The 115,343-nt window shown below is 72.3% G+C and carries 96 protein-coding genes and 1 pseudogene (1 of these 97 cut by a window edge); 45 read left to right on the top strand and 52 right to left on the bottom strand.

The genetic code is table 11. The features are described 5' to 3' along the window. From QWM81_RS02425 to QWM81_RS02415, 3 genes are all read right to left on the bottom strand, one after another. Positions 1-15: the 5' end (the start) of an ABC transporter substrate-binding protein gene (locus QWM81_RS02425; RefSeq protein ID WP_290109724.1), read on the bottom strand. 1,311 nt of this gene lie to the left of the window's left edge; only the first 15 of its 1,326 coding nucleotides appear in the window; the start codon lies at positions 13-15; its stop codon lies off the left edge, out of view. Between the two features lie 2 nt (positions 16-17). After that, the gene (locus tag QWM81_RS02420) at positions 18-1,703 is read right to left on the bottom strand and encodes a glycoside hydrolase family 13 protein (RefSeq protein ID WP_290109723.1); all 1,686 of its coding nucleotides are present in this window, start codon (positions 1,701-1,703) and stop codon (positions 18-20) included. Between the two features lie 212 nt (positions 1,704-1,915). Then, complete coding sequence (locus QWM81_RS02415; protein ID WP_290109722.1) at positions 1,916-3,190, bottom strand: ABC transporter substrate-binding protein; 1,275 nt, start codon at positions 3,188-3,190, stop codon at positions 1,916-1,918. 122 nt (positions 3,191-3,312) lie between these two features. Between QWM81_RS02415 and QWM81_RS02410 the strand changes: the two genes are divergently transcribed. Genes QWM81_RS02410 through QWM81_RS02395 form a run of 4 tightly spaced genes read left to right on the top strand, consistent with a single transcriptional unit; the run spans position 3,313 to position 7,488 of the window. After that, positions 3,313-3,828, top strand: a complete 516-nt coding sequence (locus QWM81_RS02410) for a PadR family transcriptional regulator (protein ID WP_290109721.1) — start codon at positions 3,313-3,315, stop codon at positions 3,826-3,828. Beyond that, a complete protein-coding gene (locus QWM81_RS02405) occupies positions 3,825-4,595 on the top strand; it encodes an ABC transporter ATP-binding protein (protein WP_290109720.1) in 771 nt (256 codons plus the stop codon). The genes QWM81_RS02410 and QWM81_RS02405 overlap by 4 nt, the downstream gene beginning before the upstream one ends. 6 nt (positions 4,596-4,601) lie before the next feature. After that, a complete protein-coding gene (locus QWM81_RS02400) occupies positions 4,602-6,905 on the top strand; it encodes an ABC transporter permease (protein ID WP_290109719.1) in 2,304 nt (767 codons plus the stop codon). Between the two features lie 58 nt (positions 6,906-6,963). Beyond that, the gene (locus QWM81_RS02395; protein WP_290109718.1) at positions 6,964-7,488 is read left to right on the top strand and encodes a thermonuclease family protein; all 525 of its coding nucleotides are present in this window, start codon (positions 6,964-6,966) and stop codon (positions 7,486-7,488) included. Positions 7,489-7,492: 4 nt separating this feature from the next. On the opposite strand, the gene QWM81_RS02390 is transcribed toward QWM81_RS02395, so the two are convergent. The 3 genes from QWM81_RS02390 to QWM81_RS02380 form a co-directional block, all read right to left on the bottom strand. Continuing rightward, positions 7,493-7,981, bottom strand: coding sequence for a glutathione peroxidase (locus QWM81_RS02390; RefSeq protein ID WP_290109717.1), 489 nt, complete (start codon positions 7,979-7,981; stop codon positions 7,493-7,495). Positions 7,982-8,063: 82 nt separating this feature from the next. Then, complete coding sequence (locus QWM81_RS02385) at positions 8,064-8,930, bottom strand: acyl-CoA thioesterase (RefSeq protein WP_290109716.1); 867 nt, start codon at positions 8,928-8,930, stop codon at positions 8,064-8,066. A gap of 39 nt (positions 8,931-8,969) precedes the next feature. Next, the gene (locus tag QWM81_RS02380; protein WP_290109715.1) at positions 8,970-11,483 is read right to left on the bottom strand and encodes a DEAD/DEAH box helicase; all 2,514 of its coding nucleotides are present in this window, start codon (positions 11,481-11,483) and stop codon (positions 8,970-8,972) included. 121 nt (positions 11,484-11,604) lie between these two features. Between QWM81_RS02380 and QWM81_RS02375 the strand changes: the two genes are divergently transcribed. Next, positions 11,605-12,396 (top strand): metal-dependent hydrolase, encoded by a 792-nt coding sequence (locus QWM81_RS02375; protein ID WP_290109714.1) that lies wholly within the window; start codon positions 11,605-11,607, stop codon positions 12,394-12,396. A 171-nt stretch (positions 12,397-12,567) separates the two neighbouring features. On the opposite strand, the gene QWM81_RS02370 is transcribed toward QWM81_RS02375, so the two are convergent. The 6 genes from QWM81_RS02370 to QWM81_RS02345 form a co-directional block, all read right to left on the bottom strand. Then, positions 12,568-16,278, bottom strand: a complete 3,711-nt coding sequence (locus tag QWM81_RS02370; RefSeq protein ID WP_290109713.1) for a hypothetical protein — start codon at positions 16,276-16,278, stop codon at positions 12,568-12,570. Beyond that, positions 16,278-17,888 carry a hypothetical protein gene (locus QWM81_RS02365; RefSeq protein WP_290109712.1) on the bottom strand — a complete coding sequence of 537 codons (1,611 nt, stop codon included), beginning with the start codon at positions 17,886-17,888 and terminating at the stop codon, positions 16,278-16,280. The genes QWM81_RS02370 and QWM81_RS02365 overlap by 1 nt, the downstream gene beginning before the upstream one ends. Before the next feature lie 618 nt (positions 17,889-18,506). Beyond that, complete coding sequence (locus tag QWM81_RS02360; RefSeq protein WP_290109711.1) at positions 18,507-20,297, bottom strand: ABC transporter ATP-binding protein; 1,791 nt, start codon at positions 20,295-20,297, stop codon at positions 18,507-18,509. Continuing rightward, positions 20,294-22,066 carry an ABC transporter transmembrane domain-containing protein gene (locus QWM81_RS02355; protein WP_290109708.1) on the bottom strand — a complete coding sequence of 591 codons (1,773 nt, stop codon included), beginning with the start codon at positions 22,064-22,066 and terminating at the stop codon, positions 20,294-20,296. Before QWM81_RS02355 ends, QWM81_RS02360 begins: the two co-directional genes overlap by 4 nt. A gap of 660 nt (positions 22,067-22,726) precedes the next feature. After that, entirely contained in the window at positions 22,727-25,651 is a 2,925-nt protein-coding gene (locus tag QWM81_RS02350; RefSeq protein ID WP_290109706.1) for an FAD-binding and (Fe-S)-binding domain-containing protein, read from the bottom strand. A 107-nt stretch (positions 25,652-25,758) separates the two neighbouring features. Continuing rightward, positions 25,759-26,208: a MarR family winged helix-turn-helix transcriptional regulator gene (locus tag QWM81_RS02345; protein ID WP_290109705.1), complete on the bottom strand. Its 450-nt coding sequence runs from the start codon at positions 26,206-26,208 to the stop codon at positions 25,759-25,761. 183 nt (positions 26,209-26,391) lie between these two features. Here QWM81_RS02345 and QWM81_RS02340 point away from each other — a divergent pair, with 183 nt between their 5' ends. Both QWM81_RS02340 and mltG read left to right on the top strand, forming a co-directional pair. Beyond that, positions 26,392-28,200: an ABC transporter ATP-binding protein gene (locus tag QWM81_RS02340; protein ID WP_290109704.1), complete on the top strand. Its 1,809-nt coding sequence runs from the start codon at positions 26,392-26,394 to the stop codon at positions 28,198-28,200. A gap of 74 nt (positions 28,201-28,274) precedes the next feature. After that, positions 28,275-29,129: an endolytic transglycosylase MltG gene (gene mltG, locus QWM81_RS02335; RefSeq protein ID WP_290109703.1), complete on the top strand. Its 855-nt coding sequence runs from the start codon at positions 28,275-28,277 to the stop codon at positions 29,127-29,129. Between the two features lie 48 nt (positions 29,130-29,177). Here the strand turns inward: mltG and QWM81_RS02330 are convergent, their stop codons facing one another. Then, a complete protein-coding gene (locus QWM81_RS02330) occupies positions 29,178-30,302 on the bottom strand; it encodes an NAD(P)-binding domain-containing protein (RefSeq protein WP_290109702.1) in 1,125 nt (374 codons plus the stop codon). Positions 30,303-30,517: 215 nt separating this feature from the next. On the opposite strand from QWM81_RS02330, the gene QWM81_RS02325 reads away from it, so the two are divergent. Beyond that, positions 30,518-30,940 carry a YjbQ family protein gene (locus tag QWM81_RS02325; protein WP_290109701.1) on the top strand — a complete coding sequence of 141 codons (423 nt, stop codon included), beginning with the start codon at positions 30,518-30,520 and terminating at the stop codon, positions 30,938-30,940. Positions 30,941-31,065: 125 nt separating this feature from the next. Beyond that, a complete protein-coding gene (locus tag QWM81_RS02320) occupies positions 31,066-32,343 on the top strand; it encodes a GNAT family N-acetyltransferase (RefSeq protein ID WP_290109700.1) in 1,278 nt (425 codons plus the stop codon). 40 nt (positions 32,344-32,383) lie between these two features. Here QWM81_RS02320 and QWM81_RS02315 read toward each other — a convergent pair whose 3' ends face one another. From QWM81_RS02315 to QWM81_RS02305, 3 genes are all read right to left on the bottom strand, one after another. After that, complete coding sequence (locus QWM81_RS02315) at positions 32,384-32,659, bottom strand: DUF2087 domain-containing protein (protein WP_290109699.1); 276 nt, start codon at positions 32,657-32,659, stop codon at positions 32,384-32,386. 71 nt (positions 32,660-32,730) lie between these two features. Further along, on the bottom strand, positions 32,731-33,426 hold the full coding sequence (locus QWM81_RS02310; protein WP_290109698.1) for an HAD family hydrolase: 696 nt from the start codon (positions 33,424-33,426) through the stop codon (positions 32,731-32,733). Positions 33,427-33,451: 25 nt separating this feature from the next. Further along, positions 33,452-34,000 (bottom strand): Lrp/AsnC family transcriptional regulator, encoded by a 549-nt coding sequence (locus tag QWM81_RS02305; protein WP_290109697.1) that lies wholly within the window; start codon positions 33,998-34,000, stop codon positions 33,452-33,454. A 286-nt stretch (positions 34,001-34,286) separates the two neighbouring features. Between QWM81_RS02305 and QWM81_RS02300 the strand changes: the two genes are divergently transcribed. Further along, the gene (locus QWM81_RS02300) at positions 34,287-35,927 is read left to right on the top strand and encodes an FUSC family protein (protein ID WP_290109696.1); all 1,641 of its coding nucleotides are present in this window, start codon (positions 34,287-34,289) and stop codon (positions 35,925-35,927) included. Positions 35,928-36,056: 129 nt separating this feature from the next. Here QWM81_RS02300 and QWM81_RS02295 read toward each other — a convergent pair whose 3' ends face one another. Together QWM81_RS02295 and QWM81_RS02290 are read right to left on the bottom strand one after the other, a co-directional pair. Continuing rightward, positions 36,057-36,977 carry a sirohydrochlorin chelatase gene (locus QWM81_RS02295; protein WP_290109695.1) on the bottom strand — a complete coding sequence of 307 codons (921 nt, stop codon included), beginning with the start codon at positions 36,975-36,977 and terminating at the stop codon, positions 36,057-36,059. An 88-nt stretch (positions 36,978-37,065) separates the two neighbouring features. Then, positions 37,066-38,079: an N-acetylglucosamine kinase gene (locus QWM81_RS02290; RefSeq protein ID WP_290109694.1), complete on the bottom strand. Its 1,014-nt coding sequence runs from the start codon at positions 38,077-38,079 to the stop codon at positions 37,066-37,068. Positions 38,080-38,224: 145 nt separating this feature from the next. Between QWM81_RS02290 and QWM81_RS02285 the strand changes: the two genes are divergently transcribed. Further along, positions 38,225-38,902, top strand: coding sequence for a uracil-DNA glycosylase (locus QWM81_RS02285; RefSeq protein WP_290109693.1), 678 nt, complete (start codon positions 38,225-38,227; stop codon positions 38,900-38,902). Positions 38,903-39,000: 98 nt separating this feature from the next. Here the strand turns inward: QWM81_RS02285 and QWM81_RS02280 are convergent, their stop codons facing one another. Both QWM81_RS02280 and QWM81_RS02275 read right to left on the bottom strand, forming a co-directional pair. Then, a complete protein-coding gene (locus tag QWM81_RS02280) occupies positions 39,001-40,086 on the bottom strand; it encodes a WD40/YVTN/BNR-like repeat-containing protein (RefSeq protein ID WP_290109692.1) in 1,086 nt (361 codons plus the stop codon). A gap of 149 nt (positions 40,087-40,235) precedes the next feature. After that, complete coding sequence (locus QWM81_RS02275; RefSeq protein WP_290109691.1) at positions 40,236-41,318, bottom strand: NADH:flavin oxidoreductase/NADH oxidase; 1,083 nt, start codon at positions 41,316-41,318, stop codon at positions 40,236-40,238. 128 nt (positions 41,319-41,446) lie between these two features. On the opposite strand from QWM81_RS02275, the gene QWM81_RS02270 reads away from it, so the two are divergent. Continuing rightward, entirely contained in the window at positions 41,447-41,797 is a 351-nt protein-coding gene (locus QWM81_RS02270) for an ArsR/SmtB family transcription factor (protein WP_290109690.1), read from the top strand. Between the two features lie 133 nt (positions 41,798-41,930). Here QWM81_RS02270 and QWM81_RS02265 read toward each other — a convergent pair whose 3' ends face one another. After that, on the bottom strand, positions 41,931-43,286 hold the full coding sequence (locus QWM81_RS02265; RefSeq protein ID WP_290109689.1) for an FAD-dependent oxidoreductase: 1,356 nt from the start codon (positions 43,284-43,286) through the stop codon (positions 41,931-41,933). 130 nt (positions 43,287-43,416) lie between these two features. Continuing rightward, a complete protein-coding gene (locus QWM81_RS02260) occupies positions 43,417-44,094 on the bottom strand; it encodes a DUF305 domain-containing protein (RefSeq protein ID WP_290109688.1) in 678 nt (225 codons plus the stop codon). Positions 44,095-44,270: 176 nt separating this feature from the next. Between QWM81_RS02260 and QWM81_RS02255 the strand changes: the two genes are divergently transcribed. Continuing rightward, positions 44,271-45,785 carry an LVIVD repeat-containing protein gene (locus QWM81_RS02255; protein ID WP_290109687.1) on the top strand — a complete coding sequence of 505 codons (1,515 nt, stop codon included), beginning with the start codon at positions 44,271-44,273 and terminating at the stop codon, positions 45,783-45,785. On the opposite strand, the gene QWM81_RS02250 is transcribed toward QWM81_RS02255, so the two are convergent. Beyond that, a complete protein-coding gene (locus QWM81_RS02250) occupies positions 45,770-46,411 on the bottom strand; it encodes a TetR/AcrR family transcriptional regulator (RefSeq protein ID WP_290109686.1) in 642 nt (213 codons plus the stop codon). The two genes, QWM81_RS02255 and QWM81_RS02250, sit on opposite strands and share 16 nt — an antisense overlap. A 243-nt stretch (positions 46,412-46,654) precedes the next feature. Here QWM81_RS02250 and QWM81_RS02245 point away from each other — a divergent pair, with 243 nt between their 5' ends. Further along, on the top strand, positions 46,655-47,089 hold the full coding sequence (locus QWM81_RS02245; RefSeq protein WP_290109685.1) for a hypothetical protein: 435 nt from the start codon (positions 46,655-46,657) through the stop codon (positions 47,087-47,089). Positions 47,090-47,168: 79 nt separating this feature from the next. On the opposite strand, the gene QWM81_RS02240 is transcribed toward QWM81_RS02245, so the two are convergent. From QWM81_RS02240 to QWM81_RS02230, 3 genes are all read right to left on the bottom strand, one after another. Then, positions 47,169-47,855, bottom strand: a complete 687-nt coding sequence (locus QWM81_RS02240) for a phosphatase PAP2 family protein (protein WP_290109684.1) — start codon at positions 47,853-47,855, stop codon at positions 47,169-47,171. Positions 47,856-47,883: 28 nt separating this feature from the next. Continuing rightward, entirely contained in the window at positions 47,884-48,819 is a 936-nt protein-coding gene (locus QWM81_RS02235) for a M56 family metallopeptidase (protein WP_290109683.1), read from the bottom strand. Positions 48,820-48,922: 103 nt separating this feature from the next. After that, a complete protein-coding gene (locus QWM81_RS02230) occupies positions 48,923-49,465 on the bottom strand; it encodes a DUF5134 domain-containing protein (RefSeq protein ID WP_290109682.1) in 543 nt (180 codons plus the stop codon). Between the two features lie 141 nt (positions 49,466-49,606). On the opposite strand from QWM81_RS02230, the gene QWM81_RS02225 reads away from it, so the two are divergent. Beyond that, positions 49,607-50,164, top strand: a complete 558-nt coding sequence (locus QWM81_RS02225; protein ID WP_290109681.1) for a GNAT family N-acetyltransferase — start codon at positions 49,607-49,609, stop codon at positions 50,162-50,164. Here QWM81_RS02225 and QWM81_RS02220 read toward each other — a convergent pair. Both QWM81_RS02220 and QWM81_RS02215 read right to left on the bottom strand, forming a co-directional pair. Further along, positions 50,161-52,740: an ATP-dependent Clp protease ATP-binding subunit gene (locus QWM81_RS02220; RefSeq protein WP_290109680.1), complete on the bottom strand. Its 2,580-nt coding sequence runs from the start codon at positions 52,738-52,740 to the stop codon at positions 50,161-50,163. The genes QWM81_RS02225 and QWM81_RS02220 overlap by 4 nt on opposite strands. A gap of 189 nt (positions 52,741-52,929) precedes the next feature. After that, complete coding sequence (locus QWM81_RS02215) at positions 52,930-53,613, bottom strand: glycerophosphodiester phosphodiesterase (RefSeq protein WP_290109679.1); 684 nt, start codon at positions 53,611-53,613, stop codon at positions 52,930-52,932. A gap of 270 nt (positions 53,614-53,883) precedes the next feature. Here QWM81_RS02215 and QWM81_RS02210 point away from each other — a divergent pair, with 270 nt between their 5' ends. Genes QWM81_RS02210 through QWM81_RS02200 form a run of 3 tightly spaced genes read left to right on the top strand, consistent with a single transcriptional unit; the run spans position 53,884 to position 57,136 of the window. After that, the gene (locus QWM81_RS02210) at positions 53,884-55,281 is read left to right on the top strand and encodes a DUF6421 family protein (protein WP_290109678.1); all 1,398 of its coding nucleotides are present in this window, start codon (positions 53,884-53,886) and stop codon (positions 55,279-55,281) included. A gap of 26 nt (positions 55,282-55,307) precedes the next feature. Then, positions 55,308-56,069 carry an SDR family NAD(P)-dependent oxidoreductase gene (locus QWM81_RS02205; RefSeq protein ID WP_290109806.1) on the top strand — a complete coding sequence of 254 codons (762 nt, stop codon included), beginning with the start codon at positions 55,308-55,310 and terminating at the stop codon, positions 56,067-56,069. Next, positions 56,066-57,136, top strand: a complete 1,071-nt coding sequence (locus tag QWM81_RS02200) for a threonine aldolase family protein (protein ID WP_290109804.1) — start codon at positions 56,066-56,068, stop codon at positions 57,134-57,136. Before QWM81_RS02205 ends, QWM81_RS02200 begins: the two co-directional genes overlap by 4 nt. Positions 57,137-57,214: 78 nt before the next feature. Here QWM81_RS02200 and QWM81_RS02195 read toward each other — a convergent pair whose 3' ends face one another. Continuing rightward, positions 57,215-57,937, bottom strand: coding sequence for a lysophospholipid acyltransferase family protein (locus QWM81_RS02195; protein ID WP_290109677.1), 723 nt, complete (start codon positions 57,935-57,937; stop codon positions 57,215-57,217). A gap of 311 nt (positions 57,938-58,248) precedes the next feature. Between QWM81_RS02195 and QWM81_RS02190 the strand changes: the two genes are divergently transcribed. The 6 genes from QWM81_RS02190 (at position 58,249) to QWM81_RS02165 (ending at position 64,674) form a co-directional block, all read left to right on the top strand. Next, entirely contained in the window at positions 58,249-58,563 is a 315-nt protein-coding gene (locus QWM81_RS02190) for a TlpA family protein disulfide reductase (RefSeq protein WP_290109676.1), read from the top strand. A gap of 202 nt (positions 58,564-58,765) precedes the next feature. Continuing rightward, positions 58,766-59,347, top strand: a complete 582-nt coding sequence (locus QWM81_RS02185) for a flavin reductase family protein (RefSeq protein ID WP_290109674.1) — start codon at positions 58,766-58,768, stop codon at positions 59,345-59,347. Positions 59,348-59,537: 190 nt separating this feature from the next. Beyond that, the gene (locus QWM81_RS02180; protein ID WP_290109673.1) at positions 59,538-60,323 is read left to right on the top strand and encodes an electron transfer flavoprotein subunit beta/FixA family protein; all 786 of its coding nucleotides are present in this window, start codon (positions 59,538-59,540) and stop codon (positions 60,321-60,323) included. 57 nt (positions 60,324-60,380) lie between these two features. Next, on the top strand, positions 60,381-61,355 hold the full coding sequence (locus QWM81_RS02175) for an electron transfer flavoprotein subunit alpha/FixB family protein (protein WP_290109672.1): 975 nt from the start codon (positions 60,381-60,383) through the stop codon (positions 61,353-61,355). Between the two features lie 160 nt (positions 61,356-61,515). After that, positions 61,516-62,814, top strand: a complete 1,299-nt coding sequence (locus tag QWM81_RS02170) for a DUF6986 family protein (RefSeq protein WP_290109671.1) — start codon at positions 61,516-61,518, stop codon at positions 62,812-62,814. A gap of 99 nt (positions 62,815-62,913) precedes the next feature. Next, the gene (locus QWM81_RS02165) at positions 62,914-64,674 is read left to right on the top strand and encodes a serine/threonine-protein kinase (protein WP_290109670.1); all 1,761 of its coding nucleotides are present in this window, start codon (positions 62,914-62,916) and stop codon (positions 64,672-64,674) included. A gap of 140 nt (positions 64,675-64,814) precedes the next feature. On the opposite strand, the gene QWM81_RS02160 is transcribed toward QWM81_RS02165, so the two are convergent. Beyond that, positions 64,815-65,846, bottom strand: a complete 1,032-nt coding sequence (locus tag QWM81_RS02160; protein WP_435372310.1) for a LacI family DNA-binding transcriptional regulator — start codon at positions 65,844-65,846, stop codon at positions 64,815-64,817. A 131-nt stretch (positions 65,847-65,977) separates the two neighbouring features. Here QWM81_RS02160 and QWM81_RS02155 point away from each other — a divergent pair, with 131 nt between their 5' ends. Next, positions 65,978-66,937 (top strand): ROK family protein, encoded by a 960-nt coding sequence (locus QWM81_RS02155; protein WP_290109669.1) that lies wholly within the window; start codon positions 65,978-65,980, stop codon positions 66,935-66,937. A 147-nt stretch (positions 66,938-67,084) separates the two neighbouring features. Here the strand turns inward: QWM81_RS02155 and QWM81_RS02150 are convergent, their stop codons facing one another. Further along, entirely contained in the window at positions 67,085-67,270 is a 186-nt protein-coding gene (locus QWM81_RS02150) for a DUF8839 family protein (protein WP_290109668.1), read from the bottom strand. Positions 67,271-67,501: 231 nt separating this feature from the next. Between QWM81_RS02150 and QWM81_RS02145 the strand changes: the two genes are divergently transcribed. Further along, positions 67,502-68,542 (top strand): NUDIX domain-containing protein, encoded by a 1,041-nt coding sequence (locus QWM81_RS02145; protein WP_290109667.1) that lies wholly within the window; start codon positions 67,502-67,504, stop codon positions 68,540-68,542. Between the two features lie 375 nt (positions 68,543-68,917). Here the strand turns inward: QWM81_RS02145 and QWM81_RS02140 are convergent, their stop codons facing one another. Beyond that, the gene (locus QWM81_RS02140; RefSeq protein WP_290109666.1) at positions 68,918-69,625 is read right to left on the bottom strand and encodes an MBL fold metallo-hydrolase; all 708 of its coding nucleotides are present in this window, start codon (positions 69,623-69,625) and stop codon (positions 68,918-68,920) included. A 68-nt stretch (positions 69,626-69,693) separates the two neighbouring features. Next, the gene (locus QWM81_RS02135; protein ID WP_290109665.1) at positions 69,694-71,070 is read right to left on the bottom strand and encodes a dipeptidase; all 1,377 of its coding nucleotides are present in this window, start codon (positions 71,068-71,070) and stop codon (positions 69,694-69,696) included. 216 nt (positions 71,071-71,286) lie between these two features. Between QWM81_RS02135 and QWM81_RS02130 the strand changes: the two genes are divergently transcribed. Further along, positions 71,287-72,504, top strand: a complete 1,218-nt coding sequence (locus QWM81_RS02130) for a geranylgeranyl reductase family protein (protein WP_353938270.1) — start codon at positions 71,287-71,289, stop codon at positions 72,502-72,504. A gap of 315 nt (positions 72,505-72,819) precedes the next feature. Here QWM81_RS02130 and QWM81_RS02125 read toward each other — a convergent pair whose 3' ends face one another. Further along, positions 72,820-73,098 carry a DUF6332 family protein gene (locus tag QWM81_RS02125; RefSeq protein WP_290109663.1) on the bottom strand — a complete coding sequence of 93 codons (279 nt, stop codon included), beginning with the start codon at positions 73,096-73,098 and terminating at the stop codon, positions 72,820-72,822. A gap of 73 nt (positions 73,099-73,171) precedes the next feature. After that, positions 73,172-74,695, bottom strand: a complete 1,524-nt coding sequence (locus tag QWM81_RS02120) for an MFS transporter (protein ID WP_290109662.1) — start codon at positions 74,693-74,695, stop codon at positions 73,172-73,174. 86 nt (positions 74,696-74,781) lie between these two features. On the opposite strand from QWM81_RS02120, the gene QWM81_RS02115 reads away from it, so the two are divergent. Next, positions 74,782-75,198 (top strand): MarR family winged helix-turn-helix transcriptional regulator, encoded by a 417-nt coding sequence (locus QWM81_RS02115; protein WP_290109661.1) that lies wholly within the window; start codon positions 74,782-74,784, stop codon positions 75,196-75,198. Here QWM81_RS02115 and QWM81_RS02110 read toward each other — a convergent pair. Next, positions 75,195-75,938 (bottom strand): maleylpyruvate isomerase family mycothiol-dependent enzyme, encoded by a 744-nt coding sequence (locus QWM81_RS02110; RefSeq protein ID WP_290109660.1) that lies wholly within the window; start codon positions 75,936-75,938, stop codon positions 75,195-75,197. The genes QWM81_RS02115 and QWM81_RS02110 overlap by 4 nt on opposite strands. 95 nt (positions 75,939-76,033) lie before the next feature. Next, a pseudogene (locus tag QWM81_RS02105) lies at positions 76,034-76,282 on the bottom strand (helix-turn-helix domain-containing protein); the annotation flags it as partial. Here QWM81_RS02105 and QWM81_RS02100 point away from each other — a divergent pair. Then, complete coding sequence (locus QWM81_RS02100; RefSeq protein WP_290109659.1) at positions 76,181-76,450, top strand: hypothetical protein; 270 nt, start codon at positions 76,181-76,183, stop codon at positions 76,448-76,450. The pseudogene QWM81_RS02105 and the gene QWM81_RS02100 sit on opposite strands and share 102 nt — an antisense overlap. Positions 76,451-76,475: 25 nt before the next feature. Here QWM81_RS02100 and QWM81_RS02095 read toward each other — a convergent pair whose 3' ends face one another. From QWM81_RS02095 to QWM81_RS02080, 4 genes are all read right to left on the bottom strand, one after another. Continuing rightward, complete coding sequence (locus tag QWM81_RS02095; RefSeq protein ID WP_290109658.1) at positions 76,476-77,465, bottom strand: NAD-dependent epimerase/dehydratase family protein; 990 nt, start codon at positions 77,463-77,465, stop codon at positions 76,476-76,478. A gap of 246 nt (positions 77,466-77,711) precedes the next feature. Then, positions 77,712-78,983, bottom strand: a complete 1,272-nt coding sequence (locus QWM81_RS02090; RefSeq protein WP_290109657.1) for an MFS transporter — start codon at positions 78,981-78,983, stop codon at positions 77,712-77,714. A 74-nt stretch (positions 78,984-79,057) separates the two neighbouring features. Then, positions 79,058-79,411, bottom strand: coding sequence for a DUF8129 domain-containing protein (locus tag QWM81_RS02085; RefSeq protein WP_290109656.1), 354 nt, complete (start codon positions 79,409-79,411; stop codon positions 79,058-79,060). 111 nt (positions 79,412-79,522) lie between these two features. Continuing rightward, the gene (locus QWM81_RS02080) at positions 79,523-80,188 is read right to left on the bottom strand and encodes an HhH-GDP family DNA glycosylase (RefSeq protein ID WP_290109655.1); all 666 of its coding nucleotides are present in this window, start codon (positions 80,186-80,188) and stop codon (positions 79,523-79,525) included. A 148-nt stretch (positions 80,189-80,336) separates the two neighbouring features. Here QWM81_RS02080 and QWM81_RS02075 point away from each other — a divergent pair, with 148 nt between their 5' ends. Both QWM81_RS02075 and QWM81_RS02070 read left to right on the top strand, forming a co-directional pair. Beyond that, positions 80,337-81,563 carry an ROK family protein gene (locus QWM81_RS02075; RefSeq protein ID WP_290109654.1) on the top strand — a complete coding sequence of 409 codons (1,227 nt, stop codon included), beginning with the start codon at positions 80,337-80,339 and terminating at the stop codon, positions 81,561-81,563. Positions 81,564-81,771: 208 nt separating this feature from the next. Next, complete coding sequence (locus tag QWM81_RS02070) at positions 81,772-82,554, top strand: SAM-dependent methyltransferase (protein ID WP_290109653.1); 783 nt, start codon at positions 81,772-81,774, stop codon at positions 82,552-82,554. Between the two features lie 224 nt (positions 82,555-82,778). On the opposite strand, the gene QWM81_RS02065 is transcribed toward QWM81_RS02070, so the two are convergent. Both QWM81_RS02065 and QWM81_RS02060 read right to left on the bottom strand, forming a co-directional pair. Beyond that, entirely contained in the window at positions 82,779-83,321 is a 543-nt protein-coding gene (locus QWM81_RS02065; protein WP_290109652.1) for an ATP-binding protein, read from the bottom strand. A gap of 219 nt (positions 83,322-83,540) precedes the next feature. Next, on the bottom strand, positions 83,541-83,870 hold the full coding sequence (locus tag QWM81_RS02060; RefSeq protein WP_290109651.1) for a hypothetical protein: 330 nt from the start codon (positions 83,868-83,870) through the stop codon (positions 83,541-83,543). Between the two features lie 438 nt (positions 83,871-84,308). Here QWM81_RS02060 and cds1 point away from each other — a divergent pair, with 438 nt between their 5' ends. Then, positions 84,309-85,403 (top strand): L-cysteine desulfhydrase Cds1, encoded by a 1,095-nt coding sequence (cds1, locus tag QWM81_RS02055; RefSeq protein ID WP_290109800.1) that lies wholly within the window; start codon positions 84,309-84,311, stop codon positions 85,401-85,403. Positions 85,404-85,443: 40 nt separating this feature from the next. Here the strand turns inward: cds1 and QWM81_RS02050 are convergent, their stop codons facing one another. From QWM81_RS02050 to QWM81_RS02040, 3 genes are all read right to left on the bottom strand, one after another. Beyond that, positions 85,444-85,935, bottom strand: coding sequence for an SRPBCC family protein (locus QWM81_RS02050; protein ID WP_290109650.1), 492 nt, complete (start codon positions 85,933-85,935; stop codon positions 85,444-85,446). Between the two features lie 63 nt (positions 85,936-85,998). Next, complete coding sequence (locus tag QWM81_RS02045) at positions 85,999-86,442, bottom strand: SRPBCC family protein (protein ID WP_290109649.1); 444 nt, start codon at positions 86,440-86,442, stop codon at positions 85,999-86,001. 344 nt (positions 86,443-86,786) lie between these two features. Beyond that, positions 86,787-87,623, bottom strand: coding sequence for a DeoR/GlpR family DNA-binding transcription regulator (locus QWM81_RS02040; RefSeq protein ID WP_290109648.1), 837 nt, complete (start codon positions 87,621-87,623; stop codon positions 86,787-86,789). A gap of 185 nt (positions 87,624-87,808) precedes the next feature. Between QWM81_RS02040 and QWM81_RS02035 the strand changes: the two genes are divergently transcribed. Next, the gene (locus QWM81_RS02035; protein ID WP_290109647.1) at positions 87,809-90,154 is read left to right on the top strand and encodes a hypothetical protein; all 2,346 of its coding nucleotides are present in this window, start codon (positions 87,809-87,811) and stop codon (positions 90,152-90,154) included. Here the strand turns inward: QWM81_RS02035 and QWM81_RS02030 are convergent. From QWM81_RS02030 to QWM81_RS02010, 5 genes are all read right to left on the bottom strand, one after another. After that, positions 90,124-92,544 carry a right-handed parallel beta-helix repeat-containing protein gene (locus QWM81_RS02030; protein ID WP_290109646.1) on the bottom strand — a complete coding sequence of 807 codons (2,421 nt, stop codon included), beginning with the start codon at positions 92,542-92,544 and terminating at the stop codon, positions 90,124-90,126. The genes QWM81_RS02035 and QWM81_RS02030 overlap by 31 nt on opposite strands. 174 nt (positions 92,545-92,718) lie before the next feature. Continuing rightward, the gene (locus tag QWM81_RS02025) at positions 92,719-93,327 is read right to left on the bottom strand and encodes an Rv1733c family protein (RefSeq protein ID WP_290109645.1); all 609 of its coding nucleotides are present in this window, start codon (positions 93,325-93,327) and stop codon (positions 92,719-92,721) included. Between the two features lie 189 nt (positions 93,328-93,516). Continuing rightward, positions 93,517-94,341, bottom strand: a complete 825-nt coding sequence (locus tag QWM81_RS02020) for an MOSC domain-containing protein (RefSeq protein ID WP_290109643.1) — start codon at positions 94,339-94,341, stop codon at positions 93,517-93,519. 46 nt (positions 94,342-94,387) lie between these two features. Beyond that, positions 94,388-94,861, bottom strand: coding sequence for a DUF6643 family protein (locus QWM81_RS02015; protein ID WP_290109642.1), 474 nt, complete (start codon positions 94,859-94,861; stop codon positions 94,388-94,390). Between the two features lie 445 nt (positions 94,862-95,306). Further along, positions 95,307-96,503, bottom strand: a complete 1,197-nt coding sequence (locus QWM81_RS02010; RefSeq protein ID WP_290109640.1) for a glycosyltransferase — start codon at positions 96,501-96,503, stop codon at positions 95,307-95,309. Positions 96,504-96,561: 58 nt separating this feature from the next. Here QWM81_RS02010 and QWM81_RS02005 point away from each other — a divergent pair, with 58 nt between their 5' ends. From QWM81_RS02005 to QWM81_RS01980, 6 genes are all read left to right on the top strand, one after another. Then, positions 96,562-97,347 (top strand): glutamate racemase, encoded by a 786-nt coding sequence (locus tag QWM81_RS02005; RefSeq protein WP_290109639.1) that lies wholly within the window; start codon positions 96,562-96,564, stop codon positions 97,345-97,347. Between the two features lie 49 nt (positions 97,348-97,396). Further along, positions 97,397-97,948 carry a hypothetical protein gene (locus QWM81_RS02000; protein WP_290109638.1) on the top strand — a complete coding sequence of 184 codons (552 nt, stop codon included), beginning with the start codon at positions 97,397-97,399 and terminating at the stop codon, positions 97,946-97,948. A gap of 89 nt (positions 97,949-98,037) precedes the next feature. Continuing rightward, the gene (gene lnt, locus QWM81_RS01995; RefSeq protein ID WP_290109637.1) at positions 98,038-99,660 is read left to right on the top strand and encodes an apolipoprotein N-acyltransferase; all 1,623 of its coding nucleotides are present in this window, start codon (positions 98,038-98,040) and stop codon (positions 99,658-99,660) included. Positions 99,661-99,669: 9 nt separating this feature from the next. After that, positions 99,670-100,146 carry an NUDIX hydrolase gene (locus QWM81_RS01990; protein WP_290109636.1) on the top strand — a complete coding sequence of 159 codons (477 nt, stop codon included), beginning with the start codon at positions 99,670-99,672 and terminating at the stop codon, positions 100,144-100,146. A 60-nt stretch (positions 100,147-100,206) separates the two neighbouring features. Continuing rightward, positions 100,207-101,004: a 3-hydroxybutyrate dehydrogenase gene (locus tag QWM81_RS01985; RefSeq protein ID WP_290109635.1), complete on the top strand. Its 798-nt coding sequence runs from the start codon at positions 100,207-100,209 to the stop codon at positions 101,002-101,004. 61 nt (positions 101,005-101,065) lie between these two features. Next, a complete protein-coding gene (locus QWM81_RS01980) occupies positions 101,066-103,021 on the top strand; it encodes a helix-turn-helix domain-containing protein (protein ID WP_290109634.1) in 1,956 nt (651 codons plus the stop codon). 46 nt (positions 103,022-103,067) lie between these two features. On the opposite strand, the gene QWM81_RS01975 is transcribed toward QWM81_RS01980, so the two are convergent. Beyond that, positions 103,068-104,426 carry an MFS transporter gene (locus QWM81_RS01975; RefSeq protein WP_290109633.1) on the bottom strand — a complete coding sequence of 453 codons (1,359 nt, stop codon included), beginning with the start codon at positions 104,424-104,426 and terminating at the stop codon, positions 103,068-103,070. Between the two features lie 892 nt (positions 104,427-105,318). Between QWM81_RS01975 and QWM81_RS01970 the strand changes: the two genes are divergently transcribed. From QWM81_RS01970 to QWM81_RS01945, 6 genes are all read left to right on the top strand, one after another. Next, positions 105,319-107,175, top strand: a complete 1,857-nt coding sequence (locus QWM81_RS01970) for a glycoside hydrolase family 15 protein (protein ID WP_290109632.1) — start codon at positions 105,319-105,321, stop codon at positions 107,173-107,175. Between the two features lie 48 nt (positions 107,176-107,223). Next, positions 107,224-108,933 (top strand): pyranose oxidase, encoded by a 1,710-nt coding sequence (locus QWM81_RS01965; RefSeq protein WP_290109631.1) that lies wholly within the window; start codon positions 107,224-107,226, stop codon positions 108,931-108,933. A 28-nt stretch (positions 108,934-108,961) separates the two neighbouring features. Further along, positions 108,962-109,903, top strand: coding sequence for a myo-inosose-2 dehydratase (gene iolE / locus QWM81_RS01960; RefSeq protein ID WP_290109630.1), 942 nt, complete (start codon positions 108,962-108,964; stop codon positions 109,901-109,903). 78 nt (positions 109,904-109,981) lie between these two features. Next, the gene (locus QWM81_RS01955; protein ID WP_290109629.1) at positions 109,982-111,247 is read left to right on the top strand and encodes an FG-GAP repeat domain-containing protein; all 1,266 of its coding nucleotides are present in this window, start codon (positions 109,982-109,984) and stop codon (positions 111,245-111,247) included. Between the two features lie 91 nt (positions 111,248-111,338). Next, entirely contained in the window at positions 111,339-113,702 is a 2,364-nt protein-coding gene (locus QWM81_RS01950) for an ABC transporter substrate-binding protein (protein WP_290109628.1), read from the top strand. A gap of 22 nt (positions 113,703-113,724) precedes the next feature. Beyond that, positions 113,725-115,059, top strand: coding sequence for an immunoglobulin domain-containing protein (locus QWM81_RS01945; protein WP_290109627.1), 1,335 nt, complete (start codon positions 113,725-113,727; stop codon positions 115,057-115,059). Positions 115,060-115,343: the final 284 nt, after the last annotated feature.

Below are 115,343 nucleotides of genomic sequence, written 5' to 3'. Positions count from 1 at the left end.
TCGTCGCGTCATCATCGTCATACCTCCGGGGTGGGGTGGTCGCTGATCCACCAGGCGGCGGTGGATCCGGGCAGTACGCCGGCCGGACAGGGGCCGCTGGACAGCAGGGGGGCGCCGGGGACCGGGGCGGGCACCGGGGCGGTGGTGAAGTTCACGGCGCAGACGAGCCCTTCGCCGCGTTCGAAGGCCAGGACACCGGGCGGGGACTCCAGCCAGCGCAGCGTCCCCTCGCCCAACTGCGGCAGGCCGCCGCGCAGTTGCAGGCCGTCGCGGTACAGGTGCCAGAACGAGCGCGTGTCGGCCAGCGCCCGTTCGGTGGCGTGCTCGGCGAACCAGCCCGGCTGCGGCAGCCACGGCTTGGCGCTCTCGGCGCCGGTGCTGAAGCCGAACGGAGAGGCGTGGCCCGACCACGGCAGCGGCACCCGGCAGCCGTCGCGGATGCGGGCCCGGCTGCCGGTGCGCCGGAAGATCGGGTCGGTGAGCACGTCGTCCGGCAGGTCGTCCACCTCCGGCAGGCCCAGCTCCTCACCCTGGTAGATGTACGCGGCGCCCGGCAGCGCCAGCATCAGCAGCGCGGCGGCCCGCGCCCGGGCGGCGCCCAGGCCGCTGCCCTCGGTGCCGGACTCGCCGTACCGGGTGACGCTGCGGACCTGGTCGTGGTTGTTGAGCACCCAGGTGACGGTGGAGCCGGTGCCCGCGATGTCGCGCATGGCCTCGTCGATGACCTCGCGGAAGGCGCGGGCGTCCCAGGGCGCGCCGAGCAGGTCGAAGAAGAACGCCTGGTGCAGCTCGTCGGGGCGTACGTACTTGGCGTGTTCGCGGGCGTTCGGTACGGAGACCTCGCCGACGAGCAGCCGTTCGCGCCCGTCGCGCGCTTTGTACTCCTCGCACACCGCGCGCCAGTGGCGCCACACCTCGTGCACCTCGGGCTGGTTCCAGGCCAGTGGGTTGACCGAGTCGCGGGTGCGGGCGTCGGCCTCGGGGTCGGGGGAGTCGGGCAGGTCGGGGTGCTTGAACAGCCCGGCGGCCACGTCGATACGGAAGCCGTCGACGCCCCGGTCCAGCCAGAACCGCAGGACATGCTCGAAGTGGGCGGCGACCTCGGGGTTGCGCCAGTTCAGGTCCGGCTGCTCGGGCGTGAACATGTGCAGGTACCACTGGCCCGGCGTGCCGTCCGGCTCGGTCACCCGGCTCCACGCCGGACCGCCGAACATGGCGTGCCAGTTGTTGGGCGGCACGTCACCGCCCGGGCCCCGGCCCTCGGCGAAGTGGAACCGGGCGCGGGCCTCGCTGCCGGGGCCGGAGGCGAGCGCCTCGCGGAACCAGGCGTGCTCACTGGAGCAGTGGTTGGGGACGATGTCCAGCAGCACCTTGATGCCGAGCCGGTGCGCGGCGGACACCAGCCGGCCGAACTCGTCGAGGTCGCCGAAGACGGGGTCCACCTCGCAGTAGTCGGCGACGTCGTAGCCGTGGTCGGCCTGCGGTGACGGGTAGAACGGGCTCAGCCAGATGCCGTCCACGCCCAGCTTCTTCAGGTACGGCAGGCCGGCGCGGACCCCGGCGAGGTCGCCGATTCCGTCGCCGGTGCTGTCCAGGAAGCTGCGGACGTACACCTGGTAGATCACCGCGTCGCGCCACCAGGGGTGGGCGGAGCGGTGTATGAGGCGCTGCGAGAGGCCGTCGCCGGCGGGAGCTGTGAGCATCACCCGTTGACCTGTCTTCGTGAAGGGTGCGCGCCACCCAGAGGGAGAGTAGCGATGAGCGGTTATGCATGCATGTTAAGTAGGCATGGCGACAAGGTGTCAACGATGCTGCCAAAAACAGCGGAAGTTGGCGGCTTATGTCCCGGTGTGGACCCACAGGACAGCGTGCTTGGTTACCTAACGGGTAACTGGGTCGGTGAGATGGGCCCGGGTCAGCGGCGGTGGGCGATGGCCGCGAGCTCCCCGGCCAGCCGCCGTACGGCCGCCTCGGGCGTCTGGCGCTGCGCCATCGCGTCATGCGCCACGGCCTGCACGGCCAGGCTGACCTGCTCGTAGTGCGGGCTCTTGGGGCGCGGGGCGGCCGCGAGCACGCTCGCCCGCAGCGCCGGCAGGTAGGGGAACTGCCGTACCAGCGCGGGATCCTGGTACAGCGCCGCCCGCACCGGCGGCAGCGCGCCCTCGCTCAGGACGCGGCGCTGCACCCGGTCGCTGGTGAGGTACGCGATGAGGTCCCGCGCCGACTCCGGATGCCGTGCGTGGCTGCTCACCGCCAGGTTCGACCCGCCCAGCACGCTCGTCCCCGGCCCCTCGGGCCCCGGCAGCGGCACCGCGCCGAACCTGCCCGCCACCTTCGAATCCCGGCCGGACGCGCCGGCGTAGGCATAGGGCCAGTTGCGCAGGAAGAGCAGCCTGCCCTCCTGGAACGCCCGCCGCGACTCCTCCTCGGTGTACGACAGCGCTTCCCGAGGGATCCAGCCGTCCCGTACGCCCCGCGCCAGGAAACCGATCCCCGCGCGGGCCGCGGCCGACTCCACCGTGACCCGCTCGCCGTCGTCACCGAGGATCGAGCCGCCCGCCGAGTAGACCGCCTCGGCGGCGTTCACGGTGAGCCCCTCGTACGGCAGGAACTGGCCCGCGTAGCCGCCGATCCCGTACCGCGGCGCGATCGTCCTGGCTTGGCGCCGGAGCTCCGCCCAGGTCCGCGGCGGCCGTTCGCCCTGGCGGTCGAGGATGTCCTTGCGGTAGAACAGCATCCCGGCATTCGTGACATAAGGGACGGCGTACAGCTTGTCGTCGTACGTCGCGGTGTCCACCACCGGCGGCAGGAAGCTCTTCAGCGGGAAGCGGTCCCTGTCGAGCGGCGCGATCCACCCCGCCGCGGCGAACTCCGAGGTCCAGGCGACATCGATGTTGAGGACGTCGAACCGGCCCTCGCCCGGGCGCCGAAGGTCGGTGATCATCTGCGCGCGGGTCTCGTCGGCGGAGTCCGGCAGCTCCACGAGGGTGACCTTCTCGGCCGGACGCTCCCGGTTCCAGCCCTCCAGCACGGGCCCCAGATAGCCGGTGAGATCACCGGCCGTGGCGAGCGTCATCGGACCGCGCCCGCCGTCGCGGTCCCCGCCGGCGGGGGCGGCGGACGCCGCGTACCCGCTCAGGACGACCACCATCGCCAGGAGACCCCTACCGGCGGCACGCATCCACCGCATAGGTTCCTCCTTGAGCACCCCGCCGTACCGCTTCGTCCGGCGTCAGGGCATGTATACCCGTTAGGCATGGGCGATACTAGAGCCCACATCACATCGGGAGCACGCGGAGGAGGACAGCACGGGTGCGCCTTCCCCTCCTCGCCCTTCTGGCACGCGGCCCCGCCCACGGCTACGAGCTCAAGCAGGACCTTGAGCAGTTGCTCGGCTCCGCGTACCCTCCCACCAACGTCGGCCAGATCTACGTCACGCTCGGCCGGCTGGAGAAATCCGGGCTGATCGAGGGCGAGGAGATCGCCCAGGAGAGCCGGCCCAACAAGAAGATCTACCGCCTCACCGACGCCGGGCAGGAGGCGCTGCGCGCCTGGTTCGAGGAGACGGCCGACGAACCCAGGGTCCGGGACGAGTTCTTCATGAAACTCGCCCTCGCCCCGCGTACCGGGCTCGCCGACCAGATCGCCCTCATCAACAAGCAGCGACGCGAGTACCTCAACACCATGCGCAACCTGTCCAAGCTGGCCGCCACCGAAGACCGGGACAACCGCATCGCCCACCTGCTGATCGAGGGCGCCATGCTCCACCTCCAGGCCGACCTCGACTGGCTGGAGCGCTGCCAGGAGGAACTGGAGGAGCTGCAATGACCGACTCCGCCGGCATACCCCTGCTGCGCGCCGAGGGCCTGGTCAAGACCCACTACGGCGAGGGCGCACCCGCCCACGCCGTACGAGGCGTCGACCTCTCCGTACGGCACGGGGAGTTCGTCGCCGTCACCGGCCCCTCCGGCGCGGGCAAGTCCACGCTGCTGCACCTGCTCGGCGGACTCCAGCGGCCCGACAGCGGCTCGCTGTGGCTCGACGGCGAGTGCACCGACGCCTACAGCGAGGCGCGGTGGGCGATCGAGCGGCGCCGCCGGATCGGCATCGTCTTCCAGTTCTTCAATCTCGTCTCCAACCTGACCGTCGCCGACAACGTCGAACTGCCCGCCCTGCTGGCCGGCCGCTCCGCCCGGCAGGCCCGCGCCGAACGCGAGAAGCTGCTGGGCGAGCTCGGCCTGGAGGGCAAGGCCCGCAGCATGCCGGGCGAGCTGTCCGGCGGCGAGCAGCAGCGCGTCGCGCTCGCCCGGGCGCTGGTCAACCAGCCCCGGTTGCTGCTGGCCGACGAACCGGCCGGCAGCCTCGACAGCAAGGGCACCCGCGAGGTGACACGGCTGCTGACCCGCTTCCACCAGCGCGGGCAGAGCATCGTCCTCGTCACCCACGACGCGCGACTCGCCAGCGCCGCGGACCGGGTGATCAGCTTCTTCGACGGCCGGATAGCCGACGACGCCGAGCTGGGCGGGACACCGCCGCGCCGCACCGGCCCGGCCGGCGTCATCGCGCTGAACGAACTGAACGAACTGAAGGACTGACCGGCGATGCGGGCCATGCTGCGCTGGGCGCACGCCGATCTGCGCACCCACCGGGGCGAGGCGTTGTTCATCGTCGCCGCCACCGCCGGGATCGTCGCGTCCCTGCTGCTGGCGACCGCGCTGTTCGGATACGCCACCAACCCGTGGCAGCGGGTCTTCACCCAGTCCCGGGGCGCCCATGTCTGGATCCACACCGGGGCCGGCGCCGACTCCGGCCGGCTCGCCGCCCTCTCCGCCCTCGACGGCGTCGACGCCGTCTCCGGCCCGTACCGTACCGCCGCCGCCACCGTCGCCACCGCCGCCTCACGCGGCGCCCGCGCGGGCGTGGAGCTGCGAGCGGCCGGCGCCGAACCGCCCGCGACGGGCCGCCCCCTGATCACGGCCGGCCGCTGGCTGGACCCCGCCGCCCCGCACGGCGTCGTCCTGGAAGCTTCCCTGGCCCGCGCCCTGTGGGCCGAGCCCGGTGACCGGCTCGACCTCGCGGGCCGTACGGTGACCGTCCTGGGCGTCGCCGAGACCGCCGAGCGCCGCTACCGCCCCGGCGAACGGCCCGGCACCGTCTGGGCCCTGCCGCGCGCCCTGCCCGAGGACCGCACCGGCGGCCAGGTCGTCGGACTGCGGCTCGCCGACCCCGACGACACCGATTACACGGTCCAGCGCGCCGTCACCACGCTCGGCTCGGGCGCCGTCACGGACGTGAGCACCTGGCAGCAGGCCCGCGCCGAGGCGCAGGGCGACACCAAACTGCTCGGCCAGGTCCTCGGGCTCTTCGGCCTCGGCGCCCTCATCGCCGCCGCGCTCGCGGTGTTCGGCGCCATCAGCACACGCGTGCGCGGCCACCTCCGGGACATCTCCGTCCTCAAGGCCGTCGGCTTCACCCCCGGCCAGGTCGTACGGATCTTCCTCGTCCAGCACCTGGCGTTCGCCGTGTTCGGCGCCGCCCTGGCCGTGCTGCTCGTGCGGACGCTGGGCGCCCGCCTGCCGGGCCGGCTCGGTGACGCCGTCCAGGTCTGGCAGGGCCTGCCGGGCCACCTCCCGGCCCTCCTGCTCGTCCCGGTCGCGGCCGTGCTGTTCATCGGGGCGGCCACCTGCCTCGCCGCCTGGCGGGCGGGCCGCGTACCGCCCGTACCGGTACTGCCGCCGGCCGCCGCCCCGGGCGGCGGCCTGTCCGGCGCGGCCAGGAAGGCACTCGCGCTGCGCGTACCGCCCGCGCTGGTCCTCGGCTGGCACCGTGCCTTCGGGCGGGGGCGCCGCGCCCCGGCCACCATCGTGCGCCTGGCCCTGCCGCTGCTGCTGATCACCGTGGCGCTCGGCGCCTGGACGACCATCGAACGGTTCCACAGCCGCCCCGAGCAGCTCGGCCTCGCCGCCGCCCTCACCGCCCGCCCCGACGCCACGCTCACCGACCGCGAGGCGACCGCGCTGCTCAGGGGCAACCCTCACGTCACCGCCGCCCACCCCGGCCTGGAGGTCGCCGCCCTGGTGCCCGGCCAGACCGGCACCATCGCGCTGCGCGGCCTCGGTACCCGCGCCCAGCCCTACCCGTACTCCATCGCCGAGGGCCGCCCGGCCCACGGCCCCGACGAGGCCGTCGCCGGGCAGGGCCTGCTCGACCTGCTCGGCGCCCGCGTCGGCGACTGGGTACGGCTCACCGTCGGCGGCCACCCGCAGGTCCTGCACATCGTCGGCCGCAGCATCGAACCGGAGAACGGCGGCCGGGTGATCTCCACCTCGCTCGACACCCTCCGCGAGAACGACCCCGGCCTGCGCCCCACCCTCTACCAGCTCCAGCTGCGCCCCGGCGCCGACCCGCGCACGGTGAGCACCGAACTCGCCGACGCATCCGGGGGCCGACTGGACATCCACGAGGTCACCAGCCCGGCCGACCGCCTCTCCGCGCTGCGCGGCCTCGTCGCCGGACTGATCGCCGTCCTCGCCCTCATCGGCCTCACCGAGCTGTCCACCGCCATCGGCGGCACCGTCCGGGACGGCGAACGCGACCTGCTCGCCCTGAAGGCCATCGGCCTGTCCCCCCGCCAGATCACCGCGGTCACCGTCACGGCCCTCGGCTGCACGGCCCTGGCCGCCGCACTCGCCGCCACCGTCATCGGCGTGCCCCTCGCGAACTGGCTGATCGACCGTGAGGGCCACGCCAGCGGCATCGGCGCCGGTATCGCCCACGCCCCGCCCCTGCCCCACCTCCTGGCCCTGACCGCGGCCGCCGTCCTCGGCGCGGTCGCCCTCGCCGCCCTCCCCGCCGCCCACGCGGCCCGTCGCCGCCTCGCGGACACCCTGAGCGCGGCCGCCTGACCCCCCCGGGCGGTGCTGTACTGGGGAGGACGGAAACCCCGCTGAGAGGGGGCGCGCCATGCACCCTTCCCCCCGCAGCCGGACCACCGCCGCGCTGGCCTCGGCCGCCGTCGTCCTGGGCCTCGGAACCATGGCCCCCACCACAGAGGCGGACCAGCCCGACACCAGGCAGCGCGGACCGGTCGTGCTCCGCGTCATCGACGGTGACACCGTCGAGGTACGGGGCGACGGCCGGGTCATCCCGGACGGCGCCGTCGCCCGCGTACGCCTGCTGGAGATCGACACTCCCGAGAGGGGTGAGTGCTTCAGCCACGAGGCCACCGCCCGTACCACCGAACTGCTGCCCATCGGCAGCAGACTGCGCACCGAGCGCGACGTCGAGCTCAAGGACCGGTTCGACCGGTACCTGCTCTACGTGTGGAACGAGCGCGACGTCTTCGTCAACGAGTCGCTGGTACGCAGCGGGCACGCCACGAAAGTCCTGTTCGAGCCCAACGACAAGTACTGGCCCACGATGACCAGGGCCGAGGCAGCCGCACGGCAGGCCGGCGCGGGCCTGTGGTCCGCCTGCCCCGCCCCCTGATACGTCAGCCGACGGGAAGGCCGGCCTCGATCGCCGCCACCAGTTCCGGCGCTTCCGGCTCCGTACGCGGACGGAAGCGCCTGACCTCGCCGCCCGGCGCGATCAGGAACTTCTCGAAGTTCCACTGCACGTCGCCCGCCTCGCCGTCCGCGTCCGCCACCTTCGTCAGCTCCGCGTACAGCGGGTGCCGCCCGGCGCCGTTGACGTCCGTCTTCTCCAGCAGCGGGAACGTCACACCGTACGTCGCCGAGCAGAACGTCCCGATCTCCTCCGCGCTGCCCGGCTCCTGGCCGCCGAACTGGTTGCACGGCACGCCCAGCACGGTGAAGCCCCGGTCGCCGTAAGTCTTCTGGAGCCGCTCCAGGCCCTCGTACTGCGGGGTCAGCCCGCATTTGGAGGCGACGTTGACGACCAGGACCACCTTGTCCTCGTACTCGGCCAGGGACGTGCGGTCACCGGACAGGGTGTGCAGCGGAATGTCGTACAGGCTCATGCGGAACTCCTTGTAAGGGGACAGCGACTTAAGGGGACAACGGCTCAGGGGAACGACGGCTCAGGGGAACAACGGCACCAGGCTAGTGGCGGCGGAACAGGCCCTCCTGCACCACCGACACCAGCAGCCGCCCCTCGCGGTCGTAGATCCGGCCACGCGCCAGGCCACGGCCGCCCGTCGCGATCGGGGACTCCTGGTCGTACAGGAACCATTCGTCCGTACGGAACGGGCGGTGGAACCACATCGCGTGGTCCAGCGACGCCATGTCGAACCCGCGCGGGCCCCACAAGGGCTCGACCGGGATGCGGACCGCGTCGAGCAACGTCATGTCGGAGGCGTACGTCAGCGCGCAGGTGTGGACCAGCGGGTCGTCGCCCAGCGGGCCCACCGCGCGCATCCACACCGCGCTGCGCGGGTCCGCCTCCTTGACCTCCTCCTGCGTCCAGCGCAGCCGGTCGACGTACCGGATGTCGAACGGCTGGCGCCGGGCCATCCGCTCCAGGGCCTCCGGCAGCGCGCCCAGGTGCTCACGGATCTCGTCCGTGACCGACGGGAGCGACTCCGGCGGCGGGAAGTCCAGGCGCGGCGGCAACTGGTGCTCGAAGCCCGCCTCCTCCGGCTGGTGGAACGACGCCGTGAGGTTGAAGATCGTCTTGCCCCGCTGGATCGCGGTGACCCGGCGGGTGGTGAACGACCGGCCGTCCCGCACCCGTTCGACCTGGTACACGATCGGCAGGCCCGGGATGCCGGGTCGCAGGAAGTACGCGTGCAGTGAGTGCACCGGCCGGTCCCCGTCCGTGGTGCGCCCCGCCGCGACCAGGGCCTGACCGGCGACCTGGCCGCCGAAGACCCGTTGCAGGGACTCCTGGGGGCTGGCGCCACGGAAGATGTTGACCTCGATCTGCTCCAGGTCGAGCAGGTCGACGAGCCTTTCGGCGGGGTTCGTCACGAGCACTCCTTACAGCCGACTGACTGAGAGCTCGCCGGCTTACAGCTGGCCGACGTCGGTCACGCGGACGATCGCCCGGCCCTCCTCGTCCGAGGCCGCCAGGTCCACCTCCGCGCTGATGCCCCAGTCATGGTCGCCGTTCGGGTCGGCGAAGGTCTGCCGGACGCGCCACAGGTTGTGCTCCGGATCCTCCTCGATCGACAGCAGCTTCGGGCCGCGCGCGTCCGGGCCGGTGCCCAGATCCTCGTACTCCTCCCAGTACGCGTCCATCGCCTCCGCCCACGCGTCCGCGTCCCACCCGGACTCGGCGTCCATCTCGCCCAGTTCGCCGAACCGGTCCAGCGCGGCCAGCTCGACCCGGCGGAACATCGCGTTGCGCACGAGCACCCGGAAGGCGCGGGCGTTGGCCGTGACCGGCTTGACCTGGTCGGCCTTCTCCTGTGCCTCCTCGGCCGTCTCGACCTCCGGATTGGCGAGCTGCTCCCACTCGTCGAGCAGCGAGGAGTCCACCTGCCGGACCATCTCGCCCAGCCAGGCGATGAGATCCTCCAGGTCCTCGGTCTTCAGGTCGTCGGGGATGGTGTGGTCCAGCGCCTTGTAGGCGCCGGCGAGGTAGCGCAGCACGATGCCCTCGGTGCGGGCGAGCTGGTAGAAGGACGTGAACTCCGTGAACGACAGGGCGCGTTCGTACATGTCACGGATGACGGACTTCGGCGAGACGGGGTGGTCGCCGACCCACGGGTGGGACTTCTTGTACGTGTTGTACGCGTGCCACAGCAGCTCTTCCAGCGGCTTCGGATACGAGATGTCCGCCAGCCGCTCCATCCGCTCCTCGTACTCGACGCCGTCCGCCTTCATCGCGCCGACCGCCTCGCCACGCGCCTTGTTCTGCTGGGCGGCGAGGATTTGGCGCGGGTCGTCCAGCGTCGACTCCACGACCGAGACCATGTCCAGGGCGTACGAAGGGGACTCCGGGTCCAGCAGGTCGAAGGCGGCCAGCGCGAACGTCGACAGCGGCTGGTTGAGTGCGAAGTCCTGCTGGAGGTCCACGGTCAGGCGGATCCTGCGGCCCTCGGCGTCGGGCTCGTCCAACTGCTCCACGACCCCGCCGTCCAGCAGCGAGCGGTAGATCGCGATGGCGCGCCTGATGTGCCGCAGCTGGTTCTTGCGCGGCTCGTGGTTGTCCTCCAGGAGCCGGCGCATCGCCCGGAAGGCGTCGCCGGGGCGGGCGATGACCGACAGGAGCATGGTGTGCGTGACCCGGAAGCGGGAGGTCAGCGGCTCCGGATCGGAGGCGATCAGCTTCTCGAAGGTGTTCTCGGTCCAGCCGACGAAACCCTCCGGCGCCTTCTTCCGCACCACCTTCCGGCGCTTCTTCGGGTCGTCGCCCGCCTTGGCGAGGGCCTTCTCGTTCTCGATGACATGCTCGGGCGCCTGCGCGACCACGAACCCGGCCGTGTCGAAGCCCGCGCGCCCGGCCCGGCCCGCGATCTGGTGGAACTCACGGGCGCGCAGGGTGCGCACCCGGTTGCCGTCGTACTTGGTGAGCGCCGTGAACAACACCGTACGAATCGGGACATTGACCCCGACGCCCAGGGTGTCCGTGCCGCAGATGACCTTCAGCAGACCCGCCTGGGCCAGCTTCTCCACCAGGCGCCGGTACTTCGGCAGCATGCCCGCGTGGTGCACGCCGATGCCGTGCCGCACATACCGCGAGAGGTTCTTGCCGAACGTGGTGGTGAAGCGGAAGTTGCCGATCAGCTCGGCGATCTTGTCCTTCTCCTCGCGCGAGCACATGTTGATGCTCATCAGCGACTGCGCCCGCTCCACCGCCTGCGCCTGTGTGAAGTGCACGATGTAGACCGGCGCCTGCTTGGTTTCGAGCAGCTCGGTCAGCGTCTCGGTGATGGGCGTGAGCCGGTACTCGTACGACAGCGGGACCGGCCGCGTCGCCGAGCGGACCACCGAGGTGGGGCGGCCGGTGCGGCGCGTGAGGTCCTTCTCGAACATCGAGACGTCGCCGAGCGTCGCCGACATCAGGACGAACTGCGCCTGCTCCAGCTCCAGCAGCGGGATCTGCCAGGCCCAGCCGCGGTCGGGCTCGGCGTAGAAGTGGAACTCGTCCATCACGACCTGGCCGATGTCGGCGTCCTTGCCGTCGCGCAGGGCGATCGACGCCAGCACCTCCGCCGTGCAGCAGATGACGGGCGCGTCGGCGTTCACGGACGCGTCGCCGGTCAGCATGCCGACGTTCTCGGTCCCGAAGAGCTTGCACAGGTCGAAGAACTTCTCCGACACCAGCGCCTTGATCGGCGCGGTGTAGAAGGTCACCTGGTCGTTCGCCAGGGCCGTGAAGTGCGCACCCGCCGCCACCAGGCTCTTTCCCGAGCCGGTGGGGGTGGACAGGATCACGTTCGCCCCGGACACCACCTCGATCAGCGCCTCCTCCTGGGCCGGATACAGGGTGATGCCCCGCTCCTCGGCCCATGAGGAGAAGGCCTCGAAGAGGGCATCGGGGTCGGCATCCGGCGGCAGCTGATCGATAAGGGTCACGCCCCCATCTTGCCTGGCCCACGTCCGGAAGCGGGAACCGGCCGTTCGGACGAAGATCACGAACGGTAGGCTGTTCCGTCAACGGGGTGCAGGACAAGAGCAAACGGGGCGGGGCACGCACATGATGGGACCGGCGCACTCACTCTCCGGGGCGGCCGCGTGGCTGGGAGTGGGGGCCGCGACCGCCGCCGCCGGCCACCCGATGCCCTGGCCGGTGCTCGTCGTCGGGGCGCTGATCTGCGCGGGCGCCGCGCTCGCGCCCGACCTCGACCACAAGTCGGCGACCATCTCGCGGGCCTTCGGACCGGTCTCGCGGGGGCTGTGCGAGATCGTCGACAAGCTCTCGTACGCCGTCTACAAGGCCACCAGGACGAGGGCCGACGCCCGCAGGAGCGGTGGTCACCGCACGCTCACGCACACCTGGGTGTGGGCCGTGCTGTGCGGCGCGGGCGCGTCGGTGCTGGCCATCACGGGCGGCCGGTGGGCGGTCCTCGCGATCCTGTTCGTGCACCTGGTGCTGGCCGTGGAGGGTCTGCTGTGGCGGGCCGCCCGGATGTCCAGCGACATCCTGGTGTGGCTGCTGGGCGCGACCAGCGCCTGGATACTGGCGGGGGTCCTGGACAAGCCGGGCAACGGCTCGGACTGGCTGTTCACCGCGCCCGGGCAGGAGTACCTGTGGCTGGGTCTGCCGATCGTGCTCGGCGCGCTCGTCCACGACATCGGCGACGCCCTGACCGTCTCGGGCTGCCCGATCCTGTGGCCCATCCCGGTCGGGCGCAAGCGCTGGTACCCGGTCGGCCCGCCGAAGGGCATGCGGTTCAGGGCGGGCAGCTGGGTGGAGCTGAAGGTGCTGATGCCGGCGTTCATGCTGCTGGGCGGGGTGGGCGGGGCGGCGGCCCTGAACGTCATCTGACCCTCCCGCTCGGCCCGCAGCCCCCGCCGCTTCGGTGCTCACCCGGGGTCGGGCCGAGTACCCGTGGCCGTACGCGGGCCTCGGGGCCCCGGGGCCTGTTCCCGACCGTGACGATCGGCCGGTGGACCTCCGGCCCGCCTGTCGGCGCGGAAGTCCACCGGCAATGAGTGATCAGCCGCCGACGTTGATGGCGGACAGCACCTCCGGCACCTTGATCGTAAGACTGCGAGCGAAGGTGATGCCGCCGCCGCCCAGCTTGCCGGAGACCAAGCCCACCGCTGAGACCTCCGGCTGCTCCATGGCGAGCCCGATCCCCTCGGTCGCGCCGCCGATGTTGGACAGGACGTCGGCGGCCCACACCGCCGCGTTCTTCTCGCCCGCCAGACCGTTCGCCACCAGGAGGCAGGCCAGCGTCGTGACGTCGCAGGCTGCCTTTCCGCCGCCCTTCACCGGATTCGTCATCCCGAACTGCTTCACCAGCAGGGACCCCAGGGCCGTGCACCAGGCCACGCCCCGCAGCGTGGTGACCGCCGCGTCCTGGCCCGGTTTGGGGAAGGGAACGGTGCCGGCCTGCTTGAGAAGGCCGCACCCCAGTGCGCCGTAGGTGAGCATCATGCCCGGCTTGTACTCGGGATCGTTCTCCTTGCCCAGCCAGGAACCGATGGAGATCAGTCCCCCGATCGCCGAGGCGAATGCCGCGACCGCCCCGCCCCAGCGGGCGTACTCGAAGACGAAGTTGTCGTAGCCGCTCTCGGATGAGGCGGGCTCCTGTGCTGTGCCGCCCGGCGTGCTCGCGGTCGTGGCCGCGGCGACCGCGGACGCGTACGGCATCGGTGCGCCGCCGGCGGCAGCCGCATCAGTGAGGGTGTGTGCTTCCGCCACCCGGCCGGTGGCATAGGCGTATGCCTTCGCGACGGAGCCCTCCTCAGTGAGGATGGCGCTGCCGGCTTGGCTGAACGGCGGCTCCTGGCCCGCGATGCGGTAGATCTCGACCATGGGCAGGGCGATCAACAGGGACAGACCGTTGGCGAGCGTGCACTTTTCCTCGTCTCCGAGCAGGCCGGAGACGAACTCGTAGAAATCGGAGAGGAAGGGCAGTTCGACAGGCTTGCCCAGCTGTTCCTTCACGGCGGTGAGCACGTCCTCGACCAGGTCGAGCAGCGCCTCCGCCACCTTCTCCAGATCGTCGAGGAGACCGACCGCGACGCCGATCGCGGTGGAGCGGGCCGTGGCGACCGCGGCGTCCGGGTCGCCGAGAAACCGCGTCAGCACGGCGGCCTCGGCCGCCGCTCCGGTGACGACCCCTTCGGCCAGCTTGATCAGGGCCGGGCCGACTTCCTTCGTGAAAGTGCCGAACACGCGGTCCTGGCCCCCGGAGTCGCCGTCGAACAGGCCGCCGAACAGTGACTGGTAGACGGAGAAGCCGCACGCCGCCACGTTCGTGATCCCGGCGAGCACGCCGTCACCGGCGCCGCCGGGCTGCTGCCGGGGCTGGATGCCGCCCGCCTCACCAGCCTCTCCCGCCTTGGTCAGGCTCTCCCTCACTGCGCCGAGCTCCCGGCGGATGGCAGCACGCCACCCTTCGATGTCCTCCCTGACACAGGTGGCCAGGGCGTCGGCCGCCGAGGTCATCATCCGGGACAGCACTTTGTGCGTGGCCCAGATGTCGTCCCAGCCGAAGAGGTGGCCCAGCCAAGCGATGATCTTCGTCAGGTCGATGCCCACGAGCTTGAGGACCGAGTTGAGGGCCTTGAACACCGCCGCCGCGGTCTGGAGAACGACACGGAAGACCTTGCCCGCGATGTCGATGACGCAGGACAGGGCCTGTCCGACCGACTTCACCACGACCCGGAAACCCTGCTTGAGGACGTCCCATCCCTGCTCGCAGAGGCGCCCGAAGTCGTGCAGGGCGTCGCCCAGCGTCGCGATCGGGTCGTCCCAGAAGTCCGCGGCGTAGACGTCCTGGTCGTGGCCCATGCGCACCCTGCCGTCCGTCACCGTGAGGCAGAGGGCGAAGTCGGCGGGCAGGGCGCGCGGCTCGATGGCGTCCACGTGGGTGGGCGCGGTGCCGTCCTGCGTACCGGTGTCGACGGAGGAGAAGAGCGCGTCACCGTCCGGGCCCGCGTGTGTGCCCGCTGCCTGGACGAGTTGGCGGAGCGCATCGGCGACGGCGTCCACGCTCTTGGCGTCCACCTGGTCGTCCAGTACCGGCTTGTTCTCCGCGGTCCTGGCGTTACGCAAATCCTGCCCGCTGGTGACGGCGGCGAGCCCCTTCCTGACCCTTCCGTTCGGCCAGACGTTGAGTGTGCCGCTGAACGCTTCCGAGGTGAGATGAAGGACGGGTGGAGCGATATCGGCGGCGAGGGAGAGGAACGTGAGGTTCCCGAGGGCGTCGGTGGGGAGGGGCACCGGCTCGTGCGGACCGAGTGCGTGCAGGACACCGTTGACCGTGAGGTAGGTCCACTCGGATGCCCGCACCTCCACTGTCTGCCGGACCAGCGGATTGCCGGCCGCGTCCTGGAAGTGGACGTGGGAGGTGAAGGTGTCCGCCTGCTGGATCATGCCGTTACGTCCGGTGAGGAGGGGGCGCCGCTGCCACAGTGTGGAGCCAGGGTCCTGCCACAGGTGGGTGACGGCCGGGCCGGAGCCCGCGGTGCCGCCTTCGACGAGGAACACCTCGTTGGCGCACCGCTGCCGGTTGCGGATCGGCGCGATGTGCAGGGCCCGGTCACTGAAGGTGATCGGTGGGGCCCAGGTGATGCCATGGTCGCCGCGGACGCCGTGGACGTAGACCAGCTTCTCCTGTTCGCACAGTGCCCACACAGCCACGCCGGTGCTGTCCTCGGCGACGGTGACCTGGTGTGCGTCCGTGACCTGGTCGGTGACGGATTGCCAGGTGGACCCGCCGTTCGGGAAGACCACGATGCCCTCGTTGTGGGCGGCGTACAGGTCGGAGACCGGCCGGCCCCTCTGCCGGCGGGAGACGGCGCTGATGGCGGTGTAGCGCCACGAGGACGGGACCGGCCGGTCGCCGCCGTCGTACCCGGGGCTGAAGTCGTAGGTCAACGCGGGGTTGTCGACCGCCGTGGCTTCCAGAGTCTGCCCGTCGCCCAGCGGGTACAGGTACCAGAAGACCCTGCGGTGGTGGACGTAGCCGACGGTCACGTCGAGCACGCCGTGCGGATTGGTGACCGTCTCCGGGAACTTCAGCGGGACGGCGTCGGAGCCCGGGCGTGATACCTGGTAGTAGGACTTCACCGCCTCCTTGTCGTCGGCGGACGCCTCTCCCGTGGTGCCGATGACGGTGACGAAGGGCTGTTCGGCGTCGTCTCCGGTACCGCCGTCCTCGGTGCTGCCCATGCGGATGTTCTGGGCGCGGAAGGCGGGGTCGAAGCCCTGGACGTGCGTGGTCTTGGCGCGAAAGCCGCTCCAGTCGGCCGAGGAGTCGGACAGCCTCGCCGCGAGGAAGAGGTCCGTGCCGTTCGCGCCCTGGCGGGTCATGGCCAGCGCGACGGTGATCCTCCCGTGAGAGTCCTGGACGGCATCGAAGGCCGTCACCTCGCCGTGCGTGTCGAAACCGGAGGTGAGGTCGGTCAGGGACCAGCCGCTGGCCGTGCCCGGCGCGACCCTGAGCAGTCGCAGCTTTCCATCGGTCCCGACGGTGAACAGCATCGGGTTGCCGCCGGTGTCCTGAACGGCCAAGGAGTCGCGGGTCGGTTCGATCGGCGATCCGGGCAGCCGGTTCTTCATGAGCTCGCAGGAGACCGTGGCGCCGATCTTCTGGCCGTTCCTGGAGCCGGCACCGGTCAGTTCCAGGCGGTCGATGGGCACGGCCGAGCCCTCTGGTGCGGGCTGACCGGACTTCTGCGCGCTGCCGCTCATCAGTGCTCCCCCTTGTAGGTCAGCTCCAGCGAGACATTCCCCTGCCCGTCGATGTCGACGGCACCGAAGCTGAAGACGCGGCCGGCGGGCAGTACGACCGTGCCGGAGATGGTGTCGCCGAAGGTGGCCATGGCGGTCTGGAGATCCCCGATCTCGGGAACGTCGTCCAGGATGGATTTCAGGATGTCGCCCCCCATCAATGCGTCGATGGCCATGGCCAGGGGATTCATCGCCTCGGCGAAGAGGTCGATCCACTTGTAGCTGTTCGCGCAGTCGTTGCTGCCCGGCTCGTTCTTGACCGTGTGCGAGAAGTCATGGCTGACCGTGATCGTGGGCCTGCCCTCCGCGTCTTTCTCCGGTGGGGCCAGGGTGACGGTGCCGTTCCAGTCGACCGTGACGGTGTGCCAGGTCTTCGCTGTGCAGGTCAGCTCGTGTTTGGTCGTCTCCTTGTACGCCATCACCGTCCCGCTCAGCGAGACCACTGCCTTGCCGCTGTCCTGCTTGAAGGAGACGTCGAAGGTGTTCTTGTACTGGTCGTCGCCAGTGGTGACGTCGGAGATGGTGAAGGAGTAACCGGTCCCCGTCGCTTTGATCCCGTCCTTGTACTCGTTTCCCTCCTCCACGTTGACGTGACCGGAGAGCTGCTGATGGATCTGCGTCCGCAGACCGTCGTAGACGGGCTTGAGGATGAGCGGTTCGACGAGGTCCGCGAAGCCGACGGTCATCCGGGCCCCGCCCTGCTCCTTGCCGGTCAGCCAACTCGTGTCGAAGATCTGCGGGCTCCCGCTGATCTTCTTGCCTCGCAGCTTGGTGACGAGCACGAAGTTCACGGCATTCAGGGTCGGGTCCCGTTTGTCGTGGTACATCGTGAACGTCGTGCCGGTCGGCAGCAGGCCGTCCGGCACGTTGCCGGATGTCTTCAGCGCCGTCCCTGGTGGCGCGTATCCGAGGACGTAGGGATTGTTCGCGCTCTTCATCTGCCGGAGGTATCCACCGAGCAGGGTTGCGAACTGAGTGGTCAGTCCGGCGTCTTTGGAGCCCTGCACGATCGTGAAGTCGGGATCCCAGTTGATGAGCTGCGCGGTTTGGAAGTCGACGAAGAGGTGCCTCACCTGGAACATGTCGTCGGTAAATTTGGAGAGCTGGTCGGCCACCGGCTGCGGAAGCTTGCGGACCCCGTCTTCTCCCAGATTCTGCAGATCCAGATTGACGCCGACACCGTACTTCCAGCCTGCCATTGAATAGGTGTCCAGCTTGGGTGCCCAGATCGGCCCCGACCACAGAGCGGCGTTCCCGCCCCTGAAGGTCATCCGGAACGACACCTCGCCCCCGCTCTTGGGGATGTAGATGCTGGGCTCGAAAGTGCCGTCGATGTAGCTGAATGTGTTTTCCTTGGGATTGCTGCTGATTTCTGGAGGCTGTGCGTCACCTTCGAGAATTTGGTATGTGGTGGATCCGTCCTCCGCGTGCTGGGCGACGACGGCAAGCCGGGAGGGGATGCAGCGCTCTGCGTCGTCCAGGTTCTGGAGATCGATGAGCTGCTGGTTGATGACGTCCTCCTTGATGGACACCACCATGTCGTAGCTGCTGAAGATGTCGGTGTTCTTCACGGTCAACTCCCCCTGACGTCTCTGATGTGCTTCCTTGGATTTCCTTTCTGGTGCACGCGGCCGAGTACACGCGGCTGACAGGGCACATCGTCAGCTGCGGGCAGTCAGGCAACAGAGGCCATGAGAGCACGGCTCCGATAATGCCGCATTCCCCCGTACGGGTGAGCGCATGGAGGGCGCACAGAAGCACGCCATTCTCCGCTGCTTTCGGCCTGCCTTCGCGGAATGCGGGATTCTTGAGTTGCTCCTGCGAGAAGAATCGATTAATCCCTTGAAGCGTACGGGTATTGCCTACCCCTTAAGGATCATCCACATGGTGGTGACGAAGGCTGGTCCGGCGTGGTGAAGGTGTGAACAGGCCATCCACTGCCGACGTGGCCGGAAAGCGTAGCTTTCGGGCCCCATGGTGGGTGAGTCGAATTCCGTCAGGTCTGGTTCGGTGGCGCGTGGTTGTGATGGCGTGCGCTGATGTACGCGCGGCAAGGGCGGCAATGACTCCGCGGCCCTCGGCCCAGCCGGCTCCGAGTGCCGGGGCCTTCCGCCCGCACTGCGTACGGCCGTGCCGGCGCAGTCGCGGACGCCGCGGCCTAGGGCCTCGGGCCTTGGGCCCGCCCCGCGTTACCCGTGCCAGGACCGCCACAGCGCCGCGTAGGCGCCGTCCGCCGCCACCAGGTCGTCGTGGCTGCCGAGTTCGGTGATCCGGCCGCCCTCGACGACGGCGATCACGTCCGCGTCGTGGGCCGTGTGCAGGCGGTGCGCGATCGCGACGACCGTGCGGCCCTCCAGGACGCGCGCCAGGGACCGTTCCAGGTGCCGGGCCGCGCGCGGGTCCAGCAGGGACGTCGCCTCGTCCAGCACCAGGGTGTGCGGGTCGGCCAGCACCAGGCGGGCCAGCGCGATCTGCTGGGCCTGCGCCGGGCTCAGCGCCAGGCCGCCCGAGCCGACCTCGGTGCCGAGCCCGTCGTCCAGCGCCCGCGCCCACCCGTCCGCGTCCACCGCGCCGAGCGCCGCCCACAGCTCCACGTCCGTGGCGCCCGCCCTGGCGAGCAGCAGGTTGTCGCGGAGCGAGCCGACGAACACGTGGTGCTCCTGGTTGACCAGCGCCACATGCTCCCGCACCCGCTCGGCCGGCATCCGGGACAGCTCGGCCCCGCCGAGTGTGACCCGCCCGGCGCGCGGCGCGTAGATGCCGGCGAGCAACCGGCCCAGCGTCGACTTGCCCGCTCCCGACGGGCCGACCAGCGCGAGCCGCGTGCCCGGCGCCACGTCCATCGACACCCGGTGCAGCACGTCCACGCCCTCCCGGTAGCCGAAACGCACGTCGTCCGCCCGCACATCGCGCCCGTCCGGCCGTACCGCCGCGTCACCGGCGTCCGGCTCGATCTCCCGGACCCCGACGAGCCGGGCCAGCGACACCTGGGCCACCTGCAACTCGTCGTACCAGCGCAGAATGACCCCGACCGGGTCCACCAGCATCTGCGCCAGCAGCGCCCCCGTGGTCAGCTGCCCCACGCCCATCCAGCCCTTCAGGACGAACACCCCGCCGATCATCAGGACGGCGGCCAGAACCGTGGTGTGGGTGAGGGCGATGACCGGGAAGAGCACCGAGCGCAGGAACAGCGTGTACCTCTCCCACGACGTCCACTCCTTGACCCGCCGGTCGGACAGCGCGATCCGCCGCGCCCCCAGCCGGTGCGCCTCGACCGTGCGGCCCGCGTCGACCGTCTCGGCCAGCACCGCGGCGACCGCCGCGTACCCGGCCGCCTCCGAACGGTACGCCGAGGGCGCCCGCTTGAAGTACCAGCGGCAACCGGCGATCAGCAGCGGCGCGGCCACCAGCACGGCGAGCGCCAGCGGCGGCGCGGTCACCGCGAGCCCGGCGATCAGCAGGCCCGCCCACACCACGCCGATGGCGAGCTGCGGCACCGCCTCCCGCATGGCGTTGGCCAGCCGGTCGATGTCGGTCGTGATCCGGGAGAGGAGGTCGCCGGTGCCCGCCCGCTCCAGTACGCCCGGCGGCAGGCCCACCGCCCGGACGAGGAAGTCCTCGCGCAGATCGGCCAGCATCTCCTCGCCGAGCATCGCGCCGCGCAGCCGCACCAGCCGGACGAACACCGTCTGCACGGCCAGCGCCACCATGAACACGGCGACCGCGCCCGGCAGATGGAGGTCCCGCGCGCCCTCCGCGAGCCGGTCGACCAGCGAACCGAGCAGGTATGGACCGGCCATCGAGGCGATGACCGCGACCGCGTTGACCGCGATGAGCACCGCGAACGCCGTGCGGTGGCGGCGCAGCAGCTCGGTGACGTACGCGCGTACGGTCGCGGCGGTGCCCACGGGCAGCGTCGCCGCGGACCGCGGGGCCGCCGGGTCGTACTCCGGCGGTGCCATGCCGATGACGGCGCTCATGCCGACTCCTCGCTGTCCACAAGGGCTTCCTCTTCGGTCTCGCGCGTGACCACCGCGCGGTAACGCTCATCCGCGGCCAGCAGTTCGCGGTGCGTACCCACCGCCACCGCCTCGCCCTCGTGGACCAGCACCACCCGGTCGGCGAGGTCGAGCAGCAGCGGCGACGAGGCCAGCACCACGGTGGTACGGCCCGTGCGCAGCCGCTGGATACCCGCCGCGACCCGCGCCTCGGTGTGCGAGTCCACCGCCGACGTCGGCTCGTCCAGCACCAGCACCTCCGGGTCGGTGACCAACGACCGGGCCAGCGCCAGCCGTTGCCGCTGCCCGCCGGACAGCGACCGGCCGCGCTCGGTGATCCGGGTGCGCATCGGGTCGCCGCCGGTGTCCACCGACGCCTGCGCCAGCGCGTCCAGCACGTCGCCGCACTGCGCCGCCGCCAGGGCCTGCGCGGCGCTCACCTTCCCGGACGACGGCACGTCCAGCAGCTCGTGCAGGGTGCCGGACAGCAGCACCGGGTCCTTGTCCTGTACGAGGACGGCGGTGCGCGCCGCCTCCAGCGGCAGCTCGTCCAGGGCCACCCCGCCGAGCAGGACGGAGGCCTGCCCGTCCGCCTCCTCGGCCGGGTGGCCGCCGAGCCGGTCGGCGAGCTTCCCGGCGGCGTCGGGGTCGCCGCACACCACGGCGGTGAACAGGCCCGCCGGGGCGAGCAGCCCGGTCACCGGGTCGTACAGGTCCCCGCCCGGCCGCTGGTGCGTGCCGGCCACCGTCGTGGCCGTCCGCGTCAGGGACAGCACCCGCGCCGCGCGTTTCGCGGAGGGCCGCGAGAAGGAGTAGGCCATCGCGACCTCCTCGAAGGTGCGCAGGGGATGATGCGTGAGCGTGACCGCGCCGTACACGGTGACCAGTTCACCGACCGTGATCCGCCCGTCCAGGGCGAGCTTCGCCCCGTACAGCACCACGACGACCAGCAGCAGTCCCGGCAGCAGCACCTGGATGGCCGCGATCAGGGCCCACATACGGGCGCTGCGCACGGCGGCCCGGCGCACCTGCTGGGAGGCTTCGCGGTAGCGGCCGAGGAACAGCTCCTCGCCGCCGATGCCGCGCAGCACGCGCAGGCCGGCGACCGTGTCGGAGGCCAGCTCGGTGGCGCGCCCGGCCTTCTCCCGCTGTTCGTCCGCGCGGCGGGTGGCGCGGGGGAGCAGGGGCAGGGCGGCCAGGGCCAGGACGGGCACGCCGATGGCGACGACGGCACCGAGCGCGGGCTGGTAGATCACCAGGCCGGCACAGACCAGGACCAGTGTGGTGGCCGCGGCGGCGAACCGTGACAGCACCTCCACGAACCAGCCGATCTTCTCGACGTCCCCGGTGGAGACGGCCACCACCTCACCCGCGGCGACCCGCCGCGTCAGGAGCGAGCCCAGCTCGGCGGTCTTGCGGGCCAGCAGTTGCTGGACGCGGGCGGCGGCCGTGATCCAGTTGGTGACGGCGGTGCGGTGCTGCATCGTGTCGCCGATCGCGATGGCCGCACCCAGCAGGGCGCTCAGGACACCGGCGCGGGCGAGGCCCCCGCCGGAGCGGTCGATGACGGCCTGCACAGCGAGGCCGACGCCGAGGGGGAGCCCGGCGATACCGAGGTACAACAGCAGGCCCCACAGCAGGGACTTGACCTGTCCGCCCAACTGGTTGCGGCCCAGCCACAGCAGGAAGCGCGTGCCCGACCTCACGTCGGGATCACCTGGATCGGCGTACGGGAGCTGGTGAATCTGCATGACGTCCCAGGGATCGGGTCGATGGGTGGGCAGCTGCGAGCGGAAGCCGGAAGCCGGGAAGCCGGCAGCCCGGCAGCCGGGAAGCCGGAAGCGGGAAGCCGGCAGCCCGGCAGCCCGGAAGCGGGAAGCCGAACGCCGGCAGCCCCGCAGCCCGGAAGCCGGAGCCGAAGCCGGAAGCCGAAGCCGTGCAAGGTTCGCCCTGCGGACCGATCGGCGGCAATCGATTTTCCGGCGGGACCGGCCGGAACGCGCCACGGTTCAACTCCCGGCCCTGGCGCCGCAAGACCGGCTCCGCCCGGCTTCCCCGACCGTCCCGCCCCGGCCGCCCGCCGAGTCCGGCACCGGCTGGCACCACCCGGTCACCGCCGCACGGCGCCCCGCGCGGCCGTCCGAAACGCGCTCCTGTGAAGTGACCATCGCCCAGGCGCGGTCCACGACGTCACGCCGTACACGTGCGCCTACGCGCCCCCCCGAGGCCAGGGCAGGACGCGGGTTGCGGGCGTCGCACCCGCGCCGGCCGGGCCCCACACCCCGGGGGCGTCAAGCGGGCTTGACCAAGGCCGCCCCGGGCCGCGCCTTCCGCCACCCACCGGGCGTGGCGTCGCAGATCGCCACGCGGCGCGCCCTTCGCCGTGCCGGCCCGGGAGCCCGCAGAGCCCGTCAGGGGCGCGTCGCGCGTTCCAGCTCCAGCAGCGCGGAGTGGTAGCGCCGCCCCGTCGCGTGGTCCATCCCGATCTCGCACATCCGGTTCGCCGAGAGGTACGCGTCGTACGACCGCGTCATCACCTCGGCCGCCTCCCGGGCCGTCGCCGACTCCGTCAGCTCCGGGTGCAGCATCCCCCGGTCACCCGCGAAGGCGCAGCAGCCGGCGTCGTCCGGTACGACGACCTCCTCCGCGCACGCCCGCGCGACCGCCGTCAGCCGGTCCTCGTCGCCGAGGTGCCGCATCGCGCACGTCGGGTGGAGGACCGCCGAACCGGCCTTCCGCCGCACGGTCAGGTGCGGCAGCAGTTCGTCGGCGGCCCACACGACCGAGTCGATCACCGTCAGCTCGGCGTGCAGCTCGCGGTTCCGCTCGCTCAGGTACGGCACCACCTCGCGCGCCAGGCCCAGCGCACACGACGACGCGTCCACGACGAGCGGAAGCCGCCCGCCCGCCGTCCAGCCCCAGGCGGCCTCGACCACCCGGTCGGCCATCACGGCGCTGCCCTCGTCGTACCCCTTGGAGTGCCAGATCGTGGCGCAGCACGTGCCCGCCACATCACCCGGGATCCACACCGGCTTCCCGGCCCGCGCCGACAGCGCGACCACCGCCTGGGGCAGGGACGGCCCCTCGAACCCGTCCGGTTCGCCGAAGACGCGGTTCACACAGGCCGGGTAGTACACGGCGACCGCGCGGGTCCGCTCCGTGGGCGGCAGCTTGGCGGCCGCCGCGCCGGGCAGGGCCGGCAGCCACTCGGGCACCAGGTCGGGCCGTACCACCTTGCGGAGCAGGCCCGTCACCGATGCCGGCAGCCGGTCACCGAACCGGTGCCCGGCGGCCACCGCCAGCCGGGCCGACGCCTCCACCGCCGCGAATCGCCGCGCGGCCAGCGCCGCCATCCGCTCCTCGCGCGCCGAATGCCGCCGGTTGCGGAACCGCTTCATCAGTGCGCCCGTGTCGATCCCCACCGGGCAGGCCAGCTTGCACGTCGAGTCCCCCGCGCAGGTGTCCACCGCGTCATAGCCGTACGCCGCGACGAGGCTGTCCTCGACCGGCGAACCGGGGCTCTGGCGCATCATCTCCCGCCGCAGCACGATCCGCTGACGGGGCGTCGTCGTCACATCCTGGCTGGGACAGGTCGGTTCGCAGAAACCGCACTCGATGCACGGGTCGGCGATCGCCTCCACCCTCGGGACGGTCTTCAGGCCGCGCAGGTGGGCTCTTGGGTCGCGGTCGAGGACGATCCGCGGGGCCAGCACCCCGTCGGGGTCCAGGGCCTGCTTCGTACGCCACATCAGCTCCGTGGCCCTCGGCCCCCACTCCAGCTCCAGGAACGGCGCGATGTTGCGGCCGGTGGCGTGCTCGGCCTTGAGGGAGCCGTCGAAGCGCTCGACGGTCAGCTTGCAGAAGTCGTCCATGAAGGCGGCATAGCGGTCGACGTCGTCCGGATCGGCCGCGTCGAAGGCCAGCAGGAAGTGCAGGTTGCCGTGCGCCGCGTGCCCGGCGACGGCGGCGTCGAAACCGTGCTGCGCCTGGAGGGCGAGCAGCGCCTCGCAGGCCTCGGCCAGCCGCGACGGCGGCACCGCGAAGTCCTCGGTGATCAGCGTCGTCCCGGGCGGGCGGTCGCCGCCGGCCGCGGCGACGAACGCCTTGCGCGCCTTCCAGTAGCCGCCGATGGTCTTGGCGTCCCGGGTGAACTCGTTGCTCACCGACGCCACGGGTGCCACCAGCTCCACATCGGCCAGCACGCGCGCCGCCGCCCCTTCGTACGCCTCTAGGGCCGCCGTGTCCGGTGCCCGGAACTCCACCAGCAGGGCGGTCGTCGGGCCGGGCAGCCGGGCCCAGTCGGCCGGGACGCCCTCCACCCGTACCGAGGCCCGGAGCGTATTGCCGTCCATCAGCTCCACGGCGACCGCCCCCGCCTCGGTGAAGCGCGGTACGGCGGCCGCGGCGGCCGGCAGTGAGGGGAAGAAGAGCAGCGCGGTGGACACCGCGCGGTTCAGCGGCAGGGTGTCGAAGACGACCTCGGAGATGAAGCCGAACGTGCCCTGTGAACCCACCATCAGTCCGCGCAGGATCTCGACGGGCGTCGCACCGTCCACGAAGGCGTCCAGCCGGTAGCCGTTGGTGTTCTTCAGCTCGTACTTGGCGCGGATACGGGCGGTCAGCTCCGGGTCGCCCTCGATCTCCGCCTTGAGGGCGAGCAGTTCCTCACAGAGCGCGGGCTCGGCACGCGCGAGGTCCTCGTCGGCGGCCGGATCACCCGTGTCGACGACCGTGCCGGACGGCAGCACGACGGTGAGCGAGGACACCGTTCGGTACGAATTGTGCGCGGTCCCCGCCGTCATACCGGAGGCGTTGTTGGCCACGACCCCGCCGATCGTGCACGCCACGGCGCTGGCCGGGTCGGGGCCCAGCACCCTGCCGTATCGGGCGAGGGTGGCATTGGCCCGGGCGACGGTGGTGCCGGGGCCGATACGGGCGCGGGCGCCGCCGTCCAGGACCTCGATCCCCGCCCAGTGCCGGCGCACGTCCACCAGGATGTCCTCGCCCTGTGCCTGTCCGTTGAGGCTCGTCCCGGCCGCCCGGAACACCACCTCGCGGCCCTTGCCGTGCGCGTACGACAGGATCGCGGAGATGTCGTCGATGTCCTCGGCCACCACGACGATCTGGGGGACGAAGCGGTACGGGCTCGCGTCCGACGCGTACCTGACGAGGTCGGACACCCGCCACAGCACCTTCTCCTGGCCGAAGAGGGCGGTCAGCTCGTCGCGCAGCCGTCCGGGTGAGCCGTGCGCCAGCAGGTCGGGCACCCGGTCGTGGGCCGGAGCGCGCTTGGCGCCCGGGCGGAGGGCGTCGGGATTGGGCTCCAGCAGCGGCATGGCACGGTCCCCTCGACAGGCGTCATGGGCGTCACAGGCGTCACACGGGTCAGGCGTCACGCGGGTCAGGCGTCACGCCGTCACGGGTGCCACAGACGTCCCACGCGTCAGCAGCGGTGCTCCGGCACTCCGTCGACCAGAGCGGACAGCAGGCCGCCGAGCACCTCGCGCTGTTCGGCGGTCAATGGAGCCAGGATGTCCTCTGCGGCGGCCCGGCGCGCGCTGCGCAACTGCCTCAGCGTGTCCCGCCCCGCGCCGGTGAGCTCGATCCGCACCACCCGGCGGTTGGCCGGATCGGGGACGCGGCGGACGCGGCCACTGGCCTCCAGGCCGTCGACCAGGCTGGTCACCGCACGCGGCACGACCTCCAGGCGGGCGGCGATATCGGCCATGCGCGGCGGCCGGTCGTAGTGCGCCACCGTGCGCAGCAGTCGGGACTGGGCCGGGGTGATCGCTATGTCGGCCGACTCCAGCTGCCGCTTCTGGCTGCGGTGGAGCCGCCGGGTCAGCCGCAGGAGCTGCTCGGCCAGCAGGCCGTCGGCGTCGGGGGAGTTCATGGCCGAATGGTATCAGGACTTAGCTCATTGTGAAGGTAGGTAACAATGAGCTAAGCTCTCAAAGGATCGCCGCGCCGGCTCCGTCCGGCGTGCGGGATCCGCCGGCTACGCGGCCCTGTCGCGTAGCCGGGCGTCCCGACCCATCGCCCGCGCCGACAACCGGCCGGCCCTTCGAAGGAGCCCATGCGCATCCACGCAGAGTCCACCTGGACGCCACCGCCTCCCGATCCGGCGCAGCCGCCTGCCGAGATCCGCCGCATCCTGCGGCTCTTCCGTCCGTACCGCGGCCGGCTGGCCGTCGTCGGCCTGCTCGTCGGCGCCTCATCGCTGGTCTCGGTCGCCTCGCCGTTCCTGGTGCGCGAGATCCTCGACACCGCCATCCCGCAGGGCCGCACGGGCCTGCTCACGCTGCTCGCGCTCGGCATGATCCTCACCGCCGTGGTGACCAGCGTCTTCGGCGTGCTGCAGACGTTGGTCTCCACGACGGTCGGCCAGCGTGTCATGCACGACCTGCGCACCGCGGTCTACGCCCAGCTCCAGCGCATGCCGCTGGCCTTCTTCACCCGGACCCGTACCGGTGAGGTGCAGTCCCGCATCGCCAACGACATCGGCGGCATGCAGGCGACCGTCACCTCCACCGCGACGTCCCTCGTGTCGAACCTGACCTCCGTCGTGGCCACCGTCGTCGCCATGCTGGCGCTGGACTGGCGGCTGACCGTCGTCTCCCTGCTCCTGCTGCCGCTGTTCGTGTGGATCAGCCGCCGGGTCGGCCGCGAGCGCAAGAAGATCACCACGCAGCGGCAGAAGCACATGGCCGCGATGGCCGCGACCGTCACCGAGTCGCTCTCCGTCAGCGGCATCCTGCTGGGCCGCACGATGGGCCGCGCTGACTCGCTGACCACGTCCTTCGCCGCCGAGTCCGAGCGGCTCGTCGGCCTGGAAGTGCGCTCCTCGATGGCCGGCCGGTGGCGGATGTCCACCATCGGCATCGTGATGGCCGCCATGCCCGCCCTGATCTACTGGGCGGCCGGGCTGGCGCTCCAGGCGGGCGGGCCCGCCATCTCCATCGGTACGCTCGTCGCCTTCGTCTCGCTCCAGCAGGGCCTGTTCCGCCCGGCCGTGAGCCTGCTGTCGACCGGTGTGGAGATCCAGGCGTCCCTGGCCCTCTTCCAGCGGATCTTCGAATACCTCGACCTGCCGGTCGACATCACCGAGCCCGACGAACCGGTCCGACTGGACAAAATCCGTGGCGAGGTCCGCTTCGAGAACGTCGATTTCCGGTACGACGAGAAGAGCGGCGAGACACTCAGCGGGATTGACATCACCGTGCCGGCGGGCGGCAGTCTGGCCGTCGTCGGCCCCACCGGCTCCGGCAAGTCCACGCTCAGCTATCTCGTACCGAGGCTGTACGACGTCACCGGCGGCCGGGTCACCATCGACGGCGTCGACGTACGGGAGCTGGACTTCGACAGCCTCGCCCGCGCGGTCGGCGTCGTCTCGCAGGAGACCTACCTCTTCCACGCCTCCGTCGCCGACAACCTCCGCTTCGCCCGGCCGGACGCGACCGACGAGGAGATCGAGGCGGCCGCCAGGGCGGCACAGATCCACCACCACATCGCCTCCCTGCCCGATGGGTACGACACGCTGGTGGGCGAACGGGGATACCGCTTCTCCGGTGGCGAGAAGCAGCGCCTCGCCATCGCCCGGACCGTCCTCCGCGACCCGCCTGTCCTCATCCTGGACGAGGCGACCAGCGCCCTCGACACCCGTACGGAACAGGCCGTGCAGCAGGCCATCGACGCCCTGTCCGCCGGCCGCACCACGATCACCATCGCGCACCGGCTCTCCACCATCAGGGACGCCGATGAGATCGTCGTCCTCGACGGCGGCCGAATAGCCGAACGCGGCACCCATGAGGAGCTGCTCGAACGGGACGGCCGCTATGCCGCGCTGGTACGGGGCGACGCCGAGCTGGCGCCCACCGCGCCGTAACACACCCGCGGTGCCAAATGCGCCGCATATCGGATTTGCCGGTTTTGGGATGGGTGGCGGGTTAGCGTGCCCGCATGGTGAACGAGTCTCCGCAGGGCAGTCCCCGGCGCCGGTACCGACAGACCCGCCGCGGCCTGCTGCTTCTGGTCACAGGTCTGGTCGTCGCCGTGGCGGCCGCGGTACTGGTGCCTTTGGTGCTGCTCAAGGAACCCCCGGCACTGCCGCCCCCGGAGAAGCCGAAGATGCTGGTCATCCCGGAGGGATGGCGGGCCGCCCAGGTGTACGACGCGGTCGACCGGGCGCTCAAGGCGCCGCCCGGTACCACCCGGCAGGCGGCCGAGAGCGGCAAGCTCAAACTGCCGGCCGACGCCCAGGGCAACCCCGAGGGGTTCCTCTTCCCCGCCACGTATCCCGTCTACAAGAAGACGACGCCGCGCAGTCTGCTGGACTACATGGTGAGGACCGCCCACGAGCGGTTCGGCGCCGACCGCATCAGCGCGGGCGCCCAGCGCAACGGCGTGACCCTCTACCAGATGGTGACCATCGCCAGCATCGTGCAGGCCGAGGCCGACAGTCCGGAGGACATGGGCAAGGTCGCCCGGGTCGTCCACAACCGGCTCGCCCAGGGCATGGCGCTCCAGATGGACTCGACCCTCAACTACGCGCTGGGCCGTTCCACGATCGACACCTCGCACGCGGACACCAGGATGGAGAGCCCGTACAACACGTACAACCGTCAGGGGCTGCCGCCCACGCCGATCGACAACCCCGGCGAGCAGGCCATGCACGCCGCGATCAACCCGCCGCCCGGCGACTGGCTGTACTTCGTCACCGTGCGGCCCGGCGACACCCGCTTCACCGCCGATTACGCCGAGCACCAGCGCAACGTCCAGGAGTTCAACGAGCAGCGCGCCGGCGCCGTGGACTGACCCACGCGCGGTCGCCGGAAGCGGCGGGCGCGGGTGGCGTGCGAGGCGTCATACGGCCACCGGCTCCCTGTCCAGCAGCCGCCGGATGTCGCGGACCGCGGCCCGCCCCGCGCGGTTCGCGCCGATCGTCGACGCCGACGGCCCGTAGCCCACCAGGTGGACGCGCTCGTCCCGTACCGCGCGCGTGCCCTCCACCCGGATGCCACCGCCCCGCTCGCGCAGTCGCAGCGGCGCCAGATGGTCGATGGCGGCCCGGAAGCCGGTCGCCCACAGGATCACGTCCGCGTCCATGGTCCGGCCCCCGCCCAGCTCTCGGTCCGGCCCCCGGCCCGGGGCGGGATCGCGGTCCCAGGCCACCCCGGTCGGGGTGATCCGGTCGAACATCGGCAGCCGGTCCAGGATCCCGCGCTCCCGGGCCCGCACCACCGCGTCGGTCAGCGGCAGCCCGGTCACGCTGACCACGCTCTGCGGCGGCAGCCCGCGCCGCACCCTGTCCTCCACCAGCGCCACCGCCGCCCGGCCCTGAACCTCCCCGAACGGACCCTCGCGCCACACCGGCTCCCGGCGTGTCACCCACGTGGTCTCCGCCGCGACCTCCGCGATCTCCATCAGGTGCTGGGTGCCGGACGCCCCGCCGCCCACCACGATCACCCGCTGCCCGGCGAACTCCTCGGGCCCCGGGTAGTTCGCCGTGTGCAACTGCCGCCCCCGGAAGGTCTCCTGGCCGGGATAGCGCGGCCAGAACGGCCGGTCCCAGGTGCCGGTGGCGTTGATCAGCGCCCGCGTGGCGTACGTCCCCTCCGAGGACTCCACCAGCAGCCGCCCGCCGTCGCCGCTCCGTACCGCCGCCACGGCGACCGGGCGGTGCACGCGCAGGCCGAAGGCCTCCTCGTACCGCGTGAAGTAGTCGCCGATCACCTCCGACGAGGGGCGGCTGTCGTCGGCGCCGGTCAGCGCCATGCCGGGCAGCGCGTGCATCCCGTGCACCTTGCCGTACGTGAGCGAAGCCCACCGGAACTGCCAGGCGCCGCCCGGCCCCGGGGCGTGGTCCAGGACGACGAAGTCCCGCTCGGGCTCCAGGCCGGCGCGCCGCAGGTGGTACGCGGCCGACAGCCCGGCCTGCCCGGCGCCGATGACCACCACGCTCACGTCTCGCAGCCCGAAATCGTTCACGTTTCTACTAACCAGGGTGGGTGCGCGGATCTTCCCCAGGGGCCACCGGGTGAAGCCGGCGCCGCCTCCGGCCGCCGCTCGGCGACGGAGAGATCGCGGGTAACGCCCCTCCGACAACCACTCCCGTGCGGGCTGATGCCTCGTCACCTCCACGGCCTGCCGTGTGACTCGCGGGCTGCCGCGGCGGGAGCCGGCACGGTGACACCATGGACGGCATGAGCGACGCATTCACCACACGCACGCTGCGCATCACCACCGGCTCCCGGGAGGTCGTCCACGACCTGACCGGCGACTGTGCCTCGTTCCTGCGGGAGGCGGCGGCCGGACGCGACGGCCTGCTGAACGTCTTCACCCCGCACGCGACGACCGGCGTGGCCATCCTGGAGACCGGCGCCGGCAGCGACGACGACCTGCTCGCCGCCCTGCACACGCTGCTCCCGGCCGACGACCGCTGGCAGCACCGCCACGGCAGCCCCGGCCACGGCCGCGACCACGTCCTGCCGGCCCTGGTGCCGCCGCACGCCACGATCCCGGTCATCGGCGGGGAGATGGCCCTCGGCACCTGGCAGTCGGTGTGCGTGGTCGATACCAACAAGGACAATCCCGAACGAACGGTACGGCTGAGCTTCCTCGGCTGATCTCCTCCCGGATTCCTACCGCCGGAACGTCGCGTTCCCGGCCGCGGGTTGTGCGGAGTGGAGCAGGACCGGCCATGCCGTCGCCCCTAGCCTCGCCGGAACAGCACCAACGAGGGGCGGTACCGGTGAACTGGCTCATCCACGACTACCGTGAAAGCGATCTCGCGGCCGTCGTCCATCTGATCGACACCACGGCCGAGCTCGGACAGGAATCGGTGTTCTCGCTCGCCGAGTGCATCGGCGCGCTGACCTCCCGCCAGCCGGCCGTGGTCGCCGTGCACCAGGGCGTACCCATCGGGGCCGCGCTCGCCTGCGTGGCCGGGGAGCGGGCGTGGGTGATGCGCATCGCCATCTCCGCCGCCTGGCGGGGGCGGGGACTGGCGAGCGCGCTGCTGGTGGAGCTGGAGCGGCGGCTCCTCGCCGCCCGGGTGGGGCGGATCGCCTACGTCCTGCCGGAGGAGGAACTGCTCGGCGAGGGCCTGCTCAACGCCGGCTACACCCGGCAGCCCGCCGTCGCCTACTTCGAGAAGGTGGAGCCGCTGCACGGGCCCGCCGCCAGCCTCCTGGAGGACCTGGGTGGACGGTTCCTGCCGGGCGACCTGTGGGGCAAGGTCGCCGGCATGGAGACCGAGAAGGACCTGATCGAGCGGCGGGTCGTCCTGCCGCTCGCCCAGCCGGAACGGGCCGCCCGGCACGGGGTGCGGCCGCCGCGGGCCATCACCCTGTTCGGGCCGCCGGGCACCGGCAAGACCACGTTCGCCCGGGGCATCGCCTCCCGGCTCGGCTGGCCGTTCGTCGAACTGCTGCCCTCACGGCTGGCCGACGAGGGCAATCTCGCGGCGGCGCTGCGCAGCGCGTTCGCCCGCATCTCGGAGCTGGAGCGGGTGCTCGTCTTCATCGACGAGGTGGAGGAGATCGCCCCCGTACGCACCGAGCCCGCGCAGCCCGGCGGGATGCACGGGGTCACCAATGAACTGCTCAAGCTGATACCCCGCTTCCGCGAGGGCGACGAGCGGCTGTTGGTGTGCGCCACCAACTCCATCCGCTCGCTCGATCCCGCGTTCCTGCGCCCCGGCAGGTTCGACTACCTGATCCCGATCGGTACGCCGGACAAGGCGGCGCGGGCGGCGATCTGGTCCCGCTACACCGACGGCCGGTCCGACGTGGACGTGTCCGTGCTGGTCGCGGCCAGCGAGCTGTTCACCCCCGCCGACATCGAGCACGCCGCCCGGATCGCGGCCCAGGCGGCCTTCGAGCGGGACCTCGGTGACCAGGACCAGGTGCGGGCACCGGGCGCGAGCACGGACGACTACCTCGCGGCCATCGCCCAGTGCCGGCCGACCGTGACACCGGCGATGATCGACCAGTTTGGCGCGGACATCACCGCCCACGCACGGTTCTGAGGACGAGAGGTGGAGGACTCGAGGACTGGAGACTGGAGGACTACTGCACACGCTGGTAGCTCGCGCCGTCCTTGGTGCGGGTCAGCAGGCCCGCGACCACCAGGTAGCGGCGCAGCGCGGAACAGTCCTCGTGCACGGTGCGCAGCGCCTCGTTGACCTCGGGCTCCGTGTAGGACCGGCCCCGCTCGAACAGCGTCTCGGCGAGATGGACCAGCAGTTGCTCGCGGCGGGCCGGCTTGCGCGGGATGGCCGTCAGCCGCCCATGGGAGAAGAGGGCGGCCACACCACGCGAACCGCTCGGTACGTTGTCGGACATGGCGAGCAGCCTCGCGCGCGGCGCTTGAGCGGGGCAATCGGTTTTCGAGGGGCTGACGGCGGCCCGAGGGGCTAACGGCGGGCCGCCATCACGAAGTCGTACGCCGCCCGTGCTGTGAACTCCGCCTGCCCACCGCGCAGGAGCAGCAGCCCCGCGCCGCCGAACGCCGGGTCGTCGACCGTCTCCGGTACGTACGGCACGGCGATGCACCGCATCCGCGCGGCCGTGGCCGCCGCCGCGCCGGGCGGGGCGTCCTCCAGCACGACGCAGCGCGCCGGCTCCACCCCGAGCCGGCGCGCCGCCTCCAGGAACACGTCCGGCGCCGGCTTGCCCCGCTCGACGTCCTCGGCCGACACCAGGGTGGTGAGGTAGGCGTCCAGCCCCGTCCCGCCGAGGACCGCCTCGATCGCCGCCCGCGACGAACCGGACGCGACGGCCATCGGCACGCCCTCCGCGTGCAACCGCTCCACCAGCGTCCGCATCTCGGGGAACACCTCGGTCGCCGCCCGCGCCAGCTCCAGGTAGTGCCGGTTCTTGCCGGCGAGCAGTTCCTCGATCGGCGCGTCGATCCCGTACTCCTCCTTGAGGATCTCCAGCGTCTCGCGCGTTCCGATGCCGATGAAGTCGGTGTGGCGCTCCCAAGTGAAGTCCGTGACGCCGTAGCGCTCCAGGAGCCGGCGGCCCGCCTCGTAGTAGTTCGGCTCGCTGTCGACCAGCGTGCCGTCGAGATCGAAGATGACCGCGGTGCGGGTGCGGGAGGTGCTCATGGCCCCCAGCATGCCAAGCCGCCGCTCACCTCTGTCCGGTCTGTCCCGTCTGCCCGGAGGCGGAGACGGAGGTAGAGACGGGGGTAGAGACGGAGGCGGAGGTGGAGGAGGCCCGGCCCACCGATTCCACCAGCGGCAGCAGCCGGTGCGGCACCCGCTCGCGCAACGCCATCTCCGTACGCGTACGCACCACCCCCGGCAGCTGGATCAGCCGCTGGATGACGTCCTCCAGATGCCCGTTGTCCCGCGCCACGACCCGGGTGAGCAGATCCCCGCCGCCGGTGATCGAGAACGCCTCGATGATCTCGGGGATGGCGGCGAGCGCGTCGCCCACCTCGTCCAGATGCCCCTGCGTGACCTCGATGTGAACGAACGCGAGCACCGGATGCCCGAGCGCGGCGGGGGAGAGGACCGGGCCCGAGCCGGTGATCACACCGTCCCGCTCCAGCCGGTCCAGCCGCGCCTGCAGGGTGCCGCGCGCGATGCCGAGGGTCCGCGCGTACTCGCGCACGCTGGTACGCGGCTGCTCCAGCAGCAGCCGGAGGATGCGGGTGTCGAGCTCGTCCACCGCCATGGCCCCTCGGCCCCCTTCTGGCACATCGGTTCTTACGATCACGGTACCAATGGCCCAGCGTCGATCAGCCGGTGACTGCCCTGCTGGCGAGGGGCTGACCCATTGGCCCGCTTGTATCCCCGAGTGTCGGTCGGTCACTGGACCAATGGCCCAGGGCGCAAGGGACGAGTTGAGCCATCGGGCCGAAGAATGCTCTCATGGAGCCGTCGATGGCGCTGCGGATCCCGCGGCGCCTTTTTCATGCCGGAACGTAACGGATGTAGTGGACGTAAAGGGGCGGGAAACTGTGCTGAAGAAGGTGTTCGTGGCTCCGGATCCGGGGCGGCTGCGACTGCGCAGCGCCGCCCGGGCCGTCCTCGGCATCGGCTTGGCGGTGGCCGTGTGCGGCCTCGCCGGACATTCCCTCGTGGCGGCCATCACCGGTGGGCTCGCCGCGCTCCTCGCGCTCTTCACCGTCACCGACGCCACGGTTCGCGGCCAGGCGGTCACCACCGCGCTGCTGCCCGTCGTCGGCTTTCCCGTGCTCGCACTCGCGGCCGTCCTGCACGACCACCCCGTCGCGCGGGACGTGGCCTTCCTCGCCGTGGTGGCCGGCGGGGTCTATGCCCGCCGCTGGGGGCCGCGCGGCCACGCCCTGGGCGTCTTCGCGTTCATGACCTTCTTCGTGACGCAGTTCCTGCGTACGATGCCCGGCCAGCTCCCCGAGCTGTACGCCGCGGTCGCGCTCTCGCTGGTCGCGTCCTCGGCGGTCCGCTTCGGCCTGTGGTGCTACGAGCGGCGCCTCCCCCCGCCCGCCGCGCAACCGCGCGACGAGGGCAGGGGGCTGGCCCGCACCACGACGCGCCAGGCGATCCAGGCGACCGTCGGCGGTGCCGTGGCGCTCGTCATCGGCCAGATGCTCTCCGGGGAGCGGTGGTACTGGGCGGTCGGTGCCACCTGGTGGATCTTCGTCAACACCGCTTCCCGTGGCGAGACCCTGGTCCGCGGATTCCGGCGGGTCCTCGGCACGCTGATCGGTATCGGGGTCGGCGTGGTGGTGCTGGTCCCGCTGGAGGGGGCCGCCGTCCCCACCGCCGTCCTGGTCGCCGCCTGCGTCTTCGGGATCTTCTACACGGCCGCGGTGTCGTACACCTGGATGATGCTGTCCGTGACGCTGATGGCGGGGGCGCTGTACGGGCTCCTGGGCGTACTGGACCCGGGGCTGCTCGCGCTGCGGCTCATGGAGACGGGAATCGGTGCCGTCGGCGCGGTGCTGGCCGTGCTGTTCGTCCTGCCCGTCACCACCCACGCCACCACGGACGCGTGGATCCAGCGTGCCCTGCGCTGCGTGCACGTGTGCACCGCGGAGGCCGCCGCGCGCCTGTCCGGCTCCACGACCGCCGACCCGGCACCCCACGTCGCCGAACTGGAGGCCATCCTCGGTCGCGTCCGGCTGTCCCTGGCCCCGCTGGTGCACCCGCTGAGCCCCCTGCGCGCCCGCAAGGCCCGGGCCCGGCACGTGCTCGCCCTGCTCGACGAGTGCGCCCGCGAGGTGCGCGGCCTGGCCTCCATCGCCGGGGACCCCGAGGCGTCCCACGACGCCCGGCTGGCGGCCGCCTGCTGGCGCGTGGAAGCCGCCGTCGAAGCGCTCACGGCACCGGAGAAGGCTGCGCGGCAGCGCGTGGCTGCGGCTTCGGCGGAGGGGCCGCGGCAGGGCGTGGCCCCCGCTCGGGTGGAGGGGTCCCTTCCGGTGGAGGGGACCGCTGGGGTGGAGGGGTCCGCTCGGGTTGAGGGGTCCACTCCGGTGGAGGGGTCGCAGCCTGCCGTCGCTGTCGCGGTTGCCGTCGCCGAGCCCGCGCTGGCACACCTGCACAGTCTGGAACGGGCACTTGCCGAACTGGCCACGCCGCTGCGCAGCTCCCCGCGAGCGCCGCTGATCGACGCGTGAGCCACCCTGCCGAACCACCCGCCCGCTTGGCCTGGACGCCGTGCGCCGTGACGGTGTCCGAGGCCTGAGTGGGAAAAAGGGCCCGCGCCGGAGGACGTCCGGCGCGGGCCCTTCACTGTGCCCATGGGGTCAGCGGACCGGTGCCCCCTGCGGCTGCGGGACGATGCCCAGCGCCGTCGTGTACTGCGACAGCACCAGCTTGCCGACGGCCGGGTACGCTCCCAGCGGCTCGGCCACCGGGCAGTCCGCGGCCTTGGCGGCGCCGTCCAGCAGCCCTTCGGCCAGCTCCGGGCCGATCAGGTACGGCGCCAGCGCCAGCTGCGTCGAGCCGGAGCCCCGCAGTTGCTCGGCCACCGCCGCCACCGAGCCCTCCTGGTCCAGCCCGGCGGCGATCACCGGCACGGCGAGCCGCGCGGCCAGCAGCATGCCGGTGATCCCGGCCGCCTGCACGGCCTCCTCGCCACCCACCGTGGCCAGCACGATCCCGTCGGCCGCCGTGGCGACCGTGAACAGCCGCGCCCGGTCGGCACGCGCCAGCCCCGCCTCGGACAGGCGCACGTGCAGCGCCTCCGCGAGCAGCGGGTGGGGGCCCAGGACGTCGGTCAGCTCGGCGGACGCGCCGCTGTCCGCGATGGCCTCCTGTATACGGCCCATCAGGGCGTTGTCCGGGCCCGCCAGGAGCGGCACCACGACGGCGGCCGGGCCCTGCGGCTCGGCGACCTCACGGCCGGCGGCCTTGGCGAACTCGTACCGCTCCACGCGCAGCGCGGCGGCCTGCCTCAGGACGCCCGCGAGCGTGGGGTACTCGGTGTCGTCGCCGTCCAGGAAACCGATCGCGGCCTCCAGGCCGGGCAGCTCGGAACGGGCGATGCTCACGACCTCTTCCGCCTGGCTGCGCACAGCGGCGGAAGGGGCGCCGGGAACGGCGAGAACGAGCGCGGGCGCGCCCTCGGGCGCCGCCACGGGTTCGGGGCGACGGTGCCGCCCTGACTGGCGGGGTCGCGGCATTCGTACAGGCAGGCCGGAAGCGGGCCCAGTGGGGGAGCTCATGGCGCCGCATGCTACTGGCTTTACCTGCTCCGACGCTTGGGGAGGGGGCAGTCGGGCGCCCTCTGTCCGGCTATGTCCGATCGGTCGGTTACAGGGGTGTTGTGTCCAGCATGCCCGGCTGGCGAGGCAGCCGGAGCGTGTCCGTGGCCAGCGCCGCGGCGACGGCCACCGCGCCGGAGAGCGGATCGCCCGCGGCGGACACCGGCCGCGCGTACGGCAGTTGCTCCGCGAGCTCCGCCCGCAGCGGTACGAGGAGGGGGTCACCCATCGCGAACAGGCCGCCGGTCAGGGCGACTTCGCGGTCGTCGCCGGGCGGGCAGACGGCGGCCGCCGCCTCCGCGATGTGGCCTGCCGCCCGCGCGAGGATGCCGGCCGACACCGGGTCGTCGGCGGCGCACCGGGCCACCTCGGGCGCGAACGAGGCGAGCACGGCGGGCCGGTCGGCGCGTGGGTAGAGCAGCCCCGGCAGCGTGGCCGGGGGCCCGAACACCGCCTCGACGCGCGCCAGGAGTGCGGCCGAGCCGCCGCGCCGCCCGTCGTACGCGCGCATGGCCGCCTCCAGCCCGGCCCGGCCGATCCAGGCTCCGCCGCCGCAGTCGCCCAGCAGATGCCCCCAGCCGTCCGCGCGGCGCCAGGTGGACAGGTCCGTGCCGAGCGCGATCATGCCGGTGCCGGCGGCGACCACCGCCCCGGGCCGCTGCCCGAGCGCCCCGGCGTACGCCGTGACCGCGTCGGCGGCCAGCGCCAGGCGGTCCACGCCCAGCGAACGCCGCAGCGCCTCCGGCAGGCGGGCGCGCAGTTCGTCCCCGAGCGTGGCCATCCCCGCGGCCCCCACCGCCACCGCGGCGAGCCCGCCGGCTCCGGCACGCCCGAGCAGCCCCTCGGCGGCGGGCACCAGCCGCTCCAGCAGCTGCCCGGCGTCGATCCCGCCCGCCCCGGTGCGCACCGGCTCACCGAACGCCACGCTCTGGACCACCTCGGCGGCTACCCCGGGCGCCACGGCGGCGAGCGCCACCCGCAGTCCGGACCCACCGGAGTCGACGCCCAGCACCCACGTACCACCGCCCGGGCAACTGTGCGGCGAAGACCGGCGCGAACCCATGGACCGACTCCAGGACGAAGAGCGAAGGAAGAAACGAGGGAAGGAATGGGGGTGGGAGCAGCGACGGCGGGAGCCTATCCCGAGATCCGCGCGAGCGGGCCGGCCGGTTCGGCGGCGCACCGCTCCGCCGGTAGAGTGACGCGCCGTGGCAGCACTACCTTTGAACGAACTCGTCGAGCCCGGATGGGCGGAGGCACTGCGTCCCGTGGCCGGGCGCATCGCCGCGATGGGTGATTTCCTCCGTGCCGAGATCGCGGCAGGCCGTACCTACCTGCCCGCCGGACCGCACGTTCTGCGCGCCTTCCAGCAGCCCTTCGACGACGTACGCGTCCTGATAGTCGGTCAGGACCCATACCCCACCCCGGGAATGGCCATCGGGCACAGTTTCGCCGTCTCGCCCGACGTGCGTCAGCTCCCCGGCAGCCTGGAGAACATCTTCCGCGAGCTGCAGACGGACCTCGGGCTTCCGCGGCCCTCCAACGGCGACCTGACGCCGTGGACCCAGCAGGGTGTGCTGCTGCTCAACAGGGCGCTCACCACGGCGCCCCGCAAGCCCGGGGCCCACCGTGGCAAGGGGTGGGAGGAAGTGACCGAGCAGGCCATCCGCGCCCTGGTCGCGCGGGGCAAGCCGATGGTGTCCGTGCTGTGGGGACGGGACGCCCGCAACCTGCGGCCGTTCCTCGGCGACCTGCCGGCGATCGAGTCGGCGCACCCGTCGCCCATGTCGGCGGACCGGGGCTTCTTCGGTTCACGCCCGTTCAGCCGCACCAATGACCTGCTCGTCCGCCTGGGTGCCCAGCCGGTGGACTGGCGCCTGCCCTGAGCCGGCCGCCGCTCCCTGGGTACGAGCGGGTAACCGGGCCAAGGAGCGGTCGGCCGCCCGCCCGCTCCTGACGGACGCCCGCGCGACAGCAGGTCGGTTCAGCCGATCACCGCCGCCCGTACGCACAGCACATCCGGCAGGTGCGAGGCGAGCAGGTGCCAGCTGTCGCCGTCGTCGGCGCTCGCGTACACCTCGCCGTTGCGGTTGCCGAAGTAGACACCGGCCGGATCCGCGTCGTCCGTGCACATCGCGTCACGCAGCACCGTGCCGTAGTGGTCTTCCTGCGGCAGGCCCGCCGACAGGGCTTCCCAGCCGCCGCCCGCGTCACTCGTGCGGTAGACACGGCAACGCCGCTCCGCCGGCACCCGGTCGGAGTCCGCCGTGATGGGGAAGACGTACGCCACGTCCGCCCGGTGCGGGTGCGCGGCCGTCGCGAAGCCGAAGTCGGAGGGCAGTCCCGCGCCGATGTCGGTCCATGTGACGCCCGCGTCGTCGCTCCGGTACACGCCCCAGTGGTTCTGCAGGTACAGCCGGTCCGGATCGCCCGCGTCCTGCGCGATCTTGTGCACGCACTGCCCGAAGACCGGGTTGGGGTCCGGCAGGAACACCGCCGACACCCCGTGGTTGGACGGCGACCAGCTCGCGCCGCCGTCCTGGGACCGGAACACCCCGGCCGTCGACACCGCGACGGTCACGGCGTCCGGGTCCCTCGGGTCGGTGACGACCGTGTGCAGCCCCTCGCCGCCGCCGCCCGGCATCCACTGCGACCGGGTCGGATGCTCCCAGAGCGGCCGGACCAGCTCGAAGGTCTCGCCGCCGTCCTCGGACCGGAACAGCGCGGCGGGCTCGGTGCCCGCGTACACCACGCCCGGCGCCGCCGGGCCGGCCGGATGCAGCTGCCACACCCGCTCCAGCGAAGCCCCGGTGTCCTTGGGGAACTTGACGGCCGGCCGCACCGGCTCCGTCCACGTCGCGCCGAGGTCGTCGGAGTGGAACACCGAAGGGCCCCAGTGCGAACTGTCCCCGCCGACCAGCAGCCGGGGTGTGGTCCGGCGCATGTCGATGCCGATCGAATACACGGCCTGCGCGTTGAACTGCGGGCCGTCGAACTCCCATCTGCCGCCGCGCCTGCGGCCGATGAACAGTCCTTTGCGTGTGCCTACGGTCAGTAGTACGTCGGTCATGCCGACACCCTCCAGGACGCCGTTGTCGCGGATACGGGCCAGTCTGCACCCACCCACTGACAGTGGCCGCCGGAGGCGCGTCCTCCCAGGTCACACCGCATGTTCCGGCCCGGCCGCGCCCCACGCCCGCGGCCGGACCGGAAAGGTTTTCAGACCGAGCGGTGGTACTGGTCGGGGACGTGCACGTCGCCGCCGAGCTCGCGCGCCGCGTGCCGGGCCCACGAGGGGTTGCGCAGCAGCTCACGGCCCAGGAGCACCGCGTCCGCCTCTCCGTTGGCGACGATCTTCTCGGCCTGCCCGGCCTCGGTGATCAGCCCGACGGCGGCGACCGGAAGGCCGGTCTCCGCCTTCACCCGCGCGGCGAACGGCACCTGGTAGCCCGGCCCGACGGGGATACGGACGCGCGGCGCGTTGCCGCCGCTCGACACATCGAGCAGGTCGACCCCGTGCTCCTTGAGCAGCGCGGCGAAGCGGACCGTGTCGTCCGCCGTCCAGCCGGCCTCCTCCTCCAGCCAGTCGGTGGCCGAGATCCGGAAGAACAGCGGCAGTTCCCCGGGCCACACCTCCCGCACCGCGTCGACCACCTCCAGAGCGAAGCGCGTACGGTTCTCGAAGGAGCCGCCGTACGCGTCGGTACGGTGATTGCTGTACGGGGAGAGGAACTCGCCGATCAGGTAACCATGCGCGCCGTGGATCTCGACGACCTCGAAGCCCGCGTCCAGCGCGCGGCGCGCGGCGTCGGCGAACCGCGCGGTGACGGCCCTGATCTCCTCGGTGCTCAGCTCGGCGGGCACCGGGTGGCCCTCGTCGAACGGCAGCGCGCTGGGGGCGACCGGCTGCCAGCCGTGCGCGTCGGCGCCGACCGGGGCGCCGCCCTTCCACGGCCGGTCGGTGGACGCCTTGCGGCCGGCGTGGGCGATCTGCACGCCCGGGACGGTGCCCTGGCCCTTGAGGAAGCCGGTGATCCTGCGCAGCGCCTCGACCTGCGTGTCGTTCCAGATGCCGAGGTCATAGGGGCTGATGCGGCCCTCGGCGGACACGGCCGTCGCCTCCAGCAGGATCAGCCCGGTGCCACCGGCGGCGCGGGCGGCGTAGTGCGCGAAGTGCCAGTCGTTCGCCACCCCCGCGGTCGGGCCGAACGCCTCCGCGCTGTACTGGCACATCGGTGCCATCCAGACGCGGTTGGGGATGGTCAGCGACCGCAGGGTGCGGGGCTCGAACAGTGCGCTCACGACGGACTCCATTCGGGGCGGGCCTCGGGTACGCCTCGTACGATACCCATCGTAGTACGTCGTCTGTCAAACTACGACGGGCCTCGTACCACTCGTACAATGGAGGTCCCCGATGAAGTGGAGCCGCCGTGACCACCGCGACCAGCCCGCGCGACCTCGCTCACCCCGCGCGCGACCAGATCCGCCTGGAGACGGTGCTTCACGCTCTCTCCGACCCGATGAGGCTGCGCGTCGTACGTGAACTGGCGGCGGCGGACGGTGAGGTGGCCTGCTCGTACATCGAGTTGCCGGTCACCAAGTCCACCACCACGCACCACTTCCGGGTGCTGCGCGAGAGCGGTGTCATCCGGCAGGCGTACCGGGGCACGGCCAAGATGAACGGCCTGCGGCGCGACGATCTGGACGCGCTCTTCCCCGGCCTGCTGGACACGGTCCTCTCCGCCGCCGACGCCCAAGCGGCCCGCCAGGGCACCGCGTAGTCCCGGTGTCACCGCCCGCGGGCGCGGCCGCCCCCCCCGCGCGTGACGGGGCCGGCGCGGGCGTGGCCGACCCCGGTCCGTCCACCCGTCCCGTGAAGTCTGGCCGGCCGGGCGCGGCCGCTCCCGGCCGGCGTCAGGTCTGGCCCGCTGCCTTCAGCAGGCCCGGCCAGTCGGGGATCTTCACCGAGCCCCGCCCCAGCCTGCGGCCCAGGGCCGCCTCCGCCCGCTCGATCGCCAGCCAGCCGGGCCACTCCACCGGCCGGTGCCCCCAGGCGCGCAGCGCCGCGAGGGGGTCGTCGGCCACCGCCCGGCGCGCCAGCGCGGGGGCGTCCTCCAGCAGCGAGCCGGCCGTCTCCTTGGCGCACGGCCGGTTCGTGCCGATCACGCCGGTCGGGCCGCGCTTGATCCACCCCGCGACGTACTCACCCGGCGACGGCACCCCCTCCCGCAGCACCCGCCCCGCCGCGTGCGGCACCGTCCCGCGCGCCGCGTCGAAGGGCAGCCCGGGCAGTGGTACGCCGCGGTAGCCGACCGCTCGCAGCACCAGCTGGGCCTCGACGTCCTCGTACGTTCCCGTCCCCCGGACACCGCCCGCGCCGTCCGGAACCGTCCGCTCGAAACGTACCCCCGCCACCCGGCCGCCCTCGCCGAGCACCTCCACCGGCCGCAGGAAGAACCGCACCCGGATGGTCCGTTCGCGGGCCTCCCGGGTGGCCTCCGCCATCTCGCCGGCCCAGCCGCGGATCACCTCCACGTTGCGCCGGTTGACCGCCGGAAGCCCGGCCGGGTCCGCGAACGCCGGGTCGAGCGCGAGGTCGGCGGGTTCCACCGCGACCTCCGCCCCGGGCAGCGATCCGAGCTCCCGCAGCTCCTTGGTGGTGAACTTAGCCTGCGACGGGCCCCGCCGGCCCACCATGTGCACCTCACGCACGCGGCTCGCGGCCAGCGCGCCCAGCGCCCCCTCCGGTACGTCCGTGGGGTGCAGCTCCTGCGGACCGCGCGCCAGGATCCGCGCGACGTCCACGGCCACATTGCCCACGCCGATCACCACGGCCGACCGGGCGCCCAGCACGAAGGCCCTGTCGGCGGCGTCGGGGTGGGCGCTGTACCAGGAGACGAATTCGGTGGCGGAGCAACTCCCGGGCAGGTCCTCGCCCGGCACGCCGAGCCGGCGGTCCCGTGCCGCGCCGACGCAGTACACGACCGCGTGGTACAGCTCCAGCAGCCGCCCGGGCGTCAGCCCGCGCGCACCGACCTCGACATTGCCGACGAACCCGACCCGTTCGTGCTCCAGGACGGTACGCAGGTTGCTCTGCAGGGACTTGATCTTCTCGTGGTCCGGGGCGACCCCGTACCGTACGAGCCCGTACGGACACGGCAACCGGTCCAGGACATGCACCTGGATGTCCGGCACCACGGTCTGTTCGACCAGGGACTGGGCGGTGTAGACCCCGCTGGGCCCGGAACCGATGACGGCGACACGAAGCACTGCTGCGCTCCTTCCCGCAGGGACTTTCAGGATCCCACCGCCGGGCCGCGTGCGGGAGGTGTGCGCGCGGTCAGCGTCCGTACGCCGGACGGAGCGGCCGTGCGGGCGCAGGCGGCTGCCCGCGAGCCGGTCACATCGAGCGCATGCGGTTGATCTCGGCGGTCTGCTGCGCGATCACGTCGTTCGCCATCTCCTCCACCTGGACGTTGTTGCCCTGCGACAGCACCTCCGTGGCCATGCTCACCGCGCCCTCGTGGTGGACGATCATCAAGGTCAGGAACAGCTGGTCGAAGGCCGCGCCCCGCGCGGCACGCAACTGGGCCAATTGGGTCTTGGTGGCCATACCGGGCATGGTGCCGTGGTCGTGCCCCGTCTGCGCCCTCGGGCCACCGTTGCTTTTCAGCCATCCCCGCATCGCGCCGATTTCCGGCTGCTGCGCCGCGGCTATGCGCGCGGCCAGGGCCTTGACCTGCGCCGATGCCGCCTGCTTGGGGGCGAGCGCGGTCATCTCCAGCGCCTGCCCGTGGTGGACGATCATCATCTGCGTATACATGAAGTCCGCCGCGTTGGGGGTGTCGGGCGGGACCGCCTTGGCGGCCTCCTCCGGCGACAGCGTGCGGGCGGGTTCCCCCGGCTTCCCCGGCGCCACCACCCCCGGACCGCCGCTCCCGGCCGTCGTGCCGGTCGCGCCGTTCGCCTTGGGCTGCGGTTCGTCTCCCGGGCCGGAGGGCGCCGACTCGCACGCCCCCAGAGCGAGTACGACGGCCAGCGTGGCCGCCGCGACCACGGATCTGCTGCGCTTCAACACGGAGACCTCCAGTGGCACTTGGGGTGATGGGGACCGTCCTAGCACGCTTTCCGGCTCGCGTGATCAGAAGATTTCATTACGTCTCTGTTGCCATCTATTGAGATGAGCATGCAAAGGACGATACTGCCGGGGTCCGCGACCCGTTCGACCACGAACGGATACAAGGGAGGACGCAAGTGACCTCGTTGCACACCACACGCGTGCGGCGCAGACGTCTGGGAGTGGCCACCGCCGCAGCCGGACTCCTCGCAACCCTGCTGACGGCCGGACCCGCGGCCGCCACACCCGATCCCGGAGACGCCCCCGCCCCACCGGGCACGGCGTCCTCACAGCAGCGGGCGGAAGCCCGGGCGGCCATCCAGTCCGGCGAGATACCCGGCGTGGACGAGATCGTCCACAGCGACAACATCCGGCACGTCGCCAACGTCCCACGTGACGCCTTCACCAGCATCAACTCCGACCTCGCCTTCCAGGGCAGGTACGCCTTCGCCGGCAACTACGACGGCTTCCGGATCTTCGACATCAGCAACCCCAAGTCGCCGGAGACCGTCGCCCAAGTCCTCTGTCCCGGCTCGCAGAACGACATCTCCGTCTCCGGAAACCTGCTCTTCCTCTCCACCGACTCCTCGCGCAGCGACAACTCCTGCACCAGCACCACGCAGCCCGCGACGGAGAAGTCGTCCTGGGAGGGCATGAAGATCTTCGACATCAGCGACAAGCGGAACCCCAGGTACGTCGCCGCTGTCGAGACCGCCTGCGGCTCCCACACGCACACCCTGGTGCCGGAGCGCAGGAACGTCTACGTGTACGTCTCCTCGTACTCGCCCAACGTGGCCTTCCCCGACTGCCAGCCGCCGCACGACGGCATCTCGGTCATCAAGGTGCCGCGCAACGCCCCGGAGAAGGCCGCGGTCGTCAACTTCCCCGTCCTCTTCCCGGGCGAGGGGCCGGACGGTGGCGGCAACCCGGGCGCGCCCACGAACCCGGGCGTCTCCAAGACCACCGGCTGCCACGACATCACCGTGCTGCCCTCCAAGGACCTGGCAGCCGGAGCCTGCATGGGTGACGGCATCCTGTTCTCCATCGAGGACCCGGAGAACCCGAAGGTCATCGACCGGGTGCAGGACAACGTCAACTTCGCCTTCTGGCACTCCGCGACCTTCAACCAGAAGGCCAACAAGGTCGTCTTCACCGACGAGCTGGGCGGCGGGGGCGGAGCCACCTGCAACGCGACGACCGGCCCCCACCGCGGCGCCGACGGCATCTACGACATCGTCGGCAAGGGCGACAAGCGCGAACTCGTCTTCCGCAGCTACTTCAAGATCGACCGCCACCAGGCCGACACCGAGAACTGCGTCGCCCACAACGGCTCGCTCATCCCGGTCAAGGGCAAGGACCTCATGGTCCAGGCCTGGTACCAGGGCGGCGTCTCCGTATGGGACTTCACCGATTCCCGCAAGCCCAAGGAGATCGCCTACTTCGAGCGCGGCCCGCTCAGCACCGAGAAGCTGGTGGGCGGCGGCTCCTGGTCGGCGTACTACTACAACGGCCACATCTACTCGAACGACATGGTCAAGGGCCTCGACGTCCTGAAACTGGACGACCGTCGCACCGACCCGGCGAAGCGGGTGCGGATGCACGAGCTCAACGTGCAGACGCAGCCGGACTACTTCGACTACTTCGACGACTGACCCGGCTCCATGGCCGTTCCGCCGGGCGTCTTCCCGCCCGGCGGAACGCCGAGCTCCCAGTCCAGCCCGTACCGCTGGAAGAGCTCCGCGCGCAGCCGCGCCCGCGGCATCGGCGCACCCGGCAGCAGCACGGCGAAGACCGCGCCCATCAGCAGTGCCCGCAGCAGCGGATAGTCGGCGTCCACGTCGCGCGTGCCGTACCGGGCCACCGTGTCCCGCAGCAGCGCGGCCAGCCGCTGCTGCTCCGGGCACTGCACGAACCCCTCCGCCTGGAGGATGCCCGCCATGTGCGTACGCATCAGCAGTGGCTGCTCCACCGCCAGTCCCAGGATCGCGTCGATGGCGCGCGCCAGCCGTTCCCGCCCGTCCTCGCTGCGCGGCTCGCGCTCCAGCGCCGCTTCCAGGGTCCGGTGCATCAGGCGGTGCACCGCCGACTGGAGCAGCTGGCGCTTTCCCGGGAAGTAGTACGACACCAGCCCCCGCGCCGAACCGGCCCGGTCCGCGATGTCCGCCAGCGTCGTCGCCTCGTACCCCCGCTCGGCGACCAACTCCACCGTCGCTTGCAGCAGCCGCTCGCGCGAACGCCGCCGCAGCTCTTCATTGACCGATGCGCTGCGCGGCGACATGCTTAACTCCTGCGTTGACTGGCTGAGAGCCAATATACTCAGGGCACGCCGCCGCGACGCCCCTGCGTGGCTGGTCGGCGCGGGTATGCCATCGGGACCGGGCGACGCGGGGGATCGTCCGGTCCGGATGGCCCACCTCGCACACCGGACGGTGAGCAACCCGTTCGGCGTACCATCCGGCGACGTGCTGCCATCCGGTTCCTAGGGTCGAACCACGGTCTCGACGACCGCGAGGAGGCCCTCATGAACCGCCGCACCGCTGTGGCCGGCATTGTTCTCGCCGTCGTGTCGACGGCGCCGCTCTCGGGGATCGCGCAAGCACAGACCGATCTCGACTGCCGCGACTTCGCTTTCCAGGAAGACGCCCAGGCCGAGTTCACCAGGGACCCCAGCGACCCGCACCGCCTGGACGAGGACCAGGGTCCGGACGACGGCATCGCCTGCGAGGCTCTTCCCAGGCGGGGGAGTGTCACTCCCTCTCCCGGGCGGGTCATCGCCTCCCCGCCCGTGACCGCGTCCCCTGCCGCCATGCCCGCCCGGGGCGTACGAGGCGGAAGCGGCGGCGGGTCCGGCCCGACCGACCTGGAGACGGGCGTCGGCCTGGCCTTGGCAGCCGGTGCCACGGCGGCGGCCGGGGTCATCGGCTACAGCGTCGCGCGGCGCCGCGCCCGCGGCTGACGCGTCCACCGCCGGCGGGCCCGCATCCCCGCGGGGCCCGCCGCTCCGGGGGCCCGCCGTTCCTCGGGCCCGCCCGACCTCAACGCGGCGTGGGAGCGGGGCGTGAGACCGTCCGTTCGTACGTCAGGACGGCGACGGCCACGCAGCACGCGCCCAGCAGCCAGCCGGCGACGACGTCCGAGGGCCAGTGCACGCCCAGGTACATCCGGGTCAGGCCCACGCCGATGACCGATACGGCGCCGACGACCAGGGTGGTCAGCCGCACGCGCCGGCTGGCGCCGAGCAGGGCCAGCAGCCACAGCACCAGCCCGCAGGTGACCGCCGCCGTCATCGCGTGGCCCGACGGGAAGGCCGCGTAGTGCGCGGAGTCCACCGGGTCCGTGAACCGTGGCCGGTCGCGTCCCACCGCGGCCTTCAGCAGCTGCTGGAGCGCCGTACCGAACGCGCTCACCGCCGCCGTCCACACCGCGAGCAGCCGCCTCCCGCGCCGCCACAGCCACAGCACCACCACCACGATCAGGGCGCGCATGGTCCATGGATCCCACACCCAGTCGCTGAGCACCCGGTTGGTGTGGGTGAGCGCCGGACTGGCCACGGCCGAGTCGTGCAGTCCGTCCGCCACTGCCCGGTCGAACGAGACGAGTGGGCCCCACTCGGCGGTGACCAGCACCAGCAGGACGCCCGAGAGGGCGCCGGACCACAGGGCGACGGCGGAGGCGGTGGCGGTGGCGGTGGCGGGGGGAGTAGTACGTGTGGGGGAGCGCATGGGACGATCCTCCCCGACGCGCGGCCGGCTATCCCAGCGCGCTCAGTCCGGGGACGAACGCCACCAGCAGCGGCACCGCCGGTACCAGCGCCGCGGCCGCCGTCAGGCGCAGCCGCCGGCCGGCCGTGAGCCGGGGCGCGGCTGTCAGCAGACGGTTGACCCGGTGCGGCAGCTGGGCGTCCGGGGTGGGGCACGGGCCGAACACCCCGCGGTGCTCGTTCAGTTCCACCAGGGCGAGCGCGATCGTCAGCCGGCCGAACCGCCGCGACGCCACATCGTCCGCGGCCAGCTCCACCAGCCGGTGCATCTCGTCGCGGAACGCCGCGAAGACCGGGATCTGGGGGAACCCGGTCGCCAGCGCCGCCGAGCAGTGCAGCAGCCAGTCGTGCCGCGCCCGTGCGTGCCCCTGCTCATGGGCGAGCACCGCGTCCAGCTGGTGCCCCTTCAGGCGGTGCAACGCGGCCGTGGTGATGACCAGTCGGGGCGCCGGTCCCGGCAGCCACCAGGCATCCGGCCGCTCACCCTCCAGCAGCACCAGCGGGTCCGCACCCGGCCGCTCTCCCGGCAACAGCGGTGCCCGTACGAGGAGTTCGGCCCGCCGCCGGCGGTGCCGCGCGCGGGCCCTGCGCACCTCGCGAGTGAGCATCGCCCCGGTCCACAGGCCGCCGCAGGCCAGCAGCACCGCGAGCACCGCCGACCACGGGCCGAGCGCGCCCAGGGCGTACGCCTCGACCACCGCGCGCGGCGCGGGCGCGAAGACATGCCCCCGTACCGCCTGCCAGGCGGCGGCCGCGCTGAACGTCATGGACAGCCCGAAGCTCAGCAGTACGGCCGCGACGACGCACTGCCACACCCACAGCGCCACCACCGGCTCGCGCTCCGGCCAGTCGGCCCGCGCCAGCAGACGCGGAGCCGCCACGGCGGCCAGGAGGCCGAGCGCGAGCAGCGCGAGGGAGACCAACATGGCATCACCTTATGAGCGGTGCGGTACTCATCGGTATGGCCTCACGCGTCAAGTGACGCACGCCACGGATTCCGCAGCACGGGCGCCGCGCAATCCGTGGCGGTCACACGGCCGGCAGCATCGCCAGCATGGCCAGGCCCATCGACACCCGGCAGGCGAGCGCCAGCTCCGGCCCCGCCGACCAGCCGCCGCCCGCGGGCGCCGCCACGGGCACCAGCCGCACCCCCGCCCGTATGACGTACACCGCGTAGTACGCGATCAGCGCCCCCGTCACCAGCGGCACCCCGCTGTGCGTCCCATGGCCGCCCGCGCCCGCGCCCCCGGCCCCCGACATCGCCACCGCCATGTAGACCATGGCCAGTGACCCGACCAAATGGTGCGGATGGTGACCGCCCCGCCGCGCGCACCACAGGGCGCGCAGCGACGCGACGCCGAACACCACGGCGTACACCGTCCAGCCCCATGACGGCGGCGTGACCACCGCCGCGGGCACCGCCATCGCGGCCATGCCGAAACCCATCACGGCCTCGTCGGCCGCGGCCCCGCGCCCGTCGCCCGCACAGCTCCCCCTCCGCACCAGGCAGGAGGCGCCCGCCATCACGCACAGCGCCACCAGCAGCCAGCCGTTCACCGCGGATCCGTGCACGTCGTACCTCCCCGTTCGACGAGACGGCTCCTGGGACGATGCCCGGACCGGTGGGGGTGCACGCGAGCGCAGGGGCGTACAGGGGAGCGCGAACAGGGCGCGTTACGCTCGGTCGCCGGGAACCAGTACCGAGGGGGAACCATGGACACGGCCGAGCTGACCTACCGCGACGCCACCGAGGCCGACATACCCGCGCTGGTCGCACTGATCGAGTCGGCGTACCGGGGCGAGTCCAGCCGGGCCGGCTGGACCACCGAGGCGGACATCCTCCAGGGGCAGCGCACGGACCCCGATGGCGTCCGCGAGGTCATCGCCTCGTCCGGCTCCCGGCTCCTCGTGGTCGAGCGCGGCGGTGAGGCGGGCGGCGGTGAGCCGATCGCCTGCTGCCAGCTCGAACACCGGGGGGACGCCGCGTACTTCGGCATGTTCGCCGTCCGTCCCGGCCTCCAGGGCGGTGGCGTCGGCCGGCGCGTCCTGGCGGAGGCGGAGCGGTACGTCACCGCCGAGTGGGGCGTGCGCGAGATGCACATGACGGTGATCTCGGTCCGGGACGACCTCATCGCCTGGTACGAGCGGCGCGGCTACCGCCGTACGGGAGTGATGACCCCCTTCCCGTACGGCGACGAGCGCTTCGGCCTGCCCCAGCGCGACGACCTGCGGTTCGAGCTCCTGGTCAAGGAGCTGACCAGGGACTCCTAGGTCGCCGGCTCCTCCGTGTGGAACGCCAGCTCACCGTCCCCCACGCTCACCCGCACCAGCGAGCCCGCCCGCAGACGCCCGTCCAGCAGCAGCATGGACAGCCGGTTGTCCACCTCGCGCTGGATCGTGCGCCGCAGCGGGCGCGCCCCGTACTCGGGCTTGTGCCCGCGCTTCGCGATCCAGTCGACCGCGTCCTCGCCGAACTCGACCGTGATGTCCTGGGCGCGCATCCGGCGCCGGGTCTCCTCCAGCAGCAGGTCGGTGATCCGCCGCAGCTGCTCCTCGTCGAGGCGCCGGAAGAGGACGATCTCGTCGATACGGTTGAGGAACTCGGGGCGGAAGTGCTCACGCAGCGGCCGCAGCGCCCGTTCCCGCGCCGCCTCGTCCGCCGAGCCGGTGTCCGTGGCGCCGAAGCCGACCACGCCGCGGCCGGTGCCGATCGCCTCGGAGCCGAGGTTGCTGGTCATCACGATGACGGTGTTCTTGAAGTCGACCGTGCGGCCCTGCGAGTCGGTGAGCCGGCCGTCGTCCAGCACCTGGAGCAGGATGTTGAAGACGTCCGGGTGGGCCTTCTCCACCTCGTCCAGCAGGAGCAGCGAGTACGGGTGGCGGCGCACCGCCTCCGTGAGCTGCCCGGCCTCCTCGTGGCCCACGTACCCGGGCGGGGCGCCGACCAGCCGGCTGACGGTGTGACGCTCCTGGAACTCGCTCATGTCCAGGCGCACCATCCGCTCCTCGCTGCCGAACAGCGCGTCCGCGAGCGCGCGGGCCAGCTCGGTCTTGCCCACGCCGGTCGGCCCCAGGAACAGGAAGCTGCCGATGGGGCGCCCGGGGTCGGCGAGGCCCGCCCGGGAGCGCAGCACCGCCTGGGAGACGGCCGTGACGGCCTCGTCCTGGCCGATGACGCGCTTGCGCAGGTGATCCTCCAGGCCGAGCAGCCGCTCCTTCTCCTCCTGCGTGAGGCTGCTGACGGGGATACCGGTCTGGCGGCTGACCACCTCCGCGATGTCCTCGGCGGTGACCTCCAGAACCCGGCCGTCCCCGGCCGGCTCCTGGCCGCGCCCCGCCTTGATCCGCTCGGTGATCTCCTGGATGCGGTCGCGCAGTTCGGTCGCCCGCTCGTACTGCTCGGCGGCCACCGCCTGGTCCTTGTCGCGGGCCAGCTGGTCGGCCTGCCGCTCCAGCGCGCGTACGTCGGTGTCGGTGTGCGCGCGCAGCCGCACCCGGGCGCCCGCCTGGTCGATCAGGTCGATGGCCTTGTCGGGCAGGAACCGCTCGGTGAGGTAGCGGTCGGACATCTCGACGGCGGCGAGCAGCGCCTCGTCGGTGTAGCGGACCTGGTGGTGGGCCTCGTAGCGGTCGCGCAGCCCGCGCAGGATCTCCAGCGCGTCCTCCGGGCTGGGCTCGGGCACCAGGATCGGCTGGAAGCGGCGGGCGAGGGCCGCGTCCTTCTCGATGTGGCGCCGGTACTCCTCGACCGTCGTGGCACCGATGACGTGCAGCTCGCCCCGGGCCAGCGCGGGCTTGAGCATGTTGCCCGCGTCCATCGAGCCGCCCTCGGAGCCACCACTGCCCGCGCCGGCGCCGACGACCGTGTGCATCTCGTCGATGAAGACGATCAGCTCGTCGGAGTGGGAGCGGATCTCCTCGATGATGTTGTTGAGCCGCTCCTCGAAGTCGCCCCGGTAGCGGGTGCCGGCGACGACACCCGACAGGTCCAGCGCGACGACCCGGCGGTCGCGCAGCGTGTCCGGTACGTCGTGCTCGGCGATCCGCTGGGCGAGGCCCTCCACGATGGCCGTCTTGCCGACGCCCGCGTCACCGATCAGTACGGGGTTGTTCTTGCCGCGCCGGGACAGCACCTCCACGGTCTGCTCGATCTCGTTCTCGCGGCCGATCACCGGGTCGATACGGCCGGCCTTCGCCATGTCGGTCAGGTCGCGGCCGTACTTGTCGAGGGTCGGCGTGCCGCGCTGCGGCGCCGGCCGCTGATCGGCGTCGCCGACCCAGGGGCCCGGCCCGCTGCGTCCGGCGCCCCCGGAAACGGCGCCGGGGTCGAACTTGGCCGCGTTGAGGATGCGCCCGGCCGCGGAGTCAGGGTTGGCGGCGAGCGCCGCGAGCACATGCTCGGGGCCGATGTAGGAGGCGCCGGTGTGGCGCGCCAGGTCGTGGGCGTCGAGCAGGGCGCGCTTGACCGCGGGCGTGACGGCGATCCGGGACTGCGGCGGGCCCTCGCCGGCCGTCCGGTCGATCTCCTCGGCGAGCGCGTCGGGGTCGGCGCCCGCGCGGGCGATCAGCTCCCGGGTGGGCTCGGTGGCGAGGGCGGCCCGCAGCAGGTGTTCGGTCTCCAGGTCGGTGCTGCCGTGTTCGGCCGCGTACGAGGCCGCGTCGCCGACCATCCGCCGGGCCGGCTCGCTCATCAGCCGCCCTATGTCGATGTACCGGGGGACGGGCCGGCCGCCGGGCGCCCCGGCCCCGCCGCCGGGCGATCCCGCCCCGCTGCCGAAGAAGCGGGACAGAAACTCGCTGAACGGGTCGGAGCCGTAACCCTCCGGACCCATGAAACCGCTGCTCATATGCGTCCGTTCCGGTGTCCGGGAATGGCCGGGACACGCTGTACGAGAGACCTGCTGGATCCAGGTCGCGGGTTCCCGAGCGCATTGCGGTTACACCTGTGACGGATGGTGTGACGGACGGAACGGGCCCTGAGCGCGACCGGACCGCCGGAACGGATCGGATCACCGCGGGGTGCTGGCTCGGGGGCCTCAGGCCGTGAAGCGGCCCGTGCGGCGGATCTCCGGGTAGTCGGTGGTCGCGCCGTCCAGTTGCAGGGCGCGCACCAGCCTGAGGTGGTCCGGTGTGTTGACCACCCAGCCGATGATCCGCAGGCCCGCCGCGCGGGCCCGCTCCGTGGTCTCCAGGGTCAGCCGGCGGATGTTCAGCGCCAGCGTGGCGGCGCCCACGGCCGTCGCGCGGGCCACGATGTCGTCGCCCCAGTGGCTGGCGATGAGCACCGTCCGTACGCCGGGCACCAGCCGGGCGATCTCGGCGACCGCCTCGTCGTGGAAGGACGACACCTCCACCCGCCCGGCCAGGTCGCGCCGGAGCATCACCTCGGCCAGGGCGCGGGCGGCCGCCACGTCCTTGATCTCGGCCTGGAGCGGGGAGCGCACGGCGTCCAGGACCTCCTCGAACACCGGGACGCGCTCGCCCAGCCCGGCGTCCAGTTCGCGCAGCTCGGCCAGGGTGTGGTCGGCGATGGCGCCCGTGCCGTCGGTCGTGCGGTCCACCTCGGCGTCGTGCATGACGACGAGGGCGCCGTCCTTGCTCAGGTGCAGGTCCAGTTCGATGGCGTCCATGCCCGCCCGTTCCGCGCGGACGAAGGAGCGCAGGGTGTTCTCCGGTTCCACACCCATGACTCCGCGATGACCGATGGTGAGGAAACTCAAGATCTTCTCGCTTCCGTCGACGGCGGCTCCCGCGCGGCGCCGTGCCCACGCGGCACCGTCGCAGCCTAACGATCCGGGCCGGGTACGGAACCCCCGCCGCGCGCGTGACGCGAGGACAGCAGTGGATGCCGCTGCATCACCCATACCAGACAGGAAAAACAGCGGCGATCACGAGGGTGGGCAGGATAATTTCTTCCGGGCCCACTTGTGGCGGAGATCCGTACATGGATACGGTGCCTTAACGCGAGGTTCTCCCGTGGAGGAAGTGTGATGACGGAAATTCTTGTGCAGGACGTGACCGGCGGAGACGTGTCCGCCGACGCCAGGGTGATCGAGCATCCGGCGTGGCCCGAGCTCAAGAATGCCGTGGAAGAGATCCGCACCTGGCAGTCGGCGGACGGCTCCATCGACTTCGACGCCGAGGGCGCGCCCTCCCGCGGAAACGTCGAGACCACCCTCGACCGGATCGTCGCCGCCGTCGAGCAGCTCTCCCCGCTGCTGCCGCACGACACCGCGTACCACCGCGCCCTCGTCGGTGACCTGCGCAAGTGGGCCGACAGCGCGTTCGCCGTGCCGGACTTCCTCGACTCGCTGCTGGCCTTCCAGCCCGCCGCCAACCGCGTCGACGGCCTCCAGCACCTGGTGCTGTTCCCGATGTACACGCAGAACGGCAACCCGGACCGGAACCTGGAAGCCGTCGTCCTGCGCATGGTGTGGCCGGACTGGCTCGCCGAGCTGGAGGCCACCCGCTACGACAACCCGCTCTTCTGCGGCATCACCTTCGAGGACTTCACCTCCGGCTACGACACCAACTCGGCCGTGCTCTTCCCGGAGACCATCGCCGTGCGCGAGGCCCCGGAGCGCTTCAGCTGGGGCGGGATCTTCTGCGACCGCGAGGCCGCCCGCTTCCGCCGCGTCACCGCGGCCGCCGTGGACGTCCTCGGCCTGGAACTGCCCGACGACATCCGCGAGATGATCGGCGACCAGGAGCGCTGCGAGAAGGCGTTCGTGCTCTGGGACATGGTCCACGACCGCACCCACAGCCACGGCGACCTGCCGTTCGACCCCTTCATGATCAAGCAGCGCCAGCCGTTCTGGATGTACGGCCTGGAGGAGCTGCGCTGCGACCTCACCGCCTTCAAGGAGGCCGTGAAGCTGGAGGCCGAGGGCAACGCGCACGGCCGTGACGTGCAGTACGCGGTGCTGTTCGACCGGATGTTCCGCTTCCCGGTCACCGGCGACCGCAACCGCAACTACGACGGGCTCGGCGGCCAGCTGCTCTTCGCGTACCTCCACAAGCACGACGTGGTGCGCTGGACCGACAACACCCTGAAGATCGACTGGGAGCGGGCCCCGCAGGTCACCAACCAGCTCTGTGCCGAGATCGAGAAGCTGTACCGCGAAGGCATCGACCGCCCCAAGCTGGTCCACTGGTTCGCCGCGTACGACCTGGTCTCCACCTACCTCGCCCCGCACCCGGGTTCCCGCTGGGCCAAGGGCCCCGACGCCCTCGACCTGACGCAACCGCCGCGCAAACTGGTCGACGACGTGCTTCCGGACGAGTTTCCGCTGAGCATGTTCTATGAGGCTCTCTCCAAGAAGCTGAAGAACGTGATCGCCTCGACCAAGGGCATCACCGCACAGGCCGACGAGCTGGCGTCCGCGTGAGCTCTCGTACGGAGGAGACGACGACCATGAACGGCACGGGCAACGGAAACGGCGCTCTCGAAGGCGCTGTCATCGCCGTGGCCGGAGCGGCGGGCCCGGCCGGCCGCTCCGCCCTGCTGCGGCTCGCGGAGGCCGGCGCGACCGTCGTCGCCTCGGACGCGGACCCGGAGCGGCTCGCCGAGGCGGTGGACGCCGCCCGGTACGCGCACGGCGGGGCGACCGTCATCGGCGACACCGTCGACCTGCTCGATCTGGGCGCGGCCCGCGAGTGGGCCGACAAGACCGAGAAGGAGTTCGGCCGGATCGACGGCCTGGTCCACCTCGTCGGCGGCTGGCGCGGCGGCGCCACCTTCCCCGAGACCGACCTGGCCGACTGGACCCTGCTGGAGAAGCTCCTGATCCGCACGGTCCAGCACACCTCGCTGGCCTTCCACGACGGGCTGCTGCGCAGCGACCGCGGCCGCTATGTGCTGATCAGCGCCGCCGGAGCCACCAAGCCGACCGCCGGGAACGCCGCGTACGCCGCCGCGAAGGCGGCCGCCGAGGCGTGGACGCTCGCACTCGCCGACTCCTTCCGCAAGGCCGGGGGCGAGGAGGGGCCCAAGGCCGCGGCCACTATCCTGGTCATCAAGGCCCTGGTGCACGACGCCATGCGCGCCGAGCGGCCGAACGCCAAGTTCGCGGGCTTCACGGACGTCAAGGACCTGGCCGACGCCATCGCCGGCGTCTGGGACAAGCCCGCCCGGGAAGTGAATGGACAGCGCCTGTGGCTGACGCCCAAGCCGTGACCCCCGCCCGTACCGACGCCCGTCGTCACCACGACCCGTCGGTACGCGGTTTCGCCAGCGACAATTACGCCGGTGTGCATCCGGAGGTCCTCGCGGCGATCGCCCTCGCCAACGGCGGCCATCAGGTCTCCTACGGCGAGGACGCGTACACCGAGCACCTCCAGCGGGTCATGCACGGCCACTTCGGGCCCACCGCCGAGACCTTCCCGGTCTTCAACGGCACCGGCGCCAACGTCACCGCGCTCCAGGCGCTCACCGACCGCTGGGGCGCGGTCATCTGCGCCGAGTCCGCGCACATCAACGTGGACGAGGGCGGCGCGCCCGAGCGCATGGCGGGACTGAAGCTGCTGACGGTGCCGACGCCCGACGGCAAGCTCACCCCTGAGCTGATAGACCGTCAGGCGTTCGGCTGGGACGACGAGCACCGGGCCATGCCGCAGGCCGTCTCGATCGCGCAGAACACCGAACTGGGCACCGTCTACACGGTGGACGAGATCCGCGCGATCGTCGACCACGCGCACGGCCTGGGCATGAAGGTCCACCTCGACGGCGCCCGGATAGCCAACGCGGCCGCCTCACTGGACGTACCGATGCGGGCGTTCACCAACGCGGTGGGCGTGGACGTCCTGACGGTCGGCGGAACCAAGAACGGCATGCTGCTCGGGGAGGCCGTGGTCGTCCTCAACCCGGACGCGGCCGGCCACATGAAGCACCTGCGCAAGATGTCGATGCAGCTCGCCTCCAAGATGCGCTTCCTGTCCGTGCAGTTCGAGGCCCTGCTCGCCAAGGACCTGTGGCTGCGCAACGCCCGGCACGCCAACGCGATGGCCCAGCGCCTCGCGGAGGGCGTGCGCGGCGTCGGCGGTGTGGAGATCCTCTACCCGGTCCAGGCCAACGCCGTCTTCGCGCGGCTGCCGCACGAGGTGACCCGGCGGCTCCAGGAGCGTTTCCGCTTCTACTTCTGGAACGAGGCGGCCGGCGATGTGCGGTGGATGTGCTCCTTCGACACCACCGAGGACGACGTCGACAGCTTCGTACAGGCGCTGAAGGAAGAGATGGCCCGCTAGCGCGCCACTGAATCAGATGCGGCCGGCCGGAAGTCCAGGGACTTCCGGCCGGCCGCTGATGTCTCTGTCCTGGCTTGTTCAGCCCGCCTCGCGTACCTGGGCCGCGGTGGGCGCCGTGCCGCCCAGGTGCGCGGGCACCCACCAGGTGTCGGCCATGTCCCTCGGGCGCACGGGATAAGCGCGCTGCGCCGCTTCCAGCAGCTCCTGCACCCGCCCGCGCAGGCGGCGCGTGATCGCGCCCGCGTACTGGTCGGTGGGCGCCTCGACCGGCTGGCCCACCCGGATCGTCACCGGGATGTGGCTGCGCTTGAAGTTGCGCGGGCGCCCCTTGGTCCACAGCCGCTGGGTGCCCCACAGGGCCATCGGGACCAGCGGTACGCCGGCCTCCTGGGCGAGGCGGGCCGCACCCGACTTGAAGCTCTTCAGCGTGAACGACTGGGAGATGGTCGCCTCGGGGAAGACCCCGATGATCTCGCCGGCGCGCAGTGACTCCAGGGCATGGGTGTACGCCGCCTCACCCTGCTCGCGGTCGACCGGGATGTGCTTCATCCCGCGCATCAGCGGACCGGAGACCTTGTGCCGGAACACCGAGTCCTTGGCCATGAAACGCACCAGGCGCTTCTGCGGCAGCGCCGCCAGGCCCGAGAAGATGAAGTCCAGATAACTGATGTGGTTACTGACCAGCACAGCCCCGCCGCTGCGCGGGATGTTCTCCGAACCCTGAGTGTCGATCTTCAGGTCGAGCGCCTTGAACAGCGTGAGAGCGGCGCCGATGACCGGCCGATAGACGAGTTCTGCCATCTGGAGATGACCCTTCTTGTGAGCCTGGGGGACGGTTCTCCCGGCGGAAGTTACGCAGCCGTAGGTATCCGGCATTGGGCCGATCGTGCACCATGTGCGCCGTACAGGCCAGTCCTGACAGCGTCGTACGGCGAGATTCTCGTCACGTCATGGCCGGTCAGCGGCCGTTCATGCGCCCGTTCGGTGGGCTTTTCGCCGGGCGTTCGGCGGGTCGCGCGGGGCGGTCGGCGGGCGGCCGGGAATCGGGCGGGTCCCCCCGGCGCTGTACGGGCTGCCGGGCTGTACGAAGATGACGAAGACAGGAGGCCGAGGTGCGCGGGAGAGTGCTCGGGCGGGCCGAGCTGGGTACGGAGCTGGGGCGGCGGGCGACGCTCGTGCAGTTCTCCAGCGCCTTCTGCCAGCCGTGCCGCGCGACCCGGCGGACCCTGGCCGAGGTGGCGGGGATGGTCGACGGAGTCACCCATGTCGAGATCGACGCCGAGCGGCATCTCGGCCTCGTACGCGAGCTGGACATCGTCAAGACGCCCACCGTGCTGGTACTCGACAGCGAGGGCCGCATCGTCCGCAAGGCGGCGGGGCAGCCCCGCAAGGCCGACGTCATCGTCGCCCTCGGACACGCCATGTGACGTGCCGTGACGCATCTCGCACATCCCGGTACGCGCTTGACTGCGCCCGCCACCGATCGTCAGGCTGACGGCGTGCCTCATCAGGAACTCCTTCTCCATGGGCGGGCCCCTCTCGACCCGGCCCGCGACGCGAGCGCGCGCTGTCCGGGTGTCTGAGCAGCCAAGGACCCCCGCCCCGCGTCCCCCGCAGAAGGACCCTTCCATGACGGTCTCGCCCGACCTCGGTACGTCCGGCCCCGGTACGTCCGGCGTCAGTACGTCCGGCGTCAGTACGTCCGGCCCCGGTACGTCCGGCCCCGGTACCTCCCGCCTCGCCCCGCCCGACCTGTTCCGCTCCGTCTTCCGGCGCCACGCGGCGGGCGTCGCGGTCATCACGGCGCGGGGGGAGCTTCCCGTCGGCTTCACCGCCACCTCGCTGACCTCGGTCGCCGCCGAGCCGCCGCTGATCTCGTTCGGCGTGGGCACCTCCTCCTCGAGCTGGCCGGTCGTCGCGGAGGCCGGGCACGTCGGCGTCCACATCCTCGGTGAGCACCAGCGGGAGCTGGCCGCCACCTTCGCGCGCAGCGGCGCCGACCGCTTCGCGCCCCCGACACGCTGGTACACGGGCCCCGAAGGCGTGCCCGTCCTCGACGGCGTACTGGCCTGGCTGGTGTGCCGGGTCGTCGCCCGCGTCCCGGCCGGTGACCACCGCGTCGTACTGGCGGAGGTCGTCGCCGGGGACCCGGACGGCACGGGCCGCCCGCTGCTGTACCACCAAGGGCGCTTCAACGCTCTGCGCGACTGAGAGATCCCGGTTACTGAGCGTTGCCCAGGTCACAGTTCAAAGCGCTTGCTCAGCGGGAAAGCAATAGGTGTACTGACGAGTAATATTTCGGCAGGGGCGTCCGGCGCCCCGAGCGGAAACCGCCCCATCAGGCGCCTATGCTGCGTGCAACAAGGCAGCCCAGTTATGACGATGCAGTAGGAGAGCCGGCGTGAGCTTGAGGATCGTTGTCTGTGTGAAGTACGTGCCCGACGCCACCGGCGACCGGCACTTCGCCGATGACCTGACCGTCGACCGCGACGACGTCGACGGCCTGCTGTCGGAACTGGACGAGTACGCGGTGGAGCAGGCGCTCCAGATCGCCGAGGAAGCGGACGACGCGGAGATCACCGTGCTCACCGTGGGCCCCGAGGACGCCAAGGACGCGCTGCGCAAGGCGCTGTCCATGGGTGCCGACAAGGCCGTCCACGTCGAGGACGACGACATCCACGGCTCCGACGTCATGGCCACCTCGCTGGTGCTCGCCAAGGCGATCGAGAAGACCGGTTACGACCTGGTCATCTGCGGCATGGCGTCCACCGACGGCACCATGGGCGTGCTCCCGGCGATCCTCGCCGAGCGCCTGGGCGTCCCGCAGGTCACGCTGCTGTCGGAGGTCTCGGTCGAGGACGGCACCGTCAAGGGCCGCCGCGACGGCGACACCGCGTCCGAGCGGCTGGAGGCGTCCCTGCCGGCCGTCGTGTCCGTGACGGACCAGTCGGGCGAGGCCCGCTACCCGTCCTTCAAGGGCATCATGGCCGCCAAGAAGAAGCCGGTGGAGTCCCTGGACCTGGAGGACCTGGAGATCGAGGCCGACGAGGTCGGTCTCGAGGGCTCCTGGACCAGGGTCGACTCGGCGGCGGAGCGCCCGGCCCGCACGGCCGGCACCATCGTCAAGGACGAGGGCGAGGGCGGCAAGCAGCTGGCCGAGTTCCTCGCGAGCCAGAAGTTCATCTGAGGCTCGCCGAGCCACTCACCCGCCCCCTGATTCTCGCATCGCAGGAGATTGAGTCCCATGGCTGAAGTTCTCGTCTACGTCGACCACGTGGACGGTGCCGTCCGCAAGCCCACGCTGGAGCTGCTGACCCTCGCCCGCCGTATCGGCGAGCCCGTCGCCGTCGCCCTCGGCTCCGGCGCCGAGGCCACCGCCGCCACGCTCGCCGAGCACGGCGCGGTCAAGGTCCTGACCGCCGACGCCCCCGAGTTCGCCGAGTACCTCGTCGTACCGAAGGTGGACGCGCTCCAGGCCGCGTACGAGGCGGCGTCCGCCGGCGGCTCCCCGGCCGCCGTGCTCGTCCCCTCCTCCGCCGAGGGCAAGGAGATCGCGGCCCGCCTGGCCGTCCGTATCGGCTCCGGCATCATCACCGACGCCGTCGACCTGGAGGCCGGCGACGAGGGCCCGGTGGCCACGCAGTCCGCGTTCGCCGCCTCCTTCACCACCAAGTCCCGCGTGTCCAAGGGCACCCCGGTCATCACGGTCAAGCCGAACTCGGCCGCCGTGGAGGCCGCCCCGGCCGCCGGCACGGTCGAGCCCCTGACGGTCTCCTTCTCCGAGAAGGCCACCGGCACCAAGGTCGTCTCCCGCACCCCGCGCGAGTCGACCGGCCGCCCCGAGCTGACCGAGGCCGCGATCGTGGTCTCCGGCGGCCGCGGTGTCAACGGCGCCGAGAACTTCCGGATCATCGAGGAGCTCGCCGACTCGCTCGGCGCCGCCGTCGGCGCCTCCCGCGCCGCCGTCGACGCCGGCTGGTACCCGCACACCAACCAGGTCGGCCAGACCGGCAAGTCGGTCTCGCCGCAGCTGTACATCGCGGCGGGCATCTCCGGCGCGATCCAGCACCGCGCGGGCATGCAGACCTCGAAGACCATCGTGGCCATCAACAAGGACGCCGAGGCCCCGATCTTCGACCTGGTCGACTACGGCGTGGTCGGCGACCTCTTCGAGGTCGTCCCGCAGCTGACCGAGCAGGTCAAGGCCCGTAAGGGCTGAGCGAGGGCTGAGCGATCGGCGACTGCCCCGGGGCCGCGCGGTGATCTTCACCGCGCGGCCCCGCGCCGTTCGGGGGACCATTGACGCAGGTCATAGCCACCCATTAACTTCACCATACGGATTACTGATTCCGTGTAGCGGAAACTAGGAAGGTGTGGGAATGGGTCAGCAGGAGAAGGTGGCAACGAGCCTCGCCGGCGCGGTCAGCGAGGGCATCAGCGCCTCCCTCGCCCCGGTGGACGCAGAGCTGGCCCGTCGCTACCCGGGCGACCCCGGCACCCGTCAGCCCGTCCACACCGTCTACGTACCCGGCGACGCCTTCGAGGCCGGCACTATCCGCTCCTGGGGCGACCAGGCGCTGGCCGCGCTCGACGAGCACGCCCCCGACGCCGCCTCCCTCGCCGCCGTCCTCGGCCTGTCCGACGCGCTCGCCGACGACGTCCACGCGCGCGTGCGGGCCAAGCTGGAGCGCGAGCCCATCGAGGACCTCCGCGTCGACTTCGAGGACGGCTACGGCGGAAAGGGCGGGGCCGAGGAAGACGCCGACGCCGCCCGCGCCGCCCGGCTGATCTCCGAGGCGTACGCGCGGGGCACGGCCGCCCCGTACATGGGCATCCGCATGAAGTGCATGGAGGCCGCCGTACGGGACCGGGGCATCCGCACCCTCGACATCTTCCTCACCGGCCTGATGGAGGCCGGCGGCCTGCCCGAGGGCCTCGTGCTCACCCTGCCCAAGGTCACCTATCCGGAGCAGGTCACCGCCATGGTGCGGCTCCTTGAGGAGTTCGAGAAGGCGCGCGGCCTGGAGCCGGGCCGCATCGGCTTCGAGATCCAGATCGAGACCAGCCAGGCCATCCTCGCCTCCGACGGCACCGCCACCGTCGCCCGCATGATCGACGCCGCCGAGGGCCGCGCCACCGGCCTCCACTACGGCACCTTCGACTACAGCGCCTGCCTCGGCGTCTCCGCCGCCTACCAGGCCAGCGACCACCCCGCCGCCGACCACGCCAAGGCGGTCATGCAGGTCGCGGCCGCAGGCACCGGCGTGCGCGTCTCGGACGGCTCCACCAACGTGCTGCCGATCGGCACCACCGAGAAGGTCCACGACGCCTGGCGCCTGCACTACGGCCTCACCCGCCGCGCCCTGGCCCGCGCCTACTACCAGGGCTGGGACATGCACCCCGGCCACCTGCCCACCCGGTACGCCGCCGTCTTCGCCTTCTACCGCGAGGGCTTCGAGCAGGCCGCCGCCCGCCTGGCCGCCTACGCCACCCACGCCGGCGGCGACGTCATGGACGAGCCCGCCACCGCCAAGGCCCTCAGCTCCTACCTGCTGCGCGGCATCGACTGCGGCGCCCTCGACACCGACGAGGTCGCCCGCCTCACCGGGCTGTCCCGGGCCGACCTGGACGGCTTCGCCGCCCCGCGCCGCGGCGACCTGACGGCCACGGCCCAGTAACCGCGCAACCGCCGCCACCCATCGGCACTGTCACAGCTGCCCCGTACTCTGTACGCCGTATCGACTGATGCGACGATGCGACAGAGGAACGGGGCAGCGGTGTCTTCGGGGGAGAACGAACTGATCGCCGGGCGCTACCGGGTGATCCGGCAGCTGGGCCGCGGCGGCATGGGCGTCGTGTGGCGCGCGCTGGACGAGGTACTGGGCCGTGAGGTGGCCGTCAAGGAGCTCCGTACGTACACGGACTCCTCCGGCCCCGAACTGGCCGACCTGCGGCTGCGGATGCAGCGCGAGGCGCGGGCCGCCGCGCGCGTGCGCCACCCCGGGGTCATCTCCGTCCACGACGTCGCCGAGCACGAGGGCCGGCCGGTCATCGTCATGGAGCTCATCGACGGGCCCTCCCTCGACGACGTCCTGGGCGAACGCGGCGTCATGGACCCGCGCGAGGCCGCCGCGATCGGCGCCAAGGTGCTGGAGGCGCTGGACGCCGCTCACCGGGTGGGGGTGCTCCACCGCGACGTCAAGCCCGGCAACGTCCTCCTGGACCGGGGCGGGCGGGTCGTCCTCACGGACTTCGGCATCGCCGCCATGGACGACCCCGGTGACGGCTCCACCACCCACCTCACGCGCAGCGGCGAGCTGGTCGGCTCCCTCGACTACCTGGCCCCCGAGCGGGCGCAGGGACAGGAACCGGGACCCGCGTCCGACATCTGGGCGCTGGGCGCCACGCTGTACGCGGCGGTCGAGGGCGCCTCGCCCTTCCGGCGTACGTCGACGTGGTCGACGCTCACCGCGATCGTCGTCGATCCGCTGCCGGAGCCGCGGCGGGCGGGCGCCCTCGCCCCCGTACTGCGGCAGTTGATGCACAAGGACCCGGCGCGGCGACCGGACGCGGCGACGGCGGCGCGGCTGCTGGAGGCGGTGGCGGCCGGGCAGGAGGCGGCGCCGGCGGGCCCGGCGCCGTACGTACCCACCGAGCGCACAGTGCTGCCGCACCAGCCGCCGGGCTTCGGGTCGGCTCCGGCCGCCCCCGCCCCCGCCGCTCCGGCTCCGGCTGCGGCTGCCTTTGCGGCACCGGCCGCCGCTCCGGCTGCGGCCGCGGCCGCAGCGCGGGCTGGGCGCAAGCGCCGCCCCATGGTGCTGGTCGCGGCGGCGACGGCGGCCGTCCTGCTCGCGGGCGGAGGGGTGACGTACGCCTTCATGGGCGACGACACGTCCGCGACCGGTCAGGAACTGGCGGGCGGGCAGGCCGACCGGAGCGGGACCGCCGCTGCCGGCCGCCCTCTCGACCCGGGCAGCAGCCCCTCGGCGACCGGCGGAACGCCCAGTGCCAAGCCCTCCGGTACGGCGGCGGCGACGTCCCCCACGGCCTCGGTGAAGCCGCACGCCTCCGCCCGGGGAGCGGCAGCGGACGGGGGCACCGACCGCGGCCCGGACGGCGGCCCGGGCGACGCGGGCTCCACGGGAGGCGGATCGGGGTCGGCGGGCTCGGGCACCACCGGCGGCTCCACCACGGGAGGCGGCGGGTCCACCGGCGGCACCACGACGACCGGCGGCGGGGCGGACCCGGCCCCCGCGCCCGCCTGCCACTCCATCGGCGGCGGCAAGTACAACTGCCAGGTCTGGCGCACCGCGAAGTCCTACCGGGCCGACGGCAGCGAGGCCGGCATCCTCAACGCGGGCACCAACTACTTCTACTGCCAGGCCAATCTGGGCCGCCGCGAGACCTCGGGCGAGTGGACCAACGTCTGGTGGGCGAAAACGGACGACGACAGCGGCAACACCAATGTGTACGTCAGCGACGTCTACATCAAGGGCGGCGACAACGACGCACCGGTGCCGGGACTTCCGGTCTGCTGACCGGGGCCGGGGAGCGACGCCCGGCCCGCCGCCCGGCCCGCCCCCGGCCCGCCGCCCGGCCCGCCCCTGGCCCTTCCCGGCCGCCCCCGGCGTGCCGCCCGGCCCGTTCCCGGCGCGGACATCGGCCGGTTGACCTGGCGTCAGGAGGACGGCGGGATCTCGCCCGAGCCGCGCGGAATCAGGACCGTCTTCAGCTCGATGCGCGCGGGGGCGTCGTCGGAGCCGTTCAGGCGCCGGAACAGCCGCTCCGCCGCCGTGCGCCCGAGGGCTGCGGCGTCCTGTGCGATGACCGTGATGCCCAGCAGGTCCGCGAGCTCGATGTCGTCGAAGCCCACCAGGGCCACCGGGCGCTCGCGCGGCGCCAGCTCCCGCACGACCGTCACCGTCACCCGGTTGTTGCCGGCGAAGATCGCCGTCACCGGCTCCGGGCCCGCGAGCATCGCGGCCGTCGCCTCCCGTACCCGCGCCGGATCGGTCGAGCCCAGCGACACCCAGCCGTCGTCCACCGGGAGGCCCGCGTCCTCCATCGCCGCGCGGTAGCCGCGCAGCCGCTCCACGGCGGTGTGGATGCGCGGCTGGTCGCCGATGAACCCGATCCGGCGGTGCCCGTGCGCGATCAGGTGCGCCACGCCCGCGCGGGCGCCGCCGAAGCTGTCGGACAGCACCACGTCCGCGTCGATCCGCCCGGCCGGGCGGTCCACGAAGACCGTCGCGATACCCGCCCTGATCTCCGGCTCCAGGTACCGGTGATCGGTACCGGCCGGGATCACGATCAGCCCGTCGACGCGGCGGGCGCACAGCGCCAGCGCCAGTTCCTGCTCGCGGTCCGGGTCCTCGGCGCTGGAGCCGTTGATCAGCAGTGCGCCGTGGGCCCGGGCGACCTCCTCCACGGCGCGGCTGAGCGGGCCGTAGAACGGGTCGGCGAGGTCTTCGAGGACCAGGCCGATCGAGGCGGTGCGCCCCTTGCGGAGCACCCGCGCGCTGTCGTTGCGGCGGAAGCCGAGCGCCTCGATGGCCTCCTGGACGCGGCGTTCGGTGTCGGGCGTGACGCCCGCCTCGCCGTTCACCACGCGGGAGACGGTCTTGAGCCCGACGCCCGCGCGGGCGGCCACGTCCTTCATGGTGGGCCGGTTTCCGTAGCGGTGGGCGGGGTGGCGGGCGGTTTCGGCCACAGTGCGCTGTCCTGTCGTCGTCGGTGTGCGAGGCTGTGGCGTCGAGCATAGGCCCTGGACAACGTTGTCACCGAGCGGGAGACTGAGCGGGGAAACCGCAGTCTCACGCTCTTACGGGGGATCCGACACCGATGCAATCCCACCTCGTCGCCGCGCTGGACATCGGCGGCACCAAGATCGCCGGCGCGCTGGTGGACGACAGCGGCAGGATTCTCGTACGGGCCCAGCGGCCGACCCCGGCGCGGGAGGACGGCGAGACGGTGATGCGTGCCGTCGAGGCGGTCCTCGCCGAGCTGGCCGCGTCCCCGCTGTGGGCCGGCGCGGGCGCCGTGGGCATCGGCAGCGCGGGTCCGGTGGACGCCTCGGCGGGCACGGTCAGCCCGGTCAACGTGCCCGGCTGGCGCGGCTATCCCCTGGTCGAGCGGGTCCGCCGGGCGACGGGCGGCCTGCCCGTGGAACTGGTCGGCGACGGTGTCGCCATGACGGCCGCCGAACACTGGCAGGGCGCCGCCCGTGGCTACGACAACGCCCTGTGCATGGTGGTCTCCACCGGGGTCGGCGGCGGGCTGGTGCTGGGCGGCCGGCTCCACACCGGCCCGACCGGCAACGCCGGTCACATCGGCCACATCAGCGTCGACCTGGACGGCGACCCGTGCCCGTGCGGTGGGCGCGGCTGCGTCGAGCGGATCGCCAGCGGGCCCAACATCGCCCGCCGCGCCCTGGAGAACGGCTGGCGCCCGGGGCCCGACGGCGACACCACCGCCGCCGCGGTGGCCGCCGCGGCCCGCGCCGGCGACCCGGTGGCCACCGCGTCCTTCGAGCGGGCGGCCCGGGCCCTGGCGGCCGGGATAGCCGCCACGGCGACGCTGGTCGAGATCGACGTCGCGGTGATCGGCGGGGGAGTCGCGGGCGCCGGCGAGGTGCTGTTCGCTCCGCTGCGGCGGTTCATACGCGACTACGCCACGCTGTCGTTCGTCCAGCGCCTCACGGTCGCCCCGGCGCTCACGGGCACGGACGCGGGCCTCCTGGGCGCGGCCGCCGCCGCAACCCCGGCGGCGCGCGGCCGGGCGCCGGTGACCTTCAGCGGCTGACCGCGCCGGGGACGGCCCCTGGCGGCATGCGGGGGAGGGGGCGTGCCTCGTGGTGTGGCGTGCGGGAGGGGCCGATTGGGTGCGCCGCCCCGGCGCGTGAGCGGGCTTTTCACGCCGTCTCTCAGCGTGGAGGGCTTTCACGCCGTCTCAGCGTGCGCCGGCTTCCACGCGCACGCGGCTCTGCGCCACGATCACCAGGAACGCGTCCGAGTCGAGGTCCATCACGACCTCTGCCGCCAGCCCCTCGTCGCGGCGTGCCCGGGCGAACTCCTCCGCGGGCCATGAGCCGCGCGGGCCTCCCGCCGGGAACCTCTCCAACACCGTGCGCTGCATCCCGCACCCCCTGTCCATCCGCCCGCTCCAACGACACTCCGTACGGGAGCGTTACGGCCCCTGCGGGCATCTCTTCGTACAGTGGGACGTTTCCACGGGCCTCTGGAGCGCGGAGAAACCGCAACAGCCCGGCCACAGTTGTGTCCGCGATCAGCCACCCCCTTCCGCACGCGTGTTTCCGTGGCAGGGTGTTGCGGGCAAGCCACTGGGGGCTACGGAGGAGGGGGAACCGTGATCGTCTGGATCAACGGTGCGTTCGGTGCCGGCAAGACCAGTGCCGCGCGCGAACTGATCGATCTGATCCCGAACAGCACCGTGTACGACCCTGAGATCATCGGCGGGGCACTGCGGTACCTGCTGCCGCAGAAGCGGCTCGCCGAGGTGACCGACTACCAGGACCTGCCGATGTGGCGGCGCATGGTCGTGGACGCCGCCGCCGCGATGCTGGCCGAGATCGGCGGGGTGCTGGTGGTGCCGATGTCGCTGCTGCGCCAGGAGTACCGCGACGAGATCTTCGGTGGGCTCGCCTCTCGCCGTATCGCCGTGCATCACGTGGTGCTGACACCGGAGGAAACGATCCTGCGTGGACGTATCGCCCGCCGTGAGGCGTGCGACGACGACCCGAAGGGCCATGAGCGGATCCGGCAGTGGGCGTACGGCCACATCGAGCCGTACCGCGCGGCGCTCGACGGCTGGCTGTCCACCGACGCCTACGCCATCGACAACAGCCGCCTCACGCCGTCCGAGACCGCCCGGGCCATCGCGGAAGCCGTACGGAGCGGGGCGGCGGGCGCGTGCGAGATCGTGCAGACCCCCGAGCCGGCCGGCGAGACGCTCGCCGCCGGGGTCCTGCTCTTCGACGAGCGGGACCGGGTGCTGCTCGTGGACCCGACCTACAAGCCCGGCTGGGAGTTCCCCGGCGGGGTGGTCGAGCCGGGCGAGGCACCGGCCCGCGCGGGGATACGCGAGGTCGCCGAGGAGATAGGGCTCGAACTGCCAGGCGTACCGAGGCTGTTGATCGTGGACTGGGAGCCGCCGCGCCCGCCCGGTTACGGCGGCCTGCGGCTCCTCTTCGACGGCGGTCGGATCAGCGCCGCCGAGGCCGAGCGGGTCCTGCTGCCGGGCGCCGAACTGCGCGGCTGGCGGTTCGTCACCGAGGCGGAGGCGTCCGGGTTGCTGCCCCCGGTGCGCTACGAACGGCTGCGCTGGGCGCTGCGCGCCCGCGAACGCGGCACCGTACTGAACCTGGAAGCCGGCGTCCCGGTCGGCTGACCCCCACGTCCGCCCGCGCGTCCCGCTCGGCTGACCCCACGTCCGCCCGCGCGTCCCGCTCGGCTGACCCCCACGTCCGCCCGCGCGTCCCGCTCGGCTGACCCCACGTCCGCCGCCCGCGCCACCCGGTCGGGCTGACCCCATGTCCGCCCGCGCGCCCCGCTCGGCTGACCCCATGTCCGCCGCCCGCGCCGCCCGGTCGGCTGCGCCCGCGTCTGCTGCCCGCGCGGCGGTCGGCCGGCGGTCGCGTCCAGGGTCGCGTCACGGCGGTGCCCCGGTCGGCGGGCGTTCGACTCGACGGCTGCGGTGGGCTCCCCGCCGACTGACGTGTGCGCCGGGGCCCCGGGCGCCGCGGTGGGCTTGGGGGCCGGGGGCCTACGGCTGCGCGGCGGTGGCGTCACGGGTCGCCGCCGTCCGCAGAACCGCCGCCGCGTCGGTCGTCAGCGGGTCACCGTGTCCGAAACACACCGTCCGCGGCTCCAGCGCGGCCAGTCGGCGCATCGACGCCTTGGCCGCCTCGGGGTCCACATGGAAGACGCCCAGCCCCACCTGCCCCACCGACGCCACCGTGTCGCCCGCGAACAGCACACCGTGGCGCGGCAGATGAACCGCGATCGAGCCGCCCGTGTGGCCGGGCGTGTGCACCACCCGCGCCCCGTCGCCGAACCCCAATTCGTCCCCGTCCGTCACCTCACGGTCCACCCGGGTCGGCGGCGCCACCGGCACGGTGAGGCCGTGCTCGTACAGCGGAACCTCCCAGTCGAGCAGGACGGGCTCGGGCACGGGAGCCTCGCCCCGGACGACCGGCGCGTCCAGGGCGTGCGCCAGCACCTGCGCGCCGTTCCGCGCGGCGAGCTCCCCGGCCGCGCCCACATGGTCGCGGTGGCAGTGGGTCAGCACGATCCGCCGCAGGCCCTCCGGGCGGAGGCCGACACTGCGTATCGCCGCCTCGATCCGCGGTGCCGCGTCCACCCAGCCCGCGTCGATCAGCGTCAGGTCGTCGTCCGCGTCACGCCACAGATACGCCTGGCCGATGGAGAAGCGGAACATGTACAGCTGAGGCGTCACCTCGATGAAGTCCATGCCGCGAACCTACGCAGTACCCCGTACGTCCGCCCCTCCCCTTCGCTCTGCGCGGATCCGCTCTCGGCTCAACCCTGCCGCGAGCGGGCGTAGTTCAGCAGGAACAGCGCCTCCGCGACCGACATGCGCTCCAGCTCCTCGGGCGACACGCTCTCGTTCACCGCGTGGATCTGCGCCTCCGGCTCACTCAGCCCGATCAGCAGGATCTCGGCGTCCGGGTAGAGCGCGGCCAGCGTGTTGCACAGCGGAATGGACCCGCCCATGCCCGCGACCTGCATCTCCTGACCCGGGTACGCCGCCCGCAGCGCCTCGCCCATCGACGTGTACGCCGGGCTCGTGACGTCCGCCATGAAGGGCTGACCCTGCCCCACCTGCTCCACCGTCACCCGCGCGCCCCACGGAGTGTGCGCCTCCAGGTGCGCGGCCAGCAGTTTCGTCGCCTCGGCGGCGTCCTGGCCCGGCGGCACCCGCAGGCTGATCTGGGCGCGCGCGGTGGCCTGCACGGACGGGGTGGCGCCGATCACGGGCGGGCAGTCGATCCCGATGACCGTGACCGCCGGGCGCGCCCACAACCGCTCGGCGACCGTGCCCTCACCGATCAGGCGCACCCCGTCGAGGACCTTGGCGTCCTTGCGGAAGTCCTCCTCCGGGTACTGAAGGCCCCGCCACTCGCCTTCCGCCTCCAGCCCGTCCACGGTCGTCGAACCGTCCTCGTCACGCAGCGAGTCCAGTACGCGGATGAGCGCGGCCAGCGCGTCCGGCGCCGCCCCGCCGAACTGCCCGGAGTGCAGGTTGCCCTCCAGCGTGTCGACCTGGACCCGCAGCATCGTCATGCCGCGCAGCGTCGCCGTGACGGTCGGCAGGCCGACCCGGAAGTTTCCGGCGTCGCCGATCACGATCGCGTCCGCGGCCAGCAGCTCGGGGTGCTCCTCCGCGTACCGCTCCAGACCGCCCGTACCCTGCTCCTCCGAACCCTCGGCGACCACCTTGACGGCGACCGGTATCCCGCCGTTCGCCTTGAGGGCGCGCAGCGCGAGCAGGTGCATGATGACGCCGCCCTTGCAGTCGGCGGCCCCGCGCCCGTACCAGCGGCCGTCCTCGCCCTCGGTCAGCTCGAACGGCGGGGTGTTCCAGCCGGCCAGGTCCAGCGGCGGCTGCACGTCGTAGTGCGCGTACAGCAGCACCGTCGGCGCGCCCTCGGGGCCGGGCAGGAATCCGTACACCGACCGCGAACCGTCCGGGGTCTCGAACACCGAGACGTCCTCGAAGTCCTCCGCGCGCAGCGCGTCCGCCACCCATGCCGCCGCCGCCTCGCACTCGCTCGGCGGGAACTGGGCCGGATCCGCCACCGACTGGAACGCCACCAGCTCCGCGAGCTCGGCCTTGGCGCGGGGTATGAGGGAAGCGACGGTCTCGGCGATCGGCGAGCTCGGCTGGGCGGTCATGGGCACGCTCCTCGTGGGTGCGACGTCAGTATCGGCGTTGCGCGCCGATGCACGGTGTGGTGCACGGGTGGCGCACGGTTTGGTGCACGGCTGGCGCACAGCTTGGTGTGCGCGAACGCGAGTCCGATCCTCCCACAGCGGGTGTGGGCGGCCCGCGCCGTAGGATGCGATGGCGAAACATGGGCCATGGGTCGGGATCAGGAGCAGAAGCACATCGTGAGCAGCGAGAACGCAGACGCCGGTAACGAATACTCCGCGCCGGTGTGGGATGTGGTCGTGGTCGGCGCGGGACCGGCGGGAGCGTCCGCGGCGTACGCGGCGGCCGTCACGGGCCGCCGGGTGCTGCTGCTGGAGAAGGCGGACCTGCCCCGCTACAAGACGTGCGGCGGTGGCATCATCGGCCCCTCGCGCGACGCGCTGCCACCCGGGTTCGAGCTGCCGCTGCGGGACCGGGTGCACGCCGTCACGTTCTCGATGAACGGCCGCTTCCCCCGCACCCGCCGCTCCAAGCGGATGCTGTTCGGCCTGATCAACCGGCCCGAGTTCGACGCGGGCCTGGTGGAGCAGGCACAGAAGGCGGGCGCCGAGCTGCGTACGGGCGTGACCGTGTCGCGGGTCGAACAGCACGGCACGACCGTCCCCGACCGGCGTACGGTCGCGGTCGTGCTGGCCGACGGGGAGATCGTCCTCGCGCGGGCGGTCGTCGGCGCGGACGGCAGCGCCAGCCGCATAGGGGCGCATGTCGGGGTCAAGCTGGACCAGGTCGACCTGGGACTGGAGGCGGAGATCCCGGTTCCGCAGACGGTGGCCGAGGACTGGGCGGGCCGCATCCTCATCGACTGGGGGCCGATGCCCGGAAGTTACGGGTGGGTGTTCCCCAAGGGCGACACGCTCACCGTGGGCGTGATCTCGGCGCGCGGCGAGGGCGCGGCCACCAAGCGGTACCTGGAGGACTTCATCGCCCGGCTCGGGCTCGCCGGGTTCGAGCCCGCCATCTCGTCGGGGCACCTGACCCGGTGCCGCAGCGACGACTCGCCGCTGTCGCGCGGACGGGTCCTGGTGTGCGGGGACGCGGCGGGGCTGCTGGAGCCGTGGACCCGTGAGGGGATCTCGTTCGCGCTGCGGTCCGGGCGGCTGGCGGGGGAGTGGGCGGTACGGATCGCCGAGGCGCACGACGCCGTGGACGCGCGGCGCCAGGCGCTGAACTACGCGTTCGCCATCAAGGCGGGGCTGGGCGTGGAGATGGCGGTCGGGCGGCGGATGCTGGCCCTGTTCGAGAAGCGGCCGGGACTGCTGCACGCCACCATCACCGGCTTCCGGCCGGCCTGGCACGCCTTCGCGGACATCACCCGCGGCGCGACGACCCTGGCCGGTCTGGTACGGAACTCCGCCCTGACCCGCCGCGCCCTGGACGCCCTGGACCGCCGGCGGTAGCGGTTGCCGGCGGCGTGTGCCGCGATCCCGTCAGGGTGATGCGTACCACCGGGTGGCGAGAGGCCCGATGGTCGCCGCTCGGGTTGCTGCGCCTGGGCGCGTACGGCTGGGGGGGGGGGAAGCCTTCCGCTGAAGTTCTGCTGCTCGCGTACGGGCGCAAGCTCCCGGCGGCGCGCGCGGAGAACTGATCAGGCGTCGGCACGCGATCGGGCTCATGCCCCCACAGCGACCGGCCGCCATGCCGGTCCCGGCCGGGCGTGAGACGCCGCCTGATCGCGGATCTCGCCGCCCGCGCCGAGCGGCCCGCCGTCCGGCCTACGCGTCCGGGCTCGTGCGCCCCGGCCCGCTCGGCCGGCCGGTCGTGTTGGCGCCGAACCGCCACAACACCCGTACCACCCGGGTCGTGAAGCCCAGACACGCCGCCGTCGCGGCCGCGATGAGCAGCGCCCGGGCGGCGGGGCCGGACAGGTCGAACACCAGCACGGGGGCGGCGACCAGGCAGAATAGCGCCGCCGCCAGGAACGCGGCGGTCACCAGCGCGTAGCCGATCTCGACGGTGATCGCGTCCCGTTGCGCCTGTGTCCGGTTTCCCATGCGCCGAGTGTCACAAGCCCGTGGCCGGCGGGCAAGGAGATTGCCCGCCGGCCACGCGCCGCGCTTCATGGGATCAGTCCCGTACGCCGACGGGCTCGGCCTTCCTCCCGGCCTCGCCGGCCACGCCGGCCACACCGGCCGACTTGGCGACAATCACCGACTGTGGCGGCGTACGCCGGGCGCGCAGTCCGCTCAGGGTGATCAGGAGCCCCGCGAAGGCGATCACGGTGACCACGACGAGGCCCGGCCGGAAGCCGTCCAGGACGGCCTGCGGCGAACCGCCTTCGGTGCCGCTCGCCGTGATCACGGCGGTCACCACGGCGAGGAAGATGGCGCCGCCCACCTGGATCGAGGTGTTCAGGAGCCCGGACACCATGCCCTGCTCGTCGTCGTCCACGCCGTTGGTGGCCTGGATGTTGAGGGAGGGGAAGGTCAGCGCGCAGGCGGCGCCGAGGAGGAGCATGGAGGGCAGGACGACGGCCGCGTACCGGGGGGTGAGGTCGACCTGGAGGAAGATCGCGTACGAGGCGACGAGGAGGGCGAAACCGGTCGCGATCACACGAGGCGTACCGAACCGGTCCACCACATCGCCGATCTTGGTGGAGGAGAGCGCCACCAGCACACCGGCCGGCAGGAAGGCGAGCGCGGTCTGCAGCGCCGACCAGCCGAGCAGCGACTGCATGTACTGCGTCACGATGAACTGGAAGGCCACGTACGAGCCGAAGAACGTGGCCGCGCCCAGCTGCGCGCGCAGCTGCGAGCCGGAGCGGAGCACGCCGAGCCGGAGCAGCGGGCTCGCGGTGCGCCGCTCGATGGTCACGAAGACGGCGAGCAGGACGGCGGCGGCCAGGAACGACAGCAGCGTACGGGCCGACGCCCAGCCCACCTCGGGTGCCTGGACCACCGTGAACACCAGCAGCAGCATCGCGGCGGTGCCGGTGACGGCGCCCGGCACGTCGTACCCGCCGCGGGTCTTCTCGCGCTCGCTGTGCGGGATCAGCTTCATGCCGACGACCAGCGCCATGAGGGCGATGGGCGCGGGCAGCAGCATGGTCAGGCGCCAGCTCACCTCGGTGAGCAGCCCGGACAGCACCAGGCCCATGGAGAAGCCGGTGGCGGCGCAGGTGGTGTAGATCGACAGGGCCCGGTTGCGCTGCGGGCCCTCCTTGAACGTGGTGGTGATGATCGACAGCCCGGCGGGTGCGGTGAACGCGGCGCTCAGGCCCTTGATGAAGCGGCTCGCGATCAGCAGCGGGCCGGAGTCGACCAGCCCGCCGAGCAGGGAGGCGAGCGCGAAGACGGCCAGGGCGATCAGGAACACGCGGCGGCGGCCGAGGAGGTCGGCGGCGCGGCCGCCGAGCAGCAGCAGACCGCCGTAACCGAGGATGTAGCCGCTGACGATCCACTGCAGCGCGGCGGTGGACAGCCCGAGGTCCGTGGCGATGGACGGGAGGGCGACGCCGACCATCGAGACGTCGAGGGCGTCGAGGAACATCGCGGCGCACAGCACCAGCAGGGTGCCCCACAGGCGCGGGCTCCAGCGGTCGTCCGAGGGGGAAGTCCCGGAGGCGGAGGGGACGTTGAGCGGAGAAGTCATGCGGAGCAGACTACATGCACATGCATTGAATGCAAGTGCATTTAATTCCGATGCAACAAAGAGGGGGTCCCTGCTAACGTGAGGCCATGGCAGTGACGAAGTCCGAGCGGGCACTGGTGCAGCAGTGGCGTGATGTACTCGCGCTGCACGCCCGCACGACGTGCGAACTCGACCGGGCCCTGCATCAGCACGGGCTCGGCGCCAGTGACTTCGAGGTGCTCGACGTGCTCGCCGAGGCATCGGCGGAGGACGGCGGCGCCGCATACCGCGTCCAGGACATCGCCTCCCGGGTCCACCTCAGCCAGAGCGCCCTGTCGCGGCTCGTCGCACGGCTGGAGAAGGAGGGGCTGGTGACGCGGGGCATGTGCAGCGAGGACCGGCGCGGGGTGCGCGTGGCGCTGACGGACGCGGGCCGGGCGCGGCACGCCGAAGTCCGGCCCCTCCAGCGTGCCGTACTGAGCCGGATGCTCACCGAAAGCCCCGGCTCCGCCTCCCGGCGCTAGGACCAGGTGACGGCGGACGTCTCCCGCCACAGCCGCGCCAGGCGCTCGTCCCCGGCGACGGTCACGGCCCCGTACGGAAGCCGGTTCCACAGCGCGAGGTAGAGCCGCCCGGCGGGGCCGCTCAGCTCGCAGTCGGCGGGACCCTCGTCGGTACGTTCCGTGCGCGGCGCCTGATCCGACAGCCGTACGGTCCACACGTCACCGGTGTCCGTCGCGCGCACGCGCAGGGTGCCCGGCTCCGGCGTACGCACCCGGCTCTTCTCGCGGGCGTGGAACCCGCACAGCAACTCGTCGACACCGTCGGCGGCGAACCCCGGTTCCACCTCCGTCACGCCTGCCCCCAGCGCCGACTGGGCGTCCACCCGGTGCACGGTCGTCTCGTGCGCCTGACGCCGCGCCCAGAACGCGCGCGGCGACGGCGCCGGCAGGAACGCCCAGCACTCCAGGGCGTCGGGCGCCTCGGTCAGCGCGGCGACCAGCCGGCCATGGCCTTCCCTGAACCAGCGGAGCAGTTCCTCACCGTCGAGGTCCGGCTCGCCCGCGTCGGGGTGGTAGGACGTGTGCCCCTCTGTGAGGAAGGCGGTGGCCCAGCGGTGCACCATGCCGGTGTGCCGCAGCACATTGCGCACCTGCCAGCCGGGACAGGTGACAACCGGCGCGCCGGGCCCGGCCCGCTCGGCCGCTTCGGCCAGCAACTGGCCTTCCCGCGCGAGGGTCTTGATGTGCTCGTTGATCTCCATGTGGCGATTCTGCCGGTGCGGGCGCTCCGGCCGGTACGTCGCGGAGGCCGACCGCCGGGTCTCCACTACCGGCCGGACGGCCGACCGCCACGTCTCTACGACCGACCGGACGGCCGACCGCCGGCGTTCCGTGCCCCGCCGTGCCGCTGAACCAGCAAGCCTCCCAGCGCGGTACGCCGGTGCAGGACCGCCCGCCCGGCCCTCACCGTGCTGACCAGTCCCGCGCCGCGCAGAGCGGCGGCGTGCGCGGTAGCGGTGGCGTTACTGACGCCGAGCCGCCGGGCGAGCCCACTGGTGGTGCGCTCCTCGGCGAGCACGAGCAGTACCTCCACACGGGTCCGCCCTGGTCATCGACGCAGGGTCGCGCCGAACGGCGCAAGCAGGCGGCCGGCCTCATGACCGCCGAGGACCGGCTGAACCTCGTCGGCGCGCTGGACCCCCCCGCCGCATCGGTGCCCGCCGTGCGTGGCCATGTGCTCCGGTACTTCGGACGGCACCTGCGCTGCGGCTGAGCACCGGCCGGCGCCCGCCACCGCGTCAGCTGCCGAGCGCGTCCAGCAACTCACGTTCGCGCTCGGCGCTCAGGCCGGCCCGTCGTGCTCGGTCCAGACCCTGTTCGCGTTCCCAGAGCAGCGTGTCGGCCAGCAGCTCCGCCCGGGGCCGATGACGGAGGCCCGCGGCGCGCGCCGCGGACCCGTTGCGGGCCGACCACCCTTCCGAGCCCGGCTCGACCAGCCACATCGGCAGCGACTCGGCCCCCATGTACTGGCCCACGCCGTTCGCGAGCAGCCACGCCGAGTCGGCGGTGACCACCGGACCGGTGTGCCCGCCGGTGGTCCGGGACAGCTCGACCCACTCGCCGAACGGAACGACCGGCCCGACAGCGTCGTACGTGCCCGTGCTGCCCGTCTCCGCGGCGTCGAGAAGCCAGGAGGCGAGGTCGCGCACGTCAACCACCTGTGTCGGCATGGCCGGTGCGTCGGGAACCAGCATCGGCGCGTGCGGGTCGCGTGCGGCACGGGCCACCCAGTAGCCGGAGCGCCCGGTGTGATCACCGGGGCCGCCGATGAGACCGGCGCGCGCGATCAGGAGGCGGTCGCCCACGACGGCCGCCGACGCCTGCTCGCAGGCGACCTTCGCCTCGCCGTACAACGAGCGGTCGACCTCGCGCCGGTCGGTCGGCGCGAGGAGGGCCGCCGACTCGTCCGCGTCCGGCGTGGCGTGGGAGGCGTAGGCGTTGAGGGACGAGACATACGTCCAGTGCCTGGCCCTGGCGCCCAGTGCGCCGAGCGCCTCACGAACGAAGCCGGGTTGCCATGACACCTCGACGACCGCGTCCCATGCGCGGTCGAGCAGTGGTTCGTACGCCGATGGATCGCTCCGGTCGGCGGTCACCAGCGTCGCTCCGTCCGCGACCTCTCCGCTTTCGCCGCGCGCCAGGCACGTCACCCGATGGCCGCGCCCTATCGCCTGCCGCGACAACTCCCGGCCCACCCACGCCGTCCCGCCCAGAACCAAGATCTCCATCCCCACACCCAAGCACCAGGAACCCGGAACGGCTATGCCGGTTCACCGACAGCGGAGTTGGTCCGTAAGTCCTGGTGCTGTGCGTGCTCTGGCTGCCCTGGTCCCCTGGTGCTGTGCGTGCTCTGGCTGCCCTGGTCCCCTGGTCCCCTGGTGCGCAGCACCGCGTACCCGGCCGAGCCGGTCGTCGTCCATCGGCGTGAACGGGCCGATTCGTCCAGCCGTTCCCTCTTCGGCCAGGCCCCGTCCTTACTCTGACGCCCGGCCGGTGCCGCCGCCCGCCGAGGCGTGGCGCGCGGCGTACCCGATCAGGGCCGCGCCGAAGGCCAGTGCCGCCACCGTCGTCAGGGCGAGGGGCAGGGAGAACCAGTCCGCCAGGAACCCGATCGCGGGCGGGCCGAGGAGCATGCCGCCGTAGCCCAGCGTGGAGGCGGCGGCCACGCCCGCCGGCCCGGCCACCGCGCCTGCCCTGGCGACGGCCACGGGGAAGATGTTCGCCAGGCCGAGGCCCGTCACGGCGAAGCCGAGCAGGGCGAGCCATACCGTCGGCGCCAGCGCGCCCAGCAGCATGCCGCCGGCCGCCGTCGCCCCGCCCGCCACCAGCGTCCGGGTCTGGCCGAGCCGTTCCAGCATCGCCGTACCGGAGAGGCGTCCGGCGGTCATGGCGAGGGCGAACACCGCGTAACCGGCGGCGGCGACACCGGGATGGGCGTGGAGGTCCTGTTCCAGGTGGAGCGCGCCCCAGTCGGCCATCGCGCCCTCTCCGTACGCCGTGCACAGCGCGATCACGCCGAAGACGGTGACCAGGCGGCGCGACCGGGCGTCCAGGCGCCGCGCGGACCGCCCCTCGGGCGGGCGGGACGCGGGCGCGCCGGACCCGGGCGACGCGGACTCCAGCGGGGCGGGGACGTGATGACGCAGGAGTACGGGGCCGGCGGCGGCGGTGAGCAGCAGACCGGCGACCGTGAGGCCGAGGAGGTGCGCGGTGGGGGAGAGGCCGCCCGCGACCAGGCCGCCGAGCCCGGCGCCGATCATGCCGCCGAGGCTGAACGCCGCGTGGAAGCTGGGCATGACGGGGCGGCGCAGCGCGGCGACGAGATCGACGGCGGCGCTGTTCATCGCGACGTTGATGCCGCCGTACGCCGTGCCGAAGACCAGCAGGACCAGGCCGAGCGCGAGCGCCGAGTGGGTCAGCGGCGGGAGCGCGATGCTCAGACTCATGAGCACCGCCGAGACCACCGTCACGGGGTGGCTGCCGAAGCGTCGGCACAGGCGGCCGGTGAGCGTCATCGTCACGACCGCGCCGGCCGACACACCCAGCAGGGCGAGCCCCAGGTCGCCGGCGGAAGCTCCGGTCTGGTGCTTGATGGCCGGAATGCGGACCACCCAGCCGGCGAACAGGAATCCGTCGAGGGCGAAGAAGAGGGTCAGGGCGGTGCGGAGGCGGGCCAGGGAGAGCGAGGCGGTGTCTCCGCCGGATCCCCCCGGGACGGCCGTCCGTAGTTTGTTTAGGTGCGGCACAAACTCAGGATAGGGGTCGGAATGGGCACCGTTCAACCATCAGGACGGCCGCGCTCGGATTCACCCCGCGCGTCTTACGGGCGGTTGCCCTTCGGCTTGCCCGGCTGGTCCGGCGTGCCGTGCGGCGGCGGGCTCAGAGGCTGCGGGGACGTGGCCGGGGAGACCCGCGAGCCGCCGTGGCCCTGGTGGGCGGTTTCCGGCCGGAACGCGTTCGGGTCGCCGCCCGACGGGGTGGCTCCGGCCTCCAGCTGCCGCTTCCGGGAGGTCAGGACCTGGACGACCATGGCGCGGTCGGCGTGCGTGTGCTCGTAGTGCAGCAACTGGTTCAGCTCCTCGGTGCCGAGCGACCGGATGCGGTGCTCCAGCGTGCCGACGGGCAGCTGGTCGTAGTCGGGCAGCGGCAGTTCGCCGCGGTCGGGGGTGCTCATCCGGAACCTCCCTGTGTCTCGATGGACGTGTCCGATGCACGTGTCTCAGCGACGTGTCTCAGCGACGTGCTCAACGGTGTGCCTCCATGGGCCTACCTCAATGGACGTGTCTCAATGGACCTTTTCGCCGACCACCTCACGGACGTCGTCGACGACGTGCTTGTCGAGCGAGGCGCGCACCAGCGCGGCCGCGAGCGCGGGCAACTGGTCCTTCCCGGCCAGACCGGCCAGCTTGGCCGGATCCGCCGGAAGACCCAGCCGTTTCGCTCCCTCCAGCGTCTTGTCGTCCAGGTACGGCGCCACCTCGGGCCAGACGCCCTGTGCCTCCCGCAGGAAGATGTCCGCTCCGGCCGGGCCGATCCCCGGCACCTCCTGGAGCAGCGCCCGCATCTCGTCCACGTCACCGCCCGCCTTCTCGCGCAGCCGGCGCAGATCACCGCCGTACGCGTCGAGTACGAGCTCCGCGGCCTTGCCGAGCTGGGTCGCCGTCCGCTCGTCGTAACGCCGGTAGCCGCCCTCGCCGAGCGCGTCCACCCGCTGCTGCCAGGTGGCGTCGCGCATGTGCCGGGCGTCTCGCATACCGGCGCCGAACAGCGCCCGGGCCGCCGCGACCGCCGTGTCGGCCCGGATCCGGGCACTGAGCAGGTGCGCCAGGACCAGCAGCTGGTAGAGCGGCTGCGGGGTGTCCTTCAGCCGGATCCCGGCCTGCTCCGCGTATGTACGCCCTTCCCTGTCGAGCAAGGTCCGTACCGTCGTCTCGCTGTCGGGCCGTGACATGGAACCTCCCGCGGAACCTCCCGTACGCGAACCGGACCTCCCGTACGCGCTGCCGCTGCCGCCCGCAGTACCCGTCCACGACCGGCCGAAACTGCACCCTCGCTCCGTCCGCTCCGCCGACCCGCTGGATCATGGGAGACTCGCCCCCATGAACGGCAAGGCAACCACGACCCGACCCCGGCCGGACAGGGGCCGCAGCGCGCTCGGCCCCGCGCTGGAACTGGTGCACACCGGCCGCGCCCCCACCCGTGCCGTTCTCACCGCCGAGCTGGGCGTCACCCGCGCCACCGCGGGCGCCGTCGCCGCCGAACTGGAAGCCCTCGGCCTCATCCGCGTCGACTCCCGCCCCGGCGCCGCCGCGGGCTCCCAGGGCCGCCCCTCGCACCGGCTCACCATCGACGACAACGGCCCCGTCGCCCTCGCCGCCCAGATCCACGCCGACGGCTTCCGCGCCGCCCTCGTCGGCCTCGGCGGCCGCATCGTGGCCACCGCGCCCGGCTGCGTGACCGTCTCCGCCGACCCCGCGCAGGTCCTCCAAGCGGTGGTCGAGGCGGGCGCGGCGCTGCTGCGGGAGACCGGGCGGCGCTGCGTGGGGGCCGGCCTCGCCGTCCCGTCCGCCGTCGCCGAACCGGACGGCACCGCCCTCAACCCGCTCCACGTCGCCTGGCCGGCCGGGGCGCCCGTACGCGACATCTTCGCCGAGCTGGTAGGGGCCGCGGGCATCGCCGGGCCCGCCTTCACCGGCAACGACGTGAACCTCGCCGCCCTCGCCGAACACCGGCACGGCGCCGGCCGCGGCGCCCAGCACCTGCTCTGCGTCGCCACGGGCCACCGCGGTGTCGGCGGCGCCCTCGTCCTCGACGGGCGGCTGCACACCGGCAGTTCGGGGCTCGCCCTGGAAGTCGGCCACCTCACCGTCAACCCGGAGGGCCGCCCCTGCCACTGCGGCAGCCGCGGCTGCCTCGACGTCGAGGCCGACCCGCTCGCCTTCCTCACCGCCGCGGGGCGGGAGCCGGGCCCCGAGGTGTCCCTGCTCCAGCAGTGCCGCGACCTGCTCCGTACGGCGGCCGACGACCCGGGCGTACGCGCGGCCACCGAGCAGCTCATCGACCGCCTCGGCCTGGGCCTGGCCGGGCTGGTCAACATCCTCAACCCGGACCGCATCATCCTCGGCGGGCTCCACCGCGAACTGCTCGCCGCCGACCCGGAGCGGCTGCGCGCGGTGGTCGCCGACCGCAGCCTGTGGGGCCGGAGCGGCAGCGTACCGATCCTGGGCTGCACCCTGGACCACAACAGCCTCGTGGGAGCGGCCGAGTTGGCCTGGCAGCCGGTGCTGGACGACCCTCTCGCCGCCCTCGGCAGACAGGCCGCGTAGGGCGGCGAACGCTCCGTACGGGCGGTGGACGTGCCGCGTGCGGCGGTGGACGTGCCGCGTGCGGCGGTGGACGTGGCGCGTGGGGCGGTGGACGTGCCGTACGGGCGGCGAACGTGCCGCCTGGGGTGGTGGACCTGGCGCGTGGGGCGGTGAACGGCCGGGAAATCCGGATGCCGTGGCAGGTGAGCTGCATGTACTGTCCGGCCGCATGACCCGCCCGCACGCCGCCCCCGCCCCCGGTCTCCCGCCCCGCCTCCGCCGCCTGGCTTTCCATGGGCCGCTGTCCGAGGCGCGCGCCGACCGGTTCGTCGAGCGGCTCGCCGCCACCCGTCCGGCCACCGTCCTGGACATCGGCTGCGGCTGGGGCGAGTTCATGCTGCGCCTCCTCGCGGCCGTACCCGGTACGACCGGCACCGGGATCGACGTGAACGGCGAGGACCTGGCCCGTGGGCGCGAGCTGGCCGAGGCGCGGGGCCTGGCTGGGCGGGCGGAGTTCGTCGAGGAGTCGGCGCACAGCACGGCGCGCGGCCCGGCCGACGTCGTGCTGTGCCTGGGCGCGGGCCAGGCGCTGTCCGATCCGGCGGCGCCGTACGACCCGGCCTCGGTCCTCCGTGAACTGCGGCGCCTGGTGGCCCCCGGTGGCCGGGTGCTGCTGGGCGAGGGCTTCTGGCAGCGCACGCCGTCCCCCGGCGAGCTGGCCGCCATGTGGCCGGGCGCGCGGGCCGGTGACCATCCGGTGCTCGGCGGCCTGGTCGACCTGGCCGTCGAGGCGGGCCTGCGCCCCGCGCGGATCGAGACGGCGAGCGAGGACGAGTGGGAGGAGTTCGAGTCCGGCTACCGCGAGGACACCGAACTGTGGCTCGCAGCCCACCCCTCGCACCCGTCGGCCGCCGAGGTCCGCGAGCGTGTCGACCGCCAGCGCGGCACGTGGCTGAACGGCTACCGCCGCGTGCTCGGCATCGCCTACCTGACGCTCGTCCCGGTGGCCTGACGCGCGCCCCCGCCCTCAGCCGCGGCGCCGTGCTCCCCGCGTCGTACGTGCACTGCTGTCGTGTGTACGACGACGAGGGCACCCGACCCCCGCGCCGCCGCCTGACCGCCGCTCCTGACCCCGTCGCCGCCCCGTCCCCCCGCCGGCGGGGCGGTGACGCGGTGCTGGTTGCCGGGACGCGGTGCCGGGTAGCGGAACGCGGTGCCTGGGGTGGTACCGGCGCGTCAGCTCGCGACGGCCGGCCGGACGGTGGCGCGTCCGCGCACCGCGTCCGCCGCGTCCGCGCTGTCCCCGAAGGGCACCGCGCCCGTGAACGGACCGCTGGTGGCCGCCCCGTACACCGGAAGAGGCGGTATCGGCATGGGCGTGGACGAAGGCGCCGGAAGGGTGAACCACACGACCTTGCCCGACTCGCCCTGCGGCCTGGCGCCCCAACTCTCGCTGAAGGCCTCTATCAGCGCGAGACCGCGCCCGGAAGTCGCCAGCGGATCGGACCTGTTGACCGTCGGGAGGCGTGGGTCGTGGTCGTGGACCGAGATCGTCAGCCGGTCGAGCAGGAGCTCGATCTCGACGGTGCACACCTTGTCGGGCTGGGCGTGCTGGTGGACGTTTGTCAGCAACTCGGTGACACCGAGAGCGGCCTTCTCGATCAGACAATCGAGATTCCAGTAGCGCAGTTGCGCTGAAACGATTCTGCGGACCTGACCGATCCGCGACGGCAGGGCTTGGAGCTCTACCGTGCACTGCCTGCTTGCCTGGCTGATCACGGCTGCGACTCCCCGAAATGAGGTCCGGAAGAAGACGGAGATCGGATCCAGTGGTTGGCTGGCTGTTGGCCCGGCGGGCTGGATCTCAGCGTCACCGCCGGTGCACCCTGGGTAGTGATGTCAGTCCAGCGTGGACCACGGGTGACCGCTTCGCAACTCGCCGCGAACGGTTACCCGTGAGTCCCTGCCGTCACTTCAGTTCAGTCCCTGCGGCCTGTTTCAGTCCCTGCGGCCGCCCGCGCGGCGAACGGCCTCCAGCAAACGGCCCGCCAGCGCCGGCTCCGCGCCGCTCGCGCCCCGGCCGCGCTGCCCCATGGTCAGCCGGTACCGCGTGCCGTTGAGGGTCGCCACCATGGTGTCCTCCTCACGCCCCGCGAACCAGGGCCTGCTCGCCCTGACCGCCCGCACCGGCGCACTGTCGATCACCCGTCCGTAGCTGGTGAGGAGCGCCAGTCGGCCGTCCTTGAGCAGGACCTCGCCCGCCCGGGTCAGCGAACGCGGCCACTGTTCGATCCTTACGCCGGTCGCGCTGAAATCAGACTCAGCCATGGCGTACCTTGCCCCCTTCGCACAGATTCCTGCCGGTCAGTCTGCACAACTACGCGCCTCTGCACCAGGGCGCGTGAGTGCATGCGCCCCCGGGCCGGCCCGGGGGTGTCCCTCGGGCGCGCCTGGCCCCCTGCAAGCATTCCCTATAGGGCATCAAAGACATCGTTTGCCCAGGTGAGAGAGGTATGTTCGGGGTGGGGTCACCGGGCGCAGCACAAGGACGAGGAGTGGCGCGTGAGCACCGTCGAGCCGACAGGACAGGCAGCGCAAGCAGCGCGGGCTGAGCAGACAGAGCAGGCAGAGCAGCCACAGCACGCGGCGCGAACAGGGCCAACACAGCAGGCAGAGCGCACGGAGCGCACGGGGCGCACGGGGAGCGAGCACGCCGCGCGGGCGGCGCACGCGCCGCCGGCCGGGACCGGCGAGCCGGCCGCGACCATCGACGTCGACCGCAGCGACGTCGAGTACCGGGCCTGGCTGAAGGAGGCCGTACGCAAGGTCCAGGCCGACGCCAACCGGTCCGCCGACACCCACCTGCTGCGCTTCCCGCTGCCCGAGCAGTGGGGTATCGACCTCTACCTCAAGGACGAGTCGACCCACCCCACCGGCAGCCTCAAGCACCGCCTGGCGCGTTCACTCTTCCTCTACGGCCTGTGCAACGGCTGGATCCGGCCTGGCAAGCCCGTCATCGAGGCGTCCAGCGGCTCGACGGCCGTCTCCGAGGCGTACTTCGCCGGCCTCATCGGCGTGCCGTTCATCGCGGTCATGCCGCGCACGACGAGCGCCGAGAAGATCCGGCTCATCGAATTCCATGGCGGACAGTGCCACTTCGTGGACGACTCCCGCAAGATGTACGAGGAGTCCGCCGCCCTCGCCGTCGCCACCGGCGGCCACTACATGGACCAGTTCACGTACGCCGAGCGGGCAACCGACTGGCGCGGCAACAACAACATCGCCGAATCGATCTACCAGCAACTGCGGCTGGAGCGCTACCCGGAACCGGCCTGGATCGTCGCCACGGCCGGCACGGGCGGTACGTCGGCGACCATCGCCCGCTACGTCCACTACATGCAGTACGACACCCGCCTCTGCGTCCCCGACCCCGAGAACTCCTGCTTCTTCGAGGGCTGGACCACCGGCGACGCGCACGCCGCCAGCGACTGCGGATCCCGCATCGAGGGCATCGGCCGCCCCCGTATGGAGCCCAGCTTCGTGCCGGGTGCCATCGACCGCATGATGAAGGTGCCCGACGCGGCGAGCATCGCCGCCGTACGTGCCCTGGAGAACGCCATCGGGCGCAAGGCGGGCGGCTCGACCGGCACCGGCCTGTGGAGCGCGCTGAAGATCGTCGCCGAGATGGTGGGGGAGGGCCGCACGGGCAGTGTCGTCACACTGATCTGCGACCCCGGCGACCGTTATCTCGACAAGTACTACTCCGATGCCTGGTTGGCCGAACAGGGCCTGGACATCGCCCCGTACAGCGCGGCGATCGACGAGTTCCTCGGCAGCGGCGTCTGGCCCGACCCGGCCTGATGAGGCTGCTGCCGCGCTGAGCCGGCGTCAGGACGAGCGGTTACGGGGCCGGGGACGAGGCGAGCTTGCGGTCGAGGTTGCGCATCGCGTCCTGGAACGAGCGCCCCACCCGGCTTCCCGTCAGCCGCACCGTCAACCGGAACAGCGCCGTCCCCTCGGCCGCCATCGTCCACCGCACCCGGGTGCCGGTGCCCCGGGCCGCGGGGGTCAGCAGCCACTCCTCCATCAGGGCGCGCGCGCCGGGGGCGTTGGTCTCCTCCACCCGGTACACGTACCGCCGCGCGGGGTCCGTGACCATGACCCGCTCCTGGAACACGACACCGCCGCGCAGCCGTATCTCCCGGCCCGCGCCCCCGGCGATGGGCCGGGCCGCCGTGACGGCGGTGAACCAGGAAGGAGTGTCGGACACTTCGTCGGCGAGCGCCCGGTACACGGCCGAGGGTGGGGCGACCACTTCCGCGTCGAAGACCAGCCGCAGGGGAGCGGATTGGAGGAAATCGAGCCGAACCGGGCGGAGTCTGCGTGCTGCCATGGGACCGTACCTCCAGGTGACGAGGGGGTGGCGCCAGGGCCCCACACCTTAGCTGGGGAACCGTCAGTTGTCCGCCGTCAGAACGGTCAGGGCCCGGCCGAAAACCCGCCGCCCGGCGCGCGCCAGCAGCGCGTCACACACCCGCGGCAGCCCCCGTACACGCAACTCCTCCGTCCACGTCACCAGCGCTCCGCCCACGGCCTCGCGCACCTCGATCTCGGCCCAGCCGCGCACCAACCGGCCGCGCTTCTCCAGCCGGCACGAACCCGCCGCCCGGCCGCCCGGTACCGGCGGCTCCCAGCGGACCACCTCCATCGGGTCGTCGAACCCGAGCGGACCGATTCCGGTACGTGCCGTGAACCGCGTCCCCGCGCGCGTGGGCCCCGGCATCGGCACCACGATCCGCGTCAGCGGCACCCCCGCCGCGTGAGCCGGCCAGTCGGTGACCCGCCGCCACGCCTCGGCCACCGGCAGGGAGGTACCGCGCTCGATCCGGAAGACCGCCATCCGCCGATCGTAACCGGCAGGACGTCTTCCGGCCCGGGGGAACGCCGGCGGTCCAGCCACTCCGGCTCCAGCCGGGACGCCGGGCGGCCCAGGTCACGGACCAGACCCACGCTCAGACCCCACCAGACCCAGACCGACACCCCGGCCCAGACCCCGACCCGGGCTCAGGCTCAGGCCCAGATCCCGACCCGGGCTCAGGCTCAGGCCCAGATCCCGACCCGGGCCCAGATCCCGACCCGGGCCCAGACCCCAGCCCAGACCCGAGCCCAGACCCGACCCGGGCCCCGGCCCAAACCCAGGCCCACGACCCACCCCAGACGCCGGCCCAAGCCCGGGTCCCGGTGTCAGCCGCCGTCGCCGTGCTCTTCGCCCGCGACGACCAGGCCCGGGACGTGCTCCGACATCTCCGCTCGCGTCTCGTCCGACACGCCCCCATCCGTGACCAGGGCGTCGACCTCGTCCAGCCGCGCGAAGGAACTGAGTCCCACCGTGCCCCACTTGGTGTGGTCCGCGACCACCACCACGCGCCGCGCGGACCGTACGAGGCGCCGGTTGGTCTCGGCCTCCGCGAGGTTCGGCGTGGACAGCCCGGCCTCGACCGAGATCCCGTGCACGCCGAGGAACAGCACGTCGAAGTGGAGCGAGCGGATCGCCTGGTCGGCGACCGGCCCGACCAGCGAATCCGAGGGCGTCCGCACGCCGCCCGTGAGCACCACGGTCGCGGCCCCCGGCCGGGGCCCGCCGCCCGGGGCGGGGCGCTGCGCCGCGTGGAACACGTCGGCGACCCGTACCGAGTTGGTCACCACCGTCAGGTCCGGCACGTCCAGCAGGTGCCGCGCCAGCGCGTACGTCGTCGTACCGCCCGACAGGGCGATCGCGCTGCCCGGCACCGCCATCGCGGCGGCCGCCCGCGCGATGTCCTCCTTGGCGCTCTGCTCCAGCGACGACTTGGCCTCGAACCCCGGCTCATGGGTGCTCGCCTCGACGAGCGGCACCGCCCCGCCGTGCACCTTCTCGATCACGCCCTGCCGCGCCAGCGCGTCCAGGTCCCGGCGGACCGTCATGTCCGAGACGTTGAGCTTGCGGGTGAGCTCATTGACCCGCACCCCACCGCGCCGCCTCACCTCGTCCAGGATCAAGGCGCGCCGCTGCTCCGCGAGGAGGTTCTGGTTGTCGCTCACCGCAGGGGCCGGTCCTTCCACATCGTCAACACCGCTGGCCGAGGGCTCATCCTGCCACGGTCGGTGCGGCTGCGGACCGGGGGGAGATTCGGTAAGAGCCCTGTCACGGACCGCCACGATCCACGATTCTGGTCACGCGCGACTCTCCGCCCCTACCCGCCTCATCCAGAGAGCGAGCCACCGAAGTGTCCCTTGCCACCCCGGAGCCCGCCCGCCCCGGTGCCGCGCTGGAGCTGCTGGTCCACGGCGTCGGCGGCACCACGCCCGAAGCCATGCTCGACGACCCCCGTACCGTACGGGTGACCGGCGACAAGACCGCGGCGATCTACCGGCGGACCGTGGACCTCCACGCCGAGAAGGAACCGGAGCGGTTCGCCGACGGGCGGCCCGTCCCGGAGGCGTACTGCTGGTGCAACCTCACCTCCGGCAACGGCTCCCGGGCCCTGTGGCTGCTGCTCCTGCCGTTCATGGTGGCCAACCTGGCCCACTGGATGCGCCCGCCCGCCGAGCGGCAGGCCGCGGTCGTCCGGCTGTACGGCGTGCTGGTGCGGCTCGTCGCCCTGACGCTCACCGTGCTCCTGACGGCCGCCGCCTGCGAGGTCGCCCTGGACCTGGCGGCCTGGCAGTGCGCCGGGTCCGCCGCCTGCGCCGAGGAGCGGTCCTGGCTGGGCTTCCTCTCCCCCCACCAGGGCGGCTGGTGGTCGCAGCCGGGCCGCCGGCTCGCCCTCGCCGCCCTGGTGCCCGCCGCCCTCGTGACGCTCCTGTGGTACCTGTCCAACCGCACCTGGAGCGCCTACGAGGCGCAGCGGCCGCCCCGCGGTGACCTGGCCGCCGAGCCGGCCCGGCAACCCCGGCCCGCGCTCGGCCGGCCCGGCTTCTGGTACGGCCGCCGCCTGGTCGCCCGGCTGCGCGCCGCGCACACCGCGGCCGGGTTCCTCACCGTCGCGGCGGCGGTCGGCGGCGCGGCGGCGCGGTACGACCGGCGCGCGGCCGGCCCGCTCCGCGAGGCGCTCGGGTGGGCCCTGGAGGGCTCCTTATTGGCCGCGGCCGTGGTCGTGACCTGGGTGGTGTGCCGCCGGGGCCGCAGCGAGAAGCGGCTCGACAACCAGCTCGACCGGGCCGTCGTCGGCTGGCTGCCCGGTGCCTCCATCGCCCTGCTCGTCCTTTCCATCGTGTACGCCGGGTGGTCGCGCCCCGGCTGGCGCTCGGCCGGCACCCTGCCCGGGGACACCACCTTCAGCGTGATCGCCCTCGCGCAGGGCGTCCTCGTCCTGGCGCTGGCCGCCGTGGCGCTGCGGCTGTACCGGCGCGCCCCCCATACCCGTACCGTGCTGCACGGCCTCGGTGGCCCCGCCGTCGCGATGCTGGCCTGCGCGCTCGGCGGCGTGATGACCGGCGGCGTCGCCCAGCGCGTCGCCGACTGGCTGGACGGGCCCGGTACCCCCGGCACGGGCGGGGGGCCCATCGTCGGCCCGCCCGTGCTGCTCAGCTGGCAGGCCTCCGTCATCCCCGTCCTGCTCATCCTGCTGCTCGTCCCGGTCCTCGTCCTGGCCGTGCGCACCGCGCTCGCCGCCCGCCGCCTGGCCCCCGTCGTGGAGAGCGAGTACGAGGGCGAGAAGCCCGATCCCGTCCGTACCCGGCGCATCGCCGCCACGCGCGCGCGTGCCGCCCTCACCGACGCGGCGCCCGTCGTCGTCGGCATCGTCTCGGGGGCCACCCTTCTGCTGGGCGCGGGCGCCGTGGCCGGGGCGTGGCTGAGCGACACGGTGCCCGGCAAGGCGTTCGCGGGCGGGCACCCGTTCGTGGAGAGCGCGGCCGAGTCCGCGCAGGCGCTGGGGTCCTGGCTGGTGGGCTTCGGTTTCATACTCTTCGTCACCTGGGGCCGCCGCGCCTACAAGGACGCCTCCGCCCGCCGCACCATCGGCATCCTGTGGGACGTCGGTACGTTCTGGCCGCGCGCCGCCCACCCCTTCGCCCCGCCCTGCTACGCCGAGCGCGCCGTGCCCGACCTCGCCTGGCGCATGTCGTCCTGGACGGGCCGTACGGGCGGACGCCTGGTCATCTCCGGCCACTCGCAGGGCAGCGTGCTGGCCGCCGCCGCGGTCTGGCAGCTCCCGGCGGGCACCCGCCGCCGGGTCGCGCTGCTCACTTACGGCTCCCCCCTGGAGCGGCTCTACGCGCGGTGGTTCCCGGCCTACTTCGGCCCCCAGCCGCTGGCCGCCCTCCACCGGGAGCTGCACTGCTGGCGCAACCTGTGGCGCCGCACCGACCCCATAGGGGGTCCGGTCAACCTCCCCGCCGAGGGGGACAAGCCTGAGGTGGACCACCGGGCGCTGCGCGACCCGGTGGTGTACGGCCGCACCCATGAACACCCGCTGCCCGAACCGATCCTGGGCCACTCCGATTACCAGGCCGATCCGGTCTTCGCCAAGGAGCGCACCGTACTGCTCGACCGGCTGCCGCCCGCCCTGCCGCTGCCCGCCCAGCGGGCGGACGAGTCTCAGGGCAGCTCGGGCAGGTCCTCCGGGTAGAGGAGGGTCAGGTCGTCGGTGCTCATCTCGGTGAGACCGGCGACCCGGCCCGCGTGCCGCTCCACCATCGACTCGAACGTCTGCCGGGCGGTACGGCCGTTGCCGAACGCGGGCCCCTTGGGCAGCTCCGTGAAGTACTTCAGCAGCGCCTCGGCCGTCCCCTCGGCGAGCCGGTACTCGTGGTCCTCGGCCTGCTGCTCCACGATCCGCAGCAGCTCATCGGGCACATAGTCGGGGAAGGTGATCGTCCGCGAGAAGCGGGAGGCCACACCGGGGTTGACCGTCAGGAACCGCTCCATCTCGGCCGTGTACCCGGCGACGATCACCACCACCGCGTCGCGGTGGTCCTCCATCAGCTTCACCAGCGTGTCGATCGCCTCGCGCCCGAAGTCCCGCCCGGAGTCCTCGGGGGACAGGGCGTACGCCTCGTCGATGAACAGCACCCCGCCGCGCGCCCGGTCGAACGCCTCCTGGGTGCGGATCGCGGTGGAGCCGATGTGCTCACCGACCAAATCCACGCGCGACACCTCCACGAGATGGCCGCGCTCCAGCACTCCCAGGGACGCCAGGATCTCCCCGTACAGGCGGGCGACGGTCGTCTTGCCGGTGCCGGGGGAGCCGGTGAAGACCAGATGGCGGCGGACGGACGCGGCTTTGAGGCCCGCCTCCTGGCGCCTCCTGCCCACCTCGATCATGTTGGTGAGGGTGCGGACCTCCCGCTTGACGCTGTCGAGGCCGACCAGCGCGTCCAGTTCCCCGAGGACGTCCTCGGAGCCGCGTACGGGCTCGACACGGTCCACCGGGGCGGCGGCCACGGGAGCCGGTATCGCGGGGGGCTGCGCGGGGAGGGCGCCGAGCAGCCCGCCGGCCGACTCGGCGGAGGTCACCACCACCGTCTGGGCGGTGCGGGCGGCGGTGAGGACGCCGCTGTCGTCGCCGGTGCAGTCCTCCGTCACGGGCCCCTCCTCCCCGACCTCGTACCCACCGCGCGCACACCGTTCCGTACGGCACCGCCTCAGCGTCGTACGGCAGCCGTCCATGACGTGGAAGCCGTAACCGCCGCTGCCCGTGACCCGGCAGCCGTGGAACGTGCCCCGGCCCTCCGCCGAGACGTAGACCCCGGCCTCGGCGGGGGAGGTGACCGTGCACCGTTCGATCGCCGGATCGGCGCCCTTGGTGACGATGACACCCGTCTGTACGGAGTCGATGGTGCATCCGCTCAGGGTGCCGCCGCTGCCGTGGTCCCGGAACCAAGCGCCCGTGGACGCCTCCCGGATGCGGCAGTCGTCCAGCTGGGCCGTCGCCCCGTCACTGACCGACACCGCCGTGTTGCGCACCTGGGACAGGTCGCTGTCGACGACGTCGGCCCGCGAGCCACGGTCCAGGACGAACAGCGCGTCCGGCACGTCGTGGACGCGGCACGAGTCGAGGACGGCCGTCGCCCCGTCGCTGACCCACACCGCCGGATAATCGCCCGTACTGTCATGGATTTCGCACTGGTTGGCGTCCACGCGGGTGCCCGGGTCCCATACGGACAGCCCGTTGCGGCCGAAGCGCCGCACCGTCGAGCGGGTCAGGGTCAGCACCGAGCGCGAGCGCAGATCGATCGCGTTCTCCGGGATGTCGTGGATGTCGCAGTCGGAGAGGGTGAGGACGGCATCGGTGTCGAGCGTGATGCCGTCGCCCGATGTACGGTGCACCGACGAGTCGGTGAGGTGCGCGGCGGCCCGCGCGGTGATCTGGACGCCGCTGCCCTTGATCTCGTACACCTCGCAGCCGATCGCCTCCAGGCCGCTGCCCTCGCCCGTCACGGACAGACCGGCACCGCAGGCGTGGTGGATGCGGCACCGCTCCAGCCGAGGGTGCGCGCCGCCGCGCACCGAGACACCCGACTGGCCCGCCGAGACGACCTCGCACTCCTCGAACACGCCGCCCGCGCCGTCCAGGACGCCGATCCCGACCCCCGCCGGATTGTCGATACTGCACCTCCGCATGGTGGGCCGCGCCGCGCCGCGCACCTCCACACCGGCCGCGGAGCGGGTCACGATCCGCAGGTCCAGCAACTCCGGGGTGCCGTCCTCGATCAGCAGCGCGGGCGCCGACGTGTCCTGGCCCTCCACGTGCAGATCCTGGACCGTCGCCGAGGCGCGCACGGTCAGCGGTACGCCGTCGGCCGGGGCGATCCGTACCGGACCGACCGTGCCCTGCGTACCCCGCAGGGTGACGGCGCAGCTCAGCACCAGGTTCTCCCGGTACGTGCCGGGGGCGATGGTGAGGACATCGCCGTCGCCGGCGGCCTCCAGGGCCGCGGCGAGGGAGGCGTACTCGCCCGTGCGGCGCCGCCACCGCGATGTGCCGGTGTGCGTCACCTGGACCGTGCCCTGTGCCATGGTGCTGCTCTGCCCCCACCTCGTCGTGCGCGCGGCCCGCGCGCCGGCGCTGTCGCCGTGCGCCCCACGCGTCGCCGCTGTCGTCGTGCGTGCGCCCCCGGCGTCGCCGCCGGAACGGTCGCACCACCGTAGCGCGCGTGGCGAGGCGGAGTTGACCGGTTCGGGCGGCCCGCGTCAGCTGCCCGCGCCCGTCCTGCCCCAGTCCGGGCCCACCTGCGCCCACGCCTGGTCCAGCCGCGCGTACCGCCGCCGCACCAGCCGCCACACGACGAGCCGCCTGACGCCCTCCACGAGGCCCGCCGCCATGAGCGTGGTGCCGATTCCGGCGAGCACGGCGTGCTCTCGCGCCGTCTCCTCGGTCATCGGGCGGTTGACCGGACGGCCCCGGTCGTCGGTCCAGATGCGAAAGGTGTCACCCGGCTCCATGGCCTGTCGCGCGGCGGGCACCGACCCGGTGACCCGGGTGCCGTCCGGCGCGGTCCACTGGGCCGGCAGGGACGTGCGCATCCGGTGGTCGATGACCGCCTCGAAGCCCCGTACGGCCTCGCCGTCATCGTCGTCGCGTCGCAGGACCTGCGCCGTGGTGGGGTGGCGCTGCTCCTGCTGGATGCGCACCGACTGCTGGAGCGAGGCGTTCGTCAGCGCGCCGGTGACCCAGCCGGTGGCCGGGGCGGCGATACAGATCAGTAGCAGGGCGACGAGCGCCACCCACGCCTCGGCGAGATCGGTCGCCCGGCACAAGGGATTGTGCCGCCAACGCCAGAGCCCGAAGACCGCACGCACAGCCCCGCACCCCCTTCCCTCTCCGTCAGCCTCCGTCAAGGGCCGACCGCCGTCAGAGGTCGCCCTGCGTCAACGAGCGGTCAACCTTCGTCAACGCACCTGCCCGGCTCCCGGGTTCCCGGGAAGGCACGGCCTATGCGGCGGGGGCGTGGAGACGGCCAGAACGCCAGCACGCGGCGGCGGCAAGGCTCAGCCCAGGATCTCCACGGGGTCACCGACCCGCAGGGTGCCGGTGTGCTCGGGGATCAGATTCTGGCCGAAGACCATCTTCTTGCCGATGAGGCGGTGCCGGGCCAGGGTGCGCAAAGGTTCCTTGCCGCGCCGCGCGGTGTGCTGGTCGGTGGTCGTCACGACGCAGCGGCCGCACGGCTTGACGACGCGGAAGGCGACCTCGCCGATCGCGATGCGGGTCCAGCCGTCCTCGTCCCACGCGCCGGTGCCCTCGACGACCACGGTGGGCCGGAACCGGTCCATGGGCAGCGGGCCCTCCTGCGGATGCTCGCCGCGCGCGATGAGGGCGTTGAGGGCGTCCAGCGAGGCGACCGTGGTGACGAGCAGGGGATAGCCGTCCGCGAAGTTGACGGTCTCGCCGGGCAGCGCGTGGTCCGGGTCGATGGGACGGCGGCGGGCCGGGTCGTCCAGGTGCACCAGCCGTACGTCCTCGCCCAGGTAACCGCTGAACCAGGCGCCGGCGGCCGCGCCCGCCGGTACCGCCTCGACCTTCGTACCGAAGATCTCCGCGGGGACGGTGACCGACGGCTCGGGCACGGCGACGGACAGCGGCTCCAGGCCGGGCGCCGACAGCCGTACCCCACCGTCCGGCAGCTGCTCGGCGAAGGCCAACGCCAGCCGTGCGTGCTGGCGTTGGGTGACCACCTTCGCCGTGGCGTCGATCAGCGCCCAGCGGCGGTCCCCGGCGAGCCCCCACGGCTCGACCGCCGCCTCGGCGGGTGAGAAGCCCCCGAGGGCCTTGACCGGATGGACGTGCAGCGAGCACAGGGCAGGAGTTGGCATGAGCTCATCCTGCCAGCACCGTCGACGTCCTGGGGATCAGGACCGGTCAGTACCCCCCGCCCTGGTAGGGGCGGTTGTACGGGTCCTCGTACGGGGAGGGCGCGGGCGCCGGAACGGGGCGCGTCGCCGCCGGGCGCATCGCCTCGTACCCGGTGGGTACCGGCCGCGACTGGTGCGGAGGCTGCTGCGGCCCGGGGTAGCCGCGCACGGCCGTCTGCTGCTGCGGGATGTACGGCGCGGGCATGTGCTGCAGCGGGGCGGGCTGCGGGACGGCCTGCTGGGGATATCCGTACGAGCCGCCGTAGGACGGCGCGGGGTGGGAAGGGGCCGCCGGAAGGGCGGGAAGCGCGGCGGGGAGGGCGGGCATGTAGGAGCTGCCGGTGTCGTACGCGGCGGGCACTCGGATCGGCGCGATCTGAGGCGTGCCCCGCTCCGCGACAAGGGAGTCGTAGATCGGGGTGTCCGGGAACGACGGCGCGTTGTAGTACGCGCCGCCGTAGGAGGTACGGGGGGAGGTCATGGGACATAAGTTAAGCCCACGATGTGCTGGTTGGGGAGGCTGATAAGCGGGTTGTTTCACGGGTAGTGAGCGACCGCCGATCGTCAATGCGAGCGAACACGCGGAAATCGGTCACCGTCCCGGCAAAGGCCAAGCTGAGGAGGGCTTATCCGGGGGCCCGCGAAGCCCATGGAACACCCCGATGAAGGTGGCGGATACATAAATCCCCGCCCGTCCCGGGTCGGCCGGAGCGCCGGCATGACCACCCTTATGGGCGATCAATGTCGCGGCGCTGACGCGGACCGTTCACAGGGAATTGCACCGCTGTTCCTGTCCTGCGGCGGACTTCGGCACATCGGCGTTACTGGCTGTGTCGGTAAATGTGCGCTGCGGCGCCGAGTTCGTCCTTAAGTACAGCCGCTCCCGCCCGAGCACCTGGTGCGTCCGTCCACGTTCTGACGGATCGTCACCGCTCCGGCGCGGCCGCCTCGGGGCGCGGGTAGGTGCGGCCCTTCCAGGACGCTCCCCGGCCCCGGTAGTGCTGGACGGCGGAATCGAGCGTCATGCACAGATAGAGCACTGCCGTGAACGGCAGGAGGAACGCCTGCCACAGCGACTGCCGGTAGTAGCGGAGCACCGGGATGTACGTCCCCGCCATCACCGCCCACGCCGCCGCCCCCAGCAGGCCGGCCGCCGTGTCCCCCGCGAACAGACCGGCGCACAGCCCCACGGGCGGCGCCAGATACACCACCGCCAGCCCCGCCACCGTCCCGGCCAGCAGCACCGGGTTGTGCCGCAGTTGGGCGTACGCGCTGCGTGACACCATCCGCCACAGATCCGCCAGGCGCGGGTACGGGCGGACGCTGTCCACCCGGTCCGCGAGCCCCAGCCAGAGCCGGCCGCCCGCCCGCCGCACCGCCCGCGCCAGCGATACGTCGTCGATGACCGCCTGACGGATCGACTCCGGGACGCGCGCCCGTTCCGCCATCTCCGTACGCAGCAGAACGCAGCCGCCGGCGGCGGCAGCCGTCCGGGCCCCTTCCTTGTTGATCCAGCGGAACGGGTACAACTGGGCGAAGAAGTACACGAACGCCGGCACGACGAGCCGCTCCCAGCCGCTCGCCACCCGCAGCCGCGCCATCTGCGAGACCAGGTCGAGGCCGTGGCTGGTGGCCGCCGCGACCAGTTCGCGCAGACTGTCCGGCTCATGCGCGATATCCGCGTCCGTCAGCAGCAGGTACTCCGGACCCGCGCCCCCTTCATCGGCTCCACGCGCGCGTGCCAGGCCGATTCCGTGCCGCAGCGCCCACAGCTTCCCGGTCCAGCCGGGCTCCGGCACGCCCGGCGAAGCGACCGTCAGGGGCAGCCCCTCGTACTGTGCGGACAGGGCCCGCGCCAGGTCTCCCGTACCGTCCTTGCTGCCGTCGTCGACCAGGAAGATCTCCGCACGTCCCGGATAGTCCTGCGCCAGCAGCGACGGCAGGCTCACCGGCAGCACCTCCGCCTCGTCCCTGGCGGGCACCACCACGGCGACGGACGGCCACCGGGCGGGGTCCTGGCGCGGCGGCAGGCGCTGATCCGTACGCCAGAAGAAACCCTGCCCGAGCAGCAGCCACCCCCAGGCGGCCGCCGATCCCAGGGCGATCCACGCAATGGTGCTCATTCGTCGCAGTCTGCCCCACATCGAGGGGAGCGCAAGGGGCGTCGGCTAGGGTGACCGGGTGAAGATCGCGCTCATGGACTCCGGAATCGGCCTGCTGGCGGCGGCGGCCGTGGTGCGCCGGCTGCGGCCGGACGCGGATCTGGTTCTCTCCTCCGACCCCGACAGCATGCCGTGGGGGCCGCGGACGCCCGACGACCTCACCGAGCGAGCCCTCGCCGTGGCCCGCGCGGCCGCCGCGTACCGGCCCGACGCGCTCATCGTGGCCTGCAACACCGCCTCCGTGCACGCGCTACCCGCGCTGCGCGCGGAGCTGGAACCCGCGATCCCGGTCATCGGAACCGTCCCGGCGATCAAGCCCGCCGCGGCGGGCGGTGGACCCGTCGCCATCTGGGCCACCCCCGCCACCACGGGCAGCCCCTACCAGCGCGGCCTGATCCGGCGGTTCGCGGACGCCGTCGCCGTCACCGAGGTGCCCTGCCCCGGTCTCGCCGACGCGGTCCAGCACGCCGACGAGGACGCCATCGACCGGGCCATCGCCGCGGCGGCCGCGCTCACCCCCGCCGATGTCAGGGCCGTCGTCCTGGGCTGCACCCATTACGAACTGGTCGCCGAACGCATCCGGGCGGCCGTACAGCCCGCGGACCTCCCGCCCGTGGTGCTGCACGGCTCGGCCGGCGCGGTCGTCGCCCAGGCGCTGCGCCGCGCCGGCACCGGCCCGGACCCCGCCGCGACGCCCGCCGGCAGCCTCACCGTGCTGCTCGGCGGCCGCCCCTCGCGGCTGCCGGAGGCGGCGCTGACGTACGCCGAAGGCCGCCTCCTGGGCGCTGCCGCGGCCACGCACTGACGCCCCTCCCAGGGAGCCGCGACTGCGGAACGTGCGTACGCTGCTACTCATGAGGGACCACTCCCGCGACGTGCGACCCCCCGCAGGCCGGTTTCCGGACATCTGGACCGGCCGCGCCACCAACCGCGTCCAGTGGGTGCTCGCCGCCACCGGAGCGGCCTGCGTGGCCCTCGGTATCGAACTGGCCGTCGACTCCGTGTGGACCTCCGGCACCGCCGCGCTGCTGATGGCGGTGGTCGGCTGCGTCGCGGCGGGGCTGCTGGTGCTCTTCGGGACGCTCGCCTTCGTCCACGTCGAGATCACGGTGGACCGGCACGCCCTCGAAGTGCGCTGCGGCCACATGGGCGTGCCCCGGCGCCGCATCCCGCTCGACACGGTGGTGGGCGCCGACTTCGCGCCTTGGGTCACCCCGCGCGAGTGGGGCGGCTGGGGCTACCGCTGGCTGCCGGACAAGGGCACGGCGGTCGTCGTACGCCGCGGTGAGGGCGTCGTCCTCACCCTGGGCGACGGCCGCAGCTTCACGGTCACCGTGGACGACGCGGAAGCCGCGGTCCGGGTGATCCGCCACCGCCTGCGCCAGTACACGAACGACACGTCGTGAGCCGGGTGTCCCCCGGGGCGCCCGGGGAGCGGTGTCCCCCTGGCGGGAGCGCCGCCCGTCCGCACGGTGACTCGCCGTAGAATCCGCACGTGAGCGCCACCATGACCGTCGTCGATGTCCCTCCGCCCGCCCCCGAGAGGCGGCGCGCGGGGCTGCCACGGCGGTGGGCGCGGCGGTCGGCGCGGCCCGCGGCGGCCGTGCTGTCCGGGGCCCTGCTGTTCCTGAGCTTCCCGCCCCGGCCCCTGTGGTGGCTCGCGGTGCCCGGCTTCGCCCTGCTCGGGTGGACCTTGCGCGGACGCCGCCCAAGGGCGGGCTTCGGCCTCGGGTACCTCGCCGGGCTCGGCTTCCTGCTGCCGCTCCTGGTGTGGACCGGCGAGGAGGTCGGAGCGGTGCCGTGGCTGGCGCTGGTGGCCGCCGAGTCGCTGTTCGTCGCCGCCGCCTGCCTCCTCGTCGCCGCCGTGTCGAGACTGCCCGCGTGGCCGGTGTTCGCGGCCGCCGCCTGGGTCCTCGGAGAGGCGGCACGCTCGCGTGTCCCCTTCGGCGGGTTCCCCTGGGGCAAGATCGCCTTCGGCCAGGCGGACGGCGTCTTCCTGCCGCTCGCGGCGGTGGGCGGCACGCCTCTCCTGGGCTTCGCCGTCGCCCTGTGCGGCTTCGGCCTGTACGAGACCGTACGCCTCCTGCGCGCGTACAAGGCGACCGGCACCCTCCCGCGCCGCCCCCTCGCCGCGGCCGCCCTGTCGCTGTTCGTCCCTGTCACCGCGGGGCTCGCCGCGCAGCCGCTGGTCTCGGCCGCCGCGCAGGACGGCACCGCGACCGTCGCCGCCATCCAGGGCAACGTTCCGCGCCTGGGTCTGGACTTCAACGACCAGCGCCGCGCGGTCCTCGACAACCACGCCCGCCGCACCGAGCAACTCGCCGCCGACGTCGCGGCCGGCGAGGTGGAGAAACCGGACTTCGTGCTGTGGCCGGAGAACTCCTCCGACCTCGACCCCTACCGCAACGGCGACGCGCGGCTCGTCATCGACGAGGCGGTCAAGGCAATCGGCGTACCGACGGTCGTCGGCGCGGTCCTCACACCCGAGACCGGGACACTGCGCAACACCCTGATCCAGTGGGACCCGCGGCGCGGACCCGTCGCCACGTACGACAAGCGCCATGTGCAGCCGTTCGGCGAGTACATCCCGCTGCGGCCCTTCGTGCGCGTCTTCAACAAGGACGTCGACCGGGTCGCCCGGGACTTCGGGCCCGGCACCACGGTGGGCGTCTTCGACCTCGCCGGCACCCGGGTCGGGCTCGTGACCTGTTACGAGGCGGCCTTCGACCGGGCGGTACGGGACACCGTCACGCATGGCGCGCAGCTCATCTCCGTACCGAGCAACAACGCCACCTTCGGCCGCAGCGAGATGACCTACCAGCAGCTGGCCATGTCGCGCGTACGGGCCGTCGAGCACAGCCGCTCCGTGGTCGTCCCGGTCACCAGCGGCGTCAGCGCGATCATCCGGCCGGACGGCACGATCGTGGAGGAGTCCCGGATGTTCACGCCGGACGCCCTGGTGGCGCAGGTGCCGCTGCGCTCCTCGCTGACACCGGCGACCCGGATGGGCCCCCTGCCCGAGGCGGCCCTGGTGGCACTCGCGGCCGCAGGGCTCGGCTGGGCGGCAGCTGTGGCGTTCGCACGCCGCCGTACCCCGGCGCGGGTCCCGACCGCCTAGGGTCGGCGTATGGCGACTCCTGACTTCATCCGGGCCGTGCGGGCCACCGCCGGACACCAACTGCTGTTCCTGCCGGGCGTCACCGCCGTCGTCTTCGACGACGCGGGGCGGGTCCTGCTGGCCAGACGGGCCGACACCGGCAAGTGGTCGCTCATCGGCGGGATCCCGGAGCCGGGGGAGCAGCCCGCCGCGACCGCCGTCCGGGAGGTGCAGGAGGAGACGGCCGTGGAGTGCGTCGTCGAACGGGTGGTCCTCGTGGAGACGCTGCCGACGGTCACATACCCCAACGGCGACCAGTGCCAGTACATGGACACCTGCTTCCGCTGCCGGGCCGTGGGCGGCCAGGCGCGCGTCAATGACGACGAGTCGCTGGAGGTGGGCTGGTTCCCGGTGGACGCGCTGCCGCCGCTGCGGGAGGGCGAGCGGTTCCGGATCAAGCAGGCCCTCACCGAGGCACCCACATGGTTCGCCACCACGTCCCACTAGAGCGAAGTATGGGCCCGAGCCATATCGGTCGCACGGGCCGTGCTCCTTAGGGTGCGGAGCATGACCGCACCCCACACACCCCTCACCCCTCTCGACCTCGGCGGCCGCACCGCGCTCGTCACCGGCGCCGCGAGCGGCATCGGCCGCGCCTGCGCGCTACGGCTCGCGGTCGCCGGGGCGAAGGTCAGGGCCGTGGACCGGGACGCCCCGGGCCTGGAGGCGCTGGCCGCCCAGGCGGAGCGGTCCCCCGGACTGCGGGGGACGGTCGAACCGTACGCACTCGACCTGACCGACCTCGACGCCGCCGAGCAGGCCGCGGCGGGCACCGACATCCTGGTCAACAACGCCGGCCTGCAACTGGTCCGCCCCATCGAGGAGTTCCCGCCGGACGTCTTCCACACCGTCCTCACCGTGATGCTGGAGGCCCCCTTCCGGCTGATCAGGGGCGCCCTGCCGCATATGTACGCCCAGGAATGGGGCCGTATCGTCAACATCTCCTCCGTACATGGGCTGCGCGCCTCTGCCTACAAGTCCGCCTATGTGGCTGCCAAACACGGCCTGGAGGGACTGTCCAAGACCGCCGCTCTCGAAGGCGCACCGCACGGCGTGACGTCCAACTGCGTCAACCCCGGCTATGTACGCACCCCACTGGTCGAAGCGCAGATCGCGGACCAGGCGGCGGCCCACGGCATCCCGCCCGAGCGGGTCCTGACCGACGTACTGCTGAAGGACTCGGCGCTCAAACGGCTCGTCGAACCGGACGAGGTCGCCGAGGCCGTCGTCTATCTCTGCGCCCCGCACGCCTCATTCATCACCGGCACCTCGCTCGTCCTGGACGGCGGCTGGACCGCTCACTGACCGTGCGGCGGGTTATCCACAGGGCTGGTGCGACCACCCGTACGACAGGTATCCCTGGACCATGTCCGAAGAACAGCTCACCAGCGACGCCGCTCCAGGCCCCGAGCAAGCGGCCTACCTGGAGCTCCTCGCCCGCGGGGCGGCCGCCGAGGCGTACGACCGGCCCGTGCTCCTCGCCCGTGCGGGCGGTGCGGGGCCCGACGCGCTGGCCGCGCTGGAGCACGCCAAGCGGCTCGCGCTGCGCGTGCGCGCCGAGCTGGAGGGGCGCAGGCGCCGCGAGGCCGAGCTGTCCGCCCTCTTCGAGACCGCGCACGACCTCGCCGGGCTGCGCGACCTCGACGCGGTGCTGCGCGCGATCGTGCAGCGCGCGCGGTCACTGCTGGGGACCGAGGTCGCCTACCTGAGCCTCAACGACCCGGCCGCCGGCGACACCTACATGCGGGTCACCGAGGGCTCGGTCTCGGCACGCTTCCAGCAACTGCGCCTGGGCATGGGGGAGGGGCTCGGCGGCCTCGTCGCCCAGACGGCCCGGCCGTATGTGACGGAGAGCTACTTCGACGACGAGCGCTTCCGGCACACCCGGGCGATCGACTCCGGTGTGCGGGACGAGGGCCTGGTGGCGATCCTGGGCGTGCCCCTCATGCTCGGCAGCCAGGTCATCGGTGTGCTCTTCGCGGCGGACCGCCGCGCCCGGGTCTTCGAACGCGAACAGGTCGCGCTGCTCGGCTCGTTCGCCGCGCACGCGGCCGTCGCCATCGACACGGCCAACCTGCTGGCCGAGACCCGTTCGGCGCTGGCCGAACTGGAGCGGGCCAATGAGATCATCCGCGCCCACAGCGGCGTCATCGAGCGGGCCTCCGAGGTGCACGACCGGCTGACCGAGCTGGTTCTGCGCGGTGGCGGGGTCCATGACGTGGCGGCGGCGGTCTCCCATGTCCTGGACGGTTCGGTGGAGTTCGCCGAAGGGCCGCTTCCCGAGGAGTGCGTCGACGGCCACGCGACGCGGCGGGGCGACGACTGGGTGGCGGCCGTGTCGGCGGGCGGCGAGGTCTTCGGGGCGCTCGTCCTGCGCGGTCACCCGGACCTCGACCCGGTCGACCAGCGCACCCTGGAGCGGGCCGCGATGGTCACCTCCCTGCTGCTGCTCGCGCGCCGTTCGGCGGGCGAGGCCGAGCAGCGGGTACGGGGCGAACTGCTGGACGACCTGCTGGACGCGCCCGACCGGGACCGGCGGCTGCTGAAGGAACGCGCCGCGCGCCTCCGTACCGACTTCGACGCCCCGCACGTGGTGCTGGCCGCCCGGATCGACCGGCCCACCTCACCGGACACCGCCGACCGACCGGGAGCGGGTCGGGAGTACGGGCACCGAGAAGGGGCCGAGCGGGAGAGCGCGGACCGGCAACGCCTCTGGTCGGCGGCCTCACACCTGGCGGCCACCCGCCACGGTCTCGCCTCGGCGCGGGACGGCGGAACGGTGCTGCTGCTTCCCCTCGGCCCCGGCGACACCGCCGCCGAGCTGGCCCGCCAGACCGCCAAGCACCTCGGCGGCGCCCTGCGCGAACCGGTCACCGTCGGCGCCTCATCCCCGGTCGAGGCGCCGGCGGCCCGGCCGGGCGCGATAGCCCCCGCGTACGCCGAGGCCCGCCGCTGCCTGGACGCGCTGCGCCTGCTCGGCCGCCCCGGCGAGGGCGCGGCCGCCTCGGACCTGGGCTTCCTGGGCCTGCTGCTCGCCGACACCCGGGACATCGAGGGGTTCGTGACCCGCACGATCGGCGAGGTCATCACGTACGACCGGAGCCGGGGTACCGACCTGGTCCGCACGCTCGACGCGTACTTCGCGAGCGGCATGAGCCCGGTGCGGACCAAGGACGAGCTGCACGTCCACGTCAACACGGTGGCCCAGCGCCTGGAACGCATAGGCCGGCTCCTCGGCCCCGACTGGCAGTCGCCGGAACGCGCCCTGGAGGTCCAGCTCGCGCTGCGGCTCCACTCGATGTCCGCCGCGGTCGCACGCTGAGACGGCCGGTCGCGAGGGCGGCCGGCCGTCCGTTGCCGAACGGTGCTCAGCGGGCGGCCGCGCTGATCCGGCCCTCCTCCGTCACCTCGGCGAGGTCCCGGTTGCGGGTCTCCTTGGCGCAGGCGATCGCGACCACGGTGAGCAGGGCCGCGGCGATCACGTACAGGGCGATCGGTGTCGAGTCGCCGTAGTCGGCGAGCAGCGCGGTCGCGATCAGCGGAGCGGGGGCACCGGCGGCCACGGAGGAGAACTGCGAGCCGATGGAGGCGCCCGAGTAGCGCATCCGGGTCGCGAACATCTCGGAGAAGAACGCCGCTTGCGGCGCGTACATCGCCCCGTGCAGAACCAGCCCGACGGTCACGGCGAGCAGCAGGCTGCCGAAGCTGCCGCTGTCGATCAGCGCGAAGAACGGGAACATCCATGCCCCGACGCCCACGGCGCCGATCAGATAGACCGGCCGCCGCCCGATGCGGTCGGACAGGGCACCCCAGGCGGGGATGACCGCGAAGTGCACGGCGGAGGCGATGAGTACGGCGTTGAGCGCGGTCTGCTTGCTCAGTCCGGCCGAGGTCGTGGCGTACACCAGGATGAACGCCGTGATGACGTAGTAGCTGATGTTCTCCGCCATCCGCGCGCCCATCGCCACCAGCACATCACGCCAGTGGTACCGCAGCACGGCGACGAGCGGCATGGTCTCCACCTGGGCCGACTCCGCCCTGCGGGCCTCGGCCTGGGCCAAGGCGGCCTTGAAGACCGGGGATTCATCGACGGAGAGACGAATCCACAGGCCGACGATCACCAGCACCCCGGACAGCAGGAAGGGGATGCGCCAGCCCCATGAGGTGAACGCCGCGTCGGACAGCAACGCGGTCAGCGCGGACAGCACGCCGGTGGCCAGCAACTGCCCGGCGGGCGCCCCGGTCTGCGGCCACGACGCCCAGAATCCCCGCCGCCGCGCGTCCCCGTGCTCCGACACCAGCAGCACGGCCCCGCCCCACTCACCCCCGAGCGCAAAGCCCTGCACCAGCCGCAACACGGTGAGCAGCAGGGGTGCCGCCGTCCCGATGGTGGCGTGTGTCGGCAGGAGCCCGATGGCGAACGTGGCCCCACCCATGAGCAACAGGCTGAGCACGAGCAGCTTCTTCCGCCCGAGCCGGTCCCCGTAATGCCCGAACACCAACGCCCCGAGCGGCCGCGCGGCAAACCCGACGGCGTACGTCAGGAACGACAACAGGGTGCCGACGAGCGGGTCGGAGCCGGGAAAGAACAGCTTGTTGAACACCAGCGCGGCGGCCGAACCGTACAAGAAGAAGTCGTACCACTCGATGGTCGTGCCGATGAGGCTGGCGGCGACGACGCGGCGGAGGGTCGCGGGCTCGGGTGGAGCGGATGCGGGGGCGGCCATGAACACCACTTCCGGACAGTTGGCGGGGACGTTTCCGTGTCGCCACACCGTAGGAACGGGCAGGTCAGCGGCGTATGTGGCGGGACACCATAGTTCTCGGGGCGGCTGTGCGCTCGGCCACCATGCCAGGCACGTGAGCGCTGCTTCGAGCACCGCATGGCAAGCCGGCAGATGCCTGTCCGAGTAAGCCGGAAAATGCCTCCCAGCTTCTGAACGTTCGCCTGCTGCCCATGAGTTGCATGGCCGCCCCGGCGAGGTGCGCACGGTGGAGGGCGGCCGGCACGGCATACGAGGCGAGCCTGAGTGGTGGCCATGCGGTGCCGGACCGGCACTGACGGCCATGCGGTGCCGGGCCGGCACGCGAGCACTGCGGCGAGCACCCGTTCGGCGCAGCGGCCTTCTCCGTGAGAACTGGAAGGTCCCCCCGGCCGAGCCGGATGCTCCCTCCGGCTCTGGCCTCTCTGACGTTGGCATGTGCCATGAAGGTGGTACATGGCGTTCACGTGCCGGTAGACCACATGCATATGCCGGAGTCGCGCTCTTTTATGCACTGTGCCACCGTGGAGATGCCGCCCGGCGGACATGCTCAGCCGGCCCCAGGCCCGCGTCTTCTCGCGAAGCCGGGGCTGGGTCGGTGAGCGGTTCCCAGGACGGCCGGCTGATGTCCGAGCGCGTGCCTGACCCACTGCGTCATGAGGTGGGAGCAGGCAGTTCATCAGGTGTACGCGCATGCCCGGTGCCCGGTGTCGCTCCGGGTGTCCCACCCATTCACCGAACATGTTCGCTGTGACGCGGCGTGCCCACCCTGCCCATAAGCGGGGCGGTGGTGCGCCCGCGGACCGGCGCGAGCGTTCTCCGGCGGTGATGGCCGTCGGTGCGAGGGAGTGTCGGAATGCCCAGTGCCATCGAGGACTATGCGTTTCTGGGGGACCTGCAGTCGGGTGCGTTGGTCGGGCGTGACGGCTCGGTCGACTGGTTGTGCCTGCCGAGGTTCGATTCCCCGGCATGCTTCTCCGCGCTGCTGCACGACAAGAGCGCCGGCCGCTGGCTGCTGGCCCCGGCTTCGGGCGGTCCCGCCACGCGGCGCCGCTACCGGGACGACACCCTGATCCTGGAGAGCGAGTGGCACACGGCCGAGGGCAGTGTGCGGATCGTGGACTGCATGCCGCTGCGCGGGGAGGCATCCGACCTGGTCCGCCTGGTGGAAGGGATCAGCGGACGCGTCACCATGCGGATGGACCTGCGGCTGCGTCCCGACTACGGCCGCATCATCCCCTGGGTGAACCGGACCGGTGGCGGCCTGCGGGCGGTGGCCGGTCCGGACGCCTTCTGGCTGCACACGCCCGTGGCCGTCTACGGCGAGAACATGGCCACCAAGGCGGAGTTCACCGTCGAGGCCGGTCAGCAGGTGCCATTCGTCCTCACCCACAAGCCCTCCCATCTGGCCAGCCGTGCCAAGCCCGTCGACGCGATCGCCGCTATCGAGGACACCGAGCGGTTCTGGCGGGCGTGGATGGGCCGGTGTACCTATCAGGGCCAGTGGCAGCAGGCGGTACGGCGCTCCCTCGTCACCCTCAAGGGCCTCACCTACCAGCCCACCGGCGGGATCCTGGCGGCGGCCACGACATCGCTGCCCGAGCAGCTCGGGGGTTCGCGCAACTGGGACTACCGGTTCTGCTGGCTGCGCGACGCGACCTTCACGCTCCAGGCGCTGGTCGGTACCGGCTATCTGGAGGAGGCGTCCGCGTGGCGGGAGTGGCTGCTGCGCGCGGTCGCCGGCAACCCCGCCGACCTGCAGATCATGTACGGCCTCGACGGCACGTGGCGGCTGCCCGAGTACTCCCTGGACTGGCTGTCCGGCTACGAGGGCTCCAGCCCGGTCCTGGTCGGCAACGAGGCCGCCGGCCAGTTCCAGCTCGACGTGTGGGGGGAGGTCCTGGAGTGCTTCTACGTGGCCCGCGAGGCGGGGCTCCCGGCCAATGACCCCGCCTGGAACGTGCAACTGGCCCTGCTGGACTTCCTGGAGGGAAACTGGCGGGAGCCGGACAGCAGCCTGTGGGAAGTCCGCGGCGAGCCGCGCCACTTCGTCCACTCCAAGGTCATGGCCTGGGCGGGCGTGGACCGGGCCGTGCGCTCGGTTCTGCACCACGGCCGCTGGGGCCCGGTGGACCGCTGGGAGGAGCTGCGCGACCGCATCCACGCGGAGGTGTGTGAGAAGGGCTTCGACGCCGAGCGCAACACCTTCACCCAGTTCTACGGCTCCAAGGGCCTGGACGCGGCGCTGCTCCTGCTGCCCCGAATCGGGTTCCTGCCCTGGGAGGACCCGCGGGTGCGGGGCACCGTGGACGCCGTACGCCGAGAGCTCAGTGAGGAGGGTTTCCTGCTGCGCTACCGGCCCGAGGCGGACGGCGGCGTGGACGGCCTGCCCGGCGACGAGGCCACCTTCCTGGTGTGCACCTTCTGGCTCGCCGACGCCCTGCACGGCACCGGCCGCCGGCGTGAGGCGAGGGAACTGTTCGAGCGCCTGCTGGACCTGCGCAACGACGTGGGACTGCTCAGCGAGGAGTACGACCCGCGCACGGGCCGCCACCTGGGCAACACACCGCAGGCGTTCAGCATGGTCGGCCTGGTCAACACCGCTCTGTGGCTCAGCGGCACGGCCGACATCACCTCCGTCGACGGCTGCGGCCCCGGCCATGCCGTCGACGCCGAATCCCTGGGGCGGCGGACCGCCCGTGTGCGCCCCTGACGCCGCATGCCGCGTTGTGTGACCTATCCCCGTGTGAGAGGAATCCCCATGAACGACAACGACGTGCTCACCACCGAGTACGACGCGCTGATCATCGGCAGCGGCCCGGTGGGCTGCACCTTCGCCCGCAAGCTGGTCGAGGCCGGCAAACACGTCCTGATGATCGACGCCGGGGCCCAGCTGTCCCGCCGCTATGGCGAACACCTCAAGAACAGCTACCTGTTCCAGAAGAACATCGACCTGTTCGTCTCCGTCATCAAGGGAAACCTGCTGCCGCTGTCGACCGCGACCAACAAGGAACCGGTCCTCACCCTTGACCCCTCGGCGTTCGCCTACGACCCGGACAAGTACGCCGGCTTCTCGATGCGCAACCAGAACCCCGAGCAGAAGAAGCACACCAACTTGCCCGCCGCCGCCGCGACGTACGCCGTGGGCGGCATGACCACCCACTGGACGTGTGCCGTGCCGCGCTTCCACGCACAGGTGGAGCGGCGCAACGGGGACCAGGAATACCCCATCGACGACAAGAAGATGGACGAGCTGTACGACGAGGCCGAGACCCTGCTGGGCCGGAAGACCTCCGTCTTCGCCGCCTCCGCCCGGCATCTGCTGGTCAAGCAGGTGCTGAAGCAGGCGGGCGGGGAGTTCGCCGACGTCGCCGAACTGCCGCTCGCGGTCAGCGAGCGCGCCGACTCCGAGCGGACCTCCGCGGTGTCCTGGTCCGCGGCCGACACCGTCCTGGGCGATCTCGCCGAGCCCACGCACCGGCCGTCCGAGGGATCGTTCACCCTGCTGCCCGAGCACCAGTGCGTCCGCCTGGAGATCACCGGGGCCGGCAGGCGGCAGAAGGTCGAGTACGCGGTCGTACGCGACCTGCGCGATCTGCGCCGCGAGATCCAGCTGCGGGCCAAGACCTATGTGGTGGCGTGCGGTGCGGTGCCCACCCCCCAGCTGCTGTTCAACTCGGGCGTCACACTGCCCGCGCTCGGCCGCTACCTCACCGAACAGCCCATGTCCTTCTGCCAGGTGGTCCTCCAGCAGGAGCACATGGACAACATCGAGTCGATCCTGCGTGGCGTCTCCGGCGGCGACGACGACGCCGCCGCGTCCGCCGCCGACCGGGTCGCCGCCTACCGCGCCGCCCAGCTCAAGCGGCTGCACGGCGGTGACAAGACCGCCGACCCCGTGCCCTTCCCGCCCGCCGAGCGCGACCCCAACCTCGCTCTGCTGGTGACCGAGCAGCGCCCCTGGCACTGCCAGATCCACCGCGACGCCTTCACCTACGGCGCCTTGCCGCCCAACGTCGATCCCCGGCTCATCGTGGACCTGCGCTGGTTCGGCATCTCCCGCCCCCGCCCCGAGAACAAGGTCACCTTCTCCCGGAAGATCCGCGACACCTTCGACATGCCGCAGCCCACCTTCCACTTCCGCCTGGACGAGGCCGAACGGAAGGCGACGGACCGCATGAATGAGCACATGCTGCGCACCGCCGCCGCCCTCGGCGGCTTCATGCCCGGCTCCGAACCGGTCTTCCTCACCCCCGGTTTGCCCCTGCACATCGCCGGCACCACCCGCATGGGCACCAGCGAGCTGGACAGCGTCGTCGACGAGTACTCCAAGGTGTGGAACGTCGACAACCTCTACCTCGGCGGCAACGGCCTGCACCCCTTCGGCAACGCCTCCAACCCCACGCTCACCAGCGTCGCCATGGCCGTCCACGCGGCCAACACCATCCTCAGCGGCCACCCCGGGCACTGACCCCTCCCCGCGACCCCAGGACTGCCCCATGAGACAGGACACCACCACCCTCCCCGAAGACATCCACCTCGGCATCACCCCCACCTGCTGGACCAACGACGACTTCCCGCTCATCGGCAACGACATCCCGATGGAGCAGTGCCTCAGCGAGATCGCCCTCGCCGGCTTCGAGGGATGCAGCATCGGCCACAACTTCACCACCGACGTCGACGCGCTCACCGCGGCCATGCACCTGCGCGGCCTGAGCGTGAGCGAGCCGTGGGTGAGCACCTACTTCACCGTGCCCGACGGCGCCGAGCGCACCGCCTGCGACCTGCTGAAGGTGCTGGAGTTCCTCAAGGACTTCAACGCCGGCGACCCCCCGGTGAAGACGACCACGATCGGCGTCGCCGAGTTCGGCCACTCCATCCACCTGCAGTCGCTGAGCCTGCGCAGCAACCGTCCCGAGTTCACCGACGAGCAGTGGACCGACCTCTGCAAGGGCCTGAACAAGATCGGCGAGATCGTCGCGAGCCAGGGCTTCACCCTCGCCTACCACCCGCACATGGGAACCGGCGTACAGACCGAGGAAGACGTCGACCGCCTGATGCGCGACACCGACCGGCGCCACGTCAGCCTGCTGCTCGACACGGGCCACCTCACCTGGGCAGGCGCCGACGTCCGGGGCATCGTGGAGCGGCACCGGGACCGCATCGCCCACGTCCACCTGAAAAACATCCGCGGCAGTGTCCGCGCGGACCGGACACTGGCCTCCGGCAGCTTCCGGGAGTACGTCGAGGCGGGCATCTTCACCGTCCCCGGTGACAGCGACGGCGACGTGGACTTCGACACCCTGCTGAAAATTCTGCGTCCGGGTGATTCCTACCGGGGCTGGCTCGTCGTCGAGGCCGAACAGGATCCCCGCAGCGGGCAGCCGCCGCTGTACCACGCCCAGACGGCGCACGAGTACCTGACCGGGGCCCTCGCCTGACCGCCCCGTTCCGCCACCGGCAGGTGTGGCCGTTCCGCGACCGGCAGGCACCCGCCCCCGCACCTTGGAAGGCATCGCATGGCCGCAAACACCGCTCTCAACCTCCCCACCCCCGCGTTCGACCGGGAGATCGTCGCCGACCAGCTCAACGACGGCTACTGGGTGGAGGCCCCCGACATCGACGGGGACACCCGGCCCGACCTGTTCGGCTACGGCCTGTCCCTGGGCGAGATCTACTGGTACAAGAACCCCGGCTGGAAACGCCAGTTGGTGGCCGACGGCTTCCACATGCCCATCGGCGCCCACTGCGCCGACATCTCCGGCAACGGCCGCCCCGACATCGTGGTGTGCTACGAGCTGTACGGGCCGGGCGGACGCATCGACGACCCCAACCTCGAAGGCGGGAAGATCGACTGGATCGAGAACACCGGCAAGCCCGACGCGGACGTGCGCTGGGAGCGCCACTACATCGGCCGCGAGACCGGCATGCACCGCCTGCGCGTCGGCCACTTCACCCAGACCCGTAAGCCCGAGGTGATGGGCGTACCGTGCGTCGGGCCGAAACACGTGCACGGCCTCATCCCGGTCGTGCTGTTCAGCCCCAACAACGACGTGCGCAAGCCCTGGGAGAAGCGCGTCGTCGACGACAGCCACTTCCGCATGATCCACGGGGCGGAGCTGAGGCAGAACCCGCTGCCCGGCTGCGAGCACCTCGACTCGATCCTGCTCGCCTCCGAGGAAGGTGTCACCTGGCTGCACTACGACGAACGCGAGGGCCGGTTCACCACCACGCACATCGGCTCGGGCGAGCACTCCCAGTTCGAGCAGACCGGCTTCAAGGGCAGCGGCGACGTCGGTGCCGGGCGCATCGGTGACGACCCGCACGCCTACGTGGCGGCCACCGAGCCGTTCCACGGCAACACGCTCGCCGTCTACGTCAAGGAGCAGCCCGGCACGCCCGTGGCGGAGGCCACCTGGCGGCGCGTCGTGCTCGACGTGTTCGGCGACCCCAACGAGATGGGTGAGGGCCCCGGCCACCAGATCGTCTGCGCCGACTTCGACAACGACGGCGACGACGAGTTCCTGGTCGCCCTGCGCGGCCCCTGGCCCTGGCAGGGGGTCTTCTACTACAAGGCGATCGACATCCAGGCGGGCATCTTCACCAAGTGGCGCGTCTCCTCGGACTCCACCGCGCGCATCGCCGTCGGTGACTTCAACGGTGACGGCCGGCTGGACTTCGCCACCATCGCCTACAAGGTCGACAAGTACTTCGTCGCCCAGGACGCCAAGCTGTCCGTTTTCCACAACGCCATCGACGGCATCGCCCCCGCCGACGCCGGCTAGCGCGACTTCACCGCGTGCGGCTCCGCCGGCCACCCGGCCACGGAGCCGCACGTCGGCGACGCGCCCCAACGCCCGCAGGAAGGAGACGGACGTGGTCACGCCTGGTGACAACAGCGGCAGGGACGCCGACGATGGCCGGTCTCCCGGCTGGAAACCCTCGCACGCGGACGCCTCACCCGCGGGCGCGACCGCGAGCCGCCTTCGGCACCGGTGGCGGACCCGCCCCGCGCGCCTGACCGCAGCGGTGGTCCTGGTCCTGCTCTGTGCGGCGGCGGCAGTGAGCCTTCCGTTCCTGCTGCGCCCGGCACCGGAGCCGGTGTACGTCGCCCTGGTGACCAGCCACACCGGATCCGGGGCCGTCCGCGGCCAGGAGATCAGCAGCGGCGTCCGCTTCCACCTCGACCGGATCAACCGGACGGGCGGCATACGCGGCCACCCCGTACGGCTGTTGCCCTACGACGACCGCGCCGACCCGGCGACCGCGCGCCGCACGGCCGAACGCATCGGCCGCGACGACCGGGTCGCCCTGGTGATCGGCAACACCAGCAGCCCCACGGCCAGCCAGGCCGCACCCGTGTACGCCGCCGCCCGCATCCCGTTCATCACCCCCACGGCCACGGCCGACGGCATCACCGCGAACCCCTGGAGCTTCCGCACGACGTACACGAACACCTATCAGGGCGAGTTCATCGCCGCCTACACCCACCACGTGCTCGGCGCGCGCAGCGCCACCGTGCTGCACGTGAACAGCGCCTACGGCGCGTCCCTGGCGGACGGCTTCCGCCGGGCCTTCACGACAAAGGGACGCGTCCACCGGGTCGTCGCCCTCGGCGACCGGAGCGGCAACCCGCGCCCGGACCAGTTGCGGCACGCGCTGGAGGCCGCCCGTACGGACCCCGACCAAGGCCCGGTCGTCCTCGCCCTGCCCGAGGACCCCGCACTGACCACGCTGACCTACCTGCGCCGCCATGGCGTGCGCGCCACCGTCATCGGCGGTGACGACCTGTCCAACGCCCAGTTCAGCTCCCGCCTGGCCGCCTCTCACCAGGAACGGACGGCACCCGGCTCGATGACCGGACGGTTCTACGCCGCCTCGCCCCAGCTCGCCGACAGCCTCACCGGAGCCGGCCTGGCCTGGGCCGCCGCCTTCCGGGACCGCTATGGGGCAATGCCCTCCTGGAAGGCGATGTCAGGACAGACGGCGGCCGACGTGGCCGTGCACGCCCTGAGGCGGGCAAAGGTCCACCACGCCGACGTGACCGAACGGGACAGAGCGGCCGTCCGCGACGCGCTGGCCGCCATGAACACCCCGGACAAGGGCATCCCGGGCGTGTACGGGCGGGTCTTCTTCGACCGCACCCGCTCCCTGCACCTGCCCGTCACCATGGGCACCGTCCAGGCCGGAGACATCGTCTCCGCTCCCGTCCAGCTGACCGAGTACAGCCCGGAGGAGGACGTCGACGTGGACCGGGAACTGAACGCCGGGCGGGCCGTCTCCTTCCAGGGCAAGGTGCTGGCCCGCCAGCAGATCGTCTACACCGGTATCAACGTCAACCGGATCAGCACGTTCGACACCCGCGAAGGCACCTTCAAGGCGGACTTCTTCCTGTGGTTCCGCTACAGCGGCAGCGACGAGGCCACGAACGTGGAGTTCCCGAATCTGGCGGATGACAAGTTCAAGTGGACCGCGCCCATCCGCAAATCGTCCGCCAACGGCGTGAAGTACCGGCTCCACCAGGTCGTCACCACCTTCAGCACCCCACTGGACTTCCACCGCTTCCCCTTCGACCGGCACCACCTCGCCATCACCCTGCAGAACCGCACCCAGCCCTCCTCCCGCGTCGTCTATGTCGTGGACCGGGCTCTGGTGAAGCAGGACCGCAGGGAGTTGCTGCACAGCGGCAAGGACGTCCGGCAGACCATCGACGGCCTGCCCAACTGGACGGTCCGCGACCTGAGGCTGTACAAGGCCGCCGTGGGCAGCACCGCGCGGCTCGGCGACCCGGACCTGGCGCAGGGCGAGAACGGCGTCCACTACGCCCAGTACGTCGCCGACGTCACCGTGGCCCGCGACGTGGCCCCCTTCCTGGTCAAGAACCTCCTGCCGCTGCTGCTCAGCGCCGCCGTCACCTACGCCACCCTCTTCTTCCCACGCGACCCCCGCTACACCAGCACCCGCGTCTCCCTGGAGGTCACCGCCATGCTCAGCGCCGCCGTGCTGCTGACCAACGTCACCAGCTCCCTGCCGGACGTCGGATACACGGTGGCACTGGAGTGGGCCTACTACGCCTTCATGTTCCTCGTGGGCACGTGTGTCTTCATCTCACTCGCCGGCGCGTGGATCGATGAACACGACAACGTACCGGCCTGGAACCGGCTCCAAGTCGTCTCCCGCGTCTACTACCCGGTGTTCTGCGTGGCGGTCCTGCTCGTCTACCTCGTCCACCTCGGCTGAGCCCGCCGCCCCCGGTGACACAGTGAAAATCCGGAACCACGATCCGCTGGTACACCACCTGCGCGCTGCCGCCCGGAGAGTCGACCTGCTCGCCCTCGCCGCCGGCGCACTCTTCGCCCTCACCCTCGCGGTCGCCGTCCACCAGCAACGCCGACTGGACTTCACCCACCCCGGTCCGGCCCTCGGCGCCGTCATCACCACCGGACTGGCCCTGCTCCTGCTGGCCGGCCTCGCCGGCATCCGCCGGCTGAGAGCCCACCGCTTGTGGCTGGCCAGCGCGTGGACCGCCACCGTCCTGCTGACCGGGACCGTACTCATCTGGTACGCGGCGGTGACCGACACCTCCCACACCCTCGCCCGCGGCACGCTGGTCACCAGCATGCGCGACACCGACGCCTACCTCGCCCGCCACGCCCCCTCACAAACCCACCACGTACGCGTTCCCACAGGTGTGTTCATCCAGGCCCTGCGCTTCACGGGGCCCTATGACGTCGAGGTGAGCGGCTACATCTGGCAGCGGTACGCCGACTCCGTGCCGGCCGGCATCCAACGCGGCATCGTCCTGCCGGAAGCCGACGACTCCTACCAGCCCCGCAAGGTCTACGACATCCACCGCGACGGCGAACACGTGATCGGATGGTACTTCAATGTCAAGATCCGACAGGTGTTCGACTACCGGACCTACCCCCTGGACGAACAGGACGTCTGGCTCCGCCTGTGGCACCCCGACTTCGAGAGCAGGGTCCAGCTCGTCCCCGACCTGGCGGCGTATCCCCCCTGGCGCGGTCCGGCCGCCTACGGCCTGGACCCGGACTTCGTCCCCGGCAACTGGGCCGTGAAGACCACCTCCTTCAGCTACGACACCCCGCGTTACTCGGCGAACTTCGGACAGGGTCGCCAGTACCGCGAAGAGGCGCATCCTGAGCTGTACTTCAACATGCACATGGCCAGGGAGTTCGCCTCACCGCTCTTCGGACGGATCATCCCCCTGGCCTTCATCGCCGTCCTCGCCTTCGCCTCCCTCTTCGTCACCACGAAGAACACCCGGCGCTACCCGCTCGCCGGATTCGACGGGCTGACCGTGGTCGAACTCGCGGCGGCCGTGCTGCTGGTCCTGAACGTCGACCACAACTCCGCACGAGAGGCCACCGGCTCCCACGGCATCACGTACATCGACTACGTGTATTTCTGCCTCTACTTCATGATCATCGGGGTGGTGTGGAACTCGCTGCTGCTCTCCCGCGGCCCGCATCTCTCGCTGATCCAGTGGCGGGACAACCTGGCACCCAAACTGCTGTACTGGCCGGTCCTCGCCTTCCTCCTGTGCTCCGTCACCGCCCTCACGTTTCTGCTGTAGGACGCGATGTGCCCGGGGGAGGGATACGCGCCACGGCACGCCCTCGCTCGAAAGAGTGGTCACGGCGAGGCGGACCCGTCACTGGGGCAACGAGCGGCTCCTGCCGTGGATCATGTGCGTCACGCGCCTGGTGAGTGCCGCCTGCTTCGCCCGTCGGCCTGGACGGCACGCATGTGCAACGACGTGACAGGCCGCGTGCGCGTGACTGCCCCGGCCTCGCCCACCCGGCTGACAACGCCTTCGTGTGCCGACCGCACACGCCAGGCAACAGGGGCAGTCGCAAC

It is taken from the genome of Streptomyces ficellus (assembly GCF_030406405.1).
Taxonomy (GTDB): domain Bacteria; phylum Actinomycetota; class Actinomycetes; order Streptomycetales; family Streptomycetaceae; genus Streptomyces; species Streptomyces ficellus_B.
This window is presented reverse-complemented; position numbering and strand designations above follow the sequence as displayed.

Excerpts from the sequence above, each read along its gene's own strand:
- QWM81_RS02250 (WP_290109686.1), bottom strand. The coding sequence starts at position 46,411 with ATGTCGCCGCGCAGCGCATCGGTCAATGAAGAGCTGCGGCGGCGTTCG.
- QWM81_RS02205 (WP_290109806.1), top strand. The coding sequence starts at position 55,308 with ATGAACGGCACGGGCAACGGAAACGGCGCTCTCGAAGGCGCTGTCATC.
- QWM81_RS01955 (WP_290109629.1), top strand. The coding sequence starts at position 109,982 with ATGGCCGCAAACACCGCTCTCAACCTCCCCACCCCCGCGTTCGACCGG.
- QWM81_RS02060 (WP_290109651.1), bottom strand. The coding sequence starts at position 83,870 with ATGGCTGAGTCTGATTTCAGCGCGACCGGCGTAAGGATCGAACAGTGG.
- QWM81_RS02095 (WP_290109658.1), bottom strand. The coding sequence starts at position 77,465 with ATGGAGATCTTGGTTCTGGGCGGGACGGCGTGGGTGGGCCGGGAGTTG.
- QWM81_RS01980 (WP_290109634.1), top strand. The coding sequence starts at position 101,066 with ATGTCCGAAGAACAGCTCACCAGCGACGCCGCTCCAGGCCCCGAGCAA.
- QWM81_RS02235 (WP_290109683.1), bottom strand. The coding sequence starts at position 48,819 with ATGTTGGTCTCCCTCGCGCTGCTCGCGCTCGGCCTCCTGGCCGCCGTG.
- QWM81_RS02045 (WP_290109649.1), bottom strand. The coding sequence starts at position 86,442 with ATGGCGGTCTTCCGGATCGAGCGCGGTACCTCCCTGCCGGTGGCCGAG.
- QWM81_RS02420 (WP_290109723.1), bottom strand. The coding sequence starts at position 1,703 with ATGCTCACAGCTCCCGCCGGCGACGGCCTCTCGCAGCGCCTCATACAC.
- QWM81_RS02340 (WP_290109704.1), top strand. The coding sequence starts at position 26,392 with ATGCGCATCCACGCAGAGTCCACCTGGACGCCACCGCCTCCCGATCCG.
- QWM81_RS02315 (WP_290109699.1), bottom strand. The coding sequence starts at position 32,659 with ATGTCCGACAACGTACCGAGCGGTTCGCGTGGTGTGGCCGCCCTCTTC.
- iolE (WP_290109630.1), top strand. The coding sequence starts at position 108,962 with ATGAGACAGGACACCACCACCCTCCCCGAAGACATCCACCTCGGCATC.
- QWM81_RS02210 (WP_290109678.1), top strand. The coding sequence starts at position 53,884 with ATGACGGAAATTCTTGTGCAGGACGTGACCGGCGGAGACGTGTCCGCC.
- QWM81_RS02245 (WP_290109685.1), top strand. The coding sequence starts at position 46,655 with ATGAACCGCCGCACCGCTGTGGCCGGCATTGTTCTCGCCGTCGTGTCG.
- QWM81_RS02225 (WP_290109681.1), top strand. The coding sequence starts at position 49,607 with ATGGACACGGCCGAGCTGACCTACCGCGACGCCACCGAGGCCGACATA.
- QWM81_RS02175 (WP_290109672.1), top strand. The coding sequence starts at position 60,381 with ATGGCTGAAGTTCTCGTCTACGTCGACCACGTGGACGGTGCCGTCCGC.
- QWM81_RS02355 (WP_290109708.1), bottom strand. The coding sequence starts at position 22,066 with ATGCAGATTCACCAGCTCCCGTACGCCGATCCAGGTGATCCCGACGTG.
- QWM81_RS02310 (WP_290109698.1), bottom strand. The coding sequence starts at position 33,426 with ATGAGCACCTCCCGCACCCGCACCGCGGTCATCTTCGATCTCGACGGC.
- QWM81_RS02050 (WP_290109650.1), bottom strand. The coding sequence starts at position 85,935 with ATGGCAGCACGCAGACTCCGCCCGGTTCGGCTCGATTTCCTCCAATCC.
- QWM81_RS02080 (WP_290109655.1), bottom strand. The coding sequence starts at position 80,188 with ATGTCACGGCCCGACAGCGAGACGACGGTACGGACCTTGCTCGACAGG.
- QWM81_RS02115 (WP_290109661.1), top strand. The coding sequence starts at position 74,782 with ATGGCAGTGACGAAGTCCGAGCGGGCACTGGTGCAGCAGTGGCGTGAT.
- QWM81_RS02295 (WP_290109695.1), bottom strand. The coding sequence starts at position 36,977 with ATGAGCTCCCCCACTGGGCCCGCTTCCGGCCTGCCTGTACGAATGCCG.
- QWM81_RS02395 (WP_290109718.1), top strand. The coding sequence starts at position 6,964 with ATGCACCCTTCCCCCCGCAGCCGGACCACCGCCGCGCTGGCCTCGGCC.
- QWM81_RS02195 (WP_290109677.1), bottom strand. The coding sequence starts at position 57,937 with ATGGCAGAACTCGTCTATCGGCCGGTCATCGGCGCCGCTCTCACGCTG.
- QWM81_RS02020 (WP_290109643.1), bottom strand. The coding sequence starts at position 94,341 with ATGCCAACTCCTGCCCTGTGCTCGCTGCACGTCCATCCGGTCAAGGCC.
- QWM81_RS02370 (WP_290109713.1), bottom strand. The coding sequence starts at position 16,278 with ATGAGCGGCAGCGCGCAGAAGTCCGGTCAGCCCGCACCAGAGGGCTCG.
- QWM81_RS01975 (WP_290109633.1), bottom strand. The coding sequence starts at position 104,426 with ATGGCCGCCCCCGCATCCGCTCCACCCGAGCCCGCGACCCTCCGCCGC.
- QWM81_RS01985 (WP_290109635.1), top strand. The coding sequence starts at position 100,207 with ATGACCGCACCCCACACACCCCTCACCCCTCTCGACCTCGGCGGCCGC.
- QWM81_RS02015 (WP_290109642.1), bottom strand. The coding sequence starts at position 94,861 with ATGACCTCCCCCCGTACCTCCTACGGCGGCGCGTACTACAACGCGCCG.
- QWM81_RS02120 (WP_290109662.1), bottom strand. The coding sequence starts at position 74,695 with ATGACTTCTCCGCTCAACGTCCCCTCCGCCTCCGGGACTTCCCCCTCG.
- QWM81_RS02170 (WP_290109671.1), top strand. The coding sequence starts at position 61,516 with ATGGGTCAGCAGGAGAAGGTGGCAACGAGCCTCGCCGGCGCGGTCAGC.
- QWM81_RS02110 (WP_290109660.1), bottom strand. The coding sequence starts at position 75,938 with ATGGAGATCAACGAGCACATCAAGACCCTCGCGCGGGAAGGCCAGTTG.
- QWM81_RS02030 (WP_290109646.1), bottom strand. The coding sequence starts at position 92,544 with ATGGCACAGGGCACGGTCCAGGTGACGCACACCGGCACATCGCGGTGG.
- QWM81_RS02220 (WP_290109680.1), bottom strand. The coding sequence starts at position 52,740 with ATGAGCAGCGGTTTCATGGGTCCGGAGGGTTACGGCTCCGACCCGTTC.
- QWM81_RS02010 (WP_290109640.1), bottom strand. The coding sequence starts at position 96,503 with ATGAGCACCATTGCGTGGATCGCCCTGGGATCGGCGGCCGCCTGGGGG.
- QWM81_RS01970 (WP_290109632.1), top strand. The coding sequence starts at position 105,319 with ATGCCCAGTGCCATCGAGGACTATGCGTTTCTGGGGGACCTGCAGTCG.
- QWM81_RS02345 (WP_290109705.1), bottom strand. The coding sequence starts at position 26,208 with ATGAACTCCCCCGACGCCGACGGCCTGCTGGCCGAGCAGCTCCTGCGG.
- QWM81_RS02155 (WP_290109669.1), top strand. The coding sequence starts at position 65,978 with ATGCAATCCCACCTCGTCGCCGCGCTGGACATCGGCGGCACCAAGATC.
- QWM81_RS01990 (WP_290109636.1), top strand. The coding sequence starts at position 99,670 with ATGGCGACTCCTGACTTCATCCGGGCCGTGCGGGCCACCGCCGGACAC.
- QWM81_RS02125 (WP_290109663.1), bottom strand. The coding sequence starts at position 73,098 with ATGGGAAACCGGACACAGGCGCAACGGGACGCGATCACCGTCGAGATC.
- QWM81_RS02075 (WP_290109654.1), top strand. The coding sequence starts at position 80,337 with ATGAACGGCAAGGCAACCACGACCCGACCCCGGCCGGACAGGGGCCGC.
- QWM81_RS02325 (WP_290109701.1), top strand. The coding sequence starts at position 30,518 with ATGAGCGACGCATTCACCACACGCACGCTGCGCATCACCACCGGCTCC.
- QWM81_RS02360 (WP_290109711.1), bottom strand. The coding sequence starts at position 20,297 with ATGAGCGCCGTCATCGGCATGGCACCGCCGGAGTACGACCCGGCGGCC.
- QWM81_RS02305 (WP_290109697.1), bottom strand. The coding sequence starts at position 34,000 with ATGGCGGTGGACGAGCTCGACACCCGCATCCTCCGGCTGCTGCTGGAG.
- QWM81_RS01965 (WP_290109631.1), top strand. The coding sequence starts at position 107,224 with ATGAACGACAACGACGTGCTCACCACCGAGTACGACGCGCTGATCATC.
- QWM81_RS02280 (WP_290109692.1), bottom strand. The coding sequence starts at position 40,086 with ATGACCGACGTACTACTGACCGTAGGCACACGCAAAGGACTGTTCATC.
- QWM81_RS02140 (WP_290109666.1), bottom strand. The coding sequence starts at position 69,625 with ATGGACTTCATCGAGGTGACGCCTCAGCTGTACATGTTCCGCTTCTCC.
- QWM81_RS02070 (WP_290109653.1), top strand. The coding sequence starts at position 81,772 with ATGACCCGCCCGCACGCCGCCCCCGCCCCCGGTCTCCCGCCCCGCCTC.
- QWM81_RS02240 (WP_290109684.1), bottom strand. The coding sequence starts at position 47,855 with ATGCGCTCCCCCACACGTACTACTCCCCCCGCCACCGCCACCGCCACC.
- QWM81_RS02350 (WP_290109706.1), bottom strand. The coding sequence starts at position 25,651 with ATGCCGCTGCTGGAGCCCAATCCCGACGCCCTCCGCCCGGGCGCCAAG.
- QWM81_RS02085 (WP_290109656.1), bottom strand. The coding sequence starts at position 79,411 with ATGAGCACCCCCGACCGCGGCGAACTGCCGCTGCCCGACTACGACCAG.
- QWM81_RS02405 (WP_290109720.1), top strand. The coding sequence starts at position 3,825 with ATGACCGACTCCGCCGGCATACCCCTGCTGCGCGCCGAGGGCCTGGTC.
- QWM81_RS02290 (WP_290109694.1), bottom strand. The coding sequence starts at position 38,079 with ATGGGTTCGCGCCGGTCTTCGCCGCACAGTTGCCCGGGCGGTGGTACG.
- QWM81_RS02150 (WP_290109668.1), bottom strand. The coding sequence starts at position 67,270 with ATGCAGCGCACGGTGTTGGAGAGGTTCCCGGCGGGAGGCCCGCGCGGC.
- QWM81_RS02400 (WP_290109719.1), top strand. The coding sequence starts at position 4,602 with ATGCGGGCCATGCTGCGCTGGGCGCACGCCGATCTGCGCACCCACCGG.
- mltG (WP_290109703.1), top strand. The coding sequence starts at position 28,275 with ATGGTGAACGAGTCTCCGCAGGGCAGTCCCCGGCGCCGGTACCGACAG.
- QWM81_RS02390 (WP_290109717.1), bottom strand. The coding sequence starts at position 7,981 with ATGAGCCTGTACGACATTCCGCTGCACACCCTGTCCGGTGACCGCACG.
- QWM81_RS02000 (WP_290109638.1), top strand. The coding sequence starts at position 97,397 with ATGAGGGACCACTCCCGCGACGTGCGACCCCCCGCAGGCCGGTTTCCG.
- QWM81_RS02375 (WP_290109714.1), top strand. The coding sequence starts at position 11,605 with ATGATGGGACCGGCGCACTCACTCTCCGGGGCGGCCGCGTGGCTGGGA.
- QWM81_RS02415 (WP_290109722.1), bottom strand. The coding sequence starts at position 3,190 with ATGCGGTGGATGCGTGCCGCCGGTAGGGGTCTCCTGGCGATGGTGGTC.
- QWM81_RS02135 (WP_290109665.1), bottom strand. The coding sequence starts at position 71,070 with ATGACCGCCCAGCCGAGCTCGCCGATCGCCGAGACCGTCGCTTCCCTC.
- QWM81_RS02185 (WP_290109674.1), top strand. The coding sequence starts at position 58,766 with ATGACGGTCTCGCCCGACCTCGGTACGTCCGGCCCCGGTACGTCCGGC.